Source organism: Micromonospora sp. CNZ280, from assembly GCF_011759515.1.
In genome coordinates, this window is record NZ_JAAOYP010000001.1 from 1574151 (window position 1) to 1687181 (window position 113031).

A 113031-nucleotide genomic window follows, 5' to 3' on the forward strand; every position below is an offset into this window, starting at 1 on the left:
CCGCGGCCCAGCCGCTGACCACAGTCTCCCAGGCCAGCCGGCCGGTGCCGGAGCTGGCGTCCACGAAGAGTTCCGGGGCGCCGACCGTGGTGACCTTCCCGGTGAACCGGGCACGGGCGGCCTTCTTCGCGGTCGCCGCGGAGACCTTGGCGGTGGTGCCTAGGGTCAGCGGGGCGGTCAGGCCGACCGAGGAGCCGGCGTAGCCGCCACCCGGGGCGGTGTGGATGACGAAGTCCCCGCCGTGCACCCGCAGCCCCCGGTAGGTCCGGGTGTAGCGGACGTGCGCGCTGCCGTCGGCGTCCACCTTGGTGCGGTACACCTGGTAGGACTCGGCGCTGCCGCCCCGGACGGCGCTCGGGTTGGCGCGCAGCGCGGCCGCCGCGCGGGCGACCGGGTTCGGCACGGGCGCGGGCGCGGGGGCGGGTGCCGCCGTCGCCGGGGTGGCGACGGTCAGCAGACCGCCGGCGAGCAGAGCCACGCTGACGGCGGCAAGGGGTCTTCTCACGTGCCCTCCTGAGCGGGGGTGGTGTGACGTGCGTGGTCGCGGATGTGGGCGCGGCGACGAGTAGATCAGAAGAGGGGGAGGCCGCGCCGCCCCGGACACCGGCCGTGCCGGCGGAGAACCGGGTGACGGGAACCGCGCCGCGCCGCCACCCGTCCGAGTGGCATGAGACCAGCCTCGATGACCGGTGTCAAGATCGCGTTGGTCACCGTGCTGCTCACCGGCTGCTCGGCGGCCGAGCCGTCCCGCCCGAGCGCGGGCCGCACCGGTGGAACCACGCCGCCGGCCGGGCCCACCACGCCCGGGACGGTCACCCCGACCGGGACGGTCGCGCCGGCTCCGAGCGGGACGGTCGTCGCACCGACCGCCGGCCGGATCGTGCTCACCCGCACCGGCGGTTTCGCGGGGCGCGGCGACACGGTCACGGTCGAGCCGGACGGCCGGTGGACGGCCGTCGACCGGGCCGGTTCGCGGCGTACCGGGCGGCTGGACCGGGCCGACCTCGACCGGCTGCGCCGGCTGGTCGCCGACCCGCGACTGCCCGCCGAAGCCGGCCGGGCCAACGTCGACACCGCGTGCCGGGACGCGTTCACCTACCGGCTGACCGTCGGCACCGTCGAGACCGGCTACGTCGACTGCCCGGCCGACGGCGCCCTCCCGGAGGTCACCAGCTCGGTGGTGGCGTTGCTGGAACGGGCCACCGGATGACCGCCGTCGGCCACCGGGCCGGCGACGGCGCGCCCTCCGGCGCCGTCCGCCGCTCAAACCCGGTACTCGGCGGGGAGGCCGGTGGCCCGCAGTTCCGGCGGCAGGTGGGCGACGTCGTTCACCGCGATCAGGGTCGGCGGTACGCCGTCCCGGTAGCGGATCACCGTCAACCCGCAGTTGTGCGCGTTGAAGCCCAGCCAGCGCCGCTCCGGGGCGTCCAACGCGTGCCGGACGAACCAGGCGATCAGGAAGGTGTGGGTGACGATCAGTTCGCGTCGGTCGCCGTCGGCCGGCGCGGTGGCGAACCGGCGCAACGCCGCCGCGGTCAGTCGCGGCCCGTCGGCCCGCTCGGCCGCGCTGAAGCCGGCCAGGAACCGGGCGTACGCCTCCGGCAGCCCGGTCGGGTCGGTGTCGTCGGGCACGTGGTCGCCGACCTCCTCCGACGCGTACACCGGGATCCCGGGCAGGGCGGCGGCGACCAGCTCGGCGGTCTGCGCGGCCCGGGGCAGCGGGCCGTGGTGCACCGCGTCGAACGGCACGCCACGCAGCCGCTCGCCGAGCAGCGTCGCCTGCCGGCGGCCCCGCGCGGAGAGCCCGGTCTCCGGCGGGTCGACGCCGGGCGGGGTCTGCGGAGGACGGTCCTGCTCGCCGTGCCGGGCCAGGTAGAGCAGGCGGGTCGCCATCGCGGTCCCCTCACACGGGTCGGGAGGCGCGACGGGTGCCGCGCCTCCCGATCATGGCGGACGCCGTCAGCCCGTCCGCAGGGCCCGTACCAGGGTCGCCGACATCCAGACCCAGCCGACCACCGCGGCGGCCCCGAACCCGAGCATCGCGACGGGGTTCCCGGCGGAGACCATCAGGGCCACCCAGGCCACCGCGAAGTACCCCCCGCTGGCGACGCTGTACGCCGCCCAGCCCCGCTCGCCCTGCCGGGCGAACCGGCGCCCGGCGACCAGGCAGGCCCCGATCAACGCGGTGAAGGCCAGCACGCCGGCGCCGAGGTGCGCCAGGCCGTGCCAGCTCACCTCGCCCGGGCCGGCCGGCGTACCGGCCGGGAAGCCGTCCAGCGGGTCGGCCACGAAGACGCCGGCGAGCACCATGCCCAGGCCGTACTGACCGACGAGCCAGGGGGCGGTACGCGGCCCGAGGCCGGGATGCGGCACCCGGCGCAGCGCGGCCGCCGCGCCGAGGCAGAGCAGGCCGGCCAGGACGAAACTGCCGATCTGGATCCAGCCCAGGTCGCCGGTGCTCAGCACACTCACCGGGTGTCGCCGGAAGTCGAAGCCGTCCCGGGTCAGCCCCTGCGCCAGGGCGGCGGCCACCCAGAACGGCCCGGCCAGCGCGCCGCCGGCCAGCAGCGCGCGATCCCAGGTCGCCCGGTCCACCGGCCGGGCGCCGACGGTCACCTCGCTCATCGGTCAGCCCTGCTCGTGCATCTGGCCGATGCGGATGTGGTTGCCGAACGGGTCACGGATGCCGAAGTCGATCCCGTACGGGCGGTCGGTCGGCTCGTCGGTGATGTCCACGCCCTTGGCGACCAGGTCCGCGTACGTCTTGTGCGCGTCGTCGGTGGTGAGGAAGAGGGAGCCGCCCATCGCGCCCTTGGTGAGCAGTTCCCGGACCTGCTCGGCGGTCTTCGGGTCCAGCCGCGGCGGGCCGGGGGTCTCCAGCAGGATCTCCCGCTGCCGGTCGCCGGGGACGTTGACCGTCAGCCAGCGCATGAAGCCGAGGTCCGCGTCGGTGTGCACCTCCATGCCGAGCTTGCCGACGTAGAAGTCGAGGGCCTCGTTCTGGTCGAGGACGTAGATCTGGGAGCGGGTCAGGGCGTTCATCGTCATGCCGACGACCCTAGAAGAACGCTCTGACCTGCTGCTTATCCAAAACTGCTGGGCCTGGTCCAGGCCTTGGTGAAGCAGGTCGGCACCGCCGCGGCGGGCGAGGTCCGCCGGCGGTACCCGGTGGGCGACTCGCCGACGATCTGCCGGAACGTCCGGCTGAACGTGCCCAGGCTGCCGAAGCCCACCGCGTAGCAGATGTCCGTGACGTCCCGGTCGGTCTGCACCAGCAGGTACATCGCCCGCTCCACCCGCCGACGCTGGAGGTAGCGGTGCGGGGTCTCGCCGAAGGTGGCCCGGAACGTCCGGATGAAGTGCGCCTCCGACACGTGCGCGATCCGGGCCAGCGCGGGGATGTCCAGCGGCTGGTCGTACGACCGGTCCATGGCGTCCCGGGCGCGCAGCATCGCTCGGTTCGACTCCTCGACCGCGCGACTCACCGGGCTCCCTCCGACCGGAGCCAGGATATGCCGCCGCCGCGGCCTTCCCGAGGTCACCGGCGCCTTTCCCGCGTCCGCCGGCGTCCTTCCCGACGCGACCGCCGCCGCTGCCCGGGGTCGCGGCCGGGTTTTTCGCGGCCGGGGTAGGCACGGGCCGACAGCCGCCGCGGGTCAGCGCGGGGCGGCCGTCACTCCGGCTGCCAGCGGAGCCACCGCTGGTCGTGCTGGAAGCCCAACCGCTGGTAGAAGCGGATGGCCCGCTCGGTCGAGTGGACCGTGACCTGCTCCAACTCCAGCTTCGCGGCCTCGGCCAGCACGGCCTCCAGCAGCATCGCACCGACCCCGGCGTCCCGCAGCTCCGGCACCACGTACACCGACTGGACGTCGCCGCTGCGCCGGTGCCGCCGGACGGGAGTCGGCACCCGGTCGGCCACCATCAGCCACGCCATGCCGACCGCCTCGCCGTCCACCTCGGCGAGGAAGGACAGGTGGCTGGAGCTGTGCTCGGCCGCCCAGGCGGTGAACATCGCCACGAAGTCGGCCCGATCCGTCCCGGTGTAGCCGCGTTCCTCGGTGACCCGCCGCCACCGGAGACCGGCCAACGCCGGGGCGTCCGCCGCGGTCCCGCTACGTACCGTCACCCGCACCCGACATCCCCCATCCGCCCTCCACCGGTCGAGTCGCACCGTATCCGTTCCCGGCCCGCGACCGTTGCCCGGCCCGAGCGGCGGCTCCGGGCGACGCCGGCCGGGCACCCGCCGCGAACGGGTGCCCGGCCGGCTTGCGGAAGCGCCCGCCGGCCCTTCCCGGCCGCTCAGGCGCACCTCCGGTGTGTCCGCGGACCGGTTGGCGTCGGCCTCCACGGTGCGCCGGGCGGACCGGCGGCGGGCACGGCCCCGGCAGGAGTCAGTCGTGCGCGTGCGGATCGAAGCCCTCGGGTGCCCGGTCCAGGAAGGCACTGACCGAGCTGATCCGGCCGTCCTGGTCGAACGCCAGCACGTCGGTGCCGGCCGCGAAGGGCTCCGCCGCGCCGACCTCGATCTCCCAGCGCAGCCGGGCGCGGTCGTGGTGGATCTGGGGCTCCTCCCGGCCACGGAACGCCACCGTGCCCATGTGCTGCGCGAACCGGTCCCGGAAGTCGATCAGCGCCTGCCGGCCGGTGAGAACGCCGACCGGTGCGTGGTACTCGATGTCGTCGGTGAAGGTCGTCGCGGCGATGCGCTGCTGCTCCTCCGGCGTCCCGGCGTTCCAGAACCGCAGGTAGCGCTCGACGGTCGCCTCGTGCTGCCGCGACGGTGCGGTGGTCTCGGTCATGGCTCTTCCTCTCGTCCCGATGGGTGGCACGGCGTCGGCCACACCTGAGACCCTGCGGCCGGGGACCGGTCCGCGTCGATTACCCGCGGGGTCATTGCCCCGGGTACGCCAGCAGGGCAGGCTTGCCACGTGACCAACACCGAACCGGTCGGGGTGCTGGTACGGCGCTGGCGGGAGCGCCGGGGCCGCTCACAGCTCGACGTCTCGCTCTCGGCCGAGCTGTCCGCCCGGCATCTGAGCTTCATCGAGACCGGGCGCGCCAACCCGAGCCGGAGCATGATCGAGCGGCTCTGCGACGAACTCGATGTGCCGCTGCGCGAGCGCAACGCCTTCTACCTGGCCGCCGGGTTCGCCCCCGTGCACACCGAACGCGCGCTCACCGATCTCGGCGCGGCCCGGGCGGCCATCGACGCCGTACTCGCCGGTCACGAGCCCAACCCGGCACTGGCCGTCAACGTCCGTTGGGAGCTGCTGACCGCCAACCGGGCCATGACGGCGTTCCTGCACGGCGTCCCGGAGGAGCTGCGCACACCCCCGGTCAACGTGCTGCGCGCGACCCTGCACCCGGACGGCCTGTCCCGGCAGATCCGGAACCTCGCCCAGTGGCGTACCCAGCTGCTGCGCCGGGTCCGCCGGCAGCTCGCCCGCACCGCGGCGGCGGGCCTGGCGGAGCTGCTGGCCGAGCTGGAGGCGTACCCGGTGCCGCGGGAGCCTGCCGCGAGCACCGGCGCCCGACCGGTGGACGACCTGGTGATCCCGATGCGGCTGGCCACCGAGCACGGCGAGCTCGCCCTGCTCTACACGACGACGGTGTTCGGCTCGCCGCGGGACGTGACGCTCGACGAGATCTCCATCGAGACGTTCTTCCCGGCGAACCCGGAGACGGCGCAGATCCTCCGGAGCATGTCCGCTGCCCCGCCCGTCCCGACGCCGGACAGCCCGCACCTCGCGCGGACCGCGAACCACTGAGCGTTTCAGGTCCTACCTGCCGCCTGGTACCGGATGGCCAGCTCGGTGGCGAGCCCGTCGAGCCAGGGCCGAGCGTCGGCCTGGGCGATGTCGAACCGGTTCCGAAGACGGAACGCCGCGAGAAAGGTCTCGGCGACGAGTTCGTCCGCTGCCGGCACACCCAAGCGTCGTGCCAGGCGACGATGGACGCGCCGCGCGTGCCGGTCGATGATCGCCGAGAAGAGTTCGGGATCCTCCGCGGACCAGGCGATTATCTCGGCGTCGGTCAATGCGCCGCCGTCGACGGCCGCCGTCCGCCCGCGCCCGAGGCGCCGGGTGGGCCCCGCACCGAAGAGCGTCATCGGTTCCTCGCATCCCATGGCTGGACAGTTGACGTGTGGGTGCCGGCGGCGCGGGACGCGCCCGCGGCTGCCCGACCGGACCGGGACGGGTGCCGGCGCATCCGGTGCGGTTCGGCCAGTGGTGTCACGACCTGCTCGGCGCGGCCCGGTCGGGCGCGCGCCGGGCCTCCTCGTGCTGCGGAGACCCGGCGAACACGCCGGGACGACCGGCCGCTGTGCCGGATGTCAGACCGACTGGCCGACTCGGTCGACGACGGCGACGGCCAGCACGGCCGACCCTCCGGCCGGCCCGCCCACGCCGAGGAAGGTGTGGGTCTCGGGGTGGAAGACGAGCACCAGCTCGCCGGCGCCGCCCGTCGATGGCCAGGTGATGCCGATGCCCGGCCGGCCCGCGGCGTCCGTGGCGGACGGTACGGCCTGCAGGTCCGGCATCGTCGCCGCGGCCTGGTAGAGCGCGGCCCGGGTCCGGGGGCGCAGGTAGCTGTCGGTGAGGTGGTGGAGGACGTCCTTTCCGAGGGCGTTGGTGTCGCCGGTTTCCCCGCTGGCATTCTTCGCCAGGAAGGCCCGCATCGCTGCGGCGTCGGTGGGCAGGTCGGCGCGGTAGGCGGGTTCCGGGGTGCACGGCTCGGTCTCGCCCGGAACCACCCGGTTGCCCTTCACCGCCACCGCCCGCCCGTTCCGGCAACCGGGAACGATGACCTCGGTACGGCCGGCGGCAGCCGTCTCGATGATCAGACCGTCCCGCGTTCCGTCCACCGACCTCCAGCTCTCCCGCAGCTCACCCCCCTCCTGGGAGCGGACGTAGACGAACTGGTCCGGCCGGGGATCGACATCGGGCATTCGCAGCGCGGCGGCCGCCGCGTTCTGCAGCACCTGGGTGGCATCGGCCCGTGCGGGTGGCGTGCTGCCGCCGATCCGGTCCGGTGCCAGCACCAGCACCGAGGCGACCGCCGCCGCCAGACCCGCCGCCGCCACCCCGCTGAGCACCAGCCGCCAGGCCGGTCGTCGCGAGCGGGGAGGCGCCGCAGGCACGGTGGACACCGCGGGTGCCGAGGACTGAGCGGCCGTCGCGGCCAGGACGGCCGCCAGCCGGCTGCGGGCCGGCATCAACCGCTCGGGCGCCGGCAGCCCGGTCTCGTCGCCGAGCTGCTGGAGCAGTCGCATCTCATCCATTTCCCAGTACCTCCTCGATCGTGCTGGCCGATGCGTCACCCAACCGCTCACGGAGCAGCGTGCGGGCTCGGTTGAGTCGTGATCGCACGGTGCCGACCGGAATCGACAGCGCGGCGGCGACCTCCTCGTACCGGAGTTCCTCCCAGGCGATCAGCAGCAACACGTCCCGATCTCCGTCGGAGAGCCTGGCCAGCGCCTCGAGGAGGGGCCGGCGAAGTGATTGCGCCGCCACCACGGTGGCGACCCGGTTGGCGTGCGAAGCCTCGCTCGTCGCGGGGACGTACGCCTGCCGCAGCCGGTGCTCGCGTTCCTCGTTCCGCCGATGCTGGCCGACGATCCTGGTGGCGATCCCGTACAGCCACGGCCGCGCGTCCGGATGGGTGGTGTCGAAGCGGTCCCGGCGGCGGAAGGCCGCGAGGAACGTCTCCGCGACCAGGTCGTCCGCGGCCGGCACACCGAGGCGCCGGGCCAGGTAACGGTGGATGTGCGGCGCGTGCCGGTCGAAGATCGCCGAGAAGGTCTCCGGATCCCGCACGGACCGCTCGATGATCGCTGCGTCCGTCAGCGCACCGACATCGGCGTCCAACGTTGGTCTGAGTTCTCTCACGCAAGGCCCCTCGCGGAGTAGGGAAGCATCACCTGTTATCCGCACCCCGCGGCAGGACGGTTCACGGGCGGCCACCGACGACAACCCTGACCGCCCTGCGGCACTCGACGCCCGTCCCCGTCCGCACGCCTGCTGGTGCGGAGCGATCACGGCCACGCCCGACGCGCGCCGGACCGCGTCCACCGCTCAGGCGGCGTGCCCGGCGCCGGCGAGGAGAGCTTGCGCCTGGTCGCGGGCTTGGCTGATGGGGTCCGGAAAGATGTTCAGGCCGTGGGCGACGAGCGCGCCTTCGTGCAACAGCATGAGCGTGCGGCCCAGCTGGTCGGCTCCGTCCGGGGTGATGCTGTCGGCGAGGCAGGTGAACAGGGCGAGCATCCACTCCTTCTGCCCGGTGATGATCGGGTAGCGGGGTGGGCCGGATCGCTGATTTCGGCGTGGGCGTTGACCATGCTGCACCCCTTGGAACTGTTCTCCGCCGACCATGCCAGTGAGGCGTCGAAGACGGCCAGGACGCGCGCCGCCGGCGCCCGGATTCATCGGGGCCAAGCTCGGCGCGGGAAGTGCCGACGCGGTCACGATCCTGATGTGGCGGTTCCTGCCACTGACCGCCATCCTGATCGTTGTCGCCGCCGCCGTCGCCAGAAGGTCGTGGCGGGGGCTCACCCCAAGGGACGTGACCCGGCAGGCCATGATCGGCGTCCTGTCGCAGAGCGGCTATCTGCTCAGCGTCTACTACGCGATCCAACTCGGGGTCTCCAGCGGCGCCACGGCTCTGATCGACGGCGTTCAACCCCTCGTCGCCGGGGCGCTTGCCGGACCGCTGTTGCGTCAGTACGTCTCGGGTAGACAATGGCTCGGCCTGTGCCTGGGGGTGAGCGGCGTAGCCATCGTCACCATGGCCGATGCGACGGCCGGCACCGGCGTGGCCTGGTGGGCCTATCTCGTGCCGTTCGTCGGCATGTTGACGCTGGTGGCGGCCACGTTCCTGGAAAGCCGCTCCAGCACGCAAGTCGCACCCGCGGTGTCGCTGACCGTCCACTGCGCCACCAGTGCCCTCATCTTCACCGCACTCGCCGTGCGCACCGGGGCGGCACAGCCTCCCGCTGAGCTCTCGTTCTGGGTCGCGATCACCTGGCTCGTAGCCCTGTCCACCTTCGGCGGATACGGGCTCTACTGAGGTGATCTCAGCAAGGTTGGGGCTGACGGTCGTATAGCAATGTGGTGAGCACGAGGGCACTGCGGGCGATCTCTCCGATGGTCGTCGGGCTGGCGGTGACGTGTTGCAGCGCTTTCCAGCCGCGTTTGAGCAGGGCGAATCCGCGTTCTCCGGGTGCGCGTTGGGCGCGCAGCAGGGTGTTGTAGGCGCGGTTGTCGGCCGCGAGCGCCCGGCCGTCTGCGGGCTGCTTGTATGGCGTGTGGATTCCCTGGCCAGCGCCTTCGTAGCCGGAGTCGGCCAGGGTCGGCAGGTGCAGTTGGGAGGCGGCCCAGCAGGCCGCGGCGAGGATCTGTTGCTGCTCGGCGCAGGTGAGGTCGTGCAGATGGCCGGGCATCACGTCGGAGACCCAGATCGGTGCCCCGTCGGGGCGCATGAATGCCTGGATGTTGCCTCCCGGCCGGCGGTGTTTACCGGAGTACCAGGCGTCGATCTGTTTGCCCTTGACGCTGGTGGTCGTCTCGGCGCACCGGTCGGTGCCGATCAGCGAGCCGTCCAGGATCACGTACGCCCAGCCGGCCTCGGCGACTTGCTGGAGTGCTTCGTGTAGGTCGGGTGCCTGGGCGGCGAGCACCCGCCGTCCCTCAGCGACGTAGCGGTAGCCGGTGGCCCGCGAGACGCCGAACCCGGCCGCCAGCAGTTCGATGTTCTCGTTCTTGCGGAACCAGACCAAGACCAGCAGCGCCTGCTTTCCGCAGCTCAACGCCCGGGTGCCGCGACGGGTTCCCAGCGCCCGCCGCTCGGCGGCCAACAGCCGGGACAGGTGGGCCACCAGTTCCTGGGGCACGTCGACCATGGCACGATAGGCAATCACGTGGAGTCCTCGGGTTGATGGATCTTGTGGTGAGAACTCATCTACCGTGGGCTCCACGCCCGTTTCCAGCAGCACCCGTATCGTCCGGCCTCGTCCGTGTCGCACCAATCAACACATTCGCGTTGCTGAGATCACCTCACTGGCTCATCCTGAGGCGTTCCGGAGTCGCCAAGGTCAACACGCTCATGTTCCTCATGGCCCCGGTCACGGCCCTCTGGGGAGCCCTCATGTTCGGCGAGCCGTTCGGTCCGCAGACCGTTCTCGGCCTGGTCGTCGGCCTCGCGGCGGTCGCCATCGTCTATCGCGGTGACACCTCATCCACCGAGCCGAGCCGTCAGATAGCCGCCCGACCGCCTTGTCCTGGTGGGCCGGGCGGCTCGGCTGGTGAGGTGCTGAGAGAGCCCCCGGCCGGGATCGAACCGGCGACATCTCGCTTACAAGGCGAGTGCTCTGGCCAGCTGAGCTACAGGGGCGTGTCGCGTCCTGGTCAGCATAGCGACTGACGTCCGAATATCCCGCTCGGCAGGCCTTGCGAGCACGGGAAACGTCAACATCCCGACGGTCCCCGACCACTCTCGCGGCGATTGATGTCCGGACGTGCCCGACTGACCGTGATGCGGTATGCCGTCGATCCCATCCGTCGACGCGCGCCTTGGCAGCGCCGCCAAGACCGTTTACCGTGCAGTGACACGGACGACCCCCGACCACCCCTGGTGACCGGCACGTCGCCCGTTGGCCGGCACGGCACCGTGCCGGTCGCTCCTCTTCACTCGGATCGTCCGGCACGTTCCTGCCGGTGAAAGGAAGCGCTCCACCATGGCTACGGTCACCTATTCGAAGGCGTCCCGGATCTACCCGGGCACCGAGCGCCCCGCCGTCAACGCCCTGGACCTGGAGATCGGCGACGGCGAGTTCCTCGTCCTGGTCGGCCCCTCCGGTTGCGGCAAGTCCACCAGCCTGCGCATGCTCGCCGGCCTCGAGGACGTCGACGAAGGCTCGATCTACATCGACGACCGCGACGTCACCCACCTGCCGCCGAAGGCCCGCGACATCGCGATGGTCTTCCAGAACTACGCCCTCTACCCGCACATGACGGTGTACGAGAACATGGCGTTCGCCCTGAAGCTCCGCAAGACCTCGAAGTCGGAGATCGACCGGCGGGTCAAGGAGGCGGCCGCGCTGCTCCAGCTGGAGGAGTTCCTGGGCCGCAAGCCGAAGGCGCTCTCCGGTGGTCAGCGCCAGCGGGTCGCGATGGGCCGGGCGATCGTCCGCGAGCCGCAGGTCTTCCTCATGGACGAGCCGCTGTCGAACCTCGACGCCAAGCTGCGCGTGCAGACCCGTACCCAGATCGCCTCGCTGCAGGCCAAGCTCGGCGTCACCACCGTCTACGTGACGCACGACCAGGTCGAGGCGATGACCATGGGCCACCGGGTGGCGGTGCTGCTCGACGGTGAGCTCCAGCAGGTGGACACCCCGCGGGCGCTCTACGACACCCCGGCCAACGTCTTCGTCGCCGGCTTCATGGGCTCGCCGGCCATGAACATCAAGACCGTGCCACTGAACGACTCGGGCGCCGCGTTCGCCGAGATGAACATCCCGCTCACCCGGGAGCAGGTCGAGGCGGCCCGGGCCGAGGGCGGCGACGGCAAGGTGACCGTCGGCTTCCGCCCGGAGGACTGCGACCTGGTCAGCCCGACCGAGGGCGGCATGCCGGTCGTGGTCGAGCTGGTCGAGGACCTGGGCTCGGACGCGAACGTGTACGGCCACGCCGCGCTGGGCGGCGCTTCCGAGCGCTTCGTCGTCCGCACCGACCGCCGGACCATGCCGAACATGGGCGACACCGTGTTCGTCAAGCCGCGCGAGGGCCGTACCCACGTGTTCAACGCGGCCACCGGCAAGCGGATCTGACGTACGACCGAAAGGGGCGGCCCGCCGATCGGCGGGCCGCCCCTTTCGTCTGTCGTGGCTCAGCTGACGGATCGGCGGCGCGCCACCTCGGCGAGGGTGACGGCCGCGGCGACGCTGGCGTTGAGCGACTCGACCTCGGAGACCATCGGGATGCTCACCGTCAGGTCGCAGGTCTCCCCGACCAGCCGGGACAGCCCGCGGCCCTCGGAGCCGACCACGACGACCAGCGGGCCGACCGCGGCCTCCAGGTCGTAGAGGTCGGTCTCGCCGTCGGCGTCCAGGCCGACAACCACGAACCCGGCGTCCTGGCAGGCCTTCAGCGACCGGGTCAGGTTGGTCACCTGGGCGACCGGCACCCGGGCCGCCGCGCCGGCGCTGGTCCGCCAGGCGGTCGCGGTGATCCCGGCGGCCCGCCGCTCCGGCACGAACACGCCCTGCGCGCCGAAGGCGGCGGCGGACCGGATCACCGCGCCGAGGTTGCGCGGGTCGGTCACCCCGTCCAGCGCCACCAGCAGCGGGGCGGTCTGCTCCAGCGCCGCGGCGACCAGGTCGTCGAACGGCTCGTACGCGAACGGCGGGACCTGGAGCCCGACGCCCTGGTGCAGCACGCCGCCGGTCATCCGGTCCAGTTCGGCGCGGCTGACCTCCAGGATCGCGATGCCCCGGTCGGCGGCGGTGCGGACGATCTCGTTGACCCGGTCGTCGATGTCGATGCCCTGCGCGGTGTAGAGGGCGGTCGCCGGCACCTGGGCGCGCAGCGACTCCAGCACCGGGTTCCGGCCGACCAGCAGCTCGGGGCTGTCCTTGGCCGGGTTGAACTTGCGCCCCGGCGCGACCCGCGGGCCGCCCCGGCCACCGCCGGCCTTGCCACCCCGGCCGGCCGCCCCGCGACCGCCCGTCGGCACGCCCCGGCCACCACCCTTGCCCCAGGTGGTGTCCTTCGTGCCGGGCTGACCGATCTTCGGGGCGCGCCCCTCCTCGGCGGCCGCCCGGCGCTCCTTCTCCTGCTTCCAGGCGGTGCGCTGGGGCAGCTTCTCGGTGCCCGAGTACGCCTTGTGCCAGGGCCGCTCGTCGGCGGGCAGGGTACGGCCCCGCCCGGCGAGCGATTCCCGGTTCTTGCCGCCGGAGCCCTTGGGGGCGCCAGCCTTCGGTGTCAGTCGCCGGCCACGGCGCTGCGAGTTGCCGGCCATCAGTCCTGCTCTCCAATAGTCCAACGGGGGCCCTGGGGGGTGTCCTCGACCACCACGCCGGCCTGCTTGAGCTGGTCGCGTACCGCGTCGGCGGCGGCCCAGTCCTTGCGGCCGCGGGCCTGCGCGCGCTGCTCCAGGGCCAGCGCGACCAGTGAATCCACCACGCCCCGCAGGTCGTCGGCCCGGCCACCACCGGTCCACGCCGGGTCGAGGGGGTCGACGCCGAGGATATCCAGCATGGCGCGGACAGCGGCGAGCGTCGTGCGGACGGTCACATCGTCGCCGGCGGTCAGCGCGGTGTTGCCGTCGCGGAGCACGGCCTGGAGCACGGCCAGCGCGGCGGAGGTGTTCAGGTCGTCGTCCATGGCCGCCACGAACCCGGCCGGCAGCTCACCGAGCTGGCCGGCGCCGACCCGCTCGGCGGCCCGCTGCACGAAGCCCTCGATCCGCCGGTACGCGGTGGCCGCCTCGCGCAGCGCGTCCTCTGAGTAGTCGATGAGCGAGCGGTAGTGCGCGGCGGCGTAGTAGTAGCGCAGCTCGACCGGGCGCACCCCGAGCGAGTCCACGTACGCCAGGTCGAGGGTGTTGCCCAACGACTTGCCCATCTTGGCCCCGCCGATGCTGAGCAGGCCGTGGTGCACCCAGTAACGGGCGAACGGCAGCCCGGCCGCCTGGGACTGGGCCAGCTCGTTCTCGTGGTGCGGGAAGGTCAGGTCGAGCCCGCCGCCGTGGATGTCGAACTCGGCCCCGAGGTAGCGCCAGCACATCGCCGAGCACTCGATGTGCCAGCCCGGCCGGCCCCGCCCCCACGGCGACGGCCAGTAGGCGTCGGCCGGCTCCTCGGGCTTGACGCCCTTCCAGAGCGCGAAGTCCCGCGGGTCGCGCTTGCCCCGGTCGGGAGCGTCGCCGGCGGGCTGCATGGCGTCCGGCGACTGGCCGGACAGCGAACCGTACGCCGGCCAGGAGCTGACGTCGAAGTAGACGTCACCGGAGCCGTCGAGCGCCGGGTAGGCGTGCCCGTCGGCGATCAGCTTGGCGATCAGCTCGTGCATCTCCGGGATGTGCCCGGTGGCCCGCGGCTCGTACGTCGGCGGCAGCACGTTGAGTTCCCGGTACGCCGCGGCCAGGATCAGCTCGTTGACGTACGCGATCGACCAGAACGGCCGCTCCTGCTCCGTCGCCTTGACCAGGATCTTGTCGTCGATGTCAGTCAGGTTGCGGATGAAGGTGACCTCGAAGCCGGAGGCCAACAACCAGCGGCGCAACACGTCGTAGCTGACCCCGGAGCGAAGGTGGCCGATGTGCGGCGGCGCCTGGAGGGTGAGACCACACAGGTAGACCCCCACCTTGCCGGCTTCCCGCGGGACGAAGTCCCGCACCGATCGGGTGGCGGTGTCATACAGGCGTAGCGTCACCGTACAAGGGTAGCCGTCCGGGCGGTTCCCGGGTTGGCCGGAGCCGGGCCGTACGCTGCGTGCTGTGGACACGGCGGCGCGACCCGGCGAGCCCGGCGACCTGACCACCCGGCCGGGCGGCCGGGCGGGCGGCCGAGCCGCTCCGGGTGCGACGCCCGGTCCAGGCCAGCCCGGCGAGCGTCCCGCCCCGGCACCGGTCGACCGGGCGTCCGGCGGCGGGGAGACCGCGCAGACCCTGGACCGGGGGCTGCGGCTGCTGCACCTCGTCGCCGACGTGCCGGGCGGGCTGACCGTCACCGAGGCGGCGAACCGGCTGGGCATCGGCCGGGCCGCGGTCTACCGGCTGGTCGGCGCGCTGACCGGGCACGGCATGCTGCGCCGCGACGGGGAGGGCCGGCTGCGCCTCGGCGCCGGGGTGCTGCACCTGGCCCGGCGGGCCCAGCCGCTGCTCGCCGAGGGTGCGCTGCCCGCACTGCGCCGGCTCGCCGAGCAGGCCGGCGCCACCGCCCACCTGACCGTCGTCGAGGGCGGCGAGGGGGTCGCCATCGCGGTGGTCGAGCCGAGCTGGACGTCGTTCCACGTCGCGTACCGGACCGGGGCCCGGCATCCACTGGAGCGCGGGGCGGCCGGGCGGGCCATCCTCGCCGGCCGGTCGGGCGCCGCCGGCCCCGTGAGCAGCGCGGGCGAACTTCAGTCCGGGGCGTACGGCGTGGCCGCCCCGGTGCTCGGGGTGCCCGGCCTGGAGGCGAGCGTCGGAGTGGTGGCGCTGGCCCCGCTGGACACCGACGCGGTCGGCGTCCAGGTCCTCGCCGCCGCCGAGGCCATCGCCGCCGCCCTCGCCTAATGGGAGCTGTCGGGTGAGCCGTTGGCAGACTCGACACCGGTAGCCGCGGGTGGGTGAGCACTCCCCTCGCCTGGACTTGGAAGTCCTGGGGTCAGAGCGTGCCCCCGCTCGTGGTCGGGAGAGGAACGGCTGATGGGGTGTCGTGCCCGCCGCTGCGCGTGAGCACTGGTCCATTAGGCCGCCGGGCTCTTCCGTGGGCTGCCGAGAGTGGTCGGTGTGGTGAAGCGGAGGCGGGTGTGCTGTTCGTCGGGGACGACTGGGCAGAAGATCATCACGATGTAGAGGTGCAGGACGAGCGCGGCCGGACGTTGCGGGCCGTGCGGCTGCCCGAGGGTGTGGACGGCGTGGCTCGTTTCCATGACCTGGTGGCCGGGTTCTTGCCGGAGGATGCCTCGCCGGCGCAGGTGCTGGTGTGTATCGAGACCGACCGTGGCCCGTGGGTGCGGGCGCTGGTCGCGGCCGGCTATCAGGTCTACGGGGTCAACCCGAAGCAGGCCGCCCGGCATCGGGAGCTGATGTCGATCTCGGGCGCCAAGAGCGACAAGGCCGACGCGCGCACCCTGGCGGACATGGTGCGGACCCGCCGGCACCAGCTGCGGCAGGTCGCCGCGGACTCCGACATCGCCGAGGCGGTCAAGGTCGTCGCCCGGGCCCACCAGACGCTGATCTGGGAACGCACCCGGCACACGCTGCGGCTGCGGGAGTACTTCCCCGCCGCGCTGCAGGCATACGAGGTCCTGACGCTCACCGGTTCGGACACCCTGGAACTGCTGGCCAAGGCCCCGACACCGGCTGCGGCGGCCAAGCTGACCGTGGCGCAGATCAGCGCCGCACTCAAACGGGCCCGCCGACGCGACATCCCCACCAAGGCGGCAGCGATCCGGCAGGCACTGCGCACCGCGCACCTGGGCCAGTCCGAGATCGTCACCGGCGCATACGCGGCGACCGTCCGGGCCACAGTGGCAATCCTGCAGACCCTCAACACCGAGATCCGCACCATGGAAGGCCAGGTCGAGGCCCATTTTGGCCAGCACCCGGACGCTGAGGTCTACCTCAGCCAGCCCGGCATCGGCGCCATCCTCGGCGCCCGGGTGCTCGCAGAATTCGGTGACGCTCCCGGCCGCTACACCGACGCCAGATCCCGCAAGAACTACGCCGGCACCGCACCCATCACCCGCCAATCCGGCAAAACCAAAACCGTCCACGCCCGGTTCGTGCACAACGACCGACTCGTCGACGCCCTGCACATGCAGGCCGGCGCCGCGATCCTGCACGACACCGCCGTCCGTGCCTACTACGACGAACTCCGCGCCCGCGACGTCAGCCACCCCGCCGCCCTACGCCAGATCGGCAACCGCCTCGTCGGCATCCTCCACGGCTGCCTCAAGACCAACACCCATTACGACCAAGCCACCGCTTGGTCACACCGAACCGCCCTACCCACCGCTGCTTGACACCTCAGCTCCTGGGGTGTCTGACCCGCCCGCCCCGGGCGGCTTGATCCGGGCGGCTTGATCGACTCCATAACCCCGGCATGGGGTATCCCGCCGGCTCGGACACCGCCACGTCGGCGAACCGGAGTCGATCTCCCATACCACGGTCGGGACCGCCCAACGTGGTTGTCCACCGGGACGCCGTCGGGCGGGTCGCGCCCGCCAGGCTCGGGACATGCCCCCTCGCCCCCACCGGCCGGATGCCCTCGCCTGGCAGGTCTTCCGCGGGTCCGACGCCATCCGGCGCGGCCTGCTGACCCGACACCAGCTCCGCGCCGCCTCCTGGATCCGGCTGCTGCACGACGTGTACGCCGACGCCCGGCTCGACCGCGACCACGGTCTGGCCTGCCGGGCCGCCCTGCTGCGCCTGCCGACCGAGGCGACCATCGCCGGCCCCGCCGGGTCGCCGTAGAGTACGACGGGCACTGGCACGCCGACACAGACGAGTTGCACGCCGACCGACGGCGGCTCAATCAGCTCGTGAGCGCCGGTTGGCTGATGCTGCACGTGACCAGCCGCCGGCTGCACCGCGACTTCCCAGGGTTGCTGCGCGAGGTCCGGTCCGCCCTGACCGCACGCGGCTGGCGCCGCTGACCACCGGCAGGGACCGCTGGCCGCGCGGGCAGGGCTGGGCGGGGTGATCGACTCCGCATCGCCGATGTGGCGGTATCCCCGTCAGCGGGAAGCCCCCAGATCGCCGATCCAGAGTCGATCAAGCTCCATCAGCGCGTGCGGCAGGTTGGCCAGGGTGGCCAGTTCGGCGTGCGGGTGGACGTCGGGCGGTCGGGGCAGGCCGAGCCGGTTGAGCCAGATCGCCCGCAGGCCGGCCCGCTGCGGGCCGACCACATCGTGCGCCAGCGAGTCGCCGACGTACACCACCTGGCCGGCCGGCACCCCGGCCGCCTCGACCATCGCCGCGTAGAACTCCGGCGCGGGCTTCTTCGGCACGCCGTCCTCGTGCGCGTACAGCTCGAAGGAGAACTCGCCGGCGAGCCCGCAGCGTTCGGCGCGGCTGTTGCCGTTCGTGGCGAAGCCGAGCGTCCAGCGTTCCCGCAGGGCGGCGAGCGCCGGCCGCACGTCCGGGAACGGCCGAGTGAGCGCGAACCGGTGGGCGAAGAAGAGCGCCGCCAGCTCGTCCAGGTGGTCGCCGAGCCCGACGCGGGCCAACGACCGGGCCAGCGCCGCCCGGCGAATCTCCTGCACCGGCTCCGCGCTGTGCGCGCCGAAGACCGCGTCCCAGTCCGACTCCAAGTCGGCGAGGGACACGCCTGCCGCCGCCGGGGTCAGCCGCCGCATCTCCTGGAGTACGGCGACCAGCCCGCCGGTCACCGCGGGGCGCAGGTCCAGCAGGGTCTCGTCCGCGTCGAACACCACGGTGGTCAGCACACGACCACTGTGGCAGCCCCCGGGCGGGACGGGAACCCGCCTGATGGCACCACGACCACACGATCGACCGGCGCTCTGTCGACGGTCAGCGGTCGGCGGCGAGGACGGGTCGGGCCGCATCGGTGTCCGCCGCCGGGAGCAGGTCCGTTCGGCGCAGTTCGTCGAGGCGGACCAGGGCGACCCCGGCGACGATCAGCGCGCCGCCGAAGAGCTGCACCACGGTGGGCAGCTCACCCAGCACCAGCCAGGCGATGAGCACCGCGAACATCACCTCGGTCAGCCCGACGAAGGACGACAGCCGGGGGCCGAGGATCCGGGCGCCGGCGATCCCGCTCAGGTACGCGACCACGGCGGCCACCAGGGAGAGGCCGGCGATCGGCACCAGCCAGCTGGTGACCTGCCCGGCGAAGGCGACGTCGCCGAAGGTGGCGTGCAGCGGCAGCGCGCCGGTGAGCCCGAGCGCGAGCAGGATGGCGCCGCCGACGGCCATCCCGCCGCTGGCCATCACCACCGAGGGCAGCTCGGCGTCGACCCGGCCGGCCAGTACGAAGTAGCCGGCCAGCCCGACCGCCGCGCCGAGGCCCCAGAGCACACCCACCGGGTCGAGCCGGCCGGCGCCGGTGAGGTCGAGAACGAAGACCAGCCCGGCCAGGGCGGCCACCGAGCCGGCCACGGTCAACCGGCGGGGGCGCTGCCCGTGGACCAGCCACGTCCAGCCGACCACCAGGATGATGCCGAGGTACTCCAGCAGCAGCGCGACACCGACCGGCAGGTAACGGACCGCGTTGAAGAAGCAGACCTGGGCGAGCGCCACCCCGAGCAGCCCGAAGACGCCGAGCACGCCGAGGTTGCGGCGCAGCACGTGCCACTTCCCGCGCAGCGAGATCGCCGCCGGCACGGCCACCACCAGCGCGGCGACGCCGACCCGGGCGATCACGGCGGAGGGCGCCGACCAACCGGCCTCGATCAGCGAGCGGGCAAAGGTGCCGGAGGTGGCGAAGGTGACCGCGGAGAGCAGGGCCAGGCCGAGGCCGACCCCGGCGGCGGGTGGTTGACGCATTGGCTCTCCTTGGCACGAGCGGGCCGTCATGAGCAAACTATGGTTATGCCGATGACGCTAGGCCGGCACACCGACAGGAGTCAAGTTGCTTTTCGCCCATGACACGGAATGCTCCCTGATCGCCGCCGCGGCACTCGTCAACACCGACGGGACCGACGGGGAGGGCCTGCCGGACGTCGCCGCGCTGGACGCCTTCTTCGTGGCCCACTCGTACAGCGGACGGTACGAGCACACCGAGGCCGAACTGGAGTCGGTGCGCGACCTACGCCCCCGGCTCCGCCGGATCTGGCACGCCGACACCGACGAAATCGTCCGGATCGTCAACGGGCTGCTCCGCGAGCACAACGCGCTGCCGCAGCTCATCACGCACGACGACGAGCCGTACCACATCCACGCCGTGCCCCGGGACGCGCCGCTGGCCACCCGGATGGCGGTCGAGGCGGCGATGGCGATCGCCGACCTGGTCCGCAGCGACGAGCTGAGCCGGCTGCGGACCTGCGAGCGTCCCGGCTGCGACGACGTGCTGGTCGACCTGTCGAAGAACCGCTCCCGCCGGTTCTGCGACGCCAGCTGCGGCAACCGGGCCGCGGTCAGCGCCTACCGCGCCCGCAAGGCCGCCGCCGCCCAGCGCTGACCCGGGCGCCACCGCCCCGCCGCCGGCCGGGAGCCCGGCACAGCTCAGGGGTGGGTCATCCGGAGCAGGTCGAGCGCCTCCTCCAACTGGGTCTCGCTGAGCTTGCCGGAGTCCACGTGCCCGCGGGCGATCACCACCTCGCGGATGGAGATCTGCTTGGCCAGCGCCTCCTTGGCGATCGAGGCCGCCTCGTCGTAGCCCACGTACCGGTTCAGCGGGGTGACGATCGACGGCGAGCCCTCCGCGTACGCCAGGCAGACCTCGGCGTCCGCGACCAGGCCGACCACGCAGCGGTCGGCGAGCAGGCGGCTCGACGCGGCCAGCAGCCGGATCGACTCCAGGATATTGCGGGCCATCACCGGCAGCATGACGTTCAGCTCGAAGTCGCCCTGCGAACCGGCGAACCCGACCGTCGCGTCGTTGCCGATCACCTGGGCGCAGACCTGCCGGACCGCCTCGCAGACCACCGGGTTGACCTTGCCCGGCATGATCGACGAGCCCGGCTGGAGATCAGGGATGCGCAGCTCGCGCAGGCCGGCCCGGGGGCCGGAACCCATCCAGCGGATGTCGTTGGCCATCTTGTAGAGCCCGACCGCGACGGTCCGCAACTGGCCGGAGGTCTCCACCAGGGCGTCCCGGGCGCCCTGCGCCTCGAAGTGGTTGCGGGCCTCGGTGAGCGGCAGCCCGGTCGACTCGCGCAGCTTGGCGATCACGGCGGCGGCGAAGCCGAGCGGGGTGTTGATGCCGGTGCCCACCGCGGTGCCGCCGAGCGGCAGTTCGGCCAGCCGGGGCAGCGCCGCCTCCAGCCGCTCGATGCCGTAGCGGACCTGGGCGGCGTAACCGCCGAACTCCTGCCCGAGGGTCACCGGCGTGGCGTCCATCAGGTGGGTACGCCCCGCCTTGACCACCGTCTCGAACTCCTCCGCCTTGGCCTCCAGCGCCTCGGCGAGGTGGGCCAGCGCGGGCAGCAGGTCGCGGGCCACGGCCTCGGTCGCGGCCAGGTGGATCGAGGACGGGAAGACGTCGTTGCTGGACTGCGAGGCGTTGACGTCGTCGTTCGGGTGCACGTCGCGGCCCAGCTCCCGGCTGGCCAGGGTGGCGATCACCTCGTTGGTGTTCATGTTGGACGAGGTGCCCGAGCCGGTCTGGAAGACGTCGACCGGGAACTGGTCGTCGTAGCCGCCGTCGGCCACGTGCGCGGCCGCCGCGGCGATCGCCGACGCCACGTTCGCGTCGATCACCCCCAGCTCCCCGTTGACCTCGGCCGCCGCCCCCTTGATCTGGGCCAGCGCCCGGATCTGGGCCGGCTCGATGCCCCGGCCCGAGATCGGGAAGTTCTGCACCGCGCGCTGGGTCTGCGCCCGCCACAGCGCCTCGGCGGGCACCTCCACCTCGCCCATCGAGTCGCGTTCGATCCGGTATCCCGTCGCCTCTGGAGTCGTCACGCGTACCATCCTGCCGCGCTCGACGGCGCCGTGCAGATGATCGCGCCCAGCGGACCGACCCGGCCCGGCCGCCAACCGCTGCGGGATCGGCGTGTCCCGGTCAGCGGCGGCTGCCGATGGTGAGGACCGGCTTGGTGACCTCGGCGAAGAAGTCCTCGCCCTTGTCGTCGACCACGATGAACGCCGGGAAGTCCTCCACCTCGATCTTCCAGACCGCCTCCATGCCGAGCTCGGGGTATTCGAGCACCTCGACGTGCTTGATGCAGTCCTGGGCCAGCCGGGCGGCCGGGCCGCCGATCGAGCCGAGGTAGAAGCCGCCGTGCTGCCGGCAGGAGCGGGTCACCTGAGCGGACCGGTTGCCCTTGGCCAGCATCACCAGCGAGCCGCCGGCGGCCTGGAACTTCTCCACGTACGCGTCCATCCGACCGGCGGTGGTCGGACCGAACGAGCCGGAGGCGTAGCCCTCCGGGGTCTTGGCCGGGCCGGCGTAGTAGACCGCGTGGTCGCGCAGGTACCGCGGCATCGGCTCGCCGGCGTCCAGCCGCTCGGCGATCTTGGCGTGCGCGATGTCCCGGGCCACCACCAGCGGGCCGGTCAGCGAGAGCCGGGTCTTCACCGGGTACTTGGACAGCTCGGCGCGGATCTCGTCCATCGGCCGGTTGAGGTCGACCCGGACCACCTCGGAGCTGTCCAGCTGCGCCTCGGTGACGTCCGGCAGGTAGCGGGCCGGGTCGGTCTCCAGCCGCTCCAGCCACACCCCGGACGGGGTGATCTTGGCGACCGCCTGCCGGTCGGCGGAGCAGGAGACGGCGATCGCCACCGGGCAGGAGGCGCCGTGCCGGGGCAGCCGGACCACCCGCACGTCGTGGCAGAAGTAGCGGCCGCCGAACTGCGCGCCGATGCCGAAGTTGCGGGTCAGCTCCAGCACCTCGGCCTCCAGCTCCAGGTCGCGGAAGCCGTGGCCGGTCATCGCGCCGGAGGTGGGCAGCGCGTCGAGGTACTTGGCGCTGGCGTACTTGGCGGTCTTCAGGGCGTACTCGGCGCTGGTGCCGCCGATGACGATCGCCAGGTGGTACGGCGGGCAGGCGGCGGTGCCGATCAGCCGCAGCTTCTCCTCCAGGAACTGCATCATCCGGGTGGGATTCAACAGCGCCTTGGTCTCCTGGTAGAGGTACGACTTGTTGGCCGAACCGCCGCCCTTGGCCATGAAGAGGAACTTGTACGCGTCCGGGTGGCCGTCCGGGTCCTCGGCGTAGAGCTCCACCTGCGCCGGCAGGTTGCTGCCGGTGTTGCGCTCCTCCCACATGGTCAGCGGGGCGAGCTGCGAGTAGCGCAGATTCAACCGGGTGTACGCCTGCCAGACGCCCCGGGAGATCGCCTCGGCGTCGGTGCCGTCGGTCAGCACGTGCCGGCCGCGCTTGCCCATCACGATCGCGGTGCCGGTGTCCTGGCACATCGGCAGCACGCCGCCGGCCGCGATGTTGGCGTTGCGCAGCAGGTCGAGCGCGACGAACCGGTCGTTCGGCGAGGCCGCCGGATCGTCGATGATCGAGCGCAGCTGGGCCAGGTGCGCGGGACGCAGGAAGTGCGCGATGTCGTGCATCGCCTCGGCGGTCAGCGCGGTGAGCGCGGCCGGCTCCACGGTGAGGAACCGGCGACCTCCGGGACCGTTGACGACGTCGACGCCCTCGTCGGTGACCAGGCGGTACTCCGTCTGGTCCGGACCGGTCGGCAGCAGGGGAGCGTACGAGAAGGCGGCGGCACTGCTCATGACCGGCAAGCCTAGGGCAGAGCGGTCGATCGGTCCCACCCGCCGGGTGCGTCCTGGGACGCCGCTCTCACCCGTCCTTGCCGCGGTCGGGGTCCGGGCAGAGTTCCCGCTTCGGGCCGCAGCTGTCGGCCGGCTCCGGGACCACCCGACCGGTGCTGCCCGGGGCGGGCACGCCGCCGTTCCCGGTGGGCCGGGGCGCCCCCGCCGCGCCGGAGAAGCGCACGTACGCGATCTCCCGCCCCTCCCCGATGATCATCCCGTTCGGGCCGACCGCCAGCGCGTTCGCGGCGGTCCGCAGCACTGCCAGTTCCCGCCCGGTGCGAGGGTCGAGGGCCACCAGCCGGGACGGCTTCTCGTCGGCGACCAGCGCCGCGTACGGGGTGAGCGCGGCGCCGGCCTTCGCGCCGGCGGGCCGCCGCCACCGCACCTGGCCGCCGGCCAACTCCCGGGCGACGACGGCGCTCTTGTCGGCCGTCCGGGCGAGTGCGTAGCGGTCGTCGACGGCGAGCACCTTCTCCCCCTCGGCGCCGACCCAGAGCAGCCGCCCGTCGTACCCGTCGAGGACCGCTTCCCGGCCGTCCGGTGCCACCCCGATCAGCACGCTCCGCGCCCCCTGCGGATCCTCCCGCTGGACGCAGCCGGCGCTGTCGGCGGTGCGCAGGTTGATCCCGGAGCGCCGCCAGGTCTCCTGGCCGGTCGCCGGGTCCCGGGCGGAGATGGCGAAGTAGCAGCTGCCGTCCTGGGACCGGGCGGTGATCCGCAGCAGCCGGCCGCCGACCACGGAGAGCCGCTCGTCCCGGCCCGGTTCGACGTTCTGCAGCACCCGGCCGGTGGCGGTGTCCACCACGTGCACCCGGCCGTCCACCGGGAAGCCGAGCAGTGGGGGCACCGGCTCCGGCCCGGCCACCTCCTCGTCGATCCGCACCGCGTCGAGCCGGCGGGTGCCGAGCAGGCCCGGGTTGTCGCCGAGCAGGCCGCTGCGCACCCCGGGCATGAAGGCCGTCCAGAGCGGGGTGCTGCCGCGCGGGTCCCAGGCGCTCAGCGTGCAGTCGGTGGCGTCGACGCAGTGCGCGTCCAGCAACAGGTTGCGGTACGTCCACACGGCCACCGCGTCGTCGTCGCGCCGCCGGGTCGCCCCGGTGGTCGGGTCGAGCACCTCGTACCCCTTGACCAGCAGCTTGCCCACGACGACGACGGCATCCCGGTCGCCGCCGGCCACCGCCGACCAGTCCGCCTTGCGCTCCCACAGCTGGCTGCCGGTGCTCAGCGCCCGGGCCTCCACCCGGGTGCGCTGCTCGACCACCACGGTGTCGCCGGCGATGGTGACGCTGCGCGGGGTGCCGCCGATCCGCTGCTGCCAGACCACGTCCGGCTCGGCGATCGGCTCGCTCCGGTCGACCCAGTCCCACAGGGAGGGGAACGGATTCCACACCCCGGTCGCGGCGAGGACGACGACCACGATCAGCGCGAGCAGCAACCCGCCACGCACGCCGAGGCCGCTCCCCTTCGCCACACCGACACGGTAGCCACGATCACCGTGCTCCCGGGTTCCCGCGCCGCGTGTCGCCGCGCTTTCTCGACCGGCCGGTCAGCGCCCGGCGGCGGAGCGGACCAGCGGCAGGGTGCGGTAGGGGATCTGCTCGGCCAGCGCGATGATCGTCGAGGCGCGGGTGATGCCCTCGTAGGAGACGATCTGGTCGATCACCCGCTGCAGGTCGGTGTTGGAGCGGGCCACGATCCGGCAGAGCAGGTCGCTGGAGCCGGTGATGGTGTGCGCCTCCAGCACCTCGGGGATCGCGGCCAGGTGTGCGGCAACCGGGTCGTGCCCGTGCCGCTGGCTGATCTCCAGGGTGACGAAGCTGGTCACCGCGAACCCGATGGCGGCTGGCGAGATGTCCGGTCCGAACCCGCCGATCACCCCCCGCTCGACCAGCTTGTCCAGCCTTGCCTGGACGGTGCCGCGAGCCACGCCGAGCCGCCGGGAACACTCCAGCACCCCGGTCCGGGGCTCCTCGGCGAGCAACTCGATCAACCTGGCGTCCAGGTCGTCGAGCTGTACACCTTGACCATCATTCATGGGTCAACACCCTACTGAATGCGCAACCTGACCAGCGTTCATGCCACCAGTTGCCCAGTGATGCCGGTCACCGCAATGCTCGACGGAGGAACATCCGCACGGCGACGGCCCACGAGGCCGGCCGGTACGCAAGGGAGGCCACCATGACCCAGGCGATCGACCGACCCACCCCGACCGAGGAGGTCGACGTCGACGCGCTCGTCGGCGCGGTCGACCACGACATCAGCCGTGACCCGTTCCCGGTCAAGGGACTCGACCACGTGCACTTCCTGGTGGGCAACGCCAAGCAGGCGGCGCACTACTACTCCACCGCGTTCGGCATGACCTGCGTCGCGTACCGGGGCCCGGAGCAGGGCTGCCGGGACCACGCCCAGTACGTGCTGACCAGCGGGTCGGCCCGGTTCGTGCTGACCGGCATGGTCCGCCCGGACGCCGAGGGCGCCGAGCACGTCGCCCGGCACAGCGACGGGGTCAGCGACATCGCGCTGGAGGTGCCGGACGTCGACGCCGCGTACGCGCACGCCACCGCGCAGGGCGCCACCGGCCTGGTCGAGCCGCACGACGTCAGCGACGAGCACGGCACCGTCCGGCTGGCCGCCATCGCCACCTACGGCGACACCCGGCACACCCTGGTCGACCGGTCCCGCTACACCGGCCCGTTCCTGCCCGGCTTCGTGGCCCGCGGGCCGATCGTGGACCGGCAGCCGATGATCGACGCCGGCGTCCAGCCGAAGCGGTTCTTCCAGGCCGTCGACCACATCGTCGGCAACGTCGAACTCGGCCGGATGGACGAGTGGGTCGAGTTCTACAAGCGCGTCATGGGCTTCTCGAACATGGCGGAGTTCATCGGTGACGACATCGCCACCGACTACTCGGCGCTGATGAGCAAGGTGGTCGCCAACGGCACCCGCAAGGTGAAGTTCCCGCTGAACGAGCCGGCGATCGCCCGCAAGAAGTCGCAGATCGACGAGTACCTGGAGTTCTACCAGGGTCCGGGCGCCCAGCACATCGCGGTCGCCACCAACGACATCCTGGCCAGCGTGGACGCGATGCGGGCCGCCGGCGTGGAGTTCCTGGACACCCCGGACTCCTACTACGACGACCCGGAGCTGCGCGCCCGGATCGGCGAGGTGCGAGTGCCGATCGAGGAGCTGAAGTCTCGCAAGATCCTGGTCGACCGGGACGAGGACGGCTACCTGCTGCAGATCTTCACCAAGCCGGTGCAGGACCGGCCGACCGTCTTCTTCGAGCTGATCGAGCGGCACGGCTCGCTCGGCTTCGGCAAGGGCAACTTCAAGGCGCTCTTCGAGGCCATCGAGCGGGAGCAGGAGAAGCGCGGCAACCTGTAACACTGTCGAGCGTGACGCAGCCTCCGACGTACCCGACGCCGCCGGTGGGTGGGCCCGCGCCCACCGCCGGCGGCTTCGCGCCGCCCTCCGGTCCCGCCACCCAGGGGTACGCGGTGCCGCCGCAGTTCACCCCGGCCGGTCACCCGCCGCCCGGGTGGGTCCCGCCGCCGGGTCACCTCGGGCCGCCCCGCCCGGCGCCGACGCTCACCCCGGCCGGGCAGCCGCTGGCCAGCTTCACCGACCGGCTGCTGGCCGCGCTGGTCGACGCCGCGGTCTTCTACGGCGTCGGGCTCGTGCTCGCGGTGCCGGCGTTGATCATCTTCTTCGCTGTCGTGCTGCCCGACCTCGTCCGGATCGACCCGGACGGCACGGTCGTGCAGCCGGACCTGTGGCGCGACCTCGTCGTGCCGTTCCTCTGGATGGAACTCGCCGTCCTGGCGATCTCGTTCGTGGTCGCCTACGTCTACCACGTCGAGATGATGTTCCGCACCGGTCAGACCTACGGCAAGAAGGTGATGAAGCTGCGCGTCGTGCCGCTGGACCCGGACCGCTCGCTGGACCGGGGCGCCGCCGTGCGGCGGTTCCTGGTGCAGCAGGTCGGCGGCCTGGTCCCAGGCCTCGGCTACCTCGACGGGCTGTGGCAGCTGTGGGACAAGCCGTGGCAGCAGTGCCTGCACGACCGCTTCGCCGGCACGGTCGTCGTTAAGGTTGCTCCGTGAGCGCGAGGAGTGAGCCGGGCCTGCGAGCCCCGCAGTCGCGAACCGGGGCGGCGCAGTGAGCGTGGAACCGGGCTGGTACGTCGACCCCGCCGATCCGGAGACCCGGCGGTACTGGGACGGCGAGGGGTGGATCGGCGCGCCGATCCCGGTCGACGCCGCCGTGCCCGAGGGTCCGCCGCCGGCCGAACCGGCCCCGACCCCACCCGCCCCCGCGACCCCGGTCACCGTGTCCGCTCCCCCGGTCTCCGCGCCGGGCGGCCCGCCCGGCGTGCCGCACCCGGGGCCGGTCTACCCGGGGCAGCCCTATCCCCAGCTCGGCGTCCCGCAGTCCTGGCCGCCGGGGCAGTGGCCCGGCCGGCCGCCGGAGCCGCGCCCGCACGGGCTGCCGCTGGCCGGCTTCGGCGCCCGGCTGATCGCCCGGCTGATCGACTTCGGCATCGTCTTCGCGCTGAACGCGGTGGTGAACGGCTGGTTCGTCTGGCGGCTGATCGAGGAGGTCACCCCGTACTGGCGGGAGGTGTGGCGGCGGGCGCTGGCCGGCGACACCTCGACCGAGGGGCTGCCGCAGCCGAGCGAGCAGGCCGGTGGGCTGCAGATCGTCATCCTGCTGATCGCCACCGCGCTCTGGCTCGCGTACGAGGTGCCGACGACGGCCTCCACCGGGCAGACCTTCGGCAAGCGGGTGATGGGCGTCAAGGTGCTGCCGCTCGCCGGCGACCAGCCGCTCGGCTTCGGCCGGGCGCTGCGCCGGTGGAACACCCTGGGCCTGCCCACGTTGCTCTGGTACTGCTGCGGCCTCGGCCTGCTGCTCCAACTCCTCGACGCGCTCTCCCCGCTCTTCGACCACCCGCTGCGGCAGGCGCTGCACGACAAGCGCGCGCAGACCGTGGTGGTCCAGTTGCCCCGCACCCCCGCCCGTCCCACCCCGAACGACCGCACCAACCCCCCGGGAGACACCCCATGACCGACACCGGACGCCAGCAGCCGGCGCTGCGGCTGACCCGCGCCGACCTGGACGCGCTGCCCAACTACGTACCCGGCCGCAGCCCGGCCGACCTGGCCCGCGAGCTGGGGCTGCCCGAGGCGATCAAGCTGGCCAGCAACGAGGTGCCGTACGGGCCGCTGCCCGGCGTGGTGGAGGCGGTGACCGAGGCCGCCGCCGGGGTGCACCGTTACCCGGACATGGGCGTCATCGCGCTCCGCGAGGCGCTGGCCGAACGGTACGGCGTGGCCGCCGACCGGATCGCCACCGGCTGCGGTTCGGTGGCGCTGGCCGAGCACCTGGTCCGGGCCACCTGCCTGCCCGGCGACGAGTTGCTCTACGCGTGGCGCTCGTTCGAGGCGTACCCGATCATCGCGGCGACCAGCGGCGCGACCAGCGTGCGGGTGCCCAACGACGCCGGGCACGGGCACGACCTCGCGGCGATGGCCGCGGCGGTGACCGACCGGACCCGGATGATCCTGGTCTGCAACCCGAACAACCCGACCGGCACCGCCGTCCGCCGGGCGGAGCTGGACCGGTTCCTCGACGCGGTGCCGGACGACGTGCTGGTGGTCATCGACGAGGCGTACCGGGAGTTCGTCACCGACCCCGAGGTGCCGGACGGCCTGAGCTACCTCGACCGGCCGAACGTGGCGGTGCTGCGCACGCTCTCCAAGGCGTGGGGCCTGGCCGGCCTGCGGATCGGCTGGCTGGTGGCGCAGCCCGAGGTGGCGGCGGCGGTACGCAAGGTGGTCACCCCTTTCTCCACCAGCATGGCCGCGCAGGCCGGGGCGCTCGCCGCGCTGGCCCAGGCCGCCGAGGTGGAACGGCGCTGCGCCCTGGTGGTGGCCGAGCGGGAGCGGGTCACCGAGGCGCTGCGCAAGCTGGTCCCGGACGTGCCGACCAGCCAGGCGAACTTCGTCTGGCTGCCGCTGGGCGACCGGGCGGTGGACTTCGGCAGGGCGTGCGAGGCGCGCGGGGTGATCGTCCGCCCGTTCCCCGGCGACGGGGTCCGGGTCACCATCGGCACCCCGGCCGAGAACGACGCCTTCCTCGCCGCCGCCGAGTCGGCGCTGGCCTGATCCTGGGGCCGGTCCGGTCCGCCATCCCCCCGCGGACCGGACCGGACGTCTCAGGCGGCCGCCACCGGCTGCCGGAACCGGGCGAGCGTCTCCGCCTCGGCCTTCAACGGCCCGGCCGACAGGCCACCGGGCCCGTCGGAGAGCCGCAGCTCGCCGGCACGGTGATCTCGACCCCGACAGTCGGGGAGAGCTGCAGGGTCCGCGGCGCCGGTGGCGCGGCGTCCACCGGCGACGGGGTGAGCAGGATCAGGAACGCACCGAACAGGGCTGCCAGGAGTCGCACAGCGGGACTATAAATAACTTATGTCCGTTTTGTCGAGGTGGCTCGCCCGCGCGGCGGATCAGGTCGCGGCGAGGATCACCGGCTCGGCGGTGATGAAGTAGCGCTGGTCGTCCCCGTCCGGGTCGACCGGCCTCCGGAGCCGCTCGACGGCCACCCACCGGCCGTCCGCGTACACCGCCCCGGGCGTCCAGCCGGTGCCGTCCGCACCGGCGTTGAGCGGGAATCGGGACAGCTGCACGCCCGTCGCCGAGTCCAGCGTCACCAGGTCGTTCGCCTCGGTCAGCAGGTGTACCCGGCCCAACTGGACCACGATCAGCCGGCCCGACCCGAGCTCGGGCCGCCGCCACAGCTCCGCGCCGGTGCGCGCCGACCGGCCGGTCAGCACCCCGTCGACCAGCGCGACCGCCTGCTCGCCGACCAGCTCGGCGTTCGCCGGGTCGAGTGCGGGCGCGGCGACCGGCTCGCCGGAGCCGAGCAGCCAGCCCCGCCCGGTGCCGTCCCCCGGGCCGGCGGTGCGCAACGCGGTACACCCGACCCGGCCGGTACGGCAGCCGAGCGGGGTGACAGTCAGGTCCTCACCCGCCCCGGCCGGACGCCAGCGACCGGCCACCGCGCCGGTGCCGGCGTCCCGGAACTCGACAGCGGCCGGCCCGGCACAGGCGTCCACGGTGAGCAGCTGACCCGTGGCGGTGGCGCCGACGGTGTCCCGGCAGGTCGGGTCGACGTCGGCCCGCCACAGCTGCCGGCCGTCGGCCAGCCCGAAGCCGCGCACAGTGCCGTCGCCCGAGCTGATCACCACCTCGCGGCCGTCGGCGGCGTGGGTCGCCAGCAGTCCCCGCGGTTCCCAGACGACGGCCGCCCCGGTGCGCCGCACCGTGCGGTTCCCCACCGGCTCGGGTCCGTCCGCCCGCCACGCCACCCGACCGGTCCGCGCGTCCAGCGCCACCAGCCGCCCGTCCGACCAGCGGCTGACCACGGTGGTTCCGCTCGCCACCACCCCGTCCAGCTCAGCCGGCCAGCGGCGGTACGACCAGAACGGGGTGGTCCGGTGCCGGCCGTCGGCCGGACGGTCGGCGTAGACCTGCCGGTGGCCCGCGTACACCCGGAGCCGGCCGTCCACGATCAGCGGCGCGACGGGCAGCCGGCCGATCACCCCCACGGCCGGCGTGGGAGCCGGCGGGTAGTCCGCCCGGGCGACCGTGCTGACCTCGGCGGGGGCGAGCACCCGGTAGACCGTCACGGCGACCGCGGCGAGCACGAGCAGCGCCGCGACGGCGATCACGATCCGCCGCCGGCCCTTCGCCAACCCCATGCCCACCTCCGCCCGGCACCCTACCCAGCGGACCTGGTGGCAGCGTGGTCAGGTCGCTGGTCGGCGACGGGCGTACCGGACCCGCGTCAGGCGGCCTCGGCCGAGCCTGCGGTGGTCGCCGCGGCGGCGGCGAGGTCGGCGAGGTCCTGCCGCAGCGCCCCCTCCATCGCACGGGCGGCCAGGCCGCCGAGGAGCAGCGCGACCACCCGGCCGTACGGCCTGGTCGGCGCCGCCTCCTGCGCGACGGTCACCTCGGTGCAGCCCCGCCCGCGTCGCTCGACCTCACGCAGCGTCCAGGTGATCCGGTAGTCCACGCCGGCGCCGGGCGAGTTGAGCACCAGCCGCCGGGGCGGTTCCGCCTCGACCACCACGAACTCCTCGACCAGCGCGCTGCCGTCGGGCTGGCACCGGGTCTCCCGCCAGGCGGTGCCCGGCCCGAAGCCGCCGGTGGTGAGCAGCTCGACCGTGCCGGCGGCGCCGGTGCTGGCGGTGCGCAGCCGCGGATCGGCCAGGAGGCGCCAGACGTCGACGGCGTGCGCCTCGATGAACTCGGTAACCGACACCGTCGACATGCCACCTCCCGTGGCCTCGACGGTACGCCGGGTGAGCGCGGTACGGGAATTCCGCGGCGAAAGTTTCACCAGCCGAACCGGATGGCGGCGGCGCGGATCACCTGCGAGCCCGGCCCGGCCAGTGGTGGACCTCGCCGGTGGCCCGGCCGGCGCGGCCACCAGATCCGTCAGCAACGGGTCAGGGTCGGAACTGGCCGGCCCGGATCGCCGCCACGAACGCGGTCCACCCCGGCGGGCTCACCGCGAGTGTCGGCCCGGCCTGGTTCTTCGAGTCGCGCACCCCGACCACGCCGAGGACGCCGACCAGGTTGTCGGCCACCTCCACGCAGAGCCCCTGGTCGTTGGAGCGGCTGCTGGTGCGCCAGACCGCGCCCGCGAACTCGTTCATCATCGTCATCTCCCTCGCGTCGATGGGACGCCGTGCCGCGCCGGACCGGAGCCGGAAGGGGGCGCCGGCCCGGTCCGGCGCGGCACGGCGACGGAATCCGGAGCGATCAACGCGACAGGAACGGGCCCCGGTCGCACACTCGGTGCGACCGGGGCCCGGGGAGATCGAAAGGGGCGGTCAGCGCGCCGGGAGGATGGTCCCGGTCACCTCGCCCAGCGCCACCGTGGTGCCGTCCGGGCCGGGCGCGGTGGCGCTGATCGTCACCGTGTCGCCGTCCTCCAGAAAGGTCCGGGTCTCGCCGCCGGCGAGCTTCACGGGCTCCGCGCCGCCCCAGGTGAGTTCCAGGAACGAGCCGACCTGGTGCCGCTCCGGCCCGGACACGGTGCCGGAGGCGTACAGGTCGCCGGTACGCAGCGACGCGCCGTTGACGGTCAGGTGGGCCAGCTGCTGGGCCGGCGTCCAGTACATGGTGGCGAACGGCGGCTCGCTGACCTGCTCGCCGTTCCACCGCACCGCCAGCCGCAGGTCGAGGCCCAGATGCGGCACGTCCCGCAGGTAGTCGGCGACCGGCGGATCCTGGTCGGGGGCGGGCAGGAACGCGTCGCCGAGCGCGTCCAGCGGGGTGACCCAGGCGGCGACCGAGGTGGCGAAGGACTTGCCCAGGAACGGGCCAAGCGGCTGGTACTCCCAGGCCTGGATGTCCCGGGCGGACCAGTCGTTGACCAGCACCACGCCGAAGACGTGGTCGGCGAAGTCGTCGACGCTCACCCGGCTGCCCAGCGGGCTCGGCACGCCCACCACGAAGCCGACCTCGGCCTCGATGTCCAGCCGCACCGACGGGCCGGCGACCGGCCCCTCCGGGGTGGCCCGCTGGCCCGTGGGGCGGACGACCGGGGTGCCGGACACCACCACCGTGCCGGCCCGGCCGTGGTAGCCGATCGGCAGGTGCTTCCAGTTGGGCAGCAGCGGCGGCTGGCCCGGGCGGAAGATCTGCCCGACGTTGGCCGCGTGGTGCTCGGAGGAGTAGAAGTCGACGTAGTCGGCCACCTCGAACGGCAGCTGCATCCGCGCCTCGTCCAGCGGGATCAGCAGCGGCTCCACGTCAGGCCGGTGCGCGGCGTCGGTGAGCAGCCCGGTCACTCGCTGCCGGACCGCCGTCCACTGCGGTCGGCCGAGCGCCATGAACTCGTTGAGGGTGGGCCGGCCGAGCGCCCCGGCGGCGAGCACCAGCCCGGCCGCCTCCGCGCCGGCGAGGTCGAGCACGAAGTCCCCGATCCGTACGCCGATCCGCGGCTCGCGCTCGCCGTGGCGGAACACCCCGTACGGCAGGTTGTGCACCCCGTACGGCGAGCCGTCGGCACCCGTCACCCAGCTCATGCCGGCCCTCCGCTGCGCCGAACGGTCCGAGCCCCGGCCGTGCCGGTGGATGCCGCGGCATCGACACGGCCTCGGCCGGGGGTCGGACTGTGAGCAGGGCCGCCATGCGGCAGCAGCGCCCTGCAACGATGATTCGCTCGCTGACGCTCGCTCATGCCTCGATCCCCCCGTTCACCAGCCCCAGCCGGATCAGATCGGTCAGTGGTTCCAGGATGCTGCACGAGCCGAAGCCGATCCACAGCGGCCGGCCGGCGTCCAGCCGCGGCTCGACCCACTGCACCAGCGGCCGCGGATCGGCAGCGACGAGCAGCTCGGCGACCCCGTCCGTACCGGCGCCCTCGGCGGCGGCCAGGGTGGCGGCCAGCACGTTGGCGAAGCCGTGGTGGGTGAAGCCGGTCTCCGGCTCCAGGTGCCGGACCGCCTGGTGCAGCCCGGCGGTCAGCTTGAACGGCAGCTGCCGCTCGCGGCAGGCGCAGATCACCGCGGCCAGCTCGGCCGGGGTGGGGAACAGCTCGGCGGCCAACCCGCCGGTGCGGAACTTCGCGGCGATCGGCACCCCGTCGGCCCGGGCCGCGGCGAGCGCGTCCAGTGCCCCCATCAGCCCGAAGGTCAGCGGCAGCTCGGCGTAGACGTCGAGGCGGTGCGGAGCCCGGTTCGCCGGTTCGCCCTCGGGCGCGGCGTCGACGGCTGCCCGGCGGGCCAGCGCGACCAGGTCGGCCAGGCCGGGCAGCGGGTCCTCGCCGCGCTTGGCGACGGCCGCCTCGACCTGCCGGACCCGCAGCCGCGGGTCGGCCTCGGCACGCACCCTGTCGAGCTGGCCGATCGGCAGGTCGCCGATCACCCCGACGTCGATCCGCTCGCCGGGGCCGAGCAGGTCGGCCAGCGCCGGCAGCTTCGTGGCCGGGACCAGGAGCGGGCCGACCAGGTCGGCGTACCAGGAGGCGCGGTGCCGCCGGTGCGCGGCGACGGCGTCGGGCAGCGACGCGCTGCCGGGCGGGAAGACGGCGGCGTCGTCGACCAGGCCGTCGAGGAGCTCGGGCACCTGCGTTGACACGAGACAAGAATGTACGGGACGCTACAAGGAACGGACAACAGCGTCCGATTATCGGACGCTCACCGGCGGTGAACGGGACGAATCCGGGAGGCGAGATGCCGTACTACCGCAGCGTCGGCGAGGTGCCGCGCAAGCGCCACACCCAGTTCCGGCAGCCCGACGGCAGCCTCTACGCCGAGGAGTTGATGGGCCAGGAGGGTTTCTCCTCCGACTCGTCGCTGCTCTACCACCGGCACGCGCCCACCGCGATCGTGGCCGCCGAGGAGTTCACCCCGCCGGCGTTCACCCGGACGCCGAACCTGCCGCTCAAGCCCCGGCACCTGCGCACCCACAAGCTCGACGGCGCCGGCGCCGACCCGGTGCTCGGCCGGCAGTACCTGCTGGCCAACGACGACGTCCGGATCGCGTACGCGCTGGCCGACCGGCCGTCCCCGCTGTTCCGGGACGCCACCGGCGACCACTGCCTCTACCTGGAGTCCGGCGCCCTGCGGGTGGAGTCGACGTTCGGCGTGCTCGACGCGGTGGCCGGCGACTACGTCATCATCCCCACCTCGACCGTGCACCGGCTGGTGCCGACCGGCGACGAGCCGACCCGGCTGCTCGCCATCGAGGCAGCCGGCCACATCGGCCCGCCCAAGCGCTACCTCTCGGTACGCGGCCAGTTCCTGGAGCACTCGCCGTACTGCGAGCGGGACGTCCGCGGGCCGGACGCGCCGCTGCTGGTCGACGGCGAGGAGGTGGAGGTGCTGGTCCGGCACCGTCGCGGGTGGACCCGGCACGTCTACGCCCACCACCCGTTCGACGTGGTCGGCTGGGACGGCCACATGTACCCGTGGGCGTTCTCCATCCACGACTTCGAGCCGATCACCGGCCGGATCCACCAGCCGCCGCCGGTGCACCAGACCTTCCAGGGCCCGAACTTCGTGATCTGCTCGTTCGTGCCCCGCAAGGTCGACTACCACCCGGACGCGATCCCGGTGCCGTACAACCACCACAACGTCGACTCCGACGAGATGCTCTTCTACACCGGCGGCAACTACGAGGCCCGGCGCGGCTCCGGCATCGAGCAGGGCTCGATCTCACTGCACCCGTCCGGCTTCACCCACGGCCCGCAGCCCGGCGCCGCGGAGCGCTCGATCGGCGTCGACCACTTCGACGAACTCGCCGTCATGGTCGACACCTTCCGCCCGCTCGACCTCTGCGGCGCCGGCCAGTCCTGCGAGGACGACGGCTACGCCTGGACCTGGGCGCGCCGCGGCTGAGCCGCACCCGTCGGCCGACCGGACCGGGCCGCTCCTGACCCGGCTGCCGCCGGCGTGATCGTGGCCTGCCAACGGGCCACGATCACGCCGGCTCCGGTCATCCGCTGGCCGGGTCGGAGCACACCTCGGGCGACCAGCGGCCGCCGGCTGGCTGATCAGACGCTCAGCGCCGGCCCCGATGGATCACGGCGCCCCGCCGGGGCTGGTCGTGCTGCCGCACCGACCAGGGTCGGGGCTGGGCAGCGGACACCCGGCGGCGGTGCCGCGTGCGCCGGTCCGGCCGGCCCGGCCCGCCGGCGAGGCCGGCGTCGGGCCCGGCCACGGCGGCCGCCGGCGCGGCGTCGAGCCGGGCTGCCGGGTACTGCTCGATGGTCAGCTGTGTCATGAGGGCTCCTGCGATGCGGGTCGGGCGGGTGGGCGGGGTGGTCTTGTCGAAGGTCAAGCTGCTCTCCCTTCTGCTCAGGCGGCCAGGAGGTCGGCCAGGACGCGGGTCCGGGCGGGGTGGCGGAGTTTGGACATCGCCTTGGCCTCGATCTGGCGGATGCGTTCCCGGGTCAGGCCGAGCACCCGGCCGATCTCGTCCAGGGTGCGCGGCTCCGCGTCGGCGAGGCCGTACCGCTGGGCGATGACCGTCGCCTCCCGCTCGCTGAGGGCGGACAGCGCGGTGTCCAGGTAGGAACGCAGTGAGCCGGCGGCCACCTGGGCGGCCGGATCCGGTGCGTCGTCGGTGAGGAAGTCGCCGAGTTGGGCGCCGTCCTCGCCGACCGGGGCGTGCAGCGAGACCGGCTCCCGGTCGTACCGCAGCGCCTGCTCGACCTTCTCGGGAGCCAGGTCGAGCTCGACAGCGATCCGCGCGGCGGTCGGCTCCTCCCCGAGGTCCCGGAGCAGGATGCGGCGGACCCGGTGCACCCGGTTGATCAGCTCGGCCATGTGCGCGGGCACCCGGATGGTGCGGCTCTGGTCGGCCAGCGCGCGGCCGAGCGCCTGCTTGATCCACCAGGTGGCGTAGGTGGAGAACTTCAGCCCGCGCCGGTGGTCGAACTTCGCCACCGCGCGCATCATCCCGATGACGCCCTCCTGGACCAGGTCCGGCAGCGGCAGCCCACCCTCGCGGACGTACCGCCGGGCGATCGAGACGACCAGGCGGAGGTTGGCCTCGATCATGTGCTGCCGGGCCCGCCGACCGTCGGCGGCCAGCCGCTCGCAGGTGGCCCGCTCGTCAGCGGTCAGCCCGTCCGGATCGGCGTCCAGACGGTGCTGGGCGAGCGCCCCGGCCTCGATCCGCGCGCCCAGCTCCACCTCCTGCTCGGCGGTGAGCAGCGGGGTCCGGCCGATCTCCCGGAGGTAGGCACCCACCGAATCGGTCACGGTCATGAGCGATCTCCCTTCGACGGCCCGAGCGGGCGCAGCAGCGCCTCGATGCGACCTAAACTTATGCTCGACCTATAAAGATGTCAACAACAAATTTGGGACGGATACAGGTATGCTCGCGTCATGAGCGGACAGACGATTGGGCTGCGGGCCCTGAAGAAGCGCCAGACCAGGGAGAACATCTCCCAACAGGCGACCAGGCTGTTTCTGGAGCGCGGCTTCGACAACGTCACGATCGCCGAGATCGCCGCCGCCGCGCAGGTGGCCAAGATGACGGTCACCAACTACTTCCCGCGCAAGGAGGACCTCGCGCTCGACCTGCGGGACGCGTTCGTCGAAGGGCCGGTCACCACCGTGCGCGAACGCCGCCCCGGCGAGTCGGCACTGGCCGCGCTGCGCCGGGAGTACCTGGCCGCCGCGGCCGCGCACGACCCGGTCATCGGCTTCACCGGCCCGGAGTTCGCCCGCATGGTCACCGGCAGTCCCGCGCTGGCCGCCCGGCTGCGCGAGTTCCACGACGACCGGGAGCGGGCGCTGGCCCGCGTACTCGCCGAGGAGACCGGCGCGGACCCCGGCGACCTCCTGCCGCGGGTAGCCGCGGCTCAGCTGGGCGGCGTCCTCCGGCTGCTGCTCGAGGAGACGCTACGCCTGACGCTGGCGGGTCACGACAACGACGAGATCGCCCGGATCGTCACCGCGCACATCCGTACCGCCTTCGGCGCACTGGAGCCGTCCCTCGGCGACTACGCCGTCCGGCCCGCCCCCTGACGGGGCTCAGAACCGGGTGCGGGTGAAGACGGCGAACTCGGCAGCGGCGGCGGTGGCGATGGCGAGGACCAGCGGCCACGGCGTGCCGACCAGGGCGTAGAGCAGGATCAGCAGGGGCGCGCCGGCGGCCGCGTAGACGGCGAGGGCGAGCATCCGGTCGGAGCGGAGCAGGCTGGGCAGGATCGTCCGGGTCAGGCCGGGCAGCTTGGCGGCGAACCGCCAGACCACCAGCGCGCCGCCGAGCGCCGCGAACGCCGCCGCCACCCGGGACAGGCCCTCGCTCCCCGGCGCCATGCAGGCGATCACGACGGCGGCGATCATCGTCCAGCCCGCGCCGTAGAGCACGAGCTGGCGTATGCCGACGGAGATGGTCCGGCCGGAGTCCACCCGGCCCGGGCTCATCGCCGCGGCCTCGGCCAGGTGCTCCAGCGCGTCGCTCCAGCGCCGCTGCTCCAGCCGGAGCACGCCGATGTCGTGCCGCGCCTCGGCCAGCTGCGGGTCCAGCCGCAGCGCCTCCCGGTAGGCCCGCTCGGCCAGGTCGAACAGCTCCATGTTGGCGGCGACCAGGCCGAGCACCAGGTGCGCCTGCGGCTCCTCGGGGGCCAGCTCCACCCCGCGCCAGGCCGCGTTCAGCGCCAGCTGCCCGTTGCGCGAGCCGGCCAGGATCGCCGCCCCGTTTCGCTGGGCGTACGCGTCGTCGGGGCCGAGCGCCAGGATCTGGTCGGCGGTCCGCGCCGCCTCGGCGTACCGCTCCAGATCGGCCAGGGCCATCCCCCGGGCGACCAGCGCCGGGACCGCGTCGGGTGCGGCGGCGACCGCGGCGTCGGCGGCGGTGAGCGCCTCGGCCGGCCGGTCGGCGGCCAGGTGCACCCGGGCCAGCATGGTCAGCGCCTGGGGGTTCTCCGGTCCCAGAGCGACCGCGTAGCCGATCTCCGCGGCGGCCTCGTCGTAGCGGCCCAACTCGGCGAGGAGCTGGGCACGCTGGAGGTAGCCGTCGGCGGCGGACCGGTCGGAGGTGGCGTCGCTGGACATCGCGGCGAGCCTAGGCGTCCGGCGCCGGGTACACCAGGGCCACCGCGATCCCGGTGAGCCCCTCGCCCCGGCCGGGGAAGCCGAGCCCGTCGGTGGTGGCCGCGGAGACGCTGACCGGCGCGCCGACCGCCGACGAGAGCACCTGCTCGGCCTCCGCCCGGCGCGGGCCGATCTTCGGCCGGTTGCCGACCACCTGCACCGAAACGTTGCCGATGGCGAACCCGGCGGCCCGCACCCGGCGGGCGCTCTCGGTGAGCAGGGCGACGCCGGACGCGCCGGCCCACTCCGGCTCGGCCACCCCGAAGTTCGAGCCCAGGTCGCCGAGGCCGGCGGCGGAGAGCAGCGCGTTGCAGGCGGCGTGCGCGGCCACGTCGGCGTCCGAGTGGCCGGCCAGGCCGTCCTGGCCGGGCCAGAGCAGACCGGCCACCCAGCACGGCCGGCCGGGCGCGAAGGCGTGCACGTCGGTGCCGATGGCCACCCGGGGAACGATCATGGACCGAGGGTACGCGTCAGCCGCCGGTGGCCAGCAGGTGCTCGGCCAGCGCCAGGTCGAACGGGCGGGTGATCTTCAGCGCGTACTCGGAGCCGGGGACGCAGCGCACCGGCACGCCCTGCTTCTCGACCAGGCCGGCGTCGTCGGTGAGCGGATCACCGGCGGCGGCGTGCGCGGCGGTCAGCACCGCGCGGCGGAAGCCCTGCGGGGTCTGCACCGCCCGCAGGGCGGAGCGGTCGACCGTGCCGAGGACCACCTCGTCGGCGCCGACCTCCTTGACCGTGTCGACCACCGGGAGCACCGGGATCACCGCGTCGTGGCCGGCCCGGACCGCCGCCGCGACGGATTCCACCAGCTCGGGCGGGGTGAGCGCGCGCGCCGCGTCGTGCACCAGGACGATCTCGGGGCCGGCGGGCACCGCGGCCAGCGCGGCGGCCACCGACGCCTGCCGTTCCGCGCCGCCGGGCACCACGGTCACCGGGGCGACCGGGGCGAGCAGCGCGCGGACGGCAGCCACCTCGGCGGCCGGGGCGGCCACCACGATGGTGTGCACCGACGGCGCGGCGGCCAGCCGGCGGACCGCGTGCACCAGCAGCGGCTCCCCGGCGAGCGAGCGCAGCGCCTTGGGCCGGCCGGGACCGAGGCGTACGCCGGCACCGGCCGCAGGCACAAGGACCGCGACGTCACCGCGCGGATTGAGCTGCGCGGTCACGTCGCGGTCCTCGGTGGTTTCTTCGCTACGAATCGGGTACGACGATGCTGTGGGGACTAGGCCTCGGTGAGCACCTTGTCGAGCAGCGTCTCCGCCTCGTCCTTGGTGCTCTTCTCGGCCAGCGCGACCTCGCCGACGAGAATGTCGCGGGCCTTGGCGAGCATGCGCTTCTCACCCGCGGAAAGACCCCGCTCCCGCTCCCGGCGCCACAGGTCGCGGACGACCTCGGCGACCTTCAGCGGGTTGCCGGAGGCCAGCTTCTCCAGATTTGCCTTGTAACGCCGCGACCAGTTGGTCGGCTCCTCGGTGTGCGGAGCCCGGAGAACGTCGAAGACCTTGCCCAGGCCCTCTTCGCCGACCACTTCGCGCACACCCACGATCTCGGCGTTCTCAGCGGGTACCCGGACCGTCAGGTCACCCTGCGCGACCCTCAGGACGAGGTACTGCTTAGGCTCGCCCTTGATGACCCGAGTCTCGATTGCCTCGATGAGTGCGGCCCCGTGGTGGGGGTAAACAACGGTCTCGCCGACACTGAAAACCATAGGTTCGAAACCCCTTTCGCTGTGTCTAGGGTAACACGCTCAGGCACCGATGTCTCACCGCTGTCCTGACCGTTGGCGCAGCTCAGGGGCCCTGTGAGAGGTATTTCTTCAGCTTGACAGGCCATCAAACCGATGGTTTGAACACGCTCCGTGACGTGCAGATGACGTCCCGGTACGAGTGACGCGAACGTCGAGATCAAGGGCTATGCGCTCGACTCATGGTATCCCGGTACGAGCCGGCGCGCCCAGGTGTAGCGACAGGAGGCCCGGTGCGGGACGCTGGAGGGACGAGCCGCTGTCCGCTCCCGAGCCGTTCCAGGGGGTCCGATGGGCAAGCCTGACGCCGACGGCCCCGGACTGCCCGACCTGCCCCCCGAGTGGGGCCGGGTGGTCGTCCCGGACGACGCCTCCGCGCTGGCCGACGAGGCCGCCCGGGTCCGCCGCGAGCTGCGCCGCTCCGGCCCGGCCCGACCCGCGCTCGCCTTCCCGCTGCTCGTCCTGCTGGTCGCGGTGCTCACCACGGTGGCCGGGCTGTTCGCGGTGACCTGGCCCCGGTCGTCGCGCACCGACGAGCCGACCGTGGTGCCCCGGCCGACACCCGCCGAGCTGGCCGGCCGGCCACTGCCGGCGCTGGACCTGGTCGGCGCCGGGCAGTCGCCGGTGCCGCTGCGTGGCCAGCTGCCCGCGGTGATCGTCCTGGTCGACGGCTGCGCCTGCGCGGACCGGGTGACCGAGGCCGCGGCCGCCGCACCGGCCGGGGTCACCGTGGTCACCGTCACCGGCGACCGGACGGTGGCCGCCGCCCCGCCACCCGGCCCCGGCGTCCGCCCGCTCGCCGACCCGGCCGGCGGGCTGCGCGCGTTCCTGCACCTGCCGGCCCGCCCCGGTACCGCCACCGTGCTCCTGGTGGACCGCTCCGGGGTGCTGCTCCGGGTGGTGCCGGAGGTCCACTCGGTCGAGGACTACCGCGCCGACCTGGCCCGCCTCGCCCGCTGACCCGATCCGCCCGCGCTGCCCCGAACCCGGCCGCACGCCGTCGGGGCGCGGGCCTCAGTCGGGCCCGACCCGGTTGGGCCCGGTCAGGGAACGGCGGTCAGTCGCGCCTCGACCCGGACCGGTTCGGCCCCGGCGGTCGACAGGGTGACCCGCAGTTGCCCGCCCCGGCTGATCGCCTGGGTAATGACCAGCGAGCCGTCGCAGCCGCTGGTCAACGGATCGCCGGCCCGCGCGCCGAGCACCGAGACCCGCAGTTCGCCCGGCCCGGTGCAGCGGAACTGGAGCACGTGCCGGGCGCCGTACCCGGTGGCGGTCTGCCGGGTGACCGGACGTTCCTGGGTGAGGGTGGCCCGCTCCCGCCAGATCAGGTCGCCGGGCCGGTCGAGCCAGCCGTCGTCGTCGTACCGGCGGAAGGGCTCGACGGCCCCGGCGTCCGGCTGCGGGTCCATCCGCATGGCGGCGCCGGTGACCGGGTCGACCCGGAAGGTCACGCTCCGGTCGCTGTCGGAGATCACCACCTCGGAGCGGGGTGCGGGCGACCCGGACGGCGCGGACGGCGCGGTGGACGGCGGCCCGGTGACCGGCGCGTTCGCCCGCCACCACGAGCCACCGGCGACCAACGCGGCGACCGCCAGGCCGGCCAGCACGCCGGCCCGCAACCGGTCGCCGGCCCCGGTCGGCGGCCGGTCCTCCGCCTCGGCGTCCATGGGGCGAGGGTAACCGTCGCCGGCCCGATCCGTCGCGCTCAGTCCCGCCGTTCGAGCAGCGCGGCGTAGAGGGTCAGACCCGGCCCGAAGGCCAGCATCAGCACCCGTTCCGGAGGCGCCGCCGCCCGGAACAGCCGGTCCAGGATCAGCAGCACGGTCGGCGACGAGCAGTTGCCGTGCTCGTCCAGGGTGGCCCGGGACGCGGCCAACCCCGCCGGCGGCAGCGCCAGTTCCCGCTCCACCACGTTGAGGATGCGCGGCCCGCCGGGGTGCACCGCCCAGCCGTCCACCCCGGACAACGTCGCGCCGTGCCGGCCCAGCAGGTCGTCGACCAGACCCCGGACGTGGGTGGAGAGCACCTGCGGCACCTTCGGCGAGAGCCCCATCCGGAAGCCGGTGTCGGTGACGTCCCAGGTCATGTGGTCGGCGGTCGAGGTGTCGGTGACCGAGGTGACCTCGCGCACCGCGTACCCCCGGCCGTCGGGCACCACCACGGCGGCGACCGCGGCGTCCGAGAAGAGCGCGTGCGAGACGATCTGCTGGGTGTCCACCCGGGCGCTGGAGGGTTGGATGTGCAGGCTGGTCAACTCGGCGCAGAGCAGCAGCGCCGGCCGGCCGCGGGCGGTGACGAAGTCGCTCGCCGCGCCCAGCCCGGGCAGCGCGGCGTAGCAGCCCATGTGGCCGACGAACATCCGCTGGGTCTCCGGCGCCATGCCCAGGTCACGGGCGAGCAGGATGTCCAGTCCCGGGGTGGCGTAGCCGGTGCACGAGCAGACGATGAAGAGGCCGACGTCGCCGGCGGCCAGCCCGGCCGCGGTGAGCGCCCGCCCCACCGCCTCCTTGCCCAGCGGCAGCGCCTCCACCTGGTAGCGGCGCATCCGCCGTTCGGTGGGCCAGTCGGAGACGTCCTCCAGCAGCGGGTTGACCGCCGCCTGGCGGCGGGTCACCCCGGAGTGGGCGAAGATCCGCTCCGCCAGCGCCCGGGTGGTGCCGGAGAAGTGCCGGGAGAAGAACCCGGCCCACAGCTCGTCCTGCCCGGCGGACGGCGGGTGTGCCGTACCGAGACCCGCGATCACTGGCACCGCCACCATGCTCCACCTCTCGTCGTGGTCCCCTGAACGTCCACCCTGGCGTCCCCGGACCCGGCCGCCCGCCGATCCGGTGAACTCCTCGTGTTCACCAACGAGGCGCCGACCCGTCACGGTCCGGGTCGCCGCCCAGTGCCGCGATGCCGAGCCAGTCAGCGCAGACGTCGGAGGTGGCCGGGTGCAGCGACCCGCAGCGGGCGTCCCGGTATAGCCGCTCCAGGGGATGCCCCCGGCGGGTGGCGGAGGTGCCGGCCGCCTCCAGCATCGACGCCGCGACGTCCGCCGCGGTGGTACCGGCGAGCAGCTTGGCCCGCCACACCCAGCGGTTGGTCTCCGCGTCGCCCGGCGCCGCGTCCACCCGGCGGGCCGCCTCCTCGACCACCAGCTGGGCCGCCGCCACCGCGGCGTCGGCCCGGCCGAGCCGGGCGCGGACCGCGGGCAGGCCGGCGAGGTTGCGTGCGTTCAGGTGCTCGGCGGCCGCGTCCACCGCCGCCCCGGCCACCCCGACGTATACGGCGGCGTAGCTGGCCACCAGCCAGTGCGGCATCAGCTGGGCGACCACCAGGGCCAGCCCCTCCACCCCGCCGAGCAGCCGGTCGGCCGGCACGGTGACGTCCAGGTGCAGGTCGTGCGAGGCGGTCGCCCGCATGCCGAGCGAGTCCCAGCTCGGCTCGACGGTCAGCCCGTCGCCGGCCGGGACCAGGAACTGGGAGACCACCGACTGGTCGGCGACGCTGCGCGCCGCCACCAGGTAGCCGTCCGCGTGGCCGGCGCCGGAGCAGAAGGTCTTGCTGCCCTTGATCCGGTAGCCGCCGTCGACCGGCTCGTAGACCGTGGCCAGCTGGGAGAGGCGGGCGCCGGCGCCCCGCTCGCTCATCGCCACCGCGTACCAGGAACCCCGGGCGGCGGCGGAGAGCAGCCGGTCGCGGGCGGCCAGCGCCTCGTCCGGCACGCCGAGCGCCGCGGCCAGTTCCTCGGTGACCGCGCCGAGCGCGCCGGTGACCGAGGCGTGCATGTTGAAGACCAGGGCGGTGGCGCCGTTGCCTCGGGCCAGCTCGGTGGCGACGGCCGCGTACTCGGCGAACGTGGCCCCCAGCCCGCCCAGTTCGCGGGGAACCATCAGGCCGAGCAGCCCGGCCTCCCGCAGGTCGTGGAAGTCCGCCACCGGGAACGAGCCGTCCCGGTCGTGTTCCCCCGCCCGAGCGGCGAACCGCGGCGCCAACCGCCGAGCCGCCTCCAACGCGTGCTGCGTCATACCCGCCCCCTCCTGGGCCCAGTCCTTACCCCCCGTGCGGACCGGGCTATCCGCTTCGTGTGCCACGCCCCTGATAGAGCACCGCTGTCGACCAGGTCGGCACGATCCGGGGCGGCGGACCGGCGTCCGTCGCATCCGGACGGTCGCCGCTCCGTATCCGCCGCAGCAACCAGCCGAGCAGGCCGCCGATCGCCGGCCGGACGCCGCGCAGCCGCAGCCGTACGCCGTGCCGGGCGCACTCGGCCACCAGCGCGCGGGCGTCCACGAACAACCGTGGGTCGTGGATCCCGCGCGGCACGGTCGGCAGCCGCTCGGCGATCCGGACCGCGAGCAGCCGGCTCAGCGCGGTGTCGTTCAAGGTGTCCAGCACGAGCAGGCCGCCCGGCCGGAGCAACCGGCAGGCCTCGGCCACCGCGGCCCGCCAGTCCGGCACGTGCTCCAGCAGTTCGCCGGCGGCCACCACGTCCGCGCAGCCGTCGACCAGCGGCACCGCCGTGGCGTCCCCCTGGACCACCGTCACCCCGTGCTCGGCGGCCTGCGCCAGGGCCGAGCGGGTGAGGTCCACTCCGACGTGCCGGTAGCCCTTGCCGGCCAGGTGCGGGGCGAGCAGCCCGGCGCCGCAGCCCAGGTCGACCAGGAGCGCGCCGGGCCGGGGCGCCGGCGGGACCAGCGCCGCCCGGGCCTCGGCCAGCCAGTGCAGCATGGCGAACGCGCCGTCCGGCCGCCACCACTCGCCGGCCAGGTCGTCGTACTGGCGCGGATCGTTGCGCGGCAGGGTGCGGCCTGCGTCTCGCATGGCTCCGAGCGTGGCACGACTCGCCGGTAACGACCAGACTTCCGTTATGTCGTCGAGGGTGTTAGGGCTGGTCAGGGCGAGCCATCCGGAACCGGCCGCGGCGGTCACCACAGTGGCCGGTCTGCTGGCCGCCGGGGTCGGCCACCGACCGTCCGGGGTGGTCGCCGTGGTGCTCACCGTGCTGGCCAGCCAACTCGCGGTCGGCTGGGCCAACGACGCCCTCGACGCCGACCGGGACGCCACGGTGGGGCGTACCGACAAGCCGGTCGCCGCGGGCGCGGTCGGCCGGCGCACGGTGGCCCTGGCCGCGGCGGTGGCCGCGCTCGCCACTCCGGTGTTGGCCCTGGCCACCAACCCGCCGGCGGTGCTCTGCGCCACCGCCGGCCTGGTCTCCGCGCTGCTCTACGACTGGCCGCTGAAGTCCAGCCCGGTCTCCGTGCTGCCGTACGCGGTCTCCTTCGGGTCGCTGCCCGCCTTCGTGGTGCTGGCGCTGCCCGGCGCGCCCGCGCCGCCGGTGTGGCTGGTGGCCGCCGCGGCCTGTCTGGGCGCCGGCGCGCATTTCGCCAACGTTCTGCCCGATCTCGCCGACGACGCCCGGACCGGGGTGCGCGGGCTGCCGCACCGGCTCGGGCCGGCCGGCAGCCGGGTGACCGCCGCCGGGCTGCTGCTCGCGGCGACGGCCACGCTGGTGGTCGGGCCGCCCGGCCCGCCGTCGGGGGTCGGCCTGGCCGCGGTGGCGGCCGCCGTCGTGGTGCCGCCGCTGAGCTGGTACGGCGGGCGCGCCACCGCCCGGGCCGGTGGCCGCCCGGTGGCCGCGTTCCGGGCCGTCATGCTGGTGGCCCTGATCGACGTGGTGCTGCTGGTGAGCAGCGGGCGGGTGGTCTGAGGTCCCCCCGGCAGGTGGCATCCCCGGGTCGGCGTGCGGGCCTCGATCAGCCCCAACTACCCTGGAGCGCGGTCTGCGCGGGCATGGCCACCGTGCGCCCGGGCGTAGGACCGGGTGGGATCGTGACGAGGAGGACCGACGTGACGCGCTCGATCAGGGGTTCCCGGCGGGCGGCCCTGGTGCTGTCCGGGGTGGCTGCGGCGACCGGACTGCTGCTGTCCGGGTGCGGCGCCGGCCAGGTCTCCGAGACCGCCAACAAGGAGCCGTCGGTCCAGGGCGTGAACCTCAGCACCAGCAACGGTGAGTACGCCGTCCGCGGCCTGCTGGTCGAGTTCCCCGGCACCGAGGGCTACCAGGCCGGCGCGAACGCGCTGCTCAGCGCCGTGATCTACAACGACTCGCGGAACCCGGTCACGGTCACCGTCAGCAGCCAGGACGCCCGCGACGTGGTGATCACCGGCGACGGCGCGTCGGCCAGCCCGTCCGCCACCCCGTCGGAGGAGGCCTCCCCGTCGGAGTCGCCGTCGGCCACCCCGACCGGCACCGCCAGCCCGACCGAGTCCCCGTCCGAGTCGCCGTCGGCGACCGCGTCCGCTCCGGCCGGCGAGCCGGCCCGGATCGAGATCCCGCCGCTGAGCTACGTGCAGCTCAACTCCGAGGCGAACCGGATCCTCCAGCTCATCGGGCTGAACGAGGCGGTCCGCTCCGGGCAGAACGTCTTCGTGACCTTCGACTTCGGCAACGGCGTCACCCTCACCGGCCCGGCGCCGGTCGCGGTGCCGCTCACCCCGGCCGCTCCCCCGTCGCCGATCATCGAGCGCGAGGGCGGCTACGAGGGCCAGGAGGAGAACGGCGGGCACGGCGGCTCCGACCACTGACCGGACGAGCATCCGACGACACCGCCGGCGTGGCGACCGCCACGCCGGCGGTGTTTTCGTCGTACGCGGGGACTAACGTCCCGGTGTGACCACCTCCCGATCGACCTCACCGCGCGCCGGGGCGGCCGGACGCGGCCGCGCGGCCGCCCGTGAGCCGCGCCCGGCCTACGAGTGCGACGCCTGCGGCCACCAGCCGCCCAAGTGGGTCGGGCGCTGCCCGGAGTGCGGCGAGTGGGGCTCAGTGGTCGAGTGCACGGTGACCGGCCCGACCGTCTCCGGGCGGGTGGTCAGCTCCCGGATGCCGGCCGAGCCGGCCCGGCCGATCGCCACCATCAGCGCCGCCCCCGCCCGGGCGCGGCCCACCGGGGTCGGCGAGCTCGACCGGGTGCTCGGCGGGGGCCTGGTCCCCGGCGCGGTGGTGCTGCTCGCCGGCGAGCCGGGGGTCGGCAAGTCCACCCTGCTCCTCGACGTGGCCCAGCAGTGGGCTGCCGGCGCCGGCGGCCCGTCGCTGGTGGTCAGCGGCGAGGAGTCGGTCAGTCAGGTGCGGCTGCGGGCCGAGCGGATGGGCGCCCTGCACGACCAGCTCTACCTGGCCGCCGAGAGCGACCTGGCCGCCGTGCTCGGGCACCTCGACGCTGTCAAGCCGGGCCTGCTGGTGCTCGACTCGGTGCAGACCATCTCGACCACCGGCACCGAGGGCGTGCCCGGCGGGGTGACCCAGGTCCGGGCGGTGACCGCCGCCCTGGTCGCGGTGGCCAAGGAGCGCGGCATCGCCACCGTGCTGGTCGGCCACGTCACCAAGGACGGCCAGGTGGCCGGGCCCCGGGTGCTGGAGCACCTGGTCGACGTGGTGCTGCATTTCGAGGGCGACAAGCACTCCTCGCTGCGGATGGTGCGCGGCGTCAAGAACCGGTTCGGCGCCGCCGACGAGGTGGGCTGCTTCGAGATGCACGAGGGCGGCATCAGCAGCCTGGCCGATCCGTCCGGGCTCTTCCTCACCCGCTACTCCGAGCCGGTGCCGGGCACCTGCGTCACGGTGGCGATGGAGGGGCGGCGGGCGCTGGTCACCGAGGTGCAGGCGCTGATCGGCGCCACGGTCGCCGGCTCTCCCCGACGGACGGTCTCCGGGCTGGATTCGGCCCGGCTGGCGATGGTGCTGGCGGTGCTCCAGCGGCGTACCGAGCGACTGACCCTGCACGACCGGGAGGTCTTCGCGGCCACGGTGGGCGGCATCCGGGTGGTGGAGCCGGCGGCCGACCTGGCCGTCGCCCTCGCGGTCGCCTCCGGTGGGCTCAACCTGGCCATCGCCCCGCACCTGGTGGCGATCGGTGAGGTCGGTCTGACCGGCGAGGTCCGGCGGGTCGGGGCGGTGCCCCGCCGGCTGGCCGAGGCGGCCCGGCTGGGCTTCCGCTACGCGCTTGTGCCGCCCGGCTGCGGCCCGGAGAGCACCGGCGTCGCCTCGGAGCAGCTGCGCGTGACGGAGGTCACCGACGTCCGGGCCGCCCTGCAGGCGGCGGCGCGCGTCTCCGCGGAGTGAGCGATGACGGTCGACGGCGGGCGGCCGGGGCGATACCGGGCAGCCCGCCCGGGCCGTTGCGCACCACCCGCACCGGACATCGCGACACATCACAGTAACCACGACAGCACCCACCGCAGGGCAGTCCGTAGACTGTGCCCGTGCCGATCGACCGCGATACCACCAAGCCTGCCGGCGCGACGCCCCACGCCCGCACCGGCGCCGTGGGCTCGCCCGCCCGTCCGATCAGCGTCAACGTGACCGGGGGCGGCAGTTCCGTCGGCGATCCGCTCCGGGCCAACCTGGCCCTCATGGCGCCCGGCACCGCGCTGCGCGACGGGCTGGAACGGATCCTGCGCGGCCGTACGGGCGCGCTGATCGTCCTCGGCTACGACAAGGTCGTCGAGGGGCTCTGCACCGGCGGGTTCCCGCTCGACGTCGAGTTCTCCGCCACCCGGGTCCGGGAGCTGTGCAAGATGGACGGGGCCGTGGTGCTATCCAGCGACGGCACCCGGATCGTCCGGGCCGCGGTGCACCTGATGCCCGACCCGACCATCCCCACCGAGGAGTCCGGCACCCGGCACCGCACCGCCGAGCGGGTCGCCCGGCAGACCGGCTACCCGGTGATCTCGGTCAGCCAGTCCATGCGGATCATCAGCCTCTATGTGAACGGCCAGCGGCACGCGCTGGACGACTCGGCCGCCATCCTCTCCCGCGCCAACCAGGCGCTCGCCACGCTGGAGCGGTACAAGCTGCGGCTGGACGAGGTCTCCGGCACCCTCTCCGCGCTCGAGATCGAGGATCTGGTCACCGTACGCGACGCGGTGGCGGTGGTGCAGCGGCTGGAGATGGTCCGCCGGATCGCCGACGAGATCGCTGGCTACGTGGTGGAGCTGGGCACCGACGGCCGGCTGCTGGCCCTTCAGCTCGACGAGCTGATGGCCGGCGTGGACGCCGACCGCACCCTGGTGATCCGGGACTACCTCCCGGCCGGCCGCAAGTCCCGCACCCTGGACGAGGCGCTGGTCGAGCTGGACCTGCTCGGCGCCACCGAACTGATCGACCTGGTCTCGGTCGCCAAGGCGATCGGCTACCCGGCCGCCTCGGACGCCCTGGACGCGGCGGTGAGCCCGCGCGGCTTCCGGCTGCTGGCCAAGGTGCCCCGGCTGCCGGCGGCCGTGGTTGACCGGCTGGTGCTGCACTTCGGCAGCCTCCAGCGGCTGCTCGGCGCGACCGTGGAGGACCTCCAGGCCGTCGAGGGGGTGGGCGACGCCCGCGCCCGCGGCGTACGGGAGGGCCTGTCCCGGCTCGCCGAGGCGTCCATCCTGGAACGCTACGTCTGACCGTCGCGCCGGCCGCGGGCGGTGGACGGTCAGCCGGTGAGGGTGAGCTTCACCGGCTCGCTGAGCTTGCTGCCGACCCGGGCGAAGACCTGGTACGTCCCGGCCGGCGGCACCTCGCCAGCGGCCACCCCGTTCGCGCACCGGCTGGACGCCTTGCCGTTCCAGCCGACCTGGTAGGACCGCTCGAAGCCGGGCGTGAAGGACTGCGGGTCGGAGCCCTTGCCGGTGCCGCAGGTGTCGGACGACCAGATCTTCTCGGCCCCGGACTTGATGAACAGCTCCTGCACGTCGGCGCCGACGTCGCGGCTGCAGGTCCGCTCGGACCGATTCTTGATCTTCAGTTGCAGGTCCACCGCCGCACCGCGGACCACCGAGGCGGGCCGGGCCACCGGGGTCACGGTGATCTCGGCGTCCGTGCAGGTGCCGTCGTCGACCACCGGCGCACCGGGAACCGGACCGTTGGTGACGATCGGCCCGCCCGACGGCTCGACGGAGCCCGCGTCGCCCGACGGCGGCGCGCCGGTCTGCGGGGTGAGCACCGATCCGGTGGGGTCCGGCGTGGCGGCGGACGACGTCGCGCCGGCGCTCGGCTGCGCGTCGCCGGTCGCCGTCGGATCCGGATCCGAGCCGGTGCAGGAGTAGAGCAGGACAATCAGGAAAAGTAGCCCCGCTCCGAGTACGACGGCGCGACGCCGCCAGTAAACGGCGGGTGGCAGGGGGCCGACCGTCAGACGCATGATGCCCCCCACCGTAGCGGCGACCGCCGCACAGCCCGCCGCGACGCGCCGGGGTGTCGGCCCCTCACCGGATCAACTCTCCACTCCCGACAGTCCCGCCCGCGCCCCACACGCCGTGCCGGCGGCTCACCGAGGCCGCCGGGGCCGCCGGCGCCCCCTCGCGCCCTGCCAGGGGCCGGACCGCCGGCCTCCCGGCTCAGAGATAGACCTTGCGCTGGTAGACCGCGTGCGCGCCGGCGACCCGGTCGAGGAAGAGCAGCCCGGCGCAGTGATCGATCTCGTGTTGCAGGGCCCGGGCCTCGAACCCGTCGGTCACCAGCCGGACCGGCGTTCCCGTGCCGGGCAACACGCCCTCCACCACCAACCGGCTGGCCCGCTTCACGTCGCCGGTCAGGTCGGGCACGGACATGCAGCCCTCGCGCCCCGGCTTCCACCGGGTCGCCTCGACCACCCGGGCGTTGCACAGCACGAAGGTGCCGTGCACGGTGACCGCCTTCGGGTGACCGGTGACGTCCACCGCGAAGACCTGCGCACCCACCCCGACCTGTGGAGCGGCCAGACCGACACAGCCCGGTGACACCCGCATGGTGGCGATCAGGTCGGCGGCCAGCTGTACGGTCTCGGCCGAGGTCGGGTCCACCTCCGCGCCGGCCCGGCTGAGCACCGGGTGCGGGGCGGCCACCACCGGAAGCACCTCGCCCGGCACGGCCAGCGCCTCCGGGGTCCAGTCGCCGAGGCCGGCGTACTCGTCGGCGTCCGGGGCGTTCGCGTCGCCGGTCACAGCAGGTCCGGGTCGGCCGGCCGGAGGGTCGCCCCGACGCCCAACTCGGCGGCGGCCTCGGCGAGCCGGCCGGCGAGCGCCTCGGCGGTGCCGGGCGGGAGGTCCACCTCGGCGACCACCACGTAGAGCGTCCCGGTCAGGCGGGTGCTCAGGTCGGTGACGTTGCCGCCCGCGTCGGCGAGCACCCGGGTCATCGCGGCGACGATGCCCAGCCGGTCGGCGCCGTGCACCGCCATCACGTACGGCTCGCCGCCCGGGGCCAGCTCACCGTCCGGGGTGACCGCGCGTACGGTCGCCAGCAGCTGCCCGTCGGCGGCGAGCGGGGCCAGCGCGGCCTCGACCTCGGCGGCGGCCGGGCCGACGCAGATCAGGGTCATCGCGAAGTGCCCCCGCAGCCGGGTCATCGTGCTGTCGGTGAGGTTCGCGCCGAGCCGGGCGAGCACCTCGGCAACGTCGGCCACGATGCCCGGCCGGTCCCGGCCGATGACGGTGATCGCGAGCTCGTTCATCCGGGCATTCTGCCCGATCCGCCCGCGGTCGCCGCGGCGGCCCGCCCGGGCCGCCCATCCTGCGGGACCGGGCCGCGTGACATCATCGGCCCGCGATGAGTGCACCCACCTTCACCACCCTGGTCAGCCGGTGGTACCAGGAGAACGCCCGTGACCTGCCGTGGCGCGGACCGGACGTGACCCCCTGGGCGATCCTGGTCAGCGAGGTCATGCTCCAGCAGACCCCGGTGGTCCGGGTGGTCCCCGCCTGGCAGGCGTGGCTGACCCGCTGGCCGGAGCCGGCCGCGCTGGCCGCGGACACCCCGGCCGAGGCGATCCGGATGTGGGGACGGCTCGGCTACCCGCGTCGGGCGGTCCGGCTGCGCGAGTGCGCGGTGGCGATCGTGCAGCGGCACGGCGGCCGGGTGCCGGACCGGCTGGACCAACTGCTGGCCCTGCCGGGCGTCGGCACGTACACGGCCCGGGCGGTGGCCGCCTTCGCGTACGGGCAGCGGCACCCGGTGGTGGACACCAACGTCCGTCGGGTGGTCGCCCGGGCGGTGGCCGGCGAGCCGGACGCCGGGACGGTGACCCGGCCCGCCGACCTGGTCGCCGCCGAGGAGTTGCTGCCCGCCGAGCCGGCCGCAGCGGCACTGGCCAGCGCGGCGTTCATGGAACTCGGCGCGGTCGTCTGCACCGCCCGGTCGCCCCGCTGTGACCGCTGCCCGGCCGAGTCGGTCTGCGCCTGGCGCGCCTCCGGCCAGGCCGCGCCGACCGGCCCGACCCGGCGTCCCCAGCGGTACGCGGGCACCGACCGGCAGGTCCGTGGGCTGCTGCTCGGGGTGCTGCGGGAGGCCACCGGCCCGGTGCCGCGGCAGCGACTCGACCAGGTGTGGGCGGACGACGTGCAGCGGTCCCGCGCACTGGCCGCGCTGGTCCAGGACGGCCTGGTGGAGCCGGTCGACGACGCCTCCTTCCGCCTGGCCGGCGACACCCCCGTCCCCACCCCCACCACCTGACGCCGCGCCGACCAGCCCGCCACGGTCGCGGGCCGGGCCCGAGAGGGTTCCCGGTTGCGGGCCAGGCGGGGGTCGGGTGCTGTCAGCGGGTGATCCGGACCAACGGCTCGCAGAAAGGGCGACGGCCCGGTGGCGGTTGCCACCGGGCCATCGCCCTCGTGCTGTCGGCCTTACTCGTCCGCGCCCGCGGCGGCGGTGCCGCCGAGGTCGGCCGGGACCGCGTCCGGCACGTCGACCGGCTTGTCGGCGCCCCGGAAGACGAGCTTGGACTTGTCGATGTTGCTCGGGTCGCCCTCGCAGTCCACCACCACGATCTGACCCGGGGTCAGCTCGTTGAAGAGGATCCGCTCGGAGAGGTTGTCCTCGATGTCGCGCTGGATCGTGCGACGCAGCGGACGCGCACCGAGCACCGGGTCGAAGCCCTTCTTCGCCAGGTACTTCTTGGCGTTGTCGGTCAGCTCCAGACCCATGTCCTTGTTCCGCAGCTGCGTCTCGATCCGCGAGATCATGATGTCCACGATCGAGAGGATCTCGTTCTCCCGCAGCTGGTGGAAGACGATGGTGTCGTCGATCCGGTTCAGGAACTCAGGCCGGAAGTGCTGCTTGAGCTCGTCGTTGACCTTCTGCTTCATCCGGTCGTAGTTGGACTCGGAGTCCTCCGACGCCTGGAAGCCGAGCGACACCGCCTTGGCCACGTCGCGCGTACCCAGGTTGGTGGTCAGGATGATGACCGTGTTCTTGAAGTCCACGATCCGGCCCTGACCGTCGGTGAGCCGACCGTCCTCCAGGATCTGGAGCAGCGTGTTGAACACGTCCGGGTGGGCCTTCTCGATCTCGTCGAAGAGGACCACCGAGAACGGCCGACGCCGCACCTTCTCGGTCAGCTGCCCGCCCTCGTCGTAGCCGACGTAGCCGGGAGGGGCACCCACCAGCCGGGAGACCGTGTAGCGGTCGTGGAACTCGGACATGTCCAGCTGGATGAGGGCGTCCTCGCTGCCGAACAGGAACTCGGCCAGCGCCTTGGACAGCTCGGTCTTACCGACCCCGGACGGGCCGGCGAAGATGAACGAGCCCGAGGGACGCTTCGGGTCCTTCAGCCCGGCGCGGGTACGCCGGATCGCCTTGGACACCGCCTTGACCGCGTCCTCCTGGCCGATGACGCGCTTGTGCAGCTCGTCCTCCATGCGCAGCAGGCGCGAGGTCTCCTCCTCGGTCAGCTTGTAGACCGGGATGCCGGTCCAGTTGCCGAGCACCTCGGCGATCTGCTCGTCGTCGACCTCGCTGACGACGTCCAGGTCACCGGCCTTCCACTCCTTCTCCCGCTGCGCCTTCTGGCCAAGGAGCTGCTTCTCCTTGTCGCGCAGCTGGGCGGCGCGCTCGAAGTCCTGCGCGTCGATCGCGGACTCCTTGTCGCGACGCACCTGGGCGATGCGCTCGTCGAAGTCGCGCAGGTCTGGCGGCGCGGTCATCCGGCGGATGCGCATCCGGGCACCGGCCTCGTCGATCAGGTCGATCGCCTTGTCCGGCAGGAAGCGGTCGGAGATGTAGCGGTCGGCCAGCGTCGCCGCCGCGACCAGGGCCGCGTCGGTGATGCTCACCCGGTGGTGCGCCTCGTAGCGGTCGCGCAGCCCCTTGAGGATCTCGATGGTGTGGGCCAGGGACGGCTCACCCACCTGGATCGGCTGGAACCGGCGCTCGAGAGCGGCGTCCTTCTCCAGGTGCTTGCGGTATTCATCGAGCGTGGTGGCGCCGATGGTCTGCAGCTCGCCACGGGCCAGCATCGGCTTGAGGATGCTCGCCGCGTCGATCGCGCCCTCGGCGGCACCCGCACCCACCAGGGTGTGGATCTCGTCGATAAACAGGATGATGTCACCCCGGGTGCGGATCTCCTTGAGCACCTTCTTGAGGCGCTCCTCGAAGTCACCGCGGTAGCGGGAACCGGCGACCAGCGCACCGAGGTCGAGCGTGTAGAGCTGCTTGTCCTTCAGCGTCTCGGGCACCTCGCCCTTGATGATCTTCTGGGACAGCCCCTCCACCACGGCGGTCTTGCCGACGCCGGGCTCACCGATCAGGACCGGGTTGTTCTTGGTACGGCGGGAGAGCACCTGCATGACCCGCTCGATTTCCTTCTCGCGCCCGATGACCGGGTCGAGCTTGCCCTCGCGGGCGGCCTGGGTCAGGTTGCGGCCGAACTGGTCCAGCACGAGGCTGGTGGACGGCGCGGCCTCGCCCGGCGCGGCGCCCGCCGCGGCCGGCTCCTTGCCCTGGTAGCCGGAGAGCAGCTGGATCACCTGCTGGCGGACCCGGTTGAGGTCCGCACCGAGCTTGACCAGCACCTGGGCGGCGACGCCCTCACCCTCGCGGATCAGACCGAGCAGGATGTGCTCCGTGCCGATGTAGTTGTGGCCGAGCTGCAGCGCCTCGCGCAGCGACAGCTCCAGCACCTTCTTGGCCCGCGGCGTGAACGGGATGTGCCCGCTCGGCGCCTGCTGGCCCTGGCCGATGATCTCCTCGACCTGCTGGCGGACGCCCTCGAGGGAGATGCCGAGGCTCTCCAGGGCCTTTGCCGCGACACCCTCACCCTCGTGGATCAGGCCCAGCAGGATGTGCTCCGTACCGATGTAGTTGTGGTTGAGCATCCGGGCCTCTTCCTGGGCCAGGACGACAACCCGTCGCGCTCGGTCGGTGAACCGCTCGAACATGCCCTCGTGCTCCTCACGTGCCGTGCGCCTTGATGGTCAAAGATCTTGGCGGGGCCGGTGCGCGAACGCCCGGGACGGGCGTCCTTGCCTCATTACTCTATCGCCGCGGACCGACTCAGCTGAGGTCGTGTGTCTCCGGCAGCAGCCGTGTACGCGTCAGTTTGCACAACCGTCCGCGCTCAGCGGGTGTTCCGGTACCCCGAGCGCTACGCGCAGAGCGAAATTCCGCCCGCCGGTCGGAGACCTCTGGAACGGTCCGCGCGGGCCCCGACGGCACCCGCACGGCCGGGAACGACGTCGGCACGGCCGGCGCATGGGCCGCCCGACGGTCATCCACAAGCTGTGGAAAACTCCTCCACCGGCTGTGGACAACGCCCGCCCCGCCGGGTTTCTTCCCGCCGGGCCACCGCGCGGCCGGATCGCCCCGGGCACCCGCCGTACGCGGTCCGCGCCGTGGCCGCCGGCCTGCGGTGGCTGCCCGGGATGACCCAACGGCGTGCCGCGCCTCCCGGATGACCGGCCGGCGTGCCGTGGCCGCCATGTCGGCCGGCGGTGCCGTGGCCGACCTGGCCGGCCGGCGTGCCGTGGGCCGCCCTGTCCGGTTCGGCGCACCCCGTTCCGGCGCTGCCGAGGGCGGAAATCGGACCCGGGGGCGGAAACGGCGACGCCGGCCCGGAGAGTGCTCCGGCCCGGCGTCGGGTCGCCCGCTGGCGGCGCGTCAGCGCGTGGCGTGGTACTCGTCGACGATCTCCTGGGGGATCCGGCCCCGGTCGGAGATGTCCTTGCCGGCCTTCTTGGCCCAGGCCCGGATCGCCCTGTTCTGCTCCCGGTCGGCGGTGGCGCCGCCCCGACCGCGTGCGGCCCGGCCGCCGACGACCACGCCGCCCCGGCCGACCTTGGTGCCCGCCCCGACGTACGGCGCGAATACCTCACGCAATTTCTCGGCGTTGGAACTCGACAGGTCGATCTCGTACTGAACGCCGTCGAGGGCGAACTTGACGGTCTCGTCAGCGTCCCCGCCGTCCAGGTCATCGACCAGCTTGTGAATGATCTGCTTGGCCACGTCCCACATTCCTTTCGAGCAGGGTGTACCTGCAAACTGCAAGAACAATAACCCGTGCGACGCGCGCCGCGTCAATAGGATGCGGTATCGATCCGGTAGAGGGTTGTTGCGACTACTCCGGCCGCACCAACGGGAACAGGATCGTTTCCCGAATTCCCAGGCCGGTGAGCGCCATCAACAGCCGGTCGATTCCCATTCCCATACCCCCGGCCGGCGGCATTCCGTACTCCATCGCACGGAGGAAGTCCTCGTCCAGCCGCATGGCCTCGTCGTCGCCCCGGGCGGCGAGCTGCGCCTGGGCCAGCAGCCGCTCCCGCTGCACCACCGGGTCGACCAGCTCCGAGTACGCGGTGCCCAGCTCGAATCCGAGCACGTAGAGGTCCCACTTCTCGGCCAGCCCCGGCTCGCTGCGGTGCGCGCGGGTCAGCGGGCTGGTCTCCACCGGGTAGTCGCGGACGAAGGTGGGCGCCTCCAGGCCGGGGACCACCAGCTCCTCGAAAAGCTCCTCGGCCAGCTTGCCGGGCCCCCACTTCGGGTCGACGGCGAGGTCGACCTTGTCGGCGTACTCGACCAGCCGGGCCCGTTCGGTGTGCACGGTCACCTCTTCGCCGAGCGCCTCGGAAAGCACCCCGTAGAGGGTCACCGAACGCCACTCGCCGCCCAGGTCGAACTCCCGGCCGTCGGCGTGGGTGACCACCGTCGAGCCGCTGACCGCGATCGCCGCCCGCTGGACGAGATTGCGGGTCAGCTCGGCCATCGTGTTGTAGTCGCCGTACGCCTGGTAGGCCTCCAGCATCGCGAACTCCGGCGAGTGCGATGAGTCGACGCCCTCATTACGGAAGTTGCGGTTGATCTCGAAGACCCGCTCGACGCCGCCGACCACGGCGCGCTTCAGAAACAGTTCCGGCGCGATTCGCAGATACAGATCGGTGTCGAGCGCATTGCTGTGGGTCACGAATGGGCGGGCCGCCGCGCCACCGTGCAGCAACTGCAGCATCGGCGTCTCGACCTCGATGAAACCCTGCTCGTGCAGCGATTCCCGCAGGCTGCGTACGGTGGCCGCGCGGGTGCGGACCATCTGGCGCGCCTGCGGGCGGACGATCAGGTCGACGTAGCGCTGCCGGACCCGGGCCTCCTCGCTCAGCGGCTTGTGCGCCACCGGGAGCGGGCGCAGCGCCTTGGCGGTGACCGCCCACTGCTCGACCAGCACCGACAGCTCGCCCCGGCGGCTGGTGATCACCTCGCCGGTCACCCCGACGAGGTCGCCGAGGTCCACCAGGCGCTTCCAGTCCTCCAGCCGCTCCGGGCCGACCCGGTCGAGGGAGAGCATCGCCTGCAGCTCGGTGCCGTCGCCGTCCCGGAGGGTGGCGAAGCAGAGCTTGCCGGTGTTGCGTACGAAGATCACCCGCCCGGTGACCGAGGCCCGGTCGCCGGTGGCGGTGTCGGTCGGCAGGTCGGCGTACTTCTCGCGGATCTCGGCCAGCGTGTGGGTGCGCGAGAATCCGACCGGGTACGGCTCGACGCCGTCGGCGAGCATCCGGTCCCGCTTCTCCCGGCGGACCTTCATCTGCTCGGGAAGGTCGTCGGCGGGGTCCACTGGTACGGGCTTCTGCTCGGTCACGGCACGCTTCCTCAGAGGGAGATGTTCGGCGGGGTCAACCCCCGAGCGTACTCAAGCGCCCAGTTGCCGGTTACCGGATAACCTGCCCGTCATGACCGACCCCACTCAGGCGCTCTCGTTCGGGACGGTGGCCGCCGACTACGACCGGTTCCGGCCCCGCTATCCGCTGGAGGCGGTCCGCTGGGCGCTCGACGGCCTGGCCCCGCCCGCCCGGGTGGTGGACCTGGGCGCCGGCACCGGCATCCTCACCCGCACGGTGCTGGCGCTCGGCCACCAGGCGGTGCCGGTCGAGCCCGACCCCGGGATGCGGACCCAGCTCGACGCCGTGACCCCGGGCACCGTCGCCCTGGCCGGCAGCGCGGAGTGCGTGCCGCTGCCGGACGGTACGGCCGACGCGGTGGTCGTCGGCCAGGCGTACCACTGGTTCGACCGGGAGCGGGCGCACGCCGAGATCGCCCGGGTGGTCCGGCCGGGGGGCGTCTTCGCGCCGATCTGGAACGTCCGGGACGAGGACGTCGCCTGGGTGGCCGAGCTGAGCCGGATCGCCCACATCGGGGACAGCGCGGGGAACGTGATCGAGAAGTACGCCGATTTCGGCACCGACTTCGGCCCGATCGAGCTGGGCCGGTTCGCCCACACGAGCACGCTCACCCCCGGCGAGGTGATCGAGCTGCTGCACACCCGCTCGTACTGGCTCACCGCACCGGCGGAGGAGCGTGGGAAGATCGATCGGGAGCTGCGCGACCTCTTCGCCACCCACCCCGACCTGGCCGGGCGGGACACCGTCGAGCTGCCGTACCAGACGCTGGTGCTCCGGTCCCGACGGTGCTGAACCACCGGGGGTTCCGGGCCCGGCCGACCACCCGGGTCAGACGTTGCGGTCGTAGACCATCCGCAGGCCGATCAGCGTGATCATCGGCTCGTGGTGGGTGATCGTCCGGCACTCGTTGATCACCAGCGAGGCCAGCCCGCCGGTGGCGATCACGGCCCGCACCTCGCCCAGTTCCTCGGTCATCCGCTCGACGATCCGGTCCACCTGGCCGGCGAAGCCGAAGTAGAGGCCGGACTGGAGGCACTCGACGGTGTTCTTGCCGATCACCGACCGGGGTCGGGTGGCCTCGACCTTGCGCAGCTGGGCCGCGCGGGCGGCGAGCGCGTCGAAGGAGATCTCGATGCCGGGGGCGAAGGCGCCGCCGAGGAACTCGCCCCGGCCGCTGATCACGTCGAAGTTGGTGGTGGTGCCGAAGTCCACCACGATCGAGGGCCCGCCGTAGAGGGTGTAGGCGGCCAGCGTGTTGACCACCCGGTCGGCGCCCACCTCCTTCGGGTTGTCGATGGCGAGCTGCACCCCGGTCCGCACCCCGGGCTCGACAATCACGCTCGGCAGGTCGGCGTAGTAGCGGGACAGCATGGTGCGCAGCGAGCGCAGCGCGGCCGGCACCGTGGAGCAGGCGGCCACCCCGGTGATCTCGACGGCGTCCCCGGCGAGCAGCCCCCGGAACTTCAGCCCCAACTCGTCCGCCGTCGAGCGCGCATCGGTCTTGATCCGCCAGGAGTGCACCAGCTTGTCGCCGTCGAAGGTCGCCAGCACGGTGTTGGTGTTTCCGATGTCGATGCAGAGCAGCACGCCCGAAGCCTAGACAACGCCGGTACGGGCGGGCGCGCAGCGGCCGACGAACCGTATCCTGGACGGATCGCGACATGAACACAGGTCTATCCACGGCGGGGCCGGACGGGGAGCGGACATGTCGGGGATGTGGTGGGCCCGCGGGCGCAACACGTTGCGCCGGCGCCGTCGGCATGTGCTGGTGCTGGCCGCGCTGACCGGTGGCGCGATCTGGATGATCGTGCAGTCCTGGCGTTCCGGGCAGACCTTCCGGGGCGACCTCTACCTCAACATCGGCGCCGCCCTGATCATGACGCTGCTGACCTACGTGGTGCTCAACCCGCTCTTCCGGGAACTCCAGACGGTGAGCATCATCGAGCACCCCCGGCTCGACCGGGACGCACTGATCGAACGGGTGGCCAACTCCCGGGAGGCCGTGGCGATCCTGGAGACGTTCACCAGCATGCTGGAGGGCCCGTACACCAACCGGTTCCTCGCCGCCCTGCGAGTCGCGCTGGCCAACGGCGCGACGGTCCGGGTGCTGCTGCTGGACCCGGACTCGCCGGCGGTCCGGATGCGGGCCGAGGAGCTGCGCCGCTCGGACGCGGCCGTCGCGATCATGAACAATCTCTTCCACTTCGGCCGGCTCCAGCAGCAGCTGCCGCCGGCCTCCCGGTCCCGGCTCCGGGTACGCCTCTACAGCACCGCGCCGTCGGTGCAGATGTACCGCTGGGACGACAAGGCGTACATCTCGTTCTTCCCGGTCAGCGGCAAGACCTTCGACGCCCAGCAGATCGAGGCGTTCGTCAACACCCCGCTGGGCGAGTTCGTGGACGACCGGTTCACCGAGTTGTGGGAGACCGCCCCGGTGCGCGACCTCGACTCCTGCCTGAGCCTGCAGCTCTGCCTGCGCCAGGACGGGCGGGACCTGGAGACCTGCGAGGCCCGCTACGTGCGGGTCGACGGCACCTGGTACATCGCCGGCAGCGACCTGGTCCGGAACGTGGCCCGGCACGGGCTGGCCGGGCTCAGCGTGGTGCTCCAGCGGCCCGAGGTCGCCGGCCAGGCCTTCGCCCTGGGCGAGGCCGACGAGCTGGAGCCCGGGATCTACCACCGGGCGCTCCAGCTCTTCCGGGCCAAGTACGGCCTGGACCACCGGGACGACACCGAGAACCAGGTGATCTTCAACCTGGTGGGGCCGGCCGCCCTGCCCACCCGGGCCGCGGCCTGAGCCGACCGGCGCGGCGACCCGAACCACCGCGCCGGCCGGGACGTCTACTCGGTGCGCAGGTCCATCGCGATGTCGAGGATCGGCGAGGAGTGGGTCAGCGCGCCGACCGAGAGGAAGTCGACCCCGGTCGCCGCGTACCGGGCGGCCACCGCCAGGGTCAGCCCGCCGGTCGCCTCCAGCTCGGCCCGGTCGCCGACCGCTGCCACCACCTCGGTCAGCGCCTCCGGCGTCATGTTGTCGCAGAGCAGGAAGTTCGCCCCGGCCTCGACCGCCTCCACCGCCTCGGCCAGCGTGGTCACCTCCACCTGCACCGGCACGTCCGGGAACGCGTCCCGGACCCGCCGGTACGCCGCGGTGATGCCACCGGCCGCCAGCTTGTGGTTGTCCTTGATCATGGCGACGTCGTGCAGCCCCATCCGCTTGTTCGTGCCGCCGCCGGCCCGGACCGCGTACTTCTCCAGGGCGCGCAGGCCCGGGGTGGTCTTGCGGGTGTCGAGCACCATCGCCTTGGTGCCGGCCAGCGCGTCCGCCCAGGCCCGGGTGTGGGTGGCCACCCCGGACATCCGGCAGAGCAGGTTGAGCGCGGTGCGCTCGGCGGTGAGCAGCAGCCGGGTCGGCCCGGTCACCGTGGCCAGCACATCGCCGCGGGCCACCCGCTCGCCGTCCCGCGCGACCAACGACACCTCGACCGTACGCGCGCCGCCGGTCACCTCGCCGACCAGCTCGAACACCGCGGCCGCCACGGCCAGACCGGCCACCACACCGTCGGCGCGGGCCACCAGGTCGGCCGTGTCCGCCTGCTCGGCCGGGATGGTGGCGACGCTGGTGACGTCGAGGAAGTCCAATCCCAGGTCCTCGACCAGGGCGTCCTCGACCACCCGGCGTACCCGGGCCGGGTCGAGCCCCGCCGCCCGCAACGCCCGCTCGGTCGACTCCGTCATCGCGTCTCCTCCCACTGCTGCGCCAACCGGCCCTGCGCCCCGATCGCGCCGACCAGGTGGCCCAGCCACCGCTCGTCGGCCGTCGGGAAGTCCTCCCGCCAGTGGCAGCCCCGGGTCTCCCGGCGGGCGTACGCGGCGGCGACCAGCGTCGACGCCACGGTGACCAGGTTCGTCGCCTCCCAGTCGGCGGTGCGCGGGGTGCCTCGCCCGGCGCCCACCTCGCCCAGGGTCACCGCGGTCTCCGCCAGCGTCGCCGCCGAGCGCAGTACGCCGGCGCCCCGGGTCATCGCCCGTTGCAGCACCGCGGTCGCCGCCGCCGGCACCACCCAGCCCGCGCCGCCGACCCAGGCACCGGTCGGCGCCGGCTGCGCCTGCTCGGGCAGGCCGGTGGCGACGTGCTCGGCGATCCGCCGGGAGAAGACCAGCCCCTCCAGCAGCGAGTTGCTGGCCAGCCGGTTCGCGCCGTGCACGCCGGTGCAGGCGACCTCGCCACAGGCGTACAGGCCGGGGATGGAGGTGCGGCCGTGCAGGTCCGTGCGGACGCCGCCGGAGGCGTAGTGCGCGGCCGGGGCGACCGGGATCAGGTCGACCGCTGGGTCGACCCCGATGGCCAGGCAGGACGCCACGATGGTGGGGAACCGCTGGGCCAGCCAGTCCCCGCCCAGGTGTCGGGCGTCCAGGAAGACGTGGTCGGCGCCGGTGGCCAGCAGCACCCGGTGGATGCCCTTGGCCACCACGTCGCGGGGCGCCAGCTCGGCCAGCTCGTGCTGGCCGACCATGAACCGCTTGCCGTCGGCGTCGACCAGGTGGGCGCCCTCGCCGCGCAGCGCCTCGGAGACCAGCGGCTGCTGTGCGTGCCCGGCGCCGGGCACCCGGGCGTGCTCCGGCACGATCAGCGCGGTCGGGTGGAACTGGACGAACTCCACGTCGGTCACGGCCGCGCCGGCCCGCATGGCCAGCGCCACCCCGTCGCCGGTGGACACCGCGGGATTGGTGGTGGCCGCGAAGACCTGACCCATCCCGCCGGTGGCCAGCACCACCGCCCGGGCCAGGATGGCGCCGACCCCGTCCTCGCTGCCCTCGCCGAGCACGTGCAGGGTGATCCCGCAGGCCGGGCCGAGCCCGCCCGGGCCGTCGCCGGGCGCCCGGAGCAGGTCCAGCACCAGGGCGTGCTCGACCAGCCGGATCCACGGGTCGCGGCGCACCGCCGCGTGCAGCGCCCGCTGCACCTCGGCCCCGGTCGCGTCGCCGCCGGCGTGCACGATCCGGTTGGCCCGGTGCCCGCCCTCGCGGGTCAGCATCAGCGAGCCGTCCGGGTTCCGGTCGAACTCGGCGCCGATCCGCATCAGCTCGCGCAGCCGGGTCGGCCCCTCCTCGACCAGCACCCGCACCGCGGCCGGGTCGCAGAGGCCGACCCCGGCGACCTCGGTGTCGGAGGCGTGCGCGGCCGGGGTGTCGTGGGGGTCGAGCACCGCGGCGATGCCGCCCTGCGCCCAGCGGGTCGAACCGTCGTCGATGTTGACCTTCGTGACCACGGTGACGTGCAGCCCCGCCTCGCGCAGGTGCAGCGCGGCGGTGAGCCCGGCCACCCCGGAACCGACCACGATCACGTCGGTGGTCTCCACCCAGCCGGGCGCGGGCGCGACCAGCAGCGACGGCAGGGCCGGCAGGTCGAGCGTCGGAAGGTCCATGCCACCAGTCAACCCGAACGTTCCTCGCCCGGGGCGGCGGGGGCGGGACGAGTGGTTTGGGATACGCCGTCCCGCTACCGGGTGCGTACCGGCAGGCCGGCCGGACCGGCGCCGGAGAGCGAGCCGGTCACCGTGCGGTCGCTGAGCCAGAGGTGGCAGCGGACCCCCCGGTCACCCACCCGCCAGCGCCCGGCGCCCGGCGGGCGGGCCACCACCCCGCTGCGGAAACGCAGGTCCGCGTCGTCCGGCACGCCGACGTACCGGGCGAGGACCGAGCGGCAGCCGGCGTAGAGCGGCACCCAGTCGGCGTCCCGGCTCGGGTACGGCAGGTCCGGCGCCCGCCACACCCCGACGAACTCGGCGTCGTGCCGGGTGGCGCACTCCACCGGGAGCAGCGTCCCGACGGCCCCGCCCCGGCCACCGCGGGTCTGCTGGCAGCCCAGTCGCAGCGGGGACGCCCCGCGCAGCGCGTCGCGCAGGCTGCCGGTGCGGGTCACCACGGTGGCCGCCGCCTCGACCGTGGTCAGTTCGGTGAGGTCGCAGCGGAACCAGCGGGAGCCGGCCGCCCAGCCGGGCCCGGAGGGCACCGCCACCGCCAGCCGCAGCCGCCCGGCCCGCCACTCGTCGCCGACGTACTCGCTGGCCTTGCCGTCACACTCGGCGAAAGCGCCGCGCAGCTCGGTCGAGCCGCTGGCCGGCGGGGTGGCCCGCCCGGCCGGGAACGCGCCGACGTGCACCGTCTCCACCCGGTGCGGGGCGGCGCAGTCCACCGGCTGGTACGCCGACAGCGGCACCACGTCGGTGAAGTCCGCCTCGTGGCAGACCCCGACGGCCGGGGTGAGCGGCCCCGGTGCGGGCAGAGCGGCCCAGTCGTCGACCAGGTCGCCGTCCAGCCCACCGACGCCGGCACAACCGGCCAGCAGTGCGGCCGTGACGACCGCCGCGAGCAGGGTGGTCACCGCACGGCGCATCCCGGGCCTCCCCCAACCACCGACCGTCTCCCGACGGCATGCTCAGGGTAACCAAGAATGACCGTCCGGTGACAGACCGGAGGCAGGGTCGGAAACCACCCGGCGGCGGGACGGCCGCGCGACGGTTCGCCGACCGGAACGGCTCAGACGGCGGCGAACGGGCTGGGCACCGGATCGCCGGCCATGCCCGGGGCCACCCCGGCCGGGTCGGCGCCCAGTTCGATCACCCGGTTGTCGGCGTCCACGTGCACCACCCGCGGCTGGTACGCGCGGGCCTCGGCGTCGTCCATCTGCCCGTACGAGATCAGGATGACCAGGTCGCCCGGGTGCACCAGGTGCGCGGCGGCGCCGTTGATGCCGATCACGCCACTGCCCCGCTCGCCGGGGATGACGTACGTCTCCAGCCGGGCGCCGTTGGTGATGTCCACGATCGCCACCTGCTCGCCGGGGAGCAGGTCCGCGGCGTCCAGCAGATCCTGGTCCACGGTCACCGAGCCGACGTAGTGCAGGTCGGCCTGGGTCACGGTGGCCCGGTGGATCTTCGACTTGAGCATGGTCCGCAGCATCGGGGTGCCTTTCACGCGTGCGTGGTGGGATTCAGGATCGCCGGGGCGAGCCGGATCGCCGTGTTGTCGATCAGCCGGGTGTCGCCGACCCAGGCCGCGATGAGCAGCCGGGCCGGGCCGGTGACCGGTCCCGGCTCCAGGTCCGGGTCGGTGAGCACCAGGTAGTCCAGCCGCGCGCCGGGCGTACCGGCGCCGAACCCGGCGTGCGCGGCGGCCAGCACTGCGCCCGCGTCCAGTCCGCGGTCGGCGGCCTCCGCGCCGGCCCGCAGCGCCGCCGAGAGGCTCAGCGCGGCCTGCCGCTCGCTCGGCGAGAGGTAGCGGTTGCGGCTGGACAGCGCCAGCCCGTCCGGCTCCCGTACGGTCGGCACACCGACCACCTCGACCGGCACGTCGAGGTCGCGGGCCATCCGCCGCACCAGGGTCAGCTGCTGGTAGTCCTTCTCACCGAAGAACGCCAGGTCGGGGCGGGTCAGCTGGAGCAGCTTCAGCACCACGGTGAGCACCCCGTGGAAGAAGCCGGGCCGGCTGTGCCCCTCCAGGTCCTCGCCGAGCTGGCCCGGGTTGACCCGGACCCGGGGCTGGCCGTCCGGGTACATTTCCGCCACCGAGGGGGCAAAGACCAGGTCGGCGCCGGCCCGCCGGCAGACCTCCAGGTCGGCGTCGAGGGTACGCGGATAGCGGTCGAAGTCCTCGTTCGGGCCGAACTGCAACGGGTTGACGAAGATGGTGACCAGCACGTGGTCGGACCGCTCCCGGGCGGCCCGCAGCAGCGTCTCGTGGCCCGAGTGCAGGGCACCCATGGTCATCACCACGCCCACGGTGCCCTTCAGCCCGTCGCGCACCGCGGCCAGCTCGGCGCGGGTGTGCACCAGTTCCGTCACGCGGCACCTCCGCCGGTCGTCACCTGCTCGCTCACGCCGCGACCTCCCGCGACGTCCCGGCCAGTACGCCGAGCAGCGACTCCGCGTCGACCGGGCGCAGCCGGCCGGCCGCGATGGCCCGGTCCGCGGTGCGCCGGGCCAGCGCCAGGTACGGCGCGACCGACTCCGGCGCGGCGGCGGCGAGCCGGGCCAGGTGCCGCTCCACGGTGCCGGCGTCGCCCCGGGACACCGGGCCGGTCAGCGCGTCGTCGCCGAGCCGCAGCGCGTTCTCCAGGGCGGCCCGCAGCAGCGGGGCGAGCACCTTCTCCGGCTGGGCCACCCCGGCGTCGCGCAGCCGGTCGGCCGCCTCGTTGACCAGGGTCACCAGGTGGTTGGCGCCGTGCGCCAGCGCCGCGTGGTAGAGCGGCCGGTCCGCCTCGCCCACCCACTCGGGCACGCCGCCGAGGTCGGCGACCAGCCGGGCGGCCAGCGGGCGCAGCTCGGCCGGCGCGGTCACCCCGTACGAGATGCCGGCGAGCCGGCCGAGGTCGTCCGGCGTACCGGTGAAGGTCATCGCGGGGTGCAGGGCCAGCGGCCGGGCGCCGACGGCCGCGGCCGGCGCCAGCACGGCCAGCCCGTGCGCGCCGGAGGTGTGCGCGACCACCTGGCCGGGCCGGAGCGCGCCGCTGTCGGCCAGGCCGGCGACCACCCCGGCCAGCGCGTCGTCCGGGACCGCGAGCAGCAACAGGTCGGTGGCCGCCCGGGCCACCGAGGTGGCGGAGCGGCGGGGAACGCCGGGGAGCAGCAGGGCCAGCCGGGCACGGCTGGCGCCGGAGACGCCGGCGGCGGCGACCACCCGGTGACCGGCCGCGGTCAGCGCCGCGCCGAGCACGGCACCGACCCGGCCGGCGCCGATGACGCCGACGGTGAGGAAGCGGGGGGTGGTGGCCGGGGCGCCGGGAAGGGCGCCGCCCGACTGTGCGGCGGCCCCGCGCGGGGCGGCCGGACGCGGGCGCAGCGGTGCGCTCATGGCAACGATCCAGTCCTCGAGAAGGGGTACCGGTCGCCGCAAGTATGCGCCGGGGCGACGATGCCGAAACAGGATGTGTGAAAACCTTCACCAACCGGGCGACCGGGCCGCTCGGGTGGCGCGGAGCGGCCCGGTGTGCGGGGTGATCCATCCATCAGAGCTACGACCGCGCGCCGATGATCGTCTGACGCTGGGGAGGGTGTCCGGACGCACTTGCGACCTGCTCCGGATCAGGGATCACGATCGAAGTGGCGGCGCGCAGGCGGCGGGTGGGTGAGGTCCAACCCGTGCCGACGTAGGGTCGGACAGTGACGCACGCCGAGAGCTGCGCCGAGCAGATGTCGCCCCGATGGCGGGACGCGATGGACCAGGCGCTGTACGGGCCGGACGGGTTCTTTGTCTCCGGCTCCGGCCCGGCCGACCACTTCCGCACCAGCGTGCACGCCTCACCGGCGTTCGCCGGGGCGCTGCTGCGCCTGGTCAAGCAGATCGACGCCGCCCTCGGCCACCCCGAACGGCTCGACGTCGTCGACGTCGGCGCTGGTCGCGGTGAGCTGCTGCGGACCCTCGCCACGTTGGCCGTCGCTTCCGATGACGCTGTGGGGTCCGCCGCTTCCGGCGACGTCGGGGGCGCGGTGGGGGTTTACGGGGAGCCCACCCGCTCCGGGCGGTCAGGCTTGATCCCTCCGCGGGCGGGCTCCCCGGAAACCCTGACTCCTCCGGCCGCCGTCCGCCCGGCACCCTCGGTCGCCGGCCGAGAGCCGCTCGTTCGACGGTTGCGGCTCAGCGCGGTCGAGCTCGCCCCCCGACCCGATGACCTACCCGCCGAGATCGCCTGGTCCGATGAGATCCCCTCCGGGATCGTCGGGCTGCTCGTCGCCGCCGAGTGGCTCGACAACGTGCCGCTGGACGTGGCGGTGCACACCGGCGGCAGCTGGCGCTATCTGCTGGTGGACCCGGCAACCGGTGCGGAGAGCCTGGGTGACCCGGTCGACCCGGCGGACGCCGAGTGGCTGACGGCCTGGTGGCCGGTCCCCGACGCGAAGCTGGACTGCCCCTCCGACCGCGACTCGGCTCTGCTGACCAGCGTGACGGACTCCCGCAGCTCGACCGGGTCGGGTTTCCGGGCAGCCCGGCCGGCGGATGGATCAAGCCTGACCGCCCGGAGCCGGTCGGGCTGCCCGGAAACCCCCCACAGTGACCACGAAATCGCACGAGCCGAGATCGGCCGGACTCGCGACGAAGCCTGGGCCGAGGCGGTCGGGAAGATCGACCGCGGGCTGGCGTTGGCGGTGGACTACGGGCACCTGCGGGAGAGCAGGCCGGTGGACGGGACGTTGACCGGGTACCGGGGTGGGCGGCAGGTGCCGCCGGTTCCTGACGGGTCGCGCGACGTGACCGCGCACGTCGCCATGGACTCGGTCGCCTCCGCCGGTGAGCGGGTCGCCCGGTGCGCGTACGCCCTGGGGTCGCAGCGGGAGGGGTTGCGGGCGCTCGGGGCCGACGGCGGCCGACCGCCGCTGAGCCTGGCCGCCAACGACCCGGCAGGGTATCTGCGGGCGCTGGCCGCCGCGTCGGCGGTGGCCGAGCTGACCGACCCGGCCGGGCTCGGCGGGCACTGGTGGCTGCGGCAACCGGTCGGCATCGACCCGGCGCCGTTCATGGCACGATGACGGGCATGACCACGGACGCCGGCGACCTCCGCGAGCTGACCGTCGGCACCGGGGCGGGCCTGGTGGCGGGCACCGGCGGGGAGCAGCTCGGCACCGACATGGTGCTCAACATCGGGCCGCAGCACCCCTCCACGCACGGCGTGCTCCGGCTACGGCTGGTGCTCGACGGCGAGCGGGTGGTCTCCGCCGAGCCGATCGTCGGCTACATGCACCGGGGCGCCGAGAAGCTCTTCGAGGTACGCGACTACCGGCAGATCATCGTGCTGGCCAACCGGCACGACTGGCTCTCCGCGTTCGCCAACGAGCTGGGCGTGGTGCTCGCGGTCGAACGGCTGATGGGCATGGAGGTGCCGGAGCGCGCGACCTGGCTGCGGATGGCCCTCGCGGAGCTGAACCGGGTGCTCAACCACCTGATGTTCCTCGGCTCGTACCCGCTGGAGATCGGCGCGATCACCCCGATGTTCTACGCCTTCCGGGAACGGGAGACCCTCCAGGCGGTGCTGGAGGAGGTGTCCGGCGGCCGGATCCACTACATGTTCAACCGGGTCGGTGGGCTGAAGGAAGAGGTGCCCGCCGGCTGGACCGGCCGGGCCCGCGCGGCGATCGGCGAGGTACGCCGGCGGCTGCCCGACCTGGACAACCTGATCCGGCGCAACGACATCTTCCTGGCCCGTACCGTCGGCGTCGGGGTGCTGTCGGCCGCCGACGCCGCCGCGTTCGGCGCGTCCGGTCCGGTCGCCCGTGCCTCCGGGCTCGACCTGGACCTGCGCCGCGACGAGCCCTACCTGGCCTACGACCAGCTCGACGTGCCCGTGGTGACCAAGAGCGCCGGGGACTGCCACGCCCGCTTCGAGGTGCTGCTCGACCAGGTGTACGTCTCGCTCGACCTCGCCGAGCGGTGCCTCGACCGGGTGGACCGGCTGACCGGGCCGGTGAACACCCGGCTGCCCAAGGTGCTCAAGGCGCCCGAGGGGCACACCTACGCCTGGACCGAGAACCCGCTCGGGATCAACGGCTACTACCTGGTCTCCCGGGGCGAGAAGACGCCGTGGCGGCTCAAGCTGCGCACCGCCTCGTACGCGAACGTGCAGGCGCTCGCCACCCTGCTGCCCGGCTGCCTGGTGCCGGATCTGATCGCCATCCTCGGCTCGATGTTCTTCGTGGTTGGCGACATCGACAAGTGACCGGGCGACCTGCCGGGGCGGTCGACGCCGGCGGTCCGCGCCAGCGGCCCGTGAGCGGTCAGCGCCAGCGGCCCGTGAGCGGTCAGCGCCAGCGGTCGGCGGAGCGGGCGCCACCGGCGCGGGGGGCGTCGTCCTGCGGCGGGTAGCCGTAGCGCTGCTCCTCGGCGCGCGGCCGCCACCGCTCCGGCTCGGGCTCGGGCTGGTAGCCCGGCGGCTCGGACTGGTAGCCGCGTGGTGGGTCGGGCTGGTAGCCGCGCTGCCGCGGCGGGCGCCACTCGTCCGGCACCGGCACCCCGCCGACCGGCAACGCCGGCCGGTTCTCTGGCTCGGCCCAGCCCTCGCGCCACCCCTCGGTGTCGTCCCGGTCGTGGCCCCGCCGGGCGCTCGCCCAACGATCCGTCACCCGGTACTCGGTGCCGCCCGCGTCGGCGAGCACCTCCGCGCGCCGCTCCCCGACCCGCACCTCACGGCCGTGCTCGTCGTCACGCACCGCTGCCCAGCGGTCACCGGCACGCAGCTGCGACCAGTACTCGCCGTCCTCGGCGTCCTCGTCGGCCTGGTACGACCGGCCACGCCCGGCCGGCTCGCGCCAACCCGGCTCTGCGCCGCCGGCCCAACCGCGGTCGTCCCGCTGCTCGGACCAGCCGGGCTCGTCCCGCCGGTCGGACCAGCCCCGGTCCTCGCGCGGCCCGGACCGGTCCCGCTCGTCCCGTTGGGCCGACCAGCCGCGATCGTCGTCCCGGTCGCCGTACCCGGACCAGGAACGGCTGTCCGGTTCGGCGCCGCTCCAGGACCGCTCCTCGCCACCCGGTGCCCACCGGCCGGCGTACCCGCCGCCGTAGCGGGTGCCGGAATCGCCGGGCACCCCGGCGGCACCGTCCACGATGGTGTGCCGGGTGGTGACGTGCACGGTCTCGGTGTGCCGGACCACCCCGAGCGGGCGGGCCGCGGCCTCCGAGCGGCCGTCGGGTTCGGCCGGCCGGGCCGCGCCGTACACGCCGGTGCTCGGCCGCTCGCCGCCGCCGTACACCCCGCCCGGGGAGCCGTACCGGGTGGCCGGCTGCGGCCGGCGGGTCTCCTCGTCGTCGCGTTCCGGCTGCCCCCAGCGCGCCGCCGGCTCGTCCGGGACGCGGACCCGGGCGGCGGCCGGCTCCTCCGCCGGCTCGGCGGCGGGCACCCGGGCGCGGCCGGCCCCGGCAGGGTCGTCACCGGCCAGCGCGGCGCTGCTGACGTCGAGTCGCCGGCGCAGCGCGGCGACCGCCTCCTGGGCCCGCTGCGCCTGGTCGAGCGCCTGGTTGCCGCGCTGCGCCGCGGCCACGACCTCGCCGCGCAGCTCGCGCCGCAGCTGCTCGATCTCGTCCAGCAGTTCCTCGGTGTCGCCGTGGCCGCCGCCGTCGGGGCGCAACGCGATCGACAGGCCGATCAGCACCACGGCCAGGATGGCCAGCACGGCGGCGAACCGCAGCGGCCCGTTGCCGTCGGCGACCAGCAGGATCAACGCCGCCACCGGCGCCAGCGCCACACCGATCCAGAACAGGGCGGTGAGCAGGGGCGGATTGCGCTTGTCGGCGGGGGCGACCGGGGCTGGCATGGGTGTGCAGCCTACCGAGAGTTGCCGTGCCTGGGAACGGTCCACGGCATCCGAAGCCGGGCTTTACCGGGCGTTGACCCGTGGTTAACAGGAGCGGTGATCCGCCTCGGCCCGCAGCTCGGCTCGCCCGGCGCCCCGGGCCGCGGTGCGCCCGGGCCGCCGTGCGCCGGTGCGCCGGTGCGCCGGGAGGGGCGGCCGAGGGCCCGGAGTGCGGCGGCGAGGGGGCGCCGCCGCACTCCGGATCGGCGGCTCAGCCGGTGGCCAGCGCCCCGTCAGAGGAGAAGACAAGTCCGACGCTCGCGGCCCCCGTCTTCAGCGCGTTCTTGGTCTGCGGGCCACCCGCGTCCAGCGAGCTGAACGAGCCGGCCTTGAAGTCGTAGACCTCGATCAGCCCGGCCTGGCACTTCGGCCGCTGCGGGCACTCCGGCGGGCCGGCCAGCACGGTGGCCTGACCGGAGCACTTGGCGGCCAGGTCGGACAGGGTGCCGACGCCGTACTTGTCGGCGAACGCCTTGGTCACCGCGAAGGCGTTCTGGTCCTGCGCGGCCGACGGCGCGCCGAAGGCGATGCCCACCTTGTCACCGGCCGCCTTCAGCGCGGTTACGGTCTTGTCCAGCTCCGGCGAGGAGACCGGCTGGGCGTTCTGCCCGTTGGCCTTGGTGTTGAGGAATTCGGCCATGGTCGCCGCGTACTCCGGGACGACCTGGATCTCGCCCTTCTCCAGGGCCGGCTCGTAGAGTTCGCGGCTGCCGATCTGCTGCACCCGGACCTGGTAGCCGGCCGCGGTCAGCGTGATCTTGTACAGCTCGGCCAGGGTCTGGCTCTCGCTGAAGTTGCCGGCGCCGACCACGATCTGCCCGCCCGGGCCCTTGGCGATGCCGGCGGTGAGGTCGTTCGCGGTGGCGAACTCCTTGGCCGCCACCTCGGGCGTCTTGCGGTCCACGTCGACAGCCTTGTTGAGCTGGATCAGCTTCGGCGTGTCGAGTGCGGCGGAGACCTTGTCGAGCGCCGCCACCAGCTGCGGGGTGGCCACGTCGACGTTGACCGCCGGAATGACGTTGTCGGTGTTCTGGAGCTTCTTGTCGTCGTCGAGGACGACGAGCTGGTCGCCGGCGACGGGGGCGCAGCCGGCCCCGGTGGCGCCCTGCTGGGGCGCGTCGGTGCCGGAGGAGCCCGCGTCGCCGCATCCGGTCAGCAGCCCGGCCGCCGCGAGGGCGCCGACCGCCCCCACCGCCAGGCGTGTACGTGCGCGCATGATGCCCGCCTTCCGTGTCCCGGCGCGACCCCGCAGGGCCGGCCGCGTGTCCGACGGGCGACTCCTTCGTCGATCGCCCGCGTTTCCCACCCAACATCTTCCAGAGGGGTCCGACAACTTCGAGCGAGGTTCGTCACCGGATCGTCATTCCCGGGCCGACCCTCTCGGCACTACCCGAGCGGGCCGGTGCGGTCAGCCGCCGGCGACCGCGTCGGCCGCCCGCCGGCTCGCCCGGCGTCGGGCCGGGCGCAACGGTCGCGGGGTCACCAGCCGCTCGACCGCCGCCAGCACCAGCTCCACCAGCACCGCGAGCCCGGCCACCAGGACGCCCCCGGCCAGGATCTGCCCGCCGCCGGCGGCGATGTCGAGCCCGAACCCGGCGCGGATGATCTGGCCCAGCCCGCCGCCGTTGACGAACGAGGCCAGTGCCGCGGTGGCCACCACCTGCACCGCGCCCGTCCGGAAACCGGCCGCGAGGTAGGGCACGGCCAGCGGCAGCTCGACCCGGCGCAACAACTGCCAGCCCGAGAAGCCCATGCCGCGCGCCGCGTCCCGGGCCTCCGGGTCGGCCTGCCGCACCCCGGTGTACGCGTTGGCCAGCAGCGGCGGCACCGCGAAGACGGCCAGCGCCACCACCACCGCGGGGCGGCCGAAGCCGAGGAAGGTCAGCGGCAGGATGGTCAGCAGGGCGAGCGTCGGCACGGCGAGCGTGACGTTGGCCACCAGCACGACGAGGCCGCCGCCCCGGCCGGTGTGCCCCAGCCAGAGCCCGATCGGCCAGGCGACCAGGCAGCCCAGCGCCACGGCCGCGGCGGACATCGACAGGTGCTCGCCGAGCCGGTCCAGGATGCCGCCGGGGTTCGTCCAGTTCAGCGGGTCGTTGAGCCAGACCAGGGCCGCCTCGACGGGGTTCACCGCCGCTCCCTTCCACCGGCCGGGCCGGGCCGGGCGCTCACGCGGCCCGCCCGCGCCGCAGCCAGGGGGTGAGCAGCCGACCCACCCCGGCGAGCAACAGATCCAGCACCAGGGCGAGCAGGACGCAGAGCAGCGTCCCGGTCATGATCTGCGCCTTGTAGAAGTTGTTCTGGAAGCCGGCGAAGATGAGCTGGCCGAGGCCGCCGCGACCGATCACCACGCCCACGGTGACCAGGGCTACGGTGGAGACCGTGGCCAGCCGCAGCCCGGTGAGGATGCCGGGCAGGGCCAGCGGCAGCTCGATCCGGAACAGCCGGCCCCACCGGCCGTAGCCCATCCCCTCGGCGGCCTCCCGGACCTCGGGCGGCACCTGGTTGAGCCCGGCGATCGCGTTGCGCACGATCACCAGCAGCGCATACAGCACCACCACGCTGAGCACGGTGATCGCGCCGATGCCCAGGTAGGGCGCGAGGAAGGCGAAGAGCGCCAGCGACGGGATGGTGTAGAGCACGCCGGTGAGTGCGAGAATCGGCCCGGCGAGCCGGCGGAACCAGTGCGCGGCCACCGCCAGCGGCAACGCGACCAGGGCGGCGATCAGCACCGCGCGAGCGGTCAGCGAGGCGTGCTCCCGCACCGCGGCGAGGATCGTGTCAGAGTTGTCCCGCACGTACTGCCAGGAGAACCACGGGTTACCCGGGTCGGCCCGGTAGCTCAGGCGGAAGGACATACGTGGACGTTACCCCGGAGAGCACCGGCGAGCCGCGCGCGGCGTCGATCACCCTGGAGGGCATCCGCAAGCGCTACCCGGACGGCACCGAGGCGGTCCGCGAGCTCAGCCTGGACATCAAGGCCGGCGAACTGGTGGTGCTGATCGGCCCGTCGGGCTGCGGCAAGTCCACCGTGCTGCGGATGATCAACCGGTTGGTCGAGCCGACCGGCGGCCGGATCCTGCTCGGCGACGAGGACGTGACCCGCGCGGACCCGGTCCGGCTGCGCCGGCGGATCGGCTACGTCATCCAGAACGTCGGCCTCTTTCCACACCAGACGGTCAGCGCCAACGTCGCCACCGTTCCCCGGCTGCTCGGCTGGCCCCGGGAGCGCAGCCGCCGCCGGGTGGACGAGCTGCTGGAGCTGGTCGGGCTGGACCCGGCGCAGTTCGGCCGGCGCTATCCGCACGAACTATCCGGCGGGCAGCGGCAGCGGGTCGGGGTGGCCCGGGCGCTGGCCGCCGACCCGGTGGTGCTGCTGATGGACGAGCCGTTCTCCGCCGTCGACCCGATCGTGCGGAGCCGGTTGCAGGAGGAGTTCCTGCGGTTGCAGGCCGAGGTGCGCAAGACGATCGTGCTGGTCACCCACGACCTGGACGAGGCGGTCCGGCTCGGCGACCGGATCGCGGTGCTCTCTCAGGGCGGTCACCTGGAGCAGTACGACACGCCGGCGGCCCTGCTCGGCGCGCCCGCCACGCCGTTCGTCCGGGAGTTCGTCGGCGCCGACCGGGGCATCCGCCGGCTGGTGGTCACGCCGGTCACCCGGGAGATGCTGGCGCCGGTGGCCGCCGCGCCCACCGACCTCCCGGCGGTCCCGCTCGGCGGTCCGGCGTACGACGCGCTCGCGGTGATGCTCACCGCTGCCGCCGACCGGGTGCTGGTCACCGACAAGGGGCGGCCGGTCGGCGTGCTCAGCCGGGCCGACCTGCTCGACGCCGGCCGGCCGGGCCGCTGAGCCGCCACCCCGGCACCGGGGCGACCGCTCCGGCCGCCCGGTTCAGGCGCGTCCGCCCAGGCTGGCCGTGCCCACGATCCAACCGGCGAGGAAGCCGTACGAGGCGCCGGTGCCGGCGGACTGGAGCGCGGCGAGCAGCGTCGGGTCCGGCCCGAGGAACGCCGCGAGCAGCGACGCCAGGCCGCCGGCCAGGACGTACGCGGCCCAGCCGGAGAAGAACTGGCTGACCGAACCGTGCACCCGGGCCACCTGGGCGGCGGGCAGCAGGTAGAGGAAGGTCGCCGCGAGCACCACCAGCAGCACCGCGCGCAGGTTGCCGGCGAGCAGTCCGCCGTCCTCGCCGGAGAGGCGCCAGGCCGGCCAGCCGAGCAGCCGCAGGAACCAGCCGCCCGCCGAGTTCGGGTCGGTGTGGTCCTGCGCCCAGCCCACGTACGCCGGACTGCCGCAGACCGCGACCAGGACGAACGCGGCAAGCGCGCCGGTGCCCGCCGCGGTGCCGTAGCGGCCGATGCGGCGCGGTCGGTTGGTGAGGGCCATCGGCGGGTCAGCTCCCGGCGGGCCGCTCGGCGGGCGTCGGCGTCACTTCGGGTGCTTCATCAGGTAGTCGATGAAGGCGGCCCGCAGCAGTGGCTCCGACTCCTGGTAGCCGTGGCCGGTCAGCTCGCGCCACAGCGCGTTGGCCTCGTCGATGATCGGCCCGATCGAGTTCGGCGCCCCGTCCAGCGCGGCGGCCTCGTCCGCGTTCGGCAGGTGGCGCAGCACCGACCAGAAGAACCCCACGTCCCGGCGGTCCCGGGCGACCTCGAACGCGCGCTCGCGCAACTCCTCAGTGGACAGCGCGTCGAGCGCGGCGAACGACGGGTCGGACCCGGGGGTCGATGGTGTGTCGGTCATGCCGCCGAGCCTAACCGCCGAGATCAGCCGGGGCTCGGTGGACGCGGCAGCCCCGTGGGCGGGGCCTCACCGGCCGCCGTCGTCCCACCGGCGGGGTCCGGTGTCCCACCGGGGGGAGCTCCACGGGTCGGCCGGGCTCTCGGTGGGCTGTGTGGGCAGGGTGGGCGGCCAGGTGTCGGCGGGATCCGACCGGGTCACCGTCCAGCCGGTGCTGATCCGGCCGTCCCCGCCCGGTAACGGCTCCGTCGGGGTGCCCGCCGCCGGCCGCCCGTACGCCTCGACCAGCCGGGTGACCACCAGCCCGACGCCGAGCGCGGCCCCGCCGACCGCCCACCGGCTCACCGTCCAGTCGCGGGCCTCCGCGTAGGTCAGCACCAGGGTCACCAGGCAGACCGCCAGCAGGGTGCCGAAGACGCCGCCGCGCCGGCCGTACCCGCTGGTCCCGGCGAGCAGTGCGGCGCCCACCGCGAGCACCGTCCAGTCCAGCCCGGGCGTGGGCGCCACCGGCCCGCCGTCACCGGCGGCCACCAGCACCCCGGCCAGCATGGCCAGCACGGAGGAGCCGATCAGCGCCCCGGCGGCGACGAACGCGGCCACCGCGCCCCGGCGGCGGGCCGGATCGGCGACCGGACGGAACCGGCCGACCAGGCGGCGAACCGGTCGGGCCGCCCCGAGCAGGCCGCCGAGCACGGCGACCGCGGCGAACCCGGCGAAGAGCTGGGCTGCGCCGCTGTTCGCGTCGGTCTCCCCCTGCACCAGCACCGGCGCGGAGCGTTGCTCGATGTACACGATCACCCCGGCCGCGCCGGCGAGACTCGCCGCCCAGGCCGGCACGTGCAGCACCACCACGGCCAGCGCCAGCGCCAGCCCGCCGAGGGCGGCCACCGCGGCGGCCGGAGCCACGGCGCTCAGCACGCCCCGGTCGCCCTGCTCGGCCACGTGCAGTGCGGCGGCCACCGCCACCGGGCCGACGGCCAGGTTGACCACGGCGGTACGCAGGCTCAGCCCGGCGGCCAGCGCCAGCAGGCCGAGGGTGACCGCGGCGACCAGCAGCGACCGCAGCCCGCCGCCGCGCAGCGTCTCCGGGCTCTCCCGCCACAGCAGGTAACCCACCACGCCCACGGCGATCAGCAGCAGCGCCTCCCAGACCAGGTGCACGGCGAGCCGGTCCCGGCCGGGCTCGCCGTGCGCGGGGTCGTCGAAGACGTTCTCCAGGACGGCGGCCGGCACCCCGGACGAGGGCTCGAGCGACCCGTCGCGCCCCGGTTCGTCGTACCCCATCAACGCCTCCCACCCTGGCCGGTCGTCCAGGTCCGACGCGCGGGCGGACCGGGGCGGCCGTTGCTCTCCGGTCGCCAGGCACGGTACCTGCGCAGGGAGTTCCGCGTAACCCCTCGATCAGCGCGGGCCGGGGCGGGTGTCCCGGTCGCCGGGTTCGCGGTCCTCGTCGTCCTGCTGCTCGGGCACCCGGCAGGAGCGTTCCAGCCAGAGCGCCGCGGCGACCAGGGCGAGCGAGGCGAGCAGCCCCGCGCCGGCGGCCGGCCGGTCCTCGCTGGCCGCGCGGGTGGTCTCGACGAAGAGCCACCCGGTCAGCCCGGCGTAGCCGCCGGCGAAGATGGCGCCGGCCAGCGAGGACGCCTTGGCCAGCACCACGAACCGGGCGACCATCAGCGGGTTGACCGGGTCGCGGCCGGGGCGGCGCTCGATCCGCCCCCGGGTGTTGATCGCGGCGTACGCCTCCAGCACGGCGAGCCCGGCCAGGGTGACCACCGGCAGCCAGGGCAGCCGGGGCAGACCGCTGTAGTAGAGGCCGCTGATCAGCAGCCAGGCCGCCGCCGCGGCGGCGAGGGCGGCCACCACCAGGGTGGAGATCCGGGTCGGACCCATCCGTGACCGGCCGGGCCCCGGCCCGCCGGGCGGTCGGGACTGCGCCCGCCTCATGCCGGCACTCCGCTTCGCTGCGTGCCGCCATGCGGCACCACCGCGCCGAGCTGATGATTCGCTCGCTGGCGCTCGCTCATGCCGTCGACTCTATCGCCAGTTCCGGCCGGGGACGCAGATCCAGGGCGTCGGCGGCAGCCGGCCCGGTGGTGAGCAGGTCGGTCAGCCAGCCGTGGCCGGGCAGCCGGCCGTACGGCTGGATGTCGATCCACGGTCGCAGCACGAACGCCCGCAGGTGCGCCCGGGGGTGCGGCAAGGTGAGTTCGGGATCGTCGCTGAGCACCGGCTCGTCGTCGTCGGTCCAGACGGCGATGACGTCGACGTCGAGGGTGCGCGGGCCGAACCGGCGGGCCGGGTCACGGGTGCGCCCGGCGGCCCGCTCGGCGGCGCGGGCCCGCTCCAGCCAGTCCCGCGGGGTCGCCGCCGGGTCCGCGGCCAGCAGCACCGCGTTGAGGTACGCGGGCTGGTCGGCGTCGCCCCACGGTGGCGTCTCGTACACCCCGGACACCACCAGCACGCTGTCGCCGAGCGCGCGGACGGCCGAGCGCAGGTGGTCGAGCCGGTCACCGAGGTTGCTGCCCAGCGAGAGCACGGCCCGGGTCACCGGGCACGCGTCCGGGTCATCGTGACGGCCACGTCGGTGAAGGCGTGCGGCACCGGCGCCTCGGGCTTGTGCACGGTGACCGTCGCGGTGACCACCCGGGGATCGGCCAGGCAGACCGCCAGCAGCCGGTCGGCGAGCGTCTCGATCAGGTTGACCGGCTCGCCGGTCACCACCGCCACCAGCCGCTCGGCCAGCTCGCCGTAGTGGACGGTGTCGGTCACCTCGTCGGAGCGGGCGGCCGGCGCCAGATCCAGCTCCAGCACGGCGTCGACGACGAAGTCCTGGCCCTGCTCGCGCTCGAAGTCGTACACCCCGTGCCGGCCGTGCGCCCGCAGCCCGGTCAGCTCGATCCGGTCGGTCACCGGTCCCCTCCTCCGCTCGGCACCGGCGCGGTGGCGGCGAGCCGGGGCCGGCCGGTGGCCTGCCAGACCGCCAGCGCGTCCACGGTGCCCCGGACGTCGTGCACCCGGACCCCCCAGGCGCCGGACGCCACCGCGAGCACGCTGGTGGCGATGGTGGCCGCCTCCCGGCCGTCGATCGGCCGCGGGGTGCCGTCCGGACCGGCCAGCAGCCGACCGAGGTACGACTTCCGGCTCGACCCGAACAGCAGCGGGAAGCCGAGTTCGAGCAGCTCGGTCAGGCGGGCGCTGAGTTCCCAGTTGTGGGTGGCGGTCTTGGCGAAGCCCAGCCCCGGGTCGATCACGATCCGGTCGGCGGCGACGCCGGCCCGCATCGCCTCGTCGACCCGCTGGCCCAGCTCGGCGCGGACGTCGGCGACCACGTCGGTGTAGCTGGCCAGCTCCCGCATCCCCCGGGAGTGGCCGCGCCAGTGCATCAGCACCCAGGGACAGCCGGCCTCCCGGACCACCCGGGCCATGTCCGGGTCGGCGAGACCGCCGGAGACGTCGTTGACCACCGCCGCACCGGCCGCGAGCGCCGCCTCGGCCACCCGGGCCCGGCTGGTGTCGATGCTGGTCGGCACGCCCGCCGCGGCCAACTCCCGGATCACCGGGAGCACCCGGGCCGCCTCGGTCTCGGCGTCCACCCGGTCGGCGCCGGGCCGGGTCGACTCGCCGCCGACGTCGACCAGGTGGGCGCCGTCGGCGCGGAGCCGCACGCCGTGTCCGACGGCGGCGTCCAGGTCGGCGTACCGTCCGCCGTCGGAGAAGGAATCGGGCGTGACGTTGAGGACGCCCATCACCACCGGGGCCGGGGCCCGTACCAGATCGGTCACGGCTTGACGGTACCGGTCCGCCGGACGGCCCGGGCAGGCCCCGGCAGGCCATCCGTACGACACCCCTGACGTGGGCATTGGAACAGGTGTACGATCGGTTGTTCGGGTCGGATCGGGCAGTCTCTTCGCGGCTTGTCGCAAAGGAGGGCGGCCCGTACGCTTTGGAATTGCCCAGCATCGAGATGGCGAAGCCTGGAGGGAGGGCCGAAGCGGGAAATATCCGGCCAAAGCTCACCACTCTCCGTGGTGAGCAACGAACGCAGGGTCCCGCACGCTGCGCACAGTGAGCACCGTTCCCGCCCAGGCACGTCTACTGCACCGCCGCGGCGCCGCCGGCCGCGACATGGGGAGGTACCAGTGATCGCCATCGAGCTGATGGAGACGGCGTCCTCGACCGCCGCCCACCTGCTCTCCACCCTGGCGTCGACTCCACTCGCCGAGCCGGCGCCGAAGGGCATCGACACCGAGGGTGTCGTCACCTTCTTCGCCAGCAAGATCGCGCCGATCCTGCTCGCCGTCCTGGGCGTCATCTTCATCGGCCGGGCCAGCCGCGGCGAGATCTCCAAGGTGCTGACCAGCTCCGCCATCGCCATCGTCGGTCTGGCGTTCATCGCCGGGGCGGCCACACTGTTCTTCATCGGCGACTACCTGATCGACCTGATCTTCGAATAGGCGCGGGCTCGACATGCGGCTGCGCACCGACGACGACATCTACCGGGCTCGCCTGGTCTATCTCGGGCCGCCCGGCTACACCCTTCCGGTCCACCTCCCGTACGCCCAGTACGGGCTGTTCATGCTGCTCGTCCCCCTCTACATGTTCATCCACTGGCTGTTCACGCTGAAGGTGGAGCTCTTCCCAGCCTGGGAGATCGCACTCGCCATCGTGACCACCTCGTTCGTCTTCCGGTACGTCGACCCGGACCGGCCGGCGCGGATGGTGATCCGCACCGCGCTCACCGACTGGCGGCGCACCCGGGAGCCGGCCACCGAGCAGCGCGATCCCCGCCTGGTCGGCAGCCGGATCAGGATCCGGGAGGAACTGGCATGACCGGGCAGTCGTACGACGCGGGTGAGGCGATCGCATGAGCCGCTCTTCCACGCCGGGTTCCCCGGCCGGGCGTCCGGCCGCCCCGCACGGTAACCGTGCGCGATCGTTCGACTACGCCGATGACCCTGAGTCGGACGAGGCCGTCCTCGATCCGGCGCTGGTGCCCGCCCCGGGCCACGGCGGGGTGGGCGTCTTCCAGGCGCCCCGCCCGGTGCAGCGCCGGGCCGCCGCCGAGCCCGCTCCGAAACCACCCACCAGCGACAACGCCGACATCGACTCACCCTTCCTGGACCTGTTCGGCGGCGCCCAGCCGGGAGCGGCCCGTCCGGCCCCGCCCCGCCGCGGTCCCGAGCGGGAACAGCCGGCGATCCCGCAGCAGCCGGCCGCCGCGCCGCCGCCCGCCCCACCCGAGGTCGCCCCACCCGCGCCCGTCGCTGAGCCCCCGGCGACGTACCAGCCATCGGCCCGGCCGGCCCGCCCCCGGGTGCCGCAGCAGCCCGGGGACCGGCTGCCCGTGGTACGCCCGGCGGAGCTGGGTGGCGCGCGGGCCGGTGCGACCGACCCGCCCGAACTGCCCGACCGCCCGACCCGCCGGCCGGCGAAGCAACTGCCCGAGCGGCCCGCCGGCCGAGATGTCGCCCCGCCCCGGCAGCGCTCCCCCGAGCGGCGCAAGCAGCCGGCCAAGCCGGTCCGGGTCAAGCCGCCGAAGATCAAGTTCGGCGACCGGGATCCGGCCGTGGAACTGGCCATCACCGAGATCGCCGGCCACCTCACCTTTACCCCGAACACCGTCACCGCCTGGTACTGGCTGCCGGAGGTGCGCTGGGCGTTCCGGCCGGACGCCGAGCGGGAGGCGCTGCTCTCGGCGATCTCCGAGCAGTACGCCGGCCTCGCCGGCTTCCGGCTGCACCTGCGCCGCACCACCCGCCCCTTCCCGGCCGACGAGTGGGCCCGCACCATCGACGCGCACACCCCCGCACCGCTGCCCGACGTGCCGGGCACGCCGGGCTGGGGCGACCACCTGGTGGCCGCGCAGCGGCACCTGCTCTCGGTCAACCACGCCGAGGGCCAGACCTACCTCGGGGTCACCTTCGCCCGGCGGTCGCTCGGCGACTCGCTCACCGAGCGGCTGCTGCGCACCTTCGGCCGGGGGGTGGCCGAGGGCGAACGCCGCCGGCTCGGCCGGACCGTCGAGCAGTTCGACGAGGTGCTCGGGGCGTTCGGCATGCGCGGGCGGCGGGTCACCCCGCAGGAGCTGGAGTGGCTGCTCTACCGCTCGGTGGCGCTCTGCATGGCGCCGCCCGGCACACTCTCCCCGGTCACCGACGGCCGGTGGGAACGCGGCGACCTGCTGGCCCTCACCGAGCAGGTGGAGCGGTACCGCACGCCGTACGGCTCGACGGTCAAGCTGGTCAACCGGGTCACCGGCGAGGAACGGCACGTCGCGGTGCTGGCGGTGGGCCGGATGGAACCGCTGGAGATCCCCGAGCGGCACGAGCCCTGGCTGCACTTCCACGAGCGGCTGCCCTGGCCGATGGAGCTCTCCACCCGGGTCGACATCCTCGGTCCCGGCGACTCCTTCCGCAACCTCGAACACCGGCTGCGGATGATCCGCTCACAGCAGCTCGACTACGCCGAGCACGGCATCGACGCCCCGCCCGAGCTGGAACGGCTGGCCAAGCGGGCGCTGGTGATCGGCGACGAGATGACCACCGGGCTGCCGGTCGACTCGGCCCGTGCGCACGGCTGGCACCGCATCGCGGTCGGCGGCCGTACCCGCGAGGAGTGCCTGGAGCGGGCCCGGCGACTGGTCCAGCTCTACTCCCGCGAGCTGCGCATCTCGCTGCAGCACCCGAAGAACCAGGACTGGCTGGCCCGGGAGTTCATCCCCGGCGAGCCGATCGCCAACACCGGCTACGTCCGGCGGATGCCGGTCAACCTGCTCGCCGCCGCGCTGCCCCAGGCCGCGTCGACCGTCGGCGACCGGCGCGGCGACCTGATCGGCCGGACGGCCGGCACCTGCCGCCGCCCGGTCTTCCTCGACCTGCACTACCCGATGGAGGTCCGCGAGCGCTCCGGGCTCGCCGTCTTCGTGGCCGAACCGGGCGGCGGCAAATCCACCCTGCTCGGCGCGCTCGGCTACCTGGCCGCCCGGCGTGGCGTGCAGGTGACCCTGCTCGACCCGTCCGGCCCGCTGGCCCGGCTCTGCGCGATGCCGGAGCTGGGCCCGTACTCGCGGGTGCTCAACCTGACCGGCTCGGAGCACGGCACCCTGGCGCCGTACTCGCTCATCCCAACTCCACTGCGTAGCGAGTTCGGCCCCGGCGCTGCCGGCGACCGGGAGTTCGAGATCGCCGTCTCCAACGCCCGCGCCGAGCGACGGATGCTCGTGCAGGACATCTGCATGATGCTGGTGCCGCCGCAGGTGGCCCGGGAGGCGTCCACCGCCACCCTGTTCCGGCACGCCGTACGCCAGGTGCCGGCGGAGGAGGCCTCCACCCTGGACGACGTGGTCACCACGCTCAGTCAGTTGGACGACGACGCCGGCAAGGAACTGGCCAACCTGCTGCTGGACACCGCCGAGATGCCGCTGGCCATGCTCTTCTTCGGCAAGCCACCGGAGGGGCTGCTCGGCCCGGACGCGGCGCTCACCGTGATCACCATGGCCGGCCTCCGGCTGCCCGACCTCAAGATCGAGCGGGAGTACTGGTCGGCCGAGGAGGCGCTCGCCCTACCGATGCTGCACACCGCGCACCGGCTGGCCGTCCGCCGCTGCTACGGCGGGTCGATGTCGTCCCGCAAGCTGGTCGGCCTGGACGAGGCGCACTTCATGGAGGGCTGGCGCTCCGGGCGTTCGTTCCTGGTCCGACTCGCCCGGGACTCCCGCAAGTGGAACCTCGCCGCCCTGGTGGCCTCGCAGAACCCGCGCGACATCCTCGGCCTCGACGTGCAGAACCTCGTCTCCACCGTGTTCGTCGGGCGGATCGCCGAGGACACCGAGATCGCCTCCGAGGCGCTGCGCCTGCTCCGGGTGCCGGTCAACGACGGCTACGAGGCCACCCTCGCCTCGCTGTCCACCGCGGACGCCACCTCGGCCGGCCGGCTCGGCTTCCGGGAGTTCGTGATGCGCGACGTCGACGGGCGGGTACAGAAGGTCCGGGTCGACGTCTCGTACGTCGAGGGACTGCTGGACCACCTCGACACCACACCCGCCGCGATCGCCGCCGCGACCGGCGTACTGCCGACCGTGCCCGATCTGGAGGCGTGACATGGCGAGGGCCCGGGCGCTTCTCCTCGCACTCGGCATCCTCGCCGGGGCCACCATCGGCTGGCCGGCGGTCGGGGCGACACCGGCGTCGGCGGCCCCGGCCGTCACCGCTCAGGCCGCGGCCGACCTGTGCACCACACCGGAGTGGCAGGCCGACTTCCGCGCCTGCGTCGCCAAGCTCCAGCAGGTGGCCGAGTCGGAATTGGAGTGCCGGAACCCGCCGACGCCCACGGGGCCGGACTCCGGCCTCGCCGGCTGGTTCGCGTCCCGCCCCGACTCCGCCAAGCAGCCCGGACCGAAAGGTCTCTACAGCGAATACGGCTATGCCGGATACAGCTACACGACGTATCGCGTCGACGGCGGCTGCGCCTCCACCGTCCTGCACCCGGAGTACAAGTTCACCAACACCGTCGCCAACGGCGAGTTCATGATCGCCACAGCGATCGTCGGTGCTTCCAACGCGTTGCGCGAACGGGCCTGGGATCCGCGTTCGATGTGGGGCTGGGCCGATCCGCTGGTGGAGAAGGCCACCAAGGCCGTCTACCAGAAGGTGTTCAGCGTCTTCGGCATCGTCACCCTGTGTGTGGTCGGGCTCTACCTGCTCTGGCGCTCTCGCCAGTCGGACATGAGCAACGCCATGACCACGGCCGGCTGGGCGCTGCTGGTGATGGTCGCGGTCACCGCCCTGGCCGCCTGGCCGGTCAAGTCGGCGAACGTGGCCGACGGCACCCTCATCACCACCCTCGGCGTGGTCCACGACGCGGTGGGCCCTGCCTCCAAGGACACACCGCCCGGCCAGTGCGACGACCCGAACCCGGAAGCGTGCAAGGACAACCGTCCCCCGGCGGTTCGAGCCAGTGACACGGCGACCGAAGCAATGCTCTATCGGAACTGGCTACGCGGCGTCCTGGGTTCCGCCGACAGCGAGACCGCCCGTAAGTATGGTGCTGCGCTCTACGACGCCAAGTCCCTCACCTGGGAGGAAGCGGAGAAGCTCCGCGCCAACCCGCAGACGCGCGAGGCGACGATCAAGGCCAAGAAGCAGCAGTGGATGACCGTCGCCGCGCAGATCGAGCGGGAGGACCCCGAGGCGTACGAGTACCTCCAGGGTGTGCGGGACATGGACCGGGTCGGTGCCGGCTTCATCGCCGTCCTCGCCTCGCTGCTGTTCGCGATGTTCGACCTGACCGCGTCGGTGCTGGTCCTGCTCGGCTTCCTGATCTTCCGGTGGGCGGTGATCGCGGCACCGATCCTGGGCACGGTCGGCCTGCTGCGGCCGGCCAGCGCGGGGCTGCGCCGGCTGGCGAACGCGGTGGTCGCCGCGGTCTTCAACATCGCCATCTTCGGCACCGGGGCCGCCATCTACCTCTTCGCGGTCGACCTCATCATGAGCACCACCACCCTGCCCGGTTGGCTCCAGGTGGTGCTGGTCTGGCTCTGCGGCGTGGTCGGCTGGCTGCTGCTCCGCCCGTACCGCCGGATCACCCAGCTCGGCGGCAAGGACAGCAGCGAGGCGGTCAGCTCGGCCGGCTCCTGGCACCGGCGTTTCTTCCGGGACATGCGGACCGCCGCCCGGCTGGACGTGGCGGAGCCGGGTGGCACCGCCGAGCCGACGATGGGCCGCCGGCGCCCCGTCGTCGCCGAGCAGACCCGCCTGCGCCCCGAGGCACGGCACGAGGATCCGGCGCACGCCGCCGGCGGTGCTGGCGGGGACCGGCAACGCCCCGACGGCCGGGACCCGGCGGGCGGGGCGAGCGTCCCGGAGGAGCGGGAAGGTGGCGACCGGCCGGCCACGACCCGGCCCCGCCGCCGGGCAGCGGCGACCTGGACCGAGCCGGACGTGCCGGAGGAGAGCCCGTCCTACGTCATCTACCGTCCGGGCACGACCGACCGTGCGCCCGACCGGCCCGCTCCGCGGATCCGCTCCGAGGCCCGGTGAGTGCGGTGCGGCGGGCGCTGGAGTTCCTGGTCACCCGGGCCCTGCGGTCCCGGCTGGGAGTCGCGCTGGTGATCGCCATGGTGGTGTTCGGGATCATCGGCGCGGCCCGGCTGGTCGCCGGCCCCGGCGACCCGACGACCGGCCTGAGCAACCGGCCCAGCCAGCCGGTCACCACCGTCGACCCGGACGAGGGTGACGACGGAGCCATCGCCACCGGCCCACCAGCCTCCCCGGTGACCCGTCCGGGCGCCCGCACGCCGGAGCAGACGGCCGACCGCTTCGTCACCGCCTGGCTGGGCGGGCCGGGCGTGACCGCCGACCAGTGGCACCAGGGTCTGCGGCCGCTCTCGACCCCGGCGCTGACCGAGAAGCTCGCCGGCGCCGAGCCCGCGGGTGTGCCGGCCGAGCAGGTGGCCGGTGCGGTCACGCTCCGGCCGCGCACCGCGACCTTCGTCGAGGCCCTGGTGCCGATGGACACCGGGCGGCTCCGGCTGGAGCTGGTGGCCCCCGACGGGGAGTGGCTGGTCGACGCGGTGGACTGGGAGCAGGCATGAGCGAGCGGAGCGAGCGAATCATCAGGCTCAGTGCGGTGGTGCCTCCTGGCGGCACGGAGCGCAGCGGAGTGCCGACATGAGCGACGAGACCCGCCCGCCCCGGCGACGGCTCCGGATCGGCACCCTGGCCGGCTTCCTCACCGGACTCCTGGCCCTGCTCTGCTGCACCGGCGGAACCGCCGCCTTCTTCCTCACCGAACTCGGCGGCGACGCCGGCGAGCAGATGACCCTCGCCGGCCAGGAGTGCACGGACGACTTCCAGGTCAACGCGACCGGGAACATGCCTCGCATGTCCGAGTACGGCGAGAGCCAGCTCCGTAACGCCGCGCGGATCATCAAGGTGGGGCAGGAGATGAAGGTGCCGCCGCGCGGCTGGGTGATCGCAGTGGCGACCGCCATGCAGGAGTCCGGACTGCGGAACCTGGCCAACCGGACCGTCGCGCAGTCGCGCGACCTGCCCAACGAGGGCGTCGGCGCCGACCACGACTCCGTCGGCCTGTTCCAGCAGCGGGCCAACTGGGGCAGCGTCGCGCAGCGGATGACCCCCGAGTACGCCGCCCGCAGGTTCTACGAGGAGTTGCTCAAGGTGCCCGGGTGGCAGCGGATGCCGCTGACGGAAGCGGCGCAGAAGGTGCAGCGCAGCGCGTTCCCGGACGCGTACGCCAAGCACGAGGCGCTGGCCGCCCGGATCGTGGACGCCCTGGCCGGCGGCGCGGCCCGGACGGCGGAGATCGGCGGCGAGCAGGTGTGCGACGCGGCCTCCGGTGCGGAGATCGCCGCGTCCGGGTGGACGGCCCCGATCCCGGGTGGGGTCGGGTCCGGCTTCCGGACCGCGAGCCGGCCCGGCCACAACGGGGTCGACATCGCCGCCCGCAAGGGGACGCCGATCCACGTCGCGGCCAGCGGCCGGGTACTGGTGTCACGCTGCGACCCGGACAACGGCGGCCGGCTCAGCTGCGACGTGGACGGCTGGCCGGGCAAGGGCGGCTGCGGCTGGTTCGTCGACGTCCTGCACGCCGGTGGCATGGTCACCCGGTACTGCCACATGGTGTCCAAGCCCCGGGTGCGGGTCGGTCAGACGGTCCAGGCCGGTGAGGTGATCGGCGAGGTGGGCAGCAGCGGCAACTCCTCCGGCCCGCACCTGCACTTCGAGGTGCACACCGACGGCGACCGGAGCAGCCGCAGCGCGATCGACCCGGTGCCGTTCATGCGCTCCCGGGGCGCGCCCCTCAAGCACCAGGGATGAGACGCTCGGTGTCATGAAGGACCCGCTGCCCGACCCGTTCGCGGACCAGCCGGACTGGGCGCCGGCACCGCCGCGGCCGATCGAGATCGTGCCGGCCACCGGCCGGGTCGAACTGCGGGGCCGGCGCGTGCTGGTCGGCCTGCCCGGGCTGGGCTGGCGCGCCGACCTGCGCGCCGACGAGCGCGTGGTGCAGGGCAGCCGGACGTACGTGCCGGTCATCCCGGAGCACGAGTGGTACCGCGCGGAGGCCGACCAGGTCGAGGTCTTCGCCCCGCTGATGCCGGTGGAGCGGGTCTGGGTGGAGACCGTGGGCACCCGGCCGGGGGCGGGGCGGCAGGAGGGCGGGATCCGACTCGTCTCGCTGGACACCCCGACGCACCGCCCGCCGACCCCGGTCGTCGAGGCGGACTCGGTCACCGGCCGCCGGGTCGTGCACGTGGTCGGCGGCGTGGAACATCGCGACCTGCGGGCGGTCACCGAGACCTACTCCGGCGCCGACGGCGACATCTGCGTCCGGGTGACCTCGGAGGTGGAGTGGTACCGCTGGGCCTGGCGCGGCCAGTCACCGACAACGCTGGAGGTCCCGGTCCACCTGCTATGGATCGAGTAACGGCTCAGCCGACCTTGCGGCCGCCACAGACCCGCCACCCCGACTGCGTCTCAACCACGTCGAAGGACCAGTCCTCACGGCGGCTGCTGCGCTGCACACCGTCGGCGGAGCCGGAAATTGTCAAGGTTGTGGTGACGGATTCGCCCTCAGCCGTCAGAGACCTGCCCAGCGGCCCCCAGGAGACTCGCACCACCACATCGAACTTCGCCTCGCGTTGTTCTATCTCCGTGCGCAGGGTCGTGACCGCGCCGAGATCGGCATCACCGTCGCAGGTAAAAAGGTCGGCGCGGGCGTCGTTTCGGTCCACGAGATAGGCCCGGAGATAGTTGTCCACCACGACGTCCGGTGCGCTCCGGTCGGGGGTGGCCGCCCGGTTGTACAGCACGACCCCGGCCACCACACTGGCGACACAGAGCAGGGCGAGCACCCCCCCGACCACGGTGAGCACGGTGCGCAGCCGCCGCCGTGGACGCTCCGGCGCCGGGGTGGCCGGGGGCGGCGCCAACTGGTCGGGTGGCGTCCGCTGCGCCGGTACGCGGGAGACCTGGGAACCGGCGGGGGGCTGCACTGATTCCACCCTCTGAGGCTAGCCGCTGGGCGCTCCTGACCCAATGCCCCAGATCCAGCGGATCGTGACGGACCCCTCCCCACCGGTGAGATCCACGACAACACCGGCGCAGCGCCGTCGCGCATCCGCAAGGAGCGGCTGCACCTGGGATACCGTCACTGGCGGGGTTGCCAGCCTCGGGCAGAGGGGGTGGACGGGTGGCCGGTCCGAAGGCACGTACCAACCGCGCCGCCGCTCTGCACCGGCGGGCCGCCGCCACCGCGACCGCCGCCGCTGTCGCCCTCGACGAGACCCGACCCGCCCCGGCCGACCAGCGCCGCCAGTACGAGCTGGCCGAGCGGCTGCGGAGCGCGGCGGCGGTGCTGGCCCCCGGCTGGGCCGGTGCTCCACTGGAGACGCTCGCCCCGACCACGCCGGCCGGCGAGGGCCCGCCGCCGTTCGTCCGGGTCGGAACCGCGGCGCCCCTGGACGACGCCCGCTTCCCCGCGCTGGTGCCGCTGCTCGGCACCGGCCATCTCACGGTGGACGTCGACGCGTACGAGCCCCGGGTGGCCGGGTTGCTCCGGGCCGTACTGCTGCGGCTGTTGGCGGCGACCCCGGCCGGTGCGCTGCTGGTCCGCGTGGTGGACGCGGCGGGTGGCACGCTGGCGCCGTTCGCGGCGCTGGCCGACGCCGGCCTGCTGCCGCCGCCGGTGGCGGACGTGGCCGGTTTGCGGGCGGTGCTGAACGAGGCCGAGCAGTGGGTGGCACCGGGCACGAGCGGGCGCCGCCGGCACGACCGGACGCTGCTGCTGGTGGTCGCCGCGTTGCCGGAGTCCACCGGCCCGACCGACCTGGCCCGGGTCGCGGCGCTGGCCGAGCAGGGCCCGCCGGCCGGGCTGCACCTGCTGGTCGCCGGCTGGCCGCGGCCCGGCCGCGACGCGCTGCCGCTGGCCACCCCGCTGGCGATGCGCACGGCGTACGCGCTGCTCGGCGACCCGCCGGGGACCTCGTTCGCCGGTCCCGGCGCGGAGCCGCCGGGCGGCTTGAACTCGCCGGTCTTCGTCGAGGCGGAACCGCCCGCCGATCTCGTCGACGCGGTCTGCCGACGGCTCGCCGAGCAGGTGGAGGCGGGCTCCCGGCTGTCCCTTGGCGACCTGCTGCCCACGGACGACGCCGAGCTGTGGACGGCCGGTTCGGCCGACGGGCTCAGCACCACGGTGGGCGATGCGGGCGGCCGGCCGGTCCCCCTCGGCTTCACCGAGCTGACCCCGCACTGGCTGGTCAGCGGCCGGTCCGGGACGGGCCGCTCCACCTTCCTCACCACCGCCCTGCTCGGCCTGGCCGCCCGGTACGGCCCGGACGAGTTGGCGCTGCACCTGGTGGATCTCGGCGACGGCGAGTCCTTCGTGGAGTTCCTCCAGACCGAGCGGGACCGGTCCTGGATCCCGCAGGTCCGGGCCGCCGCCCTGGCCGCCGACCGGGAGTACGTGCTGGACCTGCTCGACCAGTTGACCGCGGAGCTGCACCGCCGCGAGGAGGCCGGGCACCGGGCCGGCGGCCAGCGCTACGCCGAGCTGCGGCAGCACCAACCGCTGCCCCGGATCGTCTGCGTGCTGGACAATCTCCCGCTGCTCTTCGCCGAGCGGGACCGGTTGGCGATGGACGCCGCCGCCCGGCTGGAGACGCTGGCGCGGGGTGGCCGGTCGTACGGTATCCACCTGGTCCTCGCCGGCGAGGGCGACCTCGGGCTGGGCTCCCGCGCCGACGGCGGTCACCGCGACTCGATGCTCGGGCAGTTCCCGGTGCGGGTGGCGCTGCCCGGCGGTGGCGCGGTGTTGGAACCGACCAACGACTCGGCGGCGGGACTGCCGGCGGGCAGCGCCGTGGTGAACACCGCCGGCGGGCTGGGTGGCCCGCGGGGCGCGATCCGGGGGCACGAACGCATGGTCCGCTTCCCCGATCCGCAGGACGACCCGGAGACCGTGGAGCGACTGCGCCACCGGCTCTGGTCGGCCCGGCCGGAGGGGTCGGGGCCGCCGGTCGTCTTCGCCGGCTACGCCCGCCCGCGGTTGCGCAACGATCCCCGCCATCGTGCGGCGCTGGCCGGTCGGGCGCACGGCCCCGCGGCCCTGCTCGGCCGGGCGGTGGACGTCGCCCGCACCACGGTGGCGGTGCCCCTGGGGCCGGCCGCGGGCCGTAACCTGGCGGTCCTCGGGCCGGGGGCGGAGGCGGCCGGGCTGCTGGCCACCGCGGCCCGCAGCACCGCCGCCCACCATCCGCCGGGTGCCGCGCGGTTCGTGCTGGCGGCGGACGACGCGGCCCCGGCCATCGACGCGCTGGCCGCCGAGCTGGCTGCCCGGCATCCGGTCGAGCGGGTCGACCTGCCCGGCCTGCTCGCCGTCGCGGATGCCGGCGAGCCGGCCTACCTGGTCGTCTTCGGAGTGGAGGCCGGGGAGCGGCTGCCCGCCGCCCGGCTCCGGGCCCTGCTGCGCGAGGGCCCGCCGGCGGGCCTGCACGTGCTCGGCTGGTGGCGCACCGTGCCGCCGTTCGCGGCCCTGCTGGAGCCGGCGGACGGCGAGGTGGACAAGCTCGCCGCGGTCGCCGCGGTGGACGTGCCCGGAACCCAGCTGGCGGCGGTCTTCGGTCGCCCGGTCGACTGGCGGCCCCGGCCGGGTCGGGCGGTGCTCTGGGACGGACCGGGCGAGCGGGGCACCGTGCTGGTCCCGTTCGCCCCGGAGGGAGTGGGCATGAGCGAGCGAATCATGCGGCACAGCTCGCCGGGGCCTCGGCCATGAGCGGCGGCGAGGCGGGCGGCCGGGCGGTGGCCGCCGCCGCTCCCGGGCGGCAGCGCGACGGCGGACGGATACCGGCGCACCCGGCCGGCGGCGACCCGGTGTCGGCAGCCTGGACCGAATACCTGGCCGCGGCCCGGCAACTGGACGGGGTACGGCGGGACGCGGTCACCGCGGCCGGCGAGCAGGCCCGGTCGGTGCAGGCCGCGCGCGAGGAGCTGACCGCGGTACGTACCCGGCTGGCGCCGCAGGAGGCGCGGCTGCGGGAGTTGGGCGTACCCCCGATCTCGCTGGTGCCCACGCCGCCGGAGCTGACCGAGGCGGCCCGGTCGATGGCGGGTGGTCCGGCGGCGGTGCTGGCCGGGCTGCGCGCCGCGCACGACCGGGCGGAGGCCGCGGACGCGGCGCTGGCCGCGCGTGGCCGGGTCAGTCCGGCCGGCTGGCCGGCGCCGCTGCGCAACCTGCTGGTGTACGCGCCGCTGGCGCTGCTGGTGCCGGTGATCCAGGTGGTGGTCTACCTCGCGACCGGGCCCGGTCCGGCGAGCGTCGCGGCGCTGATCTGCGGGCTGCCGATGCCGGCGGTGGCGTTCGCGGCCGGGTGGATCGGCACCGGGCGACTCTTCCCGGCCCGGCCGGGCCGGCGGGCGGATCGGACGACCCGGCTCGGCGCGCTGGTCTGCCTGGTCCCGGCGGTGCTGGTCACCGCCGGGCTGCTGCTCGCGCTCCTCGCCGGCTGAGCCGGCCGGCCCGGGTCAGCGGGGGATGATCAGGGCCATCGCCTCGGCGCGGGACTTCGCGTCGTGCTGCAGGGTGCCGCGTACCGCCGAGGTTATTGTCTGGGCGCCGGACTTCTGGATGCCCCGCATCGCCATGCACATGTGCTCGCACTCGAGCACGACCACGACGCCGCGCGGCTCCAGCTTGCTCATCAGCAGGTCGGCGATCTGCGAAGTGAGCCGCTCCTGCACCTGGGGCCGGCGGGCGAAGACCTCGACCAGCCGAGCCAGCTTGGACAGGCCGGTGATCCGGCCGTCCGGCCCGGGGATGTAGCCGATGTGCGCGCTGCCGCGGAACGGCAGCAGGTGGTGCTCGCAGAGGCTCATCACGTCGATGTCCCGGACCAGCACCAGTTCCTCGTGGTTGGCCTCGAAGGTGGTGCTGAGCACCTGGGCCGGGTCGACCCGGAGGCCGGCGAAGAGTTCCGCGTACGCGCGGGCGACCCGGGCCGGGGTCTGCTGGAGGCCGTCGCGGTCCGGGTCCTCCCCGACCGCGATCAGGATCTCCCGGACCGCCTTCTCGATCCGGCCGAGGTCCATGGTGTCTTCGACCGGCCGGCCGGTGAGCTTGCCACTGATCAGTCGGGCGGCGACGTAGTCGAGGGCGTCGTCGGGCTCGGTCGCGGACGCGGCCAGCCCCCGGTCATGGGGGCTGGCCGCCGGGTCGGTGCTCAGTGCGTACCGTCCGAGTTGTTCGAGGTGCCGCCGACCGTCGCCTCGGCGCCGTCGGCCTGGGCCTGCACCTTGAGCGCCTCCTTCTCGGCCGGGGTGAGCACCGGCGGCTCGGTGGAGGGCTGGCGCTTGCCGAAGCCGTTGTACGGCGCCATCGGCGGCCGCTTGGCCACCCGGGCGCAGATCCGGGCCATGTCGGCGGTGGAGAGGGTCTCCTTCTCCATCAGCTCCAGGACGATGTTGTCCAGCACGTCCCGGTACTCCACCAGGATCTCCCAGGCCTCGTCGTGGGCCAGTTCGATCAGCGCCCGCATCTCGGCGTCGATCTCGGCGGCGACGGCGTCGGAGTAGTCCCGCTCGTGGCCCATGTTGCGGCCGAGGAACGGCTCGTCGCCGCTGGTGCCGTACTTGATCGCACCGAGCTTGGAGCTCATGCCGTACTGGGTGATCATCGCGCGGGCCAGCTGGGTGGCCTTCTCGATGTCGTTGCCGGCGCCGGTGGTCGGCTCGTGGAAGACCAGCTCCTCGGCGGCCCGGCCACCCAGCGCGTAGGCCAGCGTGTCGACCATCTCCGCGCGGGTCTGGGTGTACTTGTCCTCGGTGGGCAGCACCAGGGTGTGGCCCAGCGAGCGCCCGCGGGACAGGATCGTCACCTTGTGCACCGGCGCGGCGTGCGGCAGCGCCCAGGCGACCAGCGCGTGCCCACCCTCGTGGTACGCGGTGATCTTCTTCTCCTGGTCGCTCATCACCCGGGTCCGCCGCTGCGGACCAGCGATCACCCGGTCGATCGACTCCTCCAGAGAGTCGTTGGTGATCGCCCGCTGGTCCTTGCGGGCGGTGAGCAGCGCTGCCTCGTTGATCACGTTGGCCAGGTCGGCGCCGCTGAAGCCCGGGGTCCGCCGCGCCACCGAGTCGAGGTCGACGTCCGGGGTGAACGGCTTGCCCTTGGCGTGCACCCGCAGGATCGCCTTGCGACCCTCCATGTCGGGGGCGTCCACCGGGATCTGCCGGTCGAACCGGCCCGGGCGCAGCAGCGCCGGGTCGAGGATGTCCGGCCGGTTGGTGGCGGCGATCAGGATGACACCGCCCTTGGTGTCGAAGCCGTCCATCTCGACGAGCAGCTGGTTGAGGGTCTGCTCGCGCTCGTCGTGGCCGCCACCCATGCCGGCGCCGCGGTGCCGGCCGACGGCGTCGATCTCGTCGACGAAGACGATCGCCGGGGCGTTCGCCTTGGCCTGCTCGAAGAGGTCACGGACCCGGCTGGCGCCGACACCGACGAACATCTCCACGAAGTCGGAGCCGGAGATCGAGTAGAACGGCACCCCGGCCTCGCCGGCGACCGCGCGGGCCAGCAGCGTCTTACCGGTACCAGGCGGGCCGAAGAGCAGCACGCCCTTCGGGATCTTGGCACCCAGCGCCTGGTACTTGGCCGGGTTCTGCAGGAAGTCCTTGATCTCGTGCAGCTCCTCCACGGCCTCCTCGGCGCCCGCCACGTCCGCGAACGTGGTCTTCGGCGTGTCCTTGGTGATCATCTTGGCCTTGGACTTGCCGAAGTTGAGCACCCGGGAGCCGCCGCCCTGCATCTGCGACATGAAGAAGAGCAGCAGGAGCACGAGCAGCGCGATGGGCAGGAGGTTGACCAGCAGGCTGACCCAGATGCTGTCCGACGACACCTTGGTGTCGGCCGGGCCGGTGATCCGGTTGTTCGCCTTGGCGTCCAGGACCTCGTTCCAGACCTGGTCGCCGACCTCGTACGGGAACTGGGCCTCGATCCGGTCGGTCGTGGTGTCGCCGAACTTGGCCTTCTCGGCCAGTTCGAGCTGGAGCGTCTGCTCCTTGTCCTGGAAGACCGCCTTGTTGATCTTGGCGGTGTGGAGCTGGTCGAGCGCCACCGACGTGTCCACCCGGTGGTAGCTGGGACCAGCCGTGAAGAGTTGGCTGAGCACAACGGCGCCGAGGATGACCAGGATGATCCAGACCACCGGTCGGCGGAAGAAACGCGTACGTTCCATGCTGTTGTCGAGCGCCGAGACGCCCGCATCCTCCTGATCGACGTCCTGACCGTCTGAATGGTGTCGCCGCCTGGGGCGGCGCCGGGCCGCCGTGCGGGCCGGCCGCGACCCCGAGGCGCTAATCTGCCGCGCCGCGGTCATTCGACGGTACACCGTGCGCGCGAGAAGTGAGCTTGCGAGCCCCGCAGTCGCGCCCCAACGAGATCGACGAAGCACCCCGCGGCGGGTCCGCCAGCCCGTCTCCCACACCCAGCGGAGCCCGGGCGATGGCCGGCGTGGCGGGGAGTCCGACCCGGCCACCCCGCTCGCCCGGTCACGCGGTCGAGGGGCCGGGAGCGGAGCTGCCTCCGCGCCACCGGCATCCACGGTAGTCGGATCGGCTGGGAGTCCGCTGAACGTCCGCTCGACGCGCGCCGATACGAGCCGCCCTCAGGAGCGGGCGTAGACCTCCGGCTTGAGCACGCCGACGTAGGGCAGCTCGCGGTAGCGCTCGGCGAAGTCGAGGCCGTAGCCGACGACGAACTCGGTCGGGATGTCGAAGCCGACGTACTTCACCGGGACCGGCACCTTGACCGCGTCCGGCTTGCGGAACAGCGCCACCACCTCGACGCTCGCCGCGGAGCGCGACTCCAGGTAGCGCAGCAGCCAGGAGAGGGTCAGCCCGGAGTCGACGATGTCCTCGACCACGACCACGTGCCGGCCGGCGATGTCCCGGTCCAGGTCCTTGAGGATGCGGACCACCCCGGAGGAGGTGGTGCCCTGGCCGTACGAGGAGATGGCCATGAAGTCGAGTTCGGCGGGGGGCCCCTGTCGGCCCAGCGCCCGGGCGAAGTCGGCCATGAACATGACCGCGCCCTTGAGCACGCAGACGAGCAGGAGCCCGTCCTCGACGTGGGCGTAGTCCGCCGAAACCTGCTTGGCCAGTTCCGCGGTCTTCTCGCGGATCTGCGCCTCGGAGATGATCACGTGGTCGATGTCGGCGTCGTACCAGGAGCCGTCAGCCATGACCCCTAGCCTGCCGTACGCCGGACGGCCCCCGTCGGCGGGGCCGCCCCTTTTGGCGCAGTCCCGCCCAGGATTTTTGCCGCGAAGTTGACCAATCACCTCAGCAGGTACCGGACCGCCACCGGCGACCGTTGTCGGTGGGCTTCCAGTCGGCCGAGTCCCGGCTGTCGGCGGTCAGGCCGGCCGCCGAGGCGACGGCGAGGAGGACGAGGAAGAGCAGGAAGAACAGGAACTCCATGGCGGCGCTCGCTTTCACACGTTTGCTGTCGGTTTCGCCGCCGGTGCGCACCGGACTGCACCTAGTCTCCGCCTGTCCCTCCCGGCCAGACAGTGGCAGGAATGCCATGCAGGCTCGATTTCCTGCCACCTCCAGGGTTACCCTCGTCACATGCTGCGTACGGTCGCCGTCCTCGCCCTCGACGGGGTCGCCGCCTTCGAGCTGGGCGTCCTGGCCGAGGTCTTCGGCACCGACCGCACGGCCGACGGCTTCCCCGACTACCGCTTCCAGGTGTGCAGCCCGGACGGCGCGGCGGTCTCCACCGCCTCCGGCTTCCAGCTGGTGCCGCACGCCGACCTGGGTCCGGTCGGCGAGGCCGACCTGGTCGCCGTACCCGCCCACCGGCACGGCACGAACGCGCCACCGGCGGTGCTCGACGCGCTGCGCCGGGCCGCCGACCGGGGCGCCTATTTGCTCAGCGTCTGCTCGGGGGCGTTCCTGCTCGGCGAGGCCGGCCTGCTCGACGGTCGCGACTGCACCACCCACTGGAGATACGTCGACGAGCTGCAACGCCGGCACCCGGCCGCCCGGGTCCAGTGCAACTCGCTCTACGTCCAGGACGGCCGGCTGCTCACCAGCGCCGGCACCGCGGCCGGCATCGACGCCTGCCTGCACCTGGTACGCCAGGAACACGGCTCGGCCACGGCCACCCGGCTGGCCCGCCGGATGGTCGTCCCGCCACACCGCGACGGCGGGCAGTCGCAGTACGTCGAGGCGCCGATCCCCAAGGCGCCCGAGGCGCCCACCCTGGAGCCGGTGCTGGAGTGGCTGATGGGGCACCTGGACCGGCCGGTGACGGTCGACGAGATCGCCGCCCGGGCCGGCATGGCCCCGCGTACCTTCGCCCGCCGGTTCCGCGCCGAAACCGGCACCACCCCGCACGACTGGTTGACCAACCAGCGGGTGCTGCTGGCCCGGCGGCTGCTGGAGGAGACCCGGCTGAGCGTGGAGGACGTGGCCGGCCGGTCCGGCTTCGGTGACGCCGCCGCGCTACGGCACCACTTCGCCCGCCGGGTGGGCGCCACCCCGCACAGCTACCGCACCACCTTCCGCGACCGCGCCCACGCCGGCTGAGCGACGGTCAGAAGCCCCCCATGGCGCCGTCGACCCGGGACTCCGACCCGGCCACGTAGCCGCCGTCGGCCGTCCGCCAGACGTCGAGGGTGGCCGAGACGAGCTGGACGTGCCCCTGCGGCTGCCGTGCCCGGGCAACACCACGTGCGAACCGAACGCCAGGTAGGTCGACTGGATGAGGCTGACCATCATGCCGTCGGCGTCGGCGCGTGCGCGTCGGCGAAGCCGAGCTTGACCGCCTCGATCTGCCGGTGCAGGCGGTCCGCGAGCGGAACGTCGGCCAACTCCAGCCCGTCCAGCACCCCGAGCGCGAGCAGCGCGGCCAGGCCCTGCCCGTTCGGCGGCAGCTCCCACACCTGGTGGCCCCGGTAGCTCACCGGCACCGGGTCGACCCAGCTGGAGGTGTGCCCGGCCAGGTCGTCGCCGGTGAGCAGCCCGCCGGTCCGGGCGGCGTGCCGGGCCAGCGCCTCGGCCGTCGCACCCCGGTAGAAGTCCTCGGCCCCGGTCTCGGCGATCCGGCGCAGGGCACCGGTGCCGCGCCCCGGCCGCCGGTCGCGGCGCGTACCGCCGCCAGGGTCAGCGCCCCGGGCGACCGGCCGGAGGCGTTCAGGCCGTGCAGCCGCTCGCCGTCCCAGACCAGGGCGAACAGGTCACCGCCGATGTCGTTGGACGGGGGTTGCACCACGGTCAGGGTGGTCGCGGTGGCCAGCGCCGCGTCGACCGCGGTGCCGCCGCGGCGCAGCACGGCCAGGCCGGCCGCGGCGGCCAGGGGGTGGCTGGTGGGCCACCGCGCCGTGCGGGGCGTAGAGCGGCTGTCGGGGGTACGCCATGCGCCATGTCTACCGCCTTCCGGTGGCGCCCGCGCCCCTCGACGACCGCCGATCCGCAGTGCCGGTGCCCCTCGCCGGTCACCGACCCGGCCGCCCGCCCGTCGGTCAGGCCGCGCCGATGCGGGTCAGCCGGCCGTCGCGGCGGATCACCCGCAGGCCGCCGGGCAGGTGCGCGGCGCCCTGCCCGCGCCAGCCGGTGACCAGCATGTCCAGGGCGGTCACGTGCCGGTGCGACAGCGCGGCCGGCGGGGCGCCCAGCTCGCGGGCCCAGGCGTGCAGCACCCGGCCGCGCACCGCGGGGGCCAGGTCGGCGAGCGCTGCGACCGACAGCCCGCCGGCCGGATGGCGGACCCCGGCGAGCGCGGTCGCGGCCAGGTCGTCCAGCGCGGCGTTGTCCGCCGCCACCAGCCGGGCGGTCCGGGCCAGGTTCTCCAGCACCCCCGGCCCGAGTGCCCGCACCAGCGCCGGCAGCACGTCGGCCCGGACCCGGGCGCGGGCGTACGAGGGGTCCGCGTTGTGCGGGTCCTCCCAGGGCGTCAGCCCGAGCACCGCGCACGCCTTGCGGGTCTGCTCCCGGCTCACCTCCAGCAGCGGGCGCAGCAGCGGCACCCCGGCCAGGTCCCGCCGGGCCGGCATCCCGGCCAGCCCGCGCGGGCCGGCACCCCGGGCGAGCGCGAGCAGCACCGTTTCCGCCTGGTCGTCCCGGGTGTGCCCGGTCAGCACCGCCGCCGCCCGGTGCCGCCGGGCCACCTCGGCCAAGGCCTGGTAGCGGGCCTCCCGGGCGGCCGCCTCGGGCCCGCCGGGGCGGCCGGCCACCTCGACCCGGACCGCCTCCACCGGGGCGAACCCGGCGGCAGCCGCCCAGGTCGCCACCGTCTCGGCCCGCTCCGCCGAGCCGGCCTGCAGGCCGTGGTCGACGGTCACCAGGCCGGCCGACCGGCCCAGCCGGGGGGCCACGAAGACGGTGGCCGCGGCCAGCGCGAGCGAGTCCGCGCCGCCGGAGCAGGCGACCAGCACCGGCCCGGGCGGCAGGTCGGCCAGCGCGCGACGTACCGCGACCCGGATCGCGGCGACCGGCGGGGCGAGCGCGGCCACGGCCGGACGGTCAGCCGACGACCGGCACCGGGCCAACCGGCCCGTGCACCCGCGCCACCCAGGCGTCCGGGTCGCCGAGCTCCTCCAGCCGGGGCAGGGTGAGCGGCGAGTCGAAGACCTTGTTGAAGCCGGCCATCCCGACCCGCTCCACCACGCCGTGCACGAACTTGCGACCCTCGGCGTACTGGCGCATCTTGACGTCGACGCCGAGCAGCCGGCGGATCGCCTTCTCCAACGGGTTGCCGGACTCGCGGCGCCGGTTGAACGCCGCCCGGATCCGCTCGACGCTCGGGATCACCTGCGGGCCGACCCCGTCCATCACGAACTCCGCGTGCCCCTCGAGCAGGGTCATCAGCGCGGTGAGCCGGTCCAGCACGGCCCGCTGGGCCGGCGTCTGGACGAGGTCCAGCACGCTGGTGCGGCTCTCCGGGTCGCGGACCGCCTCGGCGAGCGTGGCCACGCCCCGGCGCAGCCGCTCCAGCAGGTGCTCGCCGCCGCCGGCCGAGGCGTCGACGAACGCCTGCACCTCGCCCAGGAAGTACGCCCGCATCCACGGCACGGCGGTGAACTGGGTGCGGTGGGTCACCTCGTGCAGGCAGACCCAGAGCCGGAAGTCGCGCGGGTCGGCGCCGAGCTTGCGCTCCACCTCGACGATGTTCGGCGCGACCAGCAGCAGCTGCCCCGGATCGGCGGAGAAGACCTCGTACTGGCCGAGCACCCGGCCGGAGAGGTAGGCCAGCACGGTGCCGGCCTGCACGCCGGTCAACCGGGAGCCGATCGCCTCGGTCAGCGGGCCGGGCTGCTTGTCGCCGGAGAGCCGGCTGACCAGGGGGCTGATCACCTCGCGCAGCCCGGCGATGTTGGTCGCCGCCCAGTCCCGCCGGTCGACCACCCGCACCGGCGGGTGGGACACCTGTGGGCGCAGGCCGGTGTGGTCGGCGACGTGCCCGGCCGCCTCCTCGGTCAGCCGCCGCAGGTCGGCGACCACGTCGGTGGCCTCCGCGTACGACACCCGGGGGCCCGACTTGCCCAGAGCCCCCGCGGTCGCGGCGGCCAGATCCCAGTCCACGAACTGCGCCATGCACCCACCGTACCCGCGCCGGAACACCCCGGCCCGGGCTCGCGACGGCGACCGACGCCGGTCGCGCCCGCTGGGCGCGCGCCTGGCGGGCCCGACGGCGTCGACGCCGCTCGACGTCGGGCGAGGGTCCGACCGCCCGGGCCGGCTGGCGTCAGCGGCAACCGCAGCCGGCCAGCGCGGCGCCGATCCGGTCCAGCGCCACCCGGGCGGACTCCATCCCGTCCGGCGGCACCGCGTCGGTGAGCACGGCGAAGGTGAGCAGCCGCCCGTCGGCGGTGGTGACCAGCCCGGCGATCGCGTGCACCTTGGTCAGCGTGCCGGTCTTGGCCCGGACCACGCCCGCACCGGACCGGGTGCCGTCCGCCGCGTACCGCTCGCCCAGCGTGCCGGACCAGCCGGCGACCGGCAGGCCGCCGAAGACCGCGGCCAACTCGGGACGGCTGCCGTTGCCGGCGAGCGTAATCAGGTCGGTGAGCAGCGATGGGCTGATCCGGTTGGTCCGGGACAACCCACTGCCGTCGGCGAGGGAGAGCTCGTCGGCGGGCAGGCCCAGCTCGCCCGCCACGGCGTCCATCGCGGCGGCGGCGCCGGTGAACGAGGCGGGCTGGTTCCGGGCCAGCGCGACCTGGCGGGCCAGCGCCTCGGCGACGATGTTGTCGCTGTCGCTGATCATGATGTCGACCAGCCGGACCATCGGCAGCGACTCCACCTTGCCCAGTTCGCTGCCGGGCGCGCCGGCGGTGGCGTCGGCGTCGGGAGCCGGCGCCTTGCCGCGGCTGACCGCGTCGGTGGGCACGCCGAGCAGCCGGGCGAAGGCGCGGCCGGCGGCCAGGTCGGGCTGCGACACCCGCTCGGCGCCGTGGTTGCCGGCGTCATGGTCCCGCTTGGCCCGCGGCACGTCCTTGCGGGCGCCGTCGGTCATCAGCGCGGTGATCGCGCCGCCGTAGCCGCCGGTCGGGATGTCGTCGTCCCAGCCGGGCTCGTGGACCGGCCCGGAGTAGAGCGAGGAGTCGACGGTCACCTTGCTCGGCGCGGTGCCGCCGAGCGCCGCCTTCACCTGGGCGGCCAGGTCGTCCAGCCGGGCCGCACCGGGGTAGAAGCCCTTCTTGTCCACCGCCAGGGTCGGGTCGCCACCGCCGACGATCACCACCTCGCCCGGGCTCGCGCCGGCCACCGCCCGGGTGGGGATGCGGTGGCCGGGGCCGCGCGCGGCGAGCACGGTCACCGCGGTGACCAGCTTGGTGACCGAGGCGGGCACGGTGCCGTCGTCCTCGTGGGCGCCGAAGAGCGGCTGGCCGGTGGCCACGTCGGCCACCGAGACGTTGACCCGGTCACCGAGCGCGGCGGCGTCGACCAGCGGGCCGAGCGCGGCGGAGACCCCCTCCGGAGAGGGCACCGGGGCGTTCGCGTCCGCGCCGGCCAGCACCGGCACGGGCGGCGGCTCGGCCGGCTGGGCGCTCGCCGGGCCGCCGCCCTTGTCGTCGCCGAACCAGCCCGCCACCGGGCCGGGACGGACCCCGACCACCCCGGCGGCGAGCGCGAGCAGCAGCACGGTGGCGAGCACGAACGGCAGCAGCCGCCGGCGCCGGGGCGGCGCGGGGGGTACGGCGGCGGACAGCGGCGCACCGGCGGGCGGCGGCGACCCGGGCACGGAGGCAGCGGTGGCCGGCGGGCCGAAGAGATCCGGGGGCGGCGGCACGCTGGCCGAGCCGGAGGCATGCGCGGGCACGCGCGCCGAGCCGGCGGCGTGCGGCGGCGGCGCACTGGCCGTACCGAAGGCGCCGGCGTTCAGCGGGCGGCCGCCGGGCGTACCGGAACCGCCCGGGTGCGGGGGCACGGGCGCGGAGCCGGCGGGCGGCGCGTCGGGGCCGGGCCGCCAGGGCGGGGGCGCGGGCCGCTCCGCGCGGTACCCGGCGGGGTCGACGGGTGGCTGCTGCGGGTGCGCGTCGGGTACCCGGAACCGGCCGGTGGCGGGGCCGGAAGCAGATCCGCCCGTACCACGTCCAGCACCTGACTCCGAGCGGTAGTGTGAATCTTCCCTCCCCACGACCCCCTCCTCCCCCCACGAAATTCGGTCTGGGTGACACTACTTCGGTCCGAACACTATGCGGTGGCCGGAGCCGGCGGGTGGGCATTCACCCCGACCGGTCGGCGCCGGTGGTTTCCGTTAGCCAGCGTGGGCAAACGAGGGAGCGTGCAGATGGATTTCGACGTGACGGTTGAGATCCCGAAGGGTCACCGCAACAAGTACGAGGTCGACCACGCGACCGGCCGGATCCGGCTGGACCGCACCCTCTTCACGTCGACCCAGTACCCGGCGGACTACGGCTTCATCGAGGGCACCCTCGGCGAGGACGGCGACCCGCTGGACGCGCTGGTGCTGGTCCCCGAGCCGACCTTCCCCGGCTGCCTGATCCGCTGCCGCACCATCGGCATGTTCCGGATGACGGACGAGAAGGGCGGCGACGACAAGGTCCTCTGCGTCCCCTACGAGGACCCGCGCCAGGAGCACCTGCGCGACATCCACCACCTCGGTGAGTTCGACCGGCTGGAGATCCAGCACTTCTTCGAGGTGTACAAGGACCTCGAACCGGGCAAGTCGGTCGAAGGCGCCACCTGGGTCGGGCGGACCGAGGCCGAGGCCGAGATCCGGGCGTCGTACCAGCGCGCCAAGGAGGCCGCGGAGCGCGGCGAGGCCGGGCACTGACCCACCACGACGTCGAACCGGGGCCCGGGGGCCGCTCAGCCGAGCAGCCCCCGGGCCCGTTCGTACAGGTCGAGCACCGCGCAGGCGACCGGCACCACGGAGACCACCAGCGCGGTGTCGGTCAGGTCGGCGAGCCGGCCGAGGTACGGCGAGACCGGCCGGCGGGTGTACGTGCTGCCCGCCGCCACGGCGAGCAGGGCCAGGGCCAGGCCACCGGCGACCAGCAGCAGCCGGCCCGCCGGCCCGGACCGCGCGACGAGCACGGCGCCCAGCACGGCGTACCCGGCGAGGCCGGCGACCACCGTCGGCACCCGGTGCCGCAGCGCCACGAAGAGCCGAGAGCGTAGCAGCAGCACCGCCCCGGCGACCGCGACCAGCACCCGACCGGCGGTCGCACCCGCCACTCCGAGCACCAGCGCGGCGGCCGCCGCCAGCACCGCGTGCCCGAGCAGCATGCCGGTCAGCATCTCCTCGGTGCGGGCCACCGCCGCATAGACCCGGCCCCGGTCGGGCAGGTCCCGGGCCCGGTCCGCGTCGCCGGGCGCGGCGGTGGGCAGGGTGATCGGCGGCAGCGGCACCTTGCCCAGCCGGATGGCCAGCAGCGGAACCGCCCCGACGGCCAAGACCAGGACGCAGAGCAGCACGGCGGCGGTGCCGGCCGGGTCGAGCAGCAGCCCGCCGAGCGCGGCCAGCGCACCGCCCGCCCCCACCACGGCGCCGGCCACGAAGACCCGCAGCCGGGTGGCGATGCCGACCAGCCCGAGCACCGACACCAGCAGCAGTGCCACCGAGCCGGCCAGCAGTTCCGGCGCGCCCAGCCAGCGCACCGGGGCGAGCGGGCCGACCGGGTCGCCGGAGCTGACGGCGAGGGCGCCGGCCGCCGCCGCGTACGGCAGCGCGTAGCCGCCCAGGGTGGCCCCGACCGGACCGTCCCCGTTCGCCCGGGACGCCACGGTGCCGGCCAGAGTGAGCAGCAGCGCCACCACGGCCGCCACGGGCCAGCCGGCCCCGCCCGCCGGGCCACCGCCGAGCACGGCGAGCAGCCCCACCGCCAGCGGCACCGCCGCCCCGGCCAGCACGGCGGCTCGGGTGGCATCGGGCGACCAGGCGCCGCCCCGCCGCCGGGCGCCGTCCGCGATCGCCTCCACCACGTCGTCGTACTCCAGCTCGGGCCACTCGGCCCGGGCCGGCACCAGGTGCAGCACCTCGCCGTCCCGGACGCCCTGCGGCAGCAGCGCCTGCGCGGTCGCCAGCACCGCCCCGTCGGTACGCCGCAACACCCAGCCGCCGTGCCGTTCCCCGTCGTCGGCCAGCCCCTCGCCGGCGTGCCGCAGCACCTCCGGCAGCAGCTCGGCCAGGGGAACCTGCTCGGGCAGCGCGACGTCCACCCGCCGCTGCGGGGCGCTGATGGTGACCCGGGCGAGCCCGATCGTCATCGATCTGTCTCCATATCGAGCGGGGTTGGTGGCTGCGCGGACGACAGGACTTTACCTACCATGAGCCAGGCTCGGGTCACCGTGCGCAGTCAGGAGGGTCGGGTGTCCACTGTCGTCATCAAGCGGCCACCCCGCCGTCCGGCGCCGGAGATCCCGGTCGGCGAGCTGCCGGTGGAGGCGCCGCCGGAGATCCCCCCGGTCGCCGGCGGGCGCTGGCAGCAGCTGCTGATGGTGCTGCCGATGCTCGGCGGCACGGTGGCCATGGCGATGATGTTCGGCCGCGGCGGCGGGGCCTACTCGTACGTGGTAGGCGGCATGTTCGGCCTCTCCTCGCTGGCCATGCTGGTGACCTCCTGGGGCAGCGCCGCCGGCACCCCGAAGAAGTCGGAGATGATGGCCGCCCGCCGGGAGTACCTGCGGCACCTGACCGCGCTGCGGCGCCGGGTCCGGCAGACCGCCGGCCAGCAGCGCGCCGGGCTCTACTACCGGCACCCGGACCCGGGCCGGCTCTGGTCGACGGTGGAGAGCCACCGGGTCTGGGAACGCCGACCCGCCGACCCGGACTTCGCGGTGGTCCGGGTCGCGGTCGGGCCGCAGACCCTGGCCACCCCGCTGGTGCCGCCGGTCACCCGGCCGCTGGAGGAGCTGGAGCCGATGACCGCGGGCGCGCTGCGCCGCTTCCTGGACGCGTACTCGGTGGTGCCCGACCTGCCGGTGGCGCTGTCGCTGCGCAGCTTCGCCCGGGTGTACGTCAAGGCCACCCCGACCGCCGACGGCCGGGCGCTGGCCCGCGCGATGCTCACCCAGCTGGCCGTCTTCCACGCCCCCGACGAGCTGCTCGTCGCGGTCTGCGCCGGGCCGGAACGGCGGGCCGCCTGGGAGTGGGTCAAGTGGCTGCCACACACCCACCACCCCGTCCGCACCGACGCGCTCGGCCCGGTACGGCTGGTCACCAGCGCCGCCGCCGAGCTGGAACGGCTGCTCGACGACGTGCTGGCCAGCCGGTCCCGGTTCAGCCCGGCCGGGCCGGCCACCGACGGGCCGCACGTGGTGGTGGTGCTCGACGGCGGCGACCTCACCGGGGCCACCGAGCTGACCGGCGACGGCGGCATCGACGCGGTGACCGTCATCGACCTGGGCACCGCGCCGCCCCGCCTGCTGGACCGGTTCACGCTGCTGCTCGAACTGCGCGACGACCGGCTGCACTCGCACTCGGCGGACGGCCACGTCGAGGTGGGCACCGCCGACCGGCTGGCGCCGGCCGACGCCGAGGCGGTCGCCCGCCGGCTGGCGCCGCTGCGGCTGGCCAGCGCCCCGCGCGGCGGTCCGGACGCTCCGCCCGGCGCCGAGCCCGGACTGCCCGAACTGCTCGGGCTCGGCGACCCGGAGAGCTTCACCGCCGAGCAGGGTTGGGCACCCCGCTCGGCGCGCGAGCGGCTGCGGGTGCCGATCGGGGTGGGCACCGACGGTGGCGCGATCGAACTCGACCTCAAGGAGTCCGCCCAGGACGGGATGGGCCCGCACGGCCTGCTGATCGGGGCCACCGGCTCCGGCAAGTCCGAGCTGCTCCGCACCCTGGTGCTCGGGCTGGCCGCCACGCACAGCTCGGAGCAGCTCAACTTCGTCCTGGTCGACTTCAAGGGCGGGGCGACCTTCGCCTCCTTCGACCGGCTGCCGCACACCGCCGCGGTGATCACCAACCTGGCCGACGCGCTGCCGCTGGTCGACCGGATGGTCGACGCGATCAACGGCGAGCTGGTCCGCCGCCAGGAGTTGCTCCGCCGGGCCGGCAACTTCGCCAGCCTGCGCGACTACGAGCGGGCCCGGGCCGCCGGCACCCCGCTCGCCCCGCTGCCCTCGCTGCTGCTGATCTGCGACGAGTTCTCCGAGCTGCTCTCGGCCAAGCCCGACTTCATCGACCTGTTCGTGCAGATCGGCCGGCTGGGCCGGTCGCTCGGCGTACACCTGCTGCTGGCGAGCCAGCGGTTGGAGGAGGGGCGACTACGGGGACTCGACACCCACCTGTCGTACCGGATCGGGCTGCGGACCTTCTCCGCGCTGGAGTCCCGGACGGTGCTCGGGGTGCCGGACGCGCACGAGCTGCCCCGCTCGCCCGGCCACGGCTACCTGCGCTTCGGCACCGAACCGCTGGTCCGGTTCAAGGCCGCGTACGTCTCCGGGGCGGTGCGCAGAGCCGTCGTCACCGGCGCCGGCGGCTACGGCGCCCCCCGCCTGCTGGCGTTCTCCACCCACTACCTGCCGGCGCCCGAACCGCCGGCGGCCCCGCCCGCCGTCGAGGAGGACGGCTTGGAAACCCTGCTCGACCTGCTGGTCGGCCGGCTGGCCGGGCAGGGCCCGCCGGCGCACCAGGTCTGGCTCCCGCCGCTGGGCCGCCCGCCGGCGCTGGACGAGCTGCTCGGCCCGGCCACCGTCGACCCGGCGCGCGGGCTCACCGTCGGCAACCCGGAGCTGCACGGCGCGCTCCAGGTGCCGGTGGCCGTGGTGGACAAGCCGTTCGAGCAGCGGCGCGACCTGCTCTGGCTGGCGCTGGACGGGGCCGCCGGGCACGTGGCGGTGGTCGGTGCGCCGCAGAGCGGCAAGTCGACCGCGCTGCGCACGCTGATCTGCGCGCTGGCGCTCACCCACACCCCGGCCGAGGTGCAGGTCTACGGCCTCGACTTCGGCGGCGGCGGGCTGGGCACGCTCCGCGACCTGCCGCACGTCGGCGGCGTCGCCGGGCGCGCCGACCCGACGGCCGTCCGGCGTACGGTCGGCGAGATCGCCACCCTGCTGGTGGAGCGGGAACGCCGCTTCGCGGAGCTGGGCGTGGAGTCGATGGCGGCCTGGCGGCAGCGCCGCGCCGCGGCGGCCGGCACCGGTCAGCCGACCGCCGACCCGTTCGGCGACGTCTTCCTGGTGGTTGACGGCTGGGCCACCCTGCGCGGCGAGTACGACGACCTGGAGCCGCTGATCACCGACCTGGCCACCCGCGGGCTGTCCTACGGGGTGCACGTGGTGGCGACCGCGCTGCGCTGGCTGGACTTCCGACCGGCCATCCGGGACCTCTTCGGTTCCCGGCTGGAGCTGCGCCTCGGCGACCCGGCCGACTCGCTGCTGGCCCGGCGGGCCGCGGCGAACGTGCCGGAGAAGAGCCCCGGCCGGGGCGTCACCGCGGAGAGCCTGCACTTCCTCACCGCGCTGCCGCAGCTCACCGCCGGTACGGACACCCCCGACCTGGTCAAGCGGGTGGCCGCCGGCTGGCCCGGCCCGGCCGCGCCCCCGGTCCGGCTGCTCCCGCCGGTGCTCCCGTACGCCGACCTGGACCTGGCCGCGACGACCGGCCTGCGCTTCCCGGTCGGAGTGGCCGAGGCGGACCTGCGCCCGGTGGTGCTGGACTTCGCGACCGAGCCGCACTTCGTGGTCTTCGGCGACGCCGAGTGCGGCAAGTCGTCGTTCCTGCGCGCGCTGGCCACCTCGATCGTCACCCGGTTCACCCCGGAGCAGGCCCGGGTGATCCTGGTCGACTACCGGCGCAGCCTGCTCGGCGCGATCGAGACGCCGCACCTGATCGGCTACGGCACCGCCGCCGCGCACACCGCCGACCTGATCGAGTCGGCCGCCGGCTACCTGCAGGCCCGGCTCCCCGGTCCGGAGATCACCCCGGCCCAGTTGCGGGAGCGGTCGTGGTGGTCCGGCCCGGAGCTGTTCGTGCTGGTGGACGACTACGACCTGGTCGCCAGCGGGCCGGCCAACCCGCTGCGGGCGCTGGAGGAGCACCTGCCGCACGCCCGGGACGTCGGGCTGCACCTGGTACTCGCCCGCCGCTCCGGTGGTGCCGGCCGGGCGCAGTACGAGCCGATCGCGCAGCGGTTGCGGGAGCTCTCCACCGCCGGGCTGGTGATGTCCGGCAGCCCGGACGAGGGCGCGCTGGTCGGTTCGGTCCGGCCCGGGCCGTTGCCACCCGGGCGCGGCCGGCTGGTGACCCGACGCGAGGGCGTACGCCTCGTGCAACTGGCCCACCTGCCGCCACCGTGACAGGTGTCGTCGGATGGCCGCGGAAGAGGGGGTGGAACCGGTAATCTCCGATCGTCGTCTTTCCGAACCGAGGAACGGCTGAGAATGTGACCAGGGTGCGGCAGAGCTGTCCGCCGACGGCGCGACGGATCGCCGGTCGGGCGCTGCTCGCTGTCGCGGCCCTGGCCGTGCCGCTCGCCGGTCCGGTGCCGCCCGCCGAAGCCGCGGCCGCCGCCCGGCCGATCGCGCCCGCCTCGGCTGCCTTCCCCCTGGCCGCACCGGTGCCGGACAGCCAGACCCGCCCCGACCAGGTGCGCGACGAGCAGTGGCAGCTCGACGAGCTGGGGGCGAAGACCGCCTGGCGAAGCTCGACCGGGCGCGGAGTCATCGTCGCGGTCATCGACTCCGGTGTGGACGCCAGCCACCCCGACCTGGCCGGCCAGGTGCTGCCCGGCCACGACCTGGTCGCCCCGCTCGGCGGCGACCCGGATCCGGTCGGCCACGGCACCACGGTGGCCGGGCTGATCGCCGGGCGCAACGACGACAACCGGGGCGTGGTCGGCCTCGCCCCGGACGCCAAGATCCTTCCGGTCCGCGTGCTGGACGACGAGAACCGCTACGACGACGCGCTGATCGTCGCCAAGGGCGTGCGCTGGGCCGTCGACAACGGGGCCCGCGTCATCAACCTGTCGCTCGGCGGCAGTGGCGACAGCCCGGCACTGGCCGCGGCGCTCGACTACGCCTTCGCCCGGGACGTGGTGGTGGTCGCCTGCACCGGCAACCTGGCCACCTCCACCAACTCGAAGGTCTGGTACCCGGCCCGGGAGCCGGGCGTGATCGCGGTGTCCGGGCTGGAGAAGGACAGCAAGAACCTCTGGTCCGGCGCGATCACCGGGCGCGCCACCGTACTCACCGCCCCGGCCACCGGGCTGGTGGGCGCCCGCCCCGGCGACGGGTACTGGCGGGTGCAGGGCACCAGCTTCGCCGCGCCCCTGGTGGCCGCCACCGCCGCGCTGGTGCGGGCCCGCTACCCGCAGATGTCCGCCGGCGACGTGGTAAACCGGCTGCTGGCCACCGCCCGCGACATCGGCCCCACCGGGCGGGACGACCGTTTCGGCTACGGCCTGGTCGACCCGGTCGCGGCGCTGGACGCCGAGGTGAGCCCGGTGGGCCGCAACCCGCTGGACGACCAGACCTCGCCGGGCGTGGTCGGGTTCGGCCCGGCACCCGGTTCGGCCGAGGCCGAACCGGCCGGCGCCGGCGCGGACCCGCTGGGCGGCTGGACCGCGCCCCGCCAGCAGAGCCAGTGGACGGCCCGGCCGGCCGGCGCCGAGCACGACTCCACCCCCGAGCGGCTCTGGACCGGCGCCGCGCTCTTCGTCGCCCTGCTCACCGGCGCGGCGCTGATGGTGCGCCGGTTCCGGCAGTGGGGCAGTCGCTGACCTGCCCGCTCCGGCCGCCGCCCGGTCGGCGGCGGAACGCCTGAGCCCGCCCCGGGCTGGGTAGAACGGATGCCATGACCTCACCAGGCCAGCGCACCCTCCCGACGCCGACGCGGCCGTCGTGGCGGCGCCGCCGGCTGCACCCGGACGACTCGCGCGGCCTCCGGCTGACCCTCGCCGTCGCCGCGGCGTTCCTGCTGCTGGTGCCGTTCGCCCTGCTCGCGCTCCTGGTGCTGGCCGGCTGGCCGCCGCTGCGCGAGGTGGACACCACGGTGGCCGGCGCGCTGCACGGCTTCGCCGTCGACCATCCGGCCTGGATCCGCCTGATGAGCCTGTGGACCGACGTGTTCGCGCCGATGCCGCTGCGGGTCGGCGCGCTGGCGCTGGTGATCTGGCTGGTCCGGCGCGGCGCCCGGCAACTCGCGGTCTGGGTGGCCGTCACCATGCTGGTGGGCGGGCTGCTAAGCCCGCTGCTCAAGCTGCTCTTCGGACGGGCCCGGCCGGACCTGCCCGAGCCGGTGGCGCGGGCCGCCGGACTCGCCTTCCCGTCCGGTCACGCGCTGAACGCCGCGCTGGCGGCCGGGATCCTGCTGGTCGTCTTCCTGCCGTACGCGCGGGAGCGGTCCGCCCGGTGGGCGGTGTGGGTGGCCGGGATGCTGCTGGCCGGGGTGACCGGGTTCAGCCGGGTGGCCCTCGGCGTGCACTGGACCAGCGACGTGCTGGCCGGCTGGCTGCTCGGCACGGCCGTGGTCGCCGCGACATCCGCCGCCTTCACCGTCTGGCACCACCAGACCCCACCCGCCGCGCCGCACCCCTGAGCCGGCTCAGGTGCACTTGCCGGTGGCGACGCCGCGGGTGCGCTCCGCGCCGGCCAGCGCGACCGGACGGGCCTCGGCGGCGGTCACCGCGAAGCCGGTGTTCGGGTCGTCGGCGGCCGCCGCGAAGATCACCCCGAGCACCAGCCCGTTGGCGGAGACCAGCGGCCCGCCGGAGTTGCCGCTGCGGACCAGCGCCCGGATGGTGTAGATCTCCCGGGTCACGTCGCCGGCGGAGTAGATGTCCGGCCCAGTGATCCGGTCGACGTCGCGTACCCGGGCCGACTGCGCGTTGTACGGCCCGTCGAGCGGGAAACCGAGCACGATGGCGTCCGCGCCGCTGCCCGCGTTGCCGGCGGCGAACCGCATCGACGGGCCGGGCAGCCCCGGCACGTAGAGCACGGCGAGGTCCCGGTCCGGGTCGTAGACGACCACCTCACCGTCGTACCGGTCGCCGTTCAGCTCCACCGCCACCGAGCGGGTGCCCGCCACCACGTGCGCGTTGGTCATCACCCGGTCGTCGGCGTAGACGAACCCGGAGCCCTCGATCCGGCGCGAGCAGCTCGGCGCGGAGCCGAGCACCTTCACCACCGAGCGCTGGCCGTTGACCACCACCTGGGAGCCGGCGAGCGCCGGATCGGGCGGCGAGACCTGCCGGGCCTGGGTACGCCCCAGCCCTTCGAAGACGTCCGGGAAGCCGTTGGTGTCCACCGTGTCGCGCAGCGCGGTGGAAAGCTGTTGCGCCCGGTCCGGCAGCACCCGGTCGACCACGGTGAGCAGCGCGCTGTTCTTCACCGAGGCCGCCAGCCAGGGCAGCGAGGACGACCCGAGCGGCACCGCGACCAGCCAGGCGACCAGCAGCACCGCGAAGATCGAGACGAACGCGCCGCCGATGTCGTCGACCTGCTTGCCCACGTCACTGGTGATCGTCTTGCGCAGGTGGGAGCCGAGCCAGCCGGCGAGCGCCTGGCCGATCACGGCCAGCCCGAAGACCGCCACCAGGGCGATCAGCACCCGGGTGCCGCTGTCCACGAACTGCTCGGCCAGCAGCGGCCCGATCTGGAGGCCGACCAGGGCGCCCAGGAAGAAGCCGGAGAACGACAGCAGGCCGATGACGAACCCCTGGCGGTATCCGCTGATCGCGAACACGAGCATGAGCAGCAGCAGTACGAGATCCACGGCGGACACGGGTCAAGCGTACGGGCAGAGCGCTCCCGGGATGACCATCGCTTGCGGAAGGTGACCGCCGGATCAGCGCACGGCGCTCTCGTCCACCTCGTCGGTGCCGGCCGAGGGCGCCGGGGTGGCGGCGGTGGGCGGTAGGTCGACCACCCTGCCGCGCGGCCACGGTCGCGCCCAGCCGCCCATCGTCAGCAGGGCGTCCAGCACCCCCGCGGTGAATCCCCAGACCAGCATGCCCCGGGCGGAGAACGCCGGCCCGATCCAACCGCTCGGGTGCCGTACCCGCATCCGGTTCTCCGGGTCGACCAGCTCGGCGACCGGCAGCCGGGCCACGTGCGCCACCTCGGCCGGTTCCCGGGGATGCACCGGGTGCGGCGCGTGCCA

The 113031-nt window shown here is 74.1% G+C and carries 112 protein-coding genes and 1 tRNA gene (2 of these 113 running past the window's edge); 39 read left to right on the top strand and 74 right to left on the bottom strand.

Annotation, left to right across the window (positions count from 1 at the left end):
* Positions 1-505: the beginning of a M4 family metallopeptidase gene (locus FHX32_RS07450; protein WP_167180039.1), read on the bottom strand. 1889 nt of this gene lie to the left of the window's left edge; 505 of the gene's 2394 nt are visible here — the first part of the coding sequence; its start codon is at positions 503-505; its stop codon lies beyond the left edge, outside the window.
* Between the two features lie 177 nt (positions 506-682).
* Here FHX32_RS07450 and FHX32_RS07455 point away from each other — a divergent pair, with 177 nt between their 5' ends.
* The gene (locus tag FHX32_RS07455) at positions 683-1210 is read left to right on the top strand and encodes a protealysin inhibitor emfourin (protein WP_167180040.1); all 528 of its coding nucleotides are present in this window, start codon (positions 683-685) and stop codon (positions 1208-1210) included.
* Between the two features lie 53 nt (positions 1211-1263).
* Here the strand turns inward: FHX32_RS07455 and FHX32_RS07460 are convergent, their stop codons facing one another.
* From FHX32_RS07460 to FHX32_RS07485, 6 genes are all read right to left on the bottom strand, one after another.
* Entirely contained in the window at positions 1264-1893 is a 630-nt protein-coding gene (locus FHX32_RS07460) for a histidine phosphatase family protein (protein WP_167180041.1), read from the bottom strand.
* Positions 1894-1959: 66 nt separating this feature from the next.
* Positions 1960-2625, bottom strand: a complete 666-nt coding sequence (locus FHX32_RS07465; protein WP_167180042.1) for a DUF998 domain-containing protein — start codon at positions 2623-2625, stop codon at positions 1960-1962.
* A 3-nt stretch (positions 2626-2628) separates the two neighbouring features.
* Positions 2629-3048, bottom strand: a complete 420-nt coding sequence (locus FHX32_RS07470; protein WP_088996327.1) for a VOC family protein — start codon at positions 3046-3048, stop codon at positions 2629-2631.
* 35 nt (positions 3049-3083) lie between these two features.
* The gene (locus FHX32_RS07475) at positions 3084-3485 is read right to left on the bottom strand and encodes a helix-turn-helix domain-containing protein (protein WP_486480951.1); all 402 of its coding nucleotides are present in this window, start codon (positions 3483-3485) and stop codon (positions 3084-3086) included.
* A 188-nt stretch (positions 3486-3673) separates the two neighbouring features.
* On the bottom strand, positions 3674-4126 hold the full coding sequence (locus FHX32_RS07480; protein WP_486480952.1) for a GNAT family N-acetyltransferase: 453 nt from the start codon (positions 4124-4126) through the stop codon (positions 3674-3676).
* A gap of 265 nt (positions 4127-4391) precedes the next feature.
* Positions 4392-4799: a nuclear transport factor 2 family protein gene (locus tag FHX32_RS07485; protein ID WP_167180044.1), complete on the bottom strand. Its 408-nt coding sequence runs from the start codon at positions 4797-4799 to the stop codon at positions 4392-4394.
* Positions 4800-4928: 129 nt separating this feature from the next.
* Between FHX32_RS07485 and FHX32_RS07490 the strand changes: the two genes are divergently transcribed.
* On the top strand, positions 4929-5768 hold the full coding sequence (locus FHX32_RS07490) for a helix-turn-helix transcriptional regulator (protein WP_167180045.1): 840 nt from the start codon (positions 4929-4931) through the stop codon (positions 5766-5768).
* A 5-nt stretch (positions 5769-5773) separates the two neighbouring features.
* Here the strand turns inward: FHX32_RS07490 and FHX32_RS07495 are convergent, their stop codons facing one another.
* The 4 genes from FHX32_RS07495 to FHX32_RS34440 form a co-directional block, all read right to left on the bottom strand.
* Entirely contained in the window at positions 5774-6109 is a 336-nt protein-coding gene (locus FHX32_RS07495; RefSeq protein ID WP_167180046.1) for a sigma factor, read from the bottom strand.
* Between the two features lie 225 nt (positions 6110-6334).
* Positions 6335-7282: a CU044_5270 family protein gene (locus FHX32_RS07500; protein ID WP_167180047.1), complete on the bottom strand. Its 948-nt coding sequence runs from the start codon at positions 7280-7282 to the stop codon at positions 6335-6337.
* Positions 7275-7889 (bottom strand): RNA polymerase sigma factor, encoded by a 615-nt coding sequence (locus FHX32_RS07505; protein ID WP_167180048.1) that lies wholly within the window; start codon positions 7887-7889, stop codon positions 7275-7277. Before FHX32_RS07505 ends, FHX32_RS07500 begins: the two co-directional genes overlap by 8 nt.
* A 186-nt stretch (positions 7890-8075) precedes the next feature.
* Positions 8076-8264, bottom strand: a complete 189-nt coding sequence (locus FHX32_RS34440) for a hypothetical protein (RefSeq protein ID WP_208417984.1) — start codon at positions 8262-8264, stop codon at positions 8076-8078.
* A 106-nt stretch (positions 8265-8370) separates the two neighbouring features.
* On the opposite strand from FHX32_RS34440, the gene FHX32_RS07515 reads away from it, so the two are divergent.
* The gene (locus tag FHX32_RS07515; RefSeq protein ID WP_486480953.1) at positions 8371-9066 is read left to right on the top strand and encodes a DMT family transporter; all 696 of its coding nucleotides are present in this window, start codon (positions 8371-8373) and stop codon (positions 9064-9066) included.
* Positions 9067-9073: 7 nt separating this feature from the next.
* Here FHX32_RS07515 and FHX32_RS07520 read toward each other — a convergent pair whose 3' ends face one another.
* Entirely contained in the window at positions 9074-9916 is an 843-nt protein-coding gene (locus FHX32_RS07520; RefSeq protein WP_109898065.1) for a transposase family protein, read from the bottom strand.
* A gap of 399 nt (positions 9917-10315) precedes the next feature.
* Positions 10316-10389 (bottom strand) — tRNA-Thr (locus FHX32_RS07525).
* Positions 10390-10732: 343 nt separating this feature from the next.
* Here FHX32_RS07525 and FHX32_RS07530 point away from each other — a divergent pair.
* Complete coding sequence (locus tag FHX32_RS07530; RefSeq protein WP_167180049.1) at positions 10733-11824, top strand: sn-glycerol-3-phosphate ABC transporter ATP-binding protein UgpC; 1092 nt, start codon at positions 10733-10735, stop codon at positions 11822-11824.
* Between the two features lie 59 nt (positions 11825-11883).
* Here the strand turns inward: FHX32_RS07530 and rlmB are convergent, their stop codons facing one another.
* Both rlmB and cysS read right to left on the bottom strand, forming a co-directional pair.
* Positions 11884-13014 (bottom strand): 23S rRNA (guanosine(2251)-2'-O)-methyltransferase RlmB, encoded by a 1131-nt coding sequence (rlmB, locus tag FHX32_RS07535; protein WP_167180050.1) that lies wholly within the window; start codon positions 13012-13014, stop codon positions 11884-11886.
* On the bottom strand, positions 13014-14429 hold the full coding sequence (gene cysS, locus FHX32_RS07540; RefSeq protein ID WP_167180051.1) for a cysteine--tRNA ligase: 1416 nt from the start codon (positions 14427-14429) through the stop codon (positions 13014-13016). The genes rlmB and cysS overlap by 1 nt, the downstream gene beginning before the upstream one ends.
* Positions 14430-14493: 64 nt before the next feature.
* On the opposite strand from cysS, the gene FHX32_RS07545 reads away from it, so the two are divergent.
* The 3 genes from FHX32_RS07545 (at position 14494) to FHX32_RS34935 (ending at position 17178) form a co-directional block, all read left to right on the top strand.
* Positions 14494-15273, top strand: a complete 780-nt coding sequence (locus FHX32_RS07545) for an IclR family transcriptional regulator (protein ID WP_486480954.1) — start codon at positions 14494-14496, stop codon at positions 15271-15273.
* A gap of 236 nt (positions 15274-15509) precedes the next feature.
* A complete protein-coding gene (locus tag FHX32_RS07550; RefSeq protein ID WP_167180052.1) occupies positions 15510-16727 on the top strand; it encodes an IS110 family RNA-guided transposase in 1218 nt (405 codons plus the stop codon).
* A 214-nt stretch (positions 16728-16941) separates the two neighbouring features.
* Positions 16942-17178: a hypothetical protein gene (locus FHX32_RS34935; protein WP_486480955.1), complete on the top strand. Its 237-nt coding sequence runs from the start codon at positions 16942-16944 to the stop codon at positions 17176-17178.
* Positions 17179-17441: 263 nt separating this feature from the next.
* Here FHX32_RS34935 and FHX32_RS07560 read toward each other — a convergent pair whose 3' ends face one another.
* Together FHX32_RS07560 and FHX32_RS07565 are read right to left on the bottom strand one after the other, a co-directional pair.
* Entirely contained in the window at positions 17442-18152 is a 711-nt protein-coding gene (locus tag FHX32_RS07560; RefSeq protein ID WP_167180053.1) for an HAD family hydrolase, read from the bottom strand.
* Positions 18153-18237: 85 nt separating this feature from the next.
* Positions 18238-19212 (bottom strand): DMT family transporter, encoded by a 975-nt coding sequence (locus FHX32_RS07565; RefSeq protein WP_167180054.1) that lies wholly within the window; start codon positions 19210-19212, stop codon positions 18238-18240.
* Positions 19213-19297: 85 nt separating this feature from the next.
* Between FHX32_RS07565 and FHX32_RS07570 the strand changes: the two genes are divergently transcribed.
* The gene (locus FHX32_RS07570; protein WP_167180055.1) at positions 19298-19846 is read left to right on the top strand and encodes a CGNR zinc finger domain-containing protein; all 549 of its coding nucleotides are present in this window, start codon (positions 19298-19300) and stop codon (positions 19844-19846) included.
* A 44-nt stretch (positions 19847-19890) separates the two neighbouring features.
* Here the strand turns inward: FHX32_RS07570 and FHX32_RS07575 are convergent, their stop codons facing one another.
* The 4 genes from FHX32_RS07575 to FHX32_RS07590 form a co-directional block, all read right to left on the bottom strand.
* Positions 19891-21300: a class II fumarate hydratase gene (locus FHX32_RS07575; RefSeq protein ID WP_208417987.1), complete on the bottom strand. Its 1410-nt coding sequence runs from the start codon at positions 21298-21300 to the stop codon at positions 19891-19893.
* A 91-nt stretch (positions 21301-21391) separates the two neighbouring features.
* On the bottom strand, positions 21392-23062 hold the full coding sequence (locus tag FHX32_RS07580) for a fumarate hydratase (RefSeq protein ID WP_167180057.1): 1671 nt from the start codon (positions 23060-23062) through the stop codon (positions 21392-21394).
* A 67-nt stretch (positions 23063-23129) separates the two neighbouring features.
* On the bottom strand, positions 23130-24575 hold the full coding sequence (locus FHX32_RS07585) for an outer membrane protein assembly factor BamB family protein (RefSeq protein ID WP_167180058.1): 1446 nt from the start codon (positions 24573-24575) through the stop codon (positions 23130-23132).
* A 75-nt stretch (positions 24576-24650) separates the two neighbouring features.
* Positions 24651-25139, bottom strand: coding sequence for an Lrp/AsnC family transcriptional regulator (locus FHX32_RS07590; protein ID WP_167180059.1), 489 nt, complete (start codon positions 25137-25139; stop codon positions 24651-24653).
* A 143-nt stretch (positions 25140-25282) separates the two neighbouring features.
* Here FHX32_RS07590 and hppD point away from each other — a divergent pair, with 143 nt between their 5' ends.
* Genes hppD through hisC form a run of 4 tightly spaced genes read left to right on the top strand, consistent with a single transcriptional unit; the run spans position 25283 to position 29271 of the window.
* Positions 25283-26488, top strand: coding sequence for a 4-hydroxyphenylpyruvate dioxygenase (hppD, locus tag FHX32_RS07595; RefSeq protein ID WP_167180060.1), 1206 nt, complete (start codon positions 25283-25285; stop codon positions 26486-26488).
* Positions 26489-26499: 11 nt separating this feature from the next.
* Positions 26500-27207, top strand: coding sequence for an RDD family protein (locus tag FHX32_RS07600; protein ID WP_167180061.1), 708 nt, complete (start codon positions 26500-26502; stop codon positions 27205-27207).
* Positions 27208-27262: 55 nt separating this feature from the next.
* Complete coding sequence (locus FHX32_RS07605; protein WP_167180062.1) at positions 27263-28171, top strand: RDD family protein; 909 nt, start codon at positions 27263-27265, stop codon at positions 28169-28171.
* Positions 28168-29271: a histidinol-phosphate transaminase gene (gene hisC, locus FHX32_RS07610; RefSeq protein ID WP_167180063.1), complete on the top strand. Its 1104-nt coding sequence runs from the start codon at positions 28168-28170 to the stop codon at positions 29269-29271. Before FHX32_RS07605 ends, hisC begins: the two co-directional genes overlap by 4 nt.
* A gap of 103 nt (positions 29272-29374) precedes the next feature.
* On the opposite strand, the gene FHX32_RS07615 is transcribed toward hisC, so the two are convergent.
* From FHX32_RS07615 to FHX32_RS07640, 6 genes are all read right to left on the bottom strand, one after another.
* Positions 29375-29554, bottom strand: coding sequence for a hypothetical protein (locus FHX32_RS07615; protein WP_167180064.1), 180 nt, complete (start codon positions 29552-29554; stop codon positions 29375-29377).
* A gap of 58 nt (positions 29555-29612) precedes the next feature.
* Positions 29613-30866, bottom strand: coding sequence for an outer membrane protein assembly factor BamB family protein (locus FHX32_RS07620; protein WP_208417988.1), 1254 nt, complete (start codon positions 30864-30866; stop codon positions 29613-29615).
* Between the two features lie 86 nt (positions 30867-30952).
* Positions 30953-31438 (bottom strand): SRPBCC family protein, encoded by a 486-nt coding sequence (locus FHX32_RS07625; protein ID WP_167180065.1) that lies wholly within the window; start codon positions 31436-31438, stop codon positions 30953-30955.
* 178 nt (positions 31439-31616) lie between these two features.
* Complete coding sequence (locus FHX32_RS07630) at positions 31617-31826, bottom strand: DUF397 domain-containing protein (RefSeq protein WP_167182376.1); 210 nt, start codon at positions 31824-31826, stop codon at positions 31617-31619.
* Positions 31827-32003: 177 nt separating this feature from the next.
* On the bottom strand, positions 32004-33203 hold the full coding sequence (gene fahA, locus FHX32_RS07635) for a fumarylacetoacetase (protein ID WP_167180066.1): 1200 nt from the start codon (positions 33201-33203) through the stop codon (positions 32004-32006).
* Between the two features lie 151 nt (positions 33204-33354).
* Positions 33355-34257 (bottom strand): hypothetical protein, encoded by a 903-nt coding sequence (locus tag FHX32_RS07640; protein ID WP_167180067.1) that lies wholly within the window; start codon positions 34255-34257, stop codon positions 33355-33357.
* Between the two features lie 95 nt (positions 34258-34352).
* Between FHX32_RS07640 and FHX32_RS07645 the strand changes: the two genes are divergently transcribed.
* A complete protein-coding gene (locus FHX32_RS07645) occupies positions 34353-35519 on the top strand; it encodes a homogentisate 1,2-dioxygenase (protein WP_167180068.1) in 1167 nt (388 codons plus the stop codon).
* 163 nt (positions 35520-35682) lie between these two features.
* Here the strand turns inward: FHX32_RS07645 and FHX32_RS07650 are convergent, their stop codons facing one another.
* Positions 35683-35904, bottom strand: coding sequence for a hypothetical protein (locus FHX32_RS07650; RefSeq protein WP_167180069.1), 222 nt, complete (start codon positions 35902-35904; stop codon positions 35683-35685).
* A gap of 74 nt (positions 35905-35978) precedes the next feature.
* Positions 35979-36893, bottom strand: a complete 915-nt coding sequence (locus FHX32_RS07655; RefSeq protein WP_167180070.1) for a sigma-70 family RNA polymerase sigma factor — start codon at positions 36891-36893, stop codon at positions 35979-35981.
* Positions 36894-37013: 120 nt separating this feature from the next.
* Between FHX32_RS07655 and FHX32_RS07660 the strand changes: the two genes are divergently transcribed.
* Positions 37014-37658, top strand: a complete 645-nt coding sequence (locus FHX32_RS07660; RefSeq protein WP_167180071.1) for a TetR/AcrR family transcriptional regulator — start codon at positions 37014-37016, stop codon at positions 37656-37658.
* Positions 37659-37664: 6 nt separating this feature from the next.
* On the opposite strand, the gene FHX32_RS07665 is transcribed toward FHX32_RS07660, so the two are convergent.
* Genes FHX32_RS07665 through FHX32_RS07680 form a run of 4 tightly spaced genes read right to left on the bottom strand, consistent with a single transcriptional unit; the run spans position 37665 to position 40437 of the window.
* A complete protein-coding gene (locus FHX32_RS07665; protein ID WP_167180072.1) occupies positions 37665-38690 on the bottom strand; it encodes a tetratricopeptide repeat protein in 1026 nt (341 codons plus the stop codon).
* Between the two features lie 10 nt (positions 38691-38700).
* The gene (ispF, locus tag FHX32_RS07670) at positions 38701-39183 is read right to left on the bottom strand and encodes a 2-C-methyl-D-erythritol 2,4-cyclodiphosphate synthase (protein WP_167180073.1); all 483 of its coding nucleotides are present in this window, start codon (positions 39181-39183) and stop codon (positions 38701-38703) included.
* 16 nt (positions 39184-39199) lie between these two features.
* Entirely contained in the window at positions 39200-39895 is a 696-nt protein-coding gene (ispD, locus tag FHX32_RS07675) for a 2-C-methyl-D-erythritol 4-phosphate cytidylyltransferase (protein WP_167180074.1), read from the bottom strand.
* Between the two features lie 56 nt (positions 39896-39951).
* On the bottom strand, positions 39952-40437 hold the full coding sequence (locus FHX32_RS07680) for a CarD family transcriptional regulator (protein ID WP_007073334.1): 486 nt from the start codon (positions 40435-40437) through the stop codon (positions 39952-39954).
* Positions 40438-40764: 327 nt separating this feature from the next.
* Here FHX32_RS07680 and FHX32_RS07685 point away from each other — a divergent pair, with 327 nt between their 5' ends.
* A complete protein-coding gene (locus FHX32_RS07685; protein WP_167180075.1) occupies positions 40765-41433 on the top strand; it encodes a hypothetical protein in 669 nt (222 codons plus the stop codon).
* A gap of 83 nt (positions 41434-41516) precedes the next feature.
* Here FHX32_RS07685 and FHX32_RS07690 read toward each other — a convergent pair whose 3' ends face one another.
* The 4 genes from FHX32_RS07690 to FHX32_RS07705 form a co-directional block, all read right to left on the bottom strand.
* On the bottom strand, positions 41517-42140 hold the full coding sequence (locus FHX32_RS07690; protein WP_167180076.1) for a hypothetical protein: 624 nt from the start codon (positions 42138-42140) through the stop codon (positions 41517-41519).
* A gap of 38 nt (positions 42141-42178) precedes the next feature.
* Entirely contained in the window at positions 42179-43231 is a 1053-nt protein-coding gene (locus tag FHX32_RS07695) for a 3-oxoacyl-[acyl-carrier-protein] synthase III C-terminal domain-containing protein (protein WP_208417989.1), read from the bottom strand.
* A gap of 85 nt (positions 43232-43316) precedes the next feature.
* Positions 43317-44483 carry an acyl-CoA dehydrogenase family protein gene (locus tag FHX32_RS07700; protein WP_167180077.1) on the bottom strand — a complete coding sequence of 389 codons (1167 nt, stop codon included), beginning with the start codon at positions 44481-44483 and terminating at the stop codon, positions 43317-43319.
* 46 nt (positions 44484-44529) lie between these two features.
* Complete coding sequence (locus FHX32_RS07705; RefSeq protein ID WP_167180078.1) at positions 44530-45279, bottom strand: methyltransferase domain-containing protein; 750 nt, start codon at positions 45277-45279, stop codon at positions 44530-44532.
* A 46-nt stretch (positions 45280-45325) separates the two neighbouring features.
* On the opposite strand from FHX32_RS07705, the gene FHX32_RS07710 reads away from it, so the two are divergent.
* From FHX32_RS07710 to disA, 4 genes are all read left to right on the top strand, one after another.
* Entirely contained in the window at positions 45326-46165 is an 840-nt protein-coding gene (locus FHX32_RS07710) for a UbiA family prenyltransferase (RefSeq protein ID WP_167180079.1), read from the top strand.
* Positions 46166-46305: 140 nt separating this feature from the next.
* Entirely contained in the window at positions 46306-47043 is a 738-nt protein-coding gene (locus FHX32_RS07715) for a hypothetical protein (RefSeq protein ID WP_167180080.1), read from the top strand.
* A gap of 85 nt (positions 47044-47128) precedes the next feature.
* The gene (gene radA / locus FHX32_RS07720) at positions 47129-48580 is read left to right on the top strand and encodes a DNA repair protein RadA (protein WP_167180081.1); all 1452 of its coding nucleotides are present in this window, start codon (positions 47129-47131) and stop codon (positions 48578-48580) included.
* A 140-nt stretch (positions 48581-48720) separates the two neighbouring features.
* Positions 48721-49902, top strand: coding sequence for a DNA integrity scanning diadenylate cyclase DisA (gene disA / locus FHX32_RS07725; protein ID WP_167180082.1), 1182 nt, complete (start codon positions 48721-48723; stop codon positions 49900-49902).
* A 29-nt stretch (positions 49903-49931) separates the two neighbouring features.
* Here the strand turns inward: disA and FHX32_RS07730 are convergent, their stop codons facing one another.
* The 3 genes from FHX32_RS07730 to FHX32_RS07740 form a co-directional block, all read right to left on the bottom strand.
* Positions 49932-50639: a RodZ family helix-turn-helix domain-containing protein gene (locus FHX32_RS07730; RefSeq protein WP_167180083.1), complete on the bottom strand. Its 708-nt coding sequence runs from the start codon at positions 50637-50639 to the stop codon at positions 49932-49934.
* A gap of 196 nt (positions 50640-50835) precedes the next feature.
* A complete protein-coding gene (locus FHX32_RS07735) occupies positions 50836-51420 on the bottom strand; it encodes a peptide deformylase (protein WP_167180084.1) in 585 nt (194 codons plus the stop codon).
* Positions 51417-51929 carry an ACT domain-containing protein gene (locus FHX32_RS07740; RefSeq protein WP_167180085.1) on the bottom strand — a complete coding sequence of 171 codons (513 nt, stop codon included), beginning with the start codon at positions 51927-51929 and terminating at the stop codon, positions 51417-51419. The genes FHX32_RS07735 and FHX32_RS07740 overlap by 4 nt, the downstream gene beginning before the upstream one ends.
* 95 nt (positions 51930-52024) lie before the next feature.
* On the opposite strand from FHX32_RS07740, the gene FHX32_RS07745 reads away from it, so the two are divergent.
* Positions 52025-52927 (top strand): HhH-GPD family protein, encoded by a 903-nt coding sequence (locus FHX32_RS07745; protein ID WP_167180086.1) that lies wholly within the window; start codon positions 52025-52027, stop codon positions 52925-52927.
* A gap of 170 nt (positions 52928-53097) precedes the next feature.
* On the opposite strand, the gene FHX32_RS07750 is transcribed toward FHX32_RS07745, so the two are convergent.
* From FHX32_RS07750 to lysS, 3 genes are all read right to left on the bottom strand, one after another.
* Positions 53098-55629, bottom strand: coding sequence for an ATP-dependent Clp protease ATP-binding subunit (locus FHX32_RS07750; protein ID WP_167180087.1), 2532 nt, complete (start codon positions 55627-55629; stop codon positions 53098-53100).
* Between the two features lie 718 nt (positions 55630-56347).
* Positions 56348-56692, bottom strand: coding sequence for a histone-like nucleoid-structuring protein Lsr2 (locus tag FHX32_RS07755; RefSeq protein ID WP_167180088.1), 345 nt, complete (start codon positions 56690-56692; stop codon positions 56348-56350).
* Positions 56693-56804: 112 nt separating this feature from the next.
* Positions 56805-58313, bottom strand: a complete 1509-nt coding sequence (gene lysS / locus FHX32_RS07760) for a lysine--tRNA ligase (RefSeq protein ID WP_167180089.1) — start codon at positions 58311-58313, stop codon at positions 56805-56807.
* 91 nt (positions 58314-58404) lie between these two features.
* Here lysS and FHX32_RS07765 point away from each other — a divergent pair, with 91 nt between their 5' ends.
* Positions 58405-59145: a class I SAM-dependent methyltransferase gene (locus tag FHX32_RS07765; RefSeq protein WP_167180090.1), complete on the top strand. Its 741-nt coding sequence runs from the start codon at positions 58405-58407 to the stop codon at positions 59143-59145.
* A gap of 36 nt (positions 59146-59181) precedes the next feature.
* Here FHX32_RS07765 and FHX32_RS07770 read toward each other — a convergent pair whose 3' ends face one another.
* Positions 59182-59940 (bottom strand): type III pantothenate kinase, encoded by a 759-nt coding sequence (locus FHX32_RS07770; RefSeq protein WP_088996396.1) that lies wholly within the window; start codon positions 59938-59940, stop codon positions 59182-59184.
* A 118-nt stretch (positions 59941-60058) separates the two neighbouring features.
* On the opposite strand from FHX32_RS07770, the gene FHX32_RS07775 reads away from it, so the two are divergent.
* Entirely contained in the window at positions 60059-61150 is a 1092-nt protein-coding gene (locus FHX32_RS07775; protein ID WP_167180091.1) for a DUF5919 domain-containing protein, read from the top strand.
* Positions 61151-61194: 44 nt separating this feature from the next.
* On the opposite strand, the gene nadC is transcribed toward FHX32_RS07775, so the two are convergent.
* From nadC to FHX32_RS07805, 6 genes are all read right to left on the bottom strand, one after another.
* Positions 61195-62091, bottom strand: a complete 897-nt coding sequence (nadC, locus tag FHX32_RS07780) for a carboxylating nicotinate-nucleotide diphosphorylase (protein ID WP_167180092.1) — start codon at positions 62089-62091, stop codon at positions 61195-61197.
* Positions 62088-63782, bottom strand: coding sequence for an L-aspartate oxidase (locus FHX32_RS07785; RefSeq protein ID WP_167180093.1), 1695 nt, complete (start codon positions 63780-63782; stop codon positions 62088-62090). The genes nadC and FHX32_RS07785 overlap by 4 nt, the downstream gene beginning before the upstream one ends.
* A gap of 74 nt (positions 63783-63856) precedes the next feature.
* On the bottom strand, positions 63857-64753 hold the full coding sequence (locus tag FHX32_RS07790; RefSeq protein ID WP_167180094.1) for a septum formation family protein: 897 nt from the start codon (positions 64751-64753) through the stop codon (positions 63857-63859).
* 143 nt (positions 64754-64896) lie between these two features.
* Positions 64897-65319 carry an aspartate 1-decarboxylase gene (panD, locus tag FHX32_RS07795; RefSeq protein ID WP_088996401.1) on the bottom strand — a complete coding sequence of 141 codons (423 nt, stop codon included), beginning with the start codon at positions 65317-65319 and terminating at the stop codon, positions 64897-64899.
* 11 nt (positions 65320-65330) lie between these two features.
* A complete protein-coding gene (panC, locus tag FHX32_RS07800) occupies positions 65331-66200 on the bottom strand; it encodes a pantoate--beta-alanine ligase (protein ID WP_167180095.1) in 870 nt (289 codons plus the stop codon).
* A 31-nt stretch (positions 66201-66231) separates the two neighbouring features.
* The gene (locus FHX32_RS07805; RefSeq protein WP_167180096.1) at positions 66232-67209 is read right to left on the bottom strand and encodes a DUF2520 domain-containing protein; all 978 of its coding nucleotides are present in this window, start codon (positions 67207-67209) and stop codon (positions 66232-66234) included.
* 338 nt (positions 67210-67547) lie between these two features.
* On the opposite strand from FHX32_RS07805, the gene FHX32_RS07810 reads away from it, so the two are divergent.
* Both FHX32_RS07810 and FHX32_RS07815 read left to right on the top strand, forming a co-directional pair.
* Complete coding sequence (locus tag FHX32_RS07810; protein WP_167182382.1) at positions 67548-68882, top strand: SAM-dependent methyltransferase; 1335 nt, start codon at positions 67548-67550, stop codon at positions 68880-68882.
* Entirely contained in the window at positions 68879-70066 is a 1188-nt protein-coding gene (locus tag FHX32_RS07815; RefSeq protein ID WP_208417993.1) for an NADH-quinone oxidoreductase subunit D, read from the top strand. Before FHX32_RS07810 ends, FHX32_RS07815 begins: the two co-directional genes overlap by 4 nt.
* Before the next feature lie 82 nt (positions 70067-70148).
* On the opposite strand, the gene FHX32_RS07820 is transcribed toward FHX32_RS07815, so the two are convergent.
* The 4 genes from FHX32_RS07820 to FHX32_RS07835 all read right to left on the bottom strand — a co-directional run bounded on the left by FHX32_RS07820 (position 70149) and on the right by FHX32_RS07835 (position 74554).
* On the bottom strand, positions 70149-71657 hold the full coding sequence (locus tag FHX32_RS07820) for a hypothetical protein (protein WP_208417994.1): 1509 nt from the start codon (positions 71655-71657) through the stop codon (positions 70149-70151).
* 250 nt (positions 71658-71907) lie between these two features.
* Positions 71908-72912 (bottom strand): glycine betaine ABC transporter substrate-binding protein, encoded by a 1005-nt coding sequence (locus FHX32_RS07825; RefSeq protein WP_167180098.1) that lies wholly within the window; start codon positions 72910-72912, stop codon positions 71908-71910.
* A gap of 192 nt (positions 72913-73104) precedes the next feature.
* The gene (locus FHX32_RS07830) at positions 73105-73827 is read right to left on the bottom strand and encodes an ABC transporter permease (RefSeq protein ID WP_167180099.1); all 723 of its coding nucleotides are present in this window, start codon (positions 73825-73827) and stop codon (positions 73105-73107) included.
* A gap of 37 nt (positions 73828-73864) precedes the next feature.
* A complete protein-coding gene (locus FHX32_RS07835) occupies positions 73865-74554 on the bottom strand; it encodes an ABC transporter permease (protein ID WP_167180100.1) in 690 nt (229 codons plus the stop codon).
* Between the two features lie 2 nt (positions 74555-74556).
* Here FHX32_RS07835 and FHX32_RS07840 point away from each other — a divergent pair, with 2 nt between their 5' ends.
* Complete coding sequence (locus FHX32_RS07840; protein WP_167180101.1) at positions 74557-75549, top strand: ATP-binding cassette domain-containing protein; 993 nt, start codon at positions 74557-74559, stop codon at positions 75547-75549.
* Positions 75550-75591: 42 nt separating this feature from the next.
* On the opposite strand, the gene FHX32_RS07845 is transcribed toward FHX32_RS07840, so the two are convergent.
* The 7 genes from FHX32_RS07845 to folP form a co-directional block, all read right to left on the bottom strand.
* On the bottom strand, positions 75592-76086 hold the full coding sequence (locus tag FHX32_RS07845) for a hypothetical protein (protein ID WP_167180102.1): 495 nt from the start codon (positions 76084-76086) through the stop codon (positions 75592-75594).
* Positions 76087-76128: 42 nt separating this feature from the next.
* Positions 76129-76443, bottom strand: coding sequence for a hypothetical protein (locus tag FHX32_RS07850; RefSeq protein ID WP_167180103.1), 315 nt, complete (start codon positions 76441-76443; stop codon positions 76129-76131).
* Positions 76444-76509: 66 nt separating this feature from the next.
* Entirely contained in the window at positions 76510-77724 is a 1215-nt protein-coding gene (locus tag FHX32_RS07855; protein ID WP_167180104.1) for an ABC transporter permease, read from the bottom strand.
* Between the two features lie 117 nt (positions 77725-77841).
* Complete coding sequence (locus FHX32_RS07860; RefSeq protein WP_167180105.1) at positions 77842-78384, bottom strand: DUF3180 domain-containing protein; 543 nt, start codon at positions 78382-78384, stop codon at positions 77842-77844.
* A 76-nt stretch (positions 78385-78460) separates the two neighbouring features.
* Positions 78461-78988, bottom strand: a complete 528-nt coding sequence (gene folK, locus FHX32_RS07865; RefSeq protein ID WP_167180106.1) for a 2-amino-4-hydroxy-6-hydroxymethyldihydropteridine diphosphokinase — start codon at positions 78986-78988, stop codon at positions 78461-78463.
* Entirely contained in the window at positions 78985-79350 is a 366-nt protein-coding gene (gene folB, locus FHX32_RS07870; protein WP_167180107.1) for a dihydroneopterin aldolase, read from the bottom strand. Before folB ends, folK begins: the two co-directional genes overlap by 4 nt.
* Positions 79347-80222, bottom strand: a complete 876-nt coding sequence (folP, locus tag FHX32_RS07875) for a dihydropteroate synthase (RefSeq protein WP_167180108.1) — start codon at positions 80220-80222, stop codon at positions 79347-79349. Before folP ends, folB begins: the two co-directional genes overlap by 4 nt.
* Before the next feature lie 357 nt (positions 80223-80579).
* On the opposite strand from folP, the gene FHX32_RS07880 reads away from it, so the two are divergent.
* From FHX32_RS07880 to FHX32_RS07910, 7 genes are all read left to right on the top strand, one after another.
* Complete coding sequence (locus FHX32_RS07880) at positions 80580-80894, top strand: hypothetical protein (protein WP_088996416.1); 315 nt, start codon at positions 80580-80582, stop codon at positions 80892-80894.
* Positions 80895-80907: 13 nt separating this feature from the next.
* Positions 80908-81270, top strand: coding sequence for a hypothetical protein (locus FHX32_RS07885; protein WP_088996417.1), 363 nt, complete (start codon positions 80908-80910; stop codon positions 81268-81270).
* 34 nt (positions 81271-81304) lie between these two features.
* Positions 81305-84538 (top strand): ATP-binding protein, encoded by a 3234-nt coding sequence (locus FHX32_RS07890; protein ID WP_167180109.1) that lies wholly within the window; start codon positions 81305-81307, stop codon positions 84536-84538.
* A gap of 1 nt (position 84539) precedes the next feature.
* The gene (locus tag FHX32_RS07895) at positions 84540-86477 is read left to right on the top strand and encodes an MraY family glycosyltransferase (RefSeq protein ID WP_167180110.1); all 1938 of its coding nucleotides are present in this window, start codon (positions 84540-84542) and stop codon (positions 86475-86477) included.
* Positions 86474-87031, top strand: a complete 558-nt coding sequence (locus tag FHX32_RS07900) for a hypothetical protein (RefSeq protein ID WP_167180111.1) — start codon at positions 86474-86476, stop codon at positions 87029-87031. Before FHX32_RS07895 ends, FHX32_RS07900 begins: the two co-directional genes overlap by 4 nt.
* 76 nt (positions 87032-87107) lie before the next feature.
* Positions 87108-88277 carry a M23 family metallopeptidase gene (locus FHX32_RS07905; RefSeq protein WP_167180112.1) on the top strand — a complete coding sequence of 390 codons (1170 nt, stop codon included), beginning with the start codon at positions 87108-87110 and terminating at the stop codon, positions 88275-88277.
* 13 nt (positions 88278-88290) lie between these two features.
* Entirely contained in the window at positions 88291-88887 is a 597-nt protein-coding gene (locus FHX32_RS07910; RefSeq protein ID WP_167180113.1) for a hypothetical protein, read from the top strand.
* Positions 88888-88891: 4 nt separating this feature from the next.
* Here the strand turns inward: FHX32_RS07910 and FHX32_RS07915 are convergent, their stop codons facing one another.
* Positions 88892-89455: a hypothetical protein gene (locus FHX32_RS07915; protein ID WP_167182385.1), complete on the bottom strand. Its 564-nt coding sequence runs from the start codon at positions 89453-89455 to the stop codon at positions 88892-88894.
* A gap of 197 nt (positions 89456-89652) precedes the next feature.
* On the opposite strand from FHX32_RS07915, the gene FHX32_RS07920 reads away from it, so the two are divergent.
* Both FHX32_RS07920 and FHX32_RS07925 read left to right on the top strand, forming a co-directional pair.
* On the top strand, positions 89653-92232 hold the full coding sequence (locus FHX32_RS07920) for an FtsK/SpoIIIE domain-containing protein (RefSeq protein WP_167180114.1): 2580 nt from the start codon (positions 89653-89655) through the stop codon (positions 92230-92232).
* Entirely contained in the window at positions 92229-92966 is a 738-nt protein-coding gene (locus tag FHX32_RS07925; RefSeq protein WP_486480956.1) for a hypothetical protein, read from the top strand. Before FHX32_RS07920 ends, FHX32_RS07925 begins: the two co-directional genes overlap by 4 nt.
* A gap of 15 nt (positions 92967-92981) precedes the next feature.
* Here the strand turns inward: FHX32_RS07925 and folE are convergent, their stop codons facing one another.
* The 4 genes from folE to FHX32_RS07945 form a co-directional block, all read right to left on the bottom strand.
* Positions 92982-93641, bottom strand: a complete 660-nt coding sequence (folE, locus tag FHX32_RS07930; protein ID WP_167182391.1) for a GTP cyclohydrolase I FolE — start codon at positions 93639-93641, stop codon at positions 92982-92984.
* Between the two features lie 35 nt (positions 93642-93676).
* Positions 93677-95689 carry an ATP-dependent zinc metalloprotease FtsH gene (gene ftsH / locus FHX32_RS07935; RefSeq protein ID WP_167180115.1) on the bottom strand — a complete coding sequence of 671 codons (2013 nt, stop codon included), beginning with the start codon at positions 95687-95689 and terminating at the stop codon, positions 93677-93679.
* A 429-nt stretch (positions 95690-96118) separates the two neighbouring features.
* The gene (gene hpt / locus FHX32_RS07940; protein ID WP_088996427.1) at positions 96119-96694 is read right to left on the bottom strand and encodes a hypoxanthine phosphoribosyltransferase; all 576 of its coding nucleotides are present in this window, start codon (positions 96692-96694) and stop codon (positions 96119-96121) included.
* A gap of 100 nt (positions 96695-96794) precedes the next feature.
* On the bottom strand, positions 96795-96932 hold the full coding sequence (locus FHX32_RS07945; RefSeq protein WP_208417997.1) for a hypothetical protein: 138 nt from the start codon (positions 96930-96932) through the stop codon (positions 96795-96797).
* A 150-nt stretch (positions 96933-97082) separates the two neighbouring features.
* Between FHX32_RS07945 and FHX32_RS07950 the strand changes: the two genes are divergently transcribed.
* Positions 97083-98045 (top strand): helix-turn-helix domain-containing protein, encoded by a 963-nt coding sequence (locus FHX32_RS07950; RefSeq protein ID WP_167180116.1) that lies wholly within the window; start codon positions 97083-97085, stop codon positions 98043-98045.
* Between the two features lie 188 nt (positions 98046-98233).
* Here FHX32_RS07950 and FHX32_RS07955 read toward each other — a convergent pair whose 3' ends face one another.
* The 5 genes from FHX32_RS07955 to dacB form a co-directional block, all read right to left on the bottom strand.
* On the bottom strand, positions 98234-98509 hold the full coding sequence (locus FHX32_RS07955) for a gamma-glutamyltransferase (RefSeq protein ID WP_167182397.1): 276 nt from the start codon (positions 98507-98509) through the stop codon (positions 98234-98236).
* On the bottom strand, positions 98419-98790 hold the full coding sequence (locus tag FHX32_RS07960; RefSeq protein ID WP_208417999.1) for a gamma-glutamyltransferase: 372 nt from the start codon (positions 98788-98790) through the stop codon (positions 98419-98421). The genes FHX32_RS07955 and FHX32_RS07960 overlap by 91 nt, the downstream gene beginning before the upstream one ends.
* A 190-nt stretch (positions 98791-98980) precedes the next feature.
* Positions 98981-99970 (bottom strand): tRNA lysidine(34) synthetase TilS, encoded by a 990-nt coding sequence (tilS, locus tag FHX32_RS07965; RefSeq protein ID WP_167180117.1) that lies wholly within the window; start codon positions 99968-99970, stop codon positions 98981-98983.
* A 10-nt stretch (positions 99971-99980) separates the two neighbouring features.
* Positions 99981-101051 carry a zinc-dependent metalloprotease gene (locus tag FHX32_RS07970; RefSeq protein ID WP_167180118.1) on the bottom strand — a complete coding sequence of 357 codons (1071 nt, stop codon included), beginning with the start codon at positions 101049-101051 and terminating at the stop codon, positions 99981-99983.
* A 151-nt stretch (positions 101052-101202) separates the two neighbouring features.
* Positions 101203-102669, bottom strand: a complete 1467-nt coding sequence (gene dacB, locus FHX32_RS07975; RefSeq protein WP_486481085.1) for a D-alanyl-D-alanine carboxypeptidase/D-alanyl-D-alanine endopeptidase — start codon at positions 102667-102669, stop codon at positions 101203-101205.
* 582 nt (positions 102670-103251) lie between these two features.
* Here dacB and FHX32_RS07980 point away from each other — a divergent pair.
* Positions 103252-103758 carry an inorganic diphosphatase gene (locus tag FHX32_RS07980; protein WP_088996432.1) on the top strand — a complete coding sequence of 169 codons (507 nt, stop codon included), beginning with the start codon at positions 103252-103254 and terminating at the stop codon, positions 103756-103758.
* 35 nt (positions 103759-103793) lie between these two features.
* On the opposite strand, the gene eccD is transcribed toward FHX32_RS07980, so the two are convergent.
* Entirely contained in the window at positions 103794-105194 is a 1401-nt protein-coding gene (eccD, locus tag FHX32_RS07985) for a type VII secretion integral membrane protein EccD (protein ID WP_167180120.1), read from the bottom strand.
* Positions 105195-105296: 102 nt separating this feature from the next.
* Between eccD and eccCa the strand changes: the two genes are divergently transcribed.
* The 3 genes from eccCa to FHX32_RS08000 all read left to right on the top strand — a co-directional run bounded on the left by eccCa (position 105297) and on the right by FHX32_RS08000 (position 111468).
* Positions 105297-109229 carry a type VII secretion protein EccCa gene (gene eccCa, locus FHX32_RS07990; protein ID WP_167180121.1) on the top strand — a complete coding sequence of 1311 codons (3933 nt, stop codon included), beginning with the start codon at positions 105297-105299 and terminating at the stop codon, positions 109227-109229.
* 221 nt (positions 109230-109450) lie between these two features.
* A complete protein-coding gene (gene mycP / locus FHX32_RS07995) occupies positions 109451-110650 on the top strand; it encodes a type VII secretion-associated serine protease mycosin (protein ID WP_486481086.1) in 1200 nt (399 codons plus the stop codon).
* A gap of 74 nt (positions 110651-110724) precedes the next feature.
* A complete protein-coding gene (locus FHX32_RS08000) occupies positions 110725-111468 on the top strand; it encodes a phosphatase PAP2 family protein (protein ID WP_167180122.1) in 744 nt (247 codons plus the stop codon).
* Positions 111469-111474: 6 nt separating this feature from the next.
* Here the strand turns inward: FHX32_RS08000 and FHX32_RS08005 are convergent, their stop codons facing one another.
* Together FHX32_RS08005 and FHX32_RS08010 are read right to left on the bottom strand one after the other, a co-directional pair.
* Positions 111475-112653: a MarP family serine protease gene (locus FHX32_RS08005; RefSeq protein WP_167180123.1), complete on the bottom strand. Its 1179-nt coding sequence runs from the start codon at positions 112651-112653 to the stop codon at positions 111475-111477.
* A 63-nt stretch (positions 112654-112716) separates the two neighbouring features.
* Positions 112717-113031, bottom strand: the end of a protein-coding gene (locus FHX32_RS08010; RefSeq protein WP_167180124.1) for an NUDIX hydrolase. The gene runs 378 nt beyond the window's last position; 315 of the gene's 693 nt are visible here — the last part of the coding sequence; its start codon lies off the right edge, out of view — the gene reads right to left on this strand; it ends in the stop codon at positions 112717-112719.

Coding starts and splice junctions, on each gene's coding strand:
- FHX32_RS07455 (WP_167180040.1), top strand. CDS start 683: ATGACCGGTGTCAAGATCGCGTTGGTCACCGTGCTGCTCACCGGCTGC.
- FHX32_RS07460 (WP_167180041.1), bottom strand. CDS start 1,893: ATGGCGACCCGCCTGCTCTACCTGGCCCGGCACGGCGAGCAGGACCGT.
- FHX32_RS07465 (WP_167180042.1), bottom strand. CDS start 2,625: ATGAGCGAGGTGACCGTCGGCGCCCGGCCGGTGGACCGGGCGACCTGG.
- FHX32_RS07470 (WP_088996327.1), bottom strand. CDS start 3,048: ATGACGATGAACGCCCTGACCCGCTCCCAGATCTACGTCCTCGACCAG.
- FHX32_RS07485 (WP_167180044.1), bottom strand. CDS start 4,799: ATGACCGAGACCACCGCACCGTCGCGGCAGCACGAGGCGACCGTCGAG.
- FHX32_RS07495 (WP_167180046.1), bottom strand. CDS start 6,109: ATGACGCTCTTCGGTGCGGGGCCCACCCGGCGCCTCGGGCGCGGGCGG.
- FHX32_RS07500 (WP_167180047.1), bottom strand. CDS start 7,282: ATGGATGAGATGCGACTGCTCCAGCAGCTCGGCGACGAGACCGGGCTG.
- FHX32_RS34440 (WP_208417984.1), bottom strand. CDS start 8,264: ATGCTCGCCCTGTTCACCTGCCTCGCCGACAGCATCACCCCGGACGGA.
- FHX32_RS07515 (WP_486480953.1), top strand. CDS start 8,371: ATGCCAGTGAGGCGTCGAAGACGGCCAGGACGCGCGCCGCCGGCGCCC.
- FHX32_RS07530 (WP_167180049.1), top strand. CDS start 10,733: ATGGCTACGGTCACCTATTCGAAGGCGTCCCGGATCTACCCGGGCACC.
- rlmB (WP_167180050.1), bottom strand. CDS start 13,014: ATGGCCGGCAACTCGCAGCGCCGTGGCCGGCGACTGACACCGAAGGCT.
- FHX32_RS34935 (WP_486480955.1), top strand. CDS start 16,942: ATGCCCCCTCGCCCCCACCGGCCGGATGCCCTCGCCTGGCAGGTCTTC.
- FHX32_RS07565 (WP_167180054.1), bottom strand. CDS start 19,212: ATGCGTCAACCACCCGCCGCCGGGGTCGGCCTCGGCCTGGCCCTGCTC.
- FHX32_RS07575 (WP_208417987.1), bottom strand. CDS start 21,300: ATGGTACGCGTGACGACTCCAGAGGCGACGGGATACCGGATCGAACGC.
- FHX32_RS07580 (WP_167180057.1), bottom strand. CDS start 23,062: ATGAGCAGTGCCGCCGCCTTCTCGTACGCTCCCCTGCTGCCGACCGGT.
- FHX32_RS07590 (WP_167180059.1), bottom strand. CDS start 25,139: ATGAATGATGGTCAAGGTGTACAGCTCGACGACCTGGACGCCAGGTTG.
- hppD (WP_167180060.1), top strand. CDS start 25,283: ATGACCCAGGCGATCGACCGACCCACCCCGACCGAGGAGGTCGACGTC.
- hisC (WP_167180063.1), top strand. CDS start 28,168: ATGACCGACACCGGACGCCAGCAGCCGGCGCTGCGGCTGACCCGCGCC.
- FHX32_RS07620 (WP_208417988.1), bottom strand. CDS start 30,866: ATGGGGTTGGCGAAGGGCCGGCGGCGGATCGTGATCGCCGTCGCGGCG.
- FHX32_RS07625 (WP_167180065.1), bottom strand. CDS start 31,438: ATGTCGACGGTGTCGGTTACCGAGTTCATCGAGGCGCACGCCGTCGAC.
- FHX32_RS07630 (WP_167182376.1), bottom strand. CDS start 31,826: ATGAACGAGTTCGCGGGCGCGGTCTGGCGCACCAGCAGCCGCTCCAAC.
- fahA (WP_167180066.1), bottom strand. CDS start 33,203: ATGAGCTGGGTGACGGGTGCCGACGGCTCGCCGTACGGGGTGCACAAC.
- FHX32_RS07645 (WP_167180068.1), top strand. CDS start 34,353: ATGCCGTACTACCGCAGCGTCGGCGAGGTGCCGCGCAAGCGCCACACC.
- FHX32_RS07650 (WP_167180069.1), bottom strand. CDS start 35,904: ATGACACAGCTGACCATCGAGCAGTACCCGGCAGCCCGGCTCGACGCC.
- FHX32_RS07655 (WP_167180070.1), bottom strand. CDS start 36,893: ATGACCGTGACCGATTCGGTGGGTGCCTACCTCCGGGAGATCGGCCGG.
- FHX32_RS07660 (WP_167180071.1), top strand. CDS start 37,014: ATGAGCGGACAGACGATTGGGCTGCGGGCCCTGAAGAAGCGCCAGACC.
- FHX32_RS07665 (WP_167180072.1), bottom strand. CDS start 38,690: ATGTCCAGCGACGCCACCTCCGACCGGTCCGCCGCCGACGGCTACCTC.
- ispF (WP_167180073.1), bottom strand. CDS start 39,183: ATGATCGTTCCCCGGGTGGCCATCGGCACCGACGTGCACGCCTTCGCG.
- FHX32_RS07680 (WP_007073334.1), bottom strand. CDS start 40,437: ATGGTTTTCAGTGTCGGCGAGACCGTTGTTTACCCCCACCACGGGGCC.
- FHX32_RS07685 (WP_167180075.1), top strand. CDS start 40,765: ATGGGCAAGCCTGACGCCGACGGCCCCGGACTGCCCGACCTGCCCCCC.
- FHX32_RS07690 (WP_167180076.1), bottom strand. CDS start 42,140: ATGGACGCCGAGGCGGAGGACCGGCCGCCGACCGGGGCCGGCGACCGG.
- FHX32_RS07695 (WP_208417989.1), bottom strand. CDS start 43,231: ATGGTGGCGGTGCCAGTGATCGCGGGTCTCGGTACGGCACACCCGCCG.
- FHX32_RS07700 (WP_167180077.1), bottom strand. CDS start 44,483: ATGACGCAGCACGCGTTGGAGGCGGCTCGGCGGTTGGCGCCGCGGTTC.
- FHX32_RS07705 (WP_167180078.1), bottom strand. CDS start 45,279: ATGCGAGACGCAGGCCGCACCCTGCCGCGCAACGATCCGCGCCAGTAC.
- FHX32_RS07710 (WP_167180079.1), top strand. CDS start 45,326: ATGTCGTCGAGGGTGTTAGGGCTGGTCAGGGCGAGCCATCCGGAACCG.
- FHX32_RS07730 (WP_167180083.1), bottom strand. CDS start 50,639: ATGCGTCTGACGGTCGGCCCCCTGCCACCCGCCGTTTACTGGCGGCGT.
- FHX32_RS07740 (WP_167180085.1), bottom strand. CDS start 51,929: ATGAACGAGCTCGCGATCACCGTCATCGGCCGGGACCGGCCGGGCATC.
- FHX32_RS07745 (WP_167180086.1), top strand. CDS start 52,025: ATGAGTGCACCCACCTTCACCACCCTGGTCAGCCGGTGGTACCAGGAG.
- FHX32_RS07750 (WP_167180087.1), bottom strand. CDS start 55,629: ATGTTCGAGCGGTTCACCGACCGAGCGCGACGGGTTGTCGTCCTGGCC.
- FHX32_RS07765 (WP_167180090.1), top strand. CDS start 58,405: ATGACCGACCCCACTCAGGCGCTCTCGTTCGGGACGGTGGCCGCCGAC.
- FHX32_RS07775 (WP_167180091.1), top strand. CDS start 60,059: ATGTCGGGGATGTGGTGGGCCCGCGGGCGCAACACGTTGCGCCGGCGC.
- nadC (WP_167180092.1), bottom strand. CDS start 62,091: ATGACGGAGTCGACCGAGCGGGCGTTGCGGGCGGCGGGGCTCGACCCG.
- FHX32_RS07785 (WP_167180093.1), bottom strand. CDS start 63,782: ATGGACCTTCCGACGCTCGACCTGCCGGCCCTGCCGTCGCTGCTGGTC.
- FHX32_RS07790 (WP_167180094.1), bottom strand. CDS start 64,753: ATGCGCCGTGCGGTGACCACCCTGCTCGCGGCGGTCGTCACGGCCGCA.
- panD (WP_088996401.1), bottom strand. CDS start 65,319: ATGCTGCGGACCATGCTCAAGTCGAAGATCCACCGGGCCACCGTGACC.
- FHX32_RS07805 (WP_167180096.1), bottom strand. CDS start 67,209: ATGAGCGCACCGCTGCGCCCGCGTCCGGCCGCCCCGCGCGGGGCCGCC.
- FHX32_RS07810 (WP_167182382.1), top strand. CDS start 67,548: ATGTCGCCCCGATGGCGGGACGCGATGGACCAGGCGCTGTACGGGCCG.
- FHX32_RS07815 (WP_208417993.1), top strand. CDS start 68,879: ATGACGGGCATGACCACGGACGCCGGCGACCTCCGCGAGCTGACCGTC.
- FHX32_RS07820 (WP_208417994.1), bottom strand. CDS start 71,657: ATGCCAGCCCCGGTCGCCCCCGCCGACAAGCGCAATCCGCCCCTGCTC.
- FHX32_RS07825 (WP_167180098.1), bottom strand. CDS start 72,912: ATGCGCGCACGTACACGCCTGGCGGTGGGGGCGGTCGGCGCCCTCGCG.
- FHX32_RS07835 (WP_167180100.1), bottom strand. CDS start 74,554: ATGTCCTTCCGCCTGAGCTACCGGGCCGACCCGGGTAACCCGTGGTTC.
- FHX32_RS07845 (WP_167180102.1), bottom strand. CDS start 76,086: ATGGCCCTCACCAACCGACCGCGCCGCATCGGCCGCTACGGCACCGCG.
- FHX32_RS07850 (WP_167180103.1), bottom strand. CDS start 76,443: ATGACCGACACACCATCGACCCCCGGGTCCGACCCGTCGTTCGCCGCG.
- FHX32_RS07855 (WP_167180104.1), bottom strand. CDS start 77,724: ATGGGGTACGACGAACCGGGGCGCGACGGGTCGCTCGAGCCCTCGTCC.
- FHX32_RS07860 (WP_167180105.1), bottom strand. CDS start 78,384: ATGAGGCGGGCGCAGTCCCGACCGCCCGGCGGGCCGGGGCCCGGCCGG.
- FHX32_RS07885 (WP_088996417.1), top strand. CDS start 80,908: ATGCGGCTGCGCACCGACGACGACATCTACCGGGCTCGCCTGGTCTAT.
- FHX32_RS07890 (WP_167180109.1), top strand. CDS start 81,305: ATGAGCCGCTCTTCCACGCCGGGTTCCCCGGCCGGGCGTCCGGCCGCC.
- FHX32_RS07895 (WP_167180110.1), top strand. CDS start 84,540: ATGGCGAGGGCCCGGGCGCTTCTCCTCGCACTCGGCATCCTCGCCGGG.
- FHX32_RS07905 (WP_167180112.1), top strand. CDS start 87,108: ATGAGCGACGAGACCCGCCCGCCCCGGCGACGGCTCCGGATCGGCACC.
- FHX32_RS07910 (WP_167180113.1), top strand. CDS start 88,291: ATGAAGGACCCGCTGCCCGACCCGTTCGCGGACCAGCCGGACTGGGCG.
- FHX32_RS07925 (WP_486480956.1), top strand. CDS start 92,229: ATGAGCGGCGGCGAGGCGGGCGGCCGGGCGGTGGCCGCCGCCGCTCCC.
- ftsH (WP_167180115.1), bottom strand. CDS start 95,689: ATGGAACGTACGCGTTTCTTCCGCCGACCGGTGGTCTGGATCATCCTG.
- hpt (WP_088996427.1), bottom strand. CDS start 96,694: ATGGCTGACGGCTCCTGGTACGACGCCGACATCGACCACGTGATCATC.
- FHX32_RS07945 (WP_208417997.1), bottom strand. CDS start 96,932: ATGGAGTTCCTGTTCTTCCTGCTCTTCCTCGTCCTCCTCGCCGTCGCC.
- FHX32_RS07950 (WP_167180116.1), top strand. CDS start 97,083: ATGCTGCGTACGGTCGCCGTCCTCGCCCTCGACGGGGTCGCCGCCTTC.
- FHX32_RS07970 (WP_167180118.1), bottom strand. CDS start 101,051: ATGGCGCAGTTCGTGGACTGGGATCTGGCCGCCGCGACCGCGGGGGCT.
- FHX32_RS07980 (WP_088996432.1), top strand. CDS start 103,252: ATGGATTTCGACGTGACGGTTGAGATCCCGAAGGGTCACCGCAACAAG.
- eccD (WP_167180120.1), bottom strand. CDS start 105,194: ATGACGATCGGGCTCGCCCGGGTCACCATCAGCGCCCCGCAGCGGCGG.
- FHX32_RS08000 (WP_167180122.1), top strand. CDS start 110,725: ATGACCTCACCAGGCCAGCGCACCCTCCCGACGCCGACGCGGCCGTCG.